This window comes from Actinokineospora iranica (genome assembly GCF_900101685.1).
Taxonomy (GTDB): Bacteria; Actinomycetota; Actinomycetes; order Mycobacteriales; family Pseudonocardiaceae; genus Actinokineospora; species Actinokineospora iranica.
The window spans coordinates 1-91431 of the sequence record NZ_FMZZ01000020.1 but is presented as its reverse complement, the minus strand read 5'-3'; the positions used below and the strand labels follow the sequence as shown (position 1 = coordinate 91431).

General features: G+C 70.2%; 102 protein-coding genes, 1 tRNA gene and 1 other RNA gene. 44 read left to right on the top strand and 60 right to left on the bottom strand.

Annotation, left to right across the window (positions count from 1 at the left end; genetic code table 11):
- From BLS56_RS31835 to BLS56_RS28035, 6 genes are all read left to right on the top strand, one after another.
- Positions 1 to 583 (top strand): hypothetical protein (locus tag BLS56_RS31835; RefSeq protein WP_228771994.1); only part of this gene is annotated, 583 nt, incomplete at its 5' end.
- Positions 580 to 723, top strand: coding sequence for a hypothetical protein (locus tag BLS56_RS31830; RefSeq protein WP_175483083.1), 144 nt, complete (start codon positions 580 to 582; stop codon positions 721 to 723). The genes BLS56_RS31835 and BLS56_RS31830, both read left to right, overlap by 4 nt.
- 92 nt (positions 724 to 815) lie before the next feature.
- Complete coding sequence (locus BLS56_RS28050; protein ID WP_228771993.1) at positions 816 to 1628, top strand: phosphotransferase family protein; 813 nt, start codon at positions 816 to 818, stop codon at positions 1626 to 1628.
- 116 nt (positions 1629 to 1744) lie between these two features.
- Positions 1745 to 2332: a NucA/NucB deoxyribonuclease domain-containing protein gene (locus BLS56_RS31025; protein ID WP_139191035.1), complete on the top strand. Its 588-nt coding sequence runs from the start codon at positions 1745 to 1747 to the stop codon at positions 2330 to 2332.
- Positions 2333 to 2334: 2 nt separating this feature from the next.
- Positions 2335 to 2760, top strand: coding sequence for a hypothetical protein (locus BLS56_RS28040; protein WP_091456966.1), 426 nt, complete (start codon positions 2335 to 2337; stop codon positions 2758 to 2760).
- A gap of 117 nt (positions 2761 to 2877) precedes the next feature.
- Positions 2878 to 3306, top strand: a complete 429-nt coding sequence (locus BLS56_RS28035) for a hypothetical protein (RefSeq protein WP_139191034.1) — start codon at positions 2878 to 2880, stop codon at positions 3304 to 3306.
- A 57-nt stretch (positions 3307 to 3363) separates the two neighbouring features.
- Here the strand turns inward: BLS56_RS28035 and BLS56_RS28030 are convergent, their stop codons facing one another.
- The 9 genes from BLS56_RS28030 to BLS56_RS27995 all read right to left on the bottom strand — a co-directional run bounded on the left by BLS56_RS28030 (position 3364) and on the right by BLS56_RS27995 (position 11984).
- A complete protein-coding gene (locus tag BLS56_RS28030) occupies positions 3364 to 3624 on the bottom strand; it encodes a hypothetical protein (RefSeq protein WP_091456961.1) in 261 nt (86 codons plus the stop codon).
- A gap of 78 nt (positions 3625 to 3702) precedes the next feature.
- Positions 3703 to 3837, bottom strand: coding sequence for a hypothetical protein (locus tag BLS56_RS32845; RefSeq protein ID WP_267463955.1), 135 nt, complete (start codon positions 3835 to 3837; stop codon positions 3703 to 3705).
- Entirely contained in the window at positions 3834 to 4754 is a 921-nt protein-coding gene (locus tag BLS56_RS28025; protein ID WP_091456958.1) for a peptidoglycan-binding domain-containing protein, read from the bottom strand. The genes BLS56_RS32845 and BLS56_RS28025 overlap by 4 nt, the downstream gene beginning before the upstream one ends.
- Complete coding sequence (locus tag BLS56_RS32840; protein WP_267463954.1) at positions 4754 to 4885, bottom strand: hypothetical protein; 132 nt, start codon at positions 4883 to 4885, stop codon at positions 4754 to 4756. The genes BLS56_RS28025 and BLS56_RS32840 overlap by 1 nt, the downstream gene beginning before the upstream one ends.
- 99 nt (positions 4886 to 4984) lie before the next feature.
- Complete coding sequence (locus BLS56_RS28020) at positions 4985 to 5521, bottom strand: hypothetical protein (RefSeq protein ID WP_091456957.1); 537 nt, start codon at positions 5519 to 5521, stop codon at positions 4985 to 4987.
- Between the two features lies 1 nt (position 5522).
- Complete coding sequence (locus BLS56_RS28015; protein WP_091456954.1) at positions 5523 to 8216, bottom strand: phage tail protein; 2694 nt, start codon at positions 8214 to 8216, stop codon at positions 5523 to 5525.
- Entirely contained in the window at positions 8213 to 8974 is a 762-nt protein-coding gene (locus BLS56_RS28010) for a hypothetical protein (RefSeq protein ID WP_091456952.1), read from the bottom strand. The genes BLS56_RS28015 and BLS56_RS28010 overlap by 4 nt, the downstream gene beginning before the upstream one ends.
- Positions 8975 to 9081: 107 nt before the next feature.
- Entirely contained in the window at positions 9082 to 11280 is a 2199-nt protein-coding gene (locus BLS56_RS28005; protein WP_091456949.1) for a phage tail protein, read from the bottom strand.
- Positions 11281 to 11486: 206 nt separating this feature from the next.
- Positions 11487 to 11984 (bottom strand): DUF7426 family protein, encoded by a 498-nt coding sequence (locus tag BLS56_RS27995; RefSeq protein WP_175483082.1) that lies wholly within the window; start codon positions 11982 to 11984, stop codon positions 11487 to 11489.
- Between the two features lie 81 nt (positions 11985 to 12065).
- On the opposite strand from BLS56_RS27995, the gene BLS56_RS27990 reads away from it, so the two are divergent.
- Positions 12066 to 13106 (top strand): YaaC family protein, encoded by a 1041-nt coding sequence (locus BLS56_RS27990; protein WP_091456944.1) that lies wholly within the window; start codon positions 12066 to 12068, stop codon positions 13104 to 13106.
- A 28-nt stretch (positions 13107 to 13134) separates the two neighbouring features.
- Here BLS56_RS27990 and BLS56_RS27985 read toward each other — a convergent pair whose 3' ends face one another.
- Genes BLS56_RS27985 through BLS56_RS27950 form a run of 8 tightly spaced genes read right to left on the bottom strand, consistent with a single transcriptional unit; the run spans position 13135 to position 16933 of the window.
- Positions 13135 to 13608 (bottom strand): phage tail tube protein, encoded by a 474-nt coding sequence (locus BLS56_RS27985; protein ID WP_139191033.1) that lies wholly within the window; start codon positions 13606 to 13608, stop codon positions 13135 to 13137.
- Between the two features lie 11 nt (positions 13609 to 13619).
- Positions 13620 to 14054 (bottom strand): minor capsid protein, encoded by a 435-nt coding sequence (locus BLS56_RS27980; RefSeq protein ID WP_091456939.1) that lies wholly within the window; start codon positions 14052 to 14054, stop codon positions 13620 to 13622.
- The gene (locus BLS56_RS27975) at positions 14051 to 14419 is read right to left on the bottom strand and encodes a hypothetical protein (protein ID WP_091456936.1); all 369 of its coding nucleotides are present in this window, start codon (positions 14417 to 14419) and stop codon (positions 14051 to 14053) included. Before BLS56_RS27975 ends, BLS56_RS27980 begins: the two co-directional genes overlap by 4 nt.
- Before the next feature lie 18 nt (positions 14420 to 14437).
- Positions 14438 to 14770, bottom strand: coding sequence for a hypothetical protein (locus tag BLS56_RS27970; RefSeq protein WP_091456933.1), 333 nt, complete (start codon positions 14768 to 14770; stop codon positions 14438 to 14440).
- Positions 14771 to 14777: 7 nt separating this feature from the next.
- Positions 14778 to 15185, bottom strand: a complete 408-nt coding sequence (locus BLS56_RS27965) for a hypothetical protein (RefSeq protein WP_091456930.1) — start codon at positions 15183 to 15185, stop codon at positions 14778 to 14780.
- A 4-nt stretch (positions 15186 to 15189) separates the two neighbouring features.
- Entirely contained in the window at positions 15190 to 15456 is a 267-nt protein-coding gene (locus tag BLS56_RS27960) for a hypothetical protein (RefSeq protein ID WP_091456928.1), read from the bottom strand.
- Positions 15453 to 16334 carry a P22 phage major capsid protein family protein gene (locus BLS56_RS27955; protein ID WP_091456925.1) on the bottom strand — a complete coding sequence of 294 codons (882 nt, stop codon included), beginning with the start codon at positions 16332 to 16334 and terminating at the stop codon, positions 15453 to 15455. The genes BLS56_RS27960 and BLS56_RS27955 overlap by 4 nt, the downstream gene beginning before the upstream one ends.
- Positions 16335 to 16336: 2 nt before the next feature.
- The gene (locus BLS56_RS27950; protein ID WP_091456924.1) at positions 16337 to 16933 is read right to left on the bottom strand and encodes a hypothetical protein; all 597 of its coding nucleotides are present in this window, start codon (positions 16931 to 16933) and stop codon (positions 16337 to 16339) included.
- Between the two features lie 113 nt (positions 16934 to 17046).
- On the opposite strand from BLS56_RS27950, the gene BLS56_RS27945 reads away from it, so the two are divergent.
- Together BLS56_RS27945 and BLS56_RS31020 are read left to right on the top strand one after the other, a co-directional pair.
- Positions 17047 to 17229 carry a hypothetical protein gene (locus BLS56_RS27945; protein ID WP_091456921.1) on the top strand — a complete coding sequence of 61 codons (183 nt, stop codon included), beginning with the start codon at positions 17047 to 17049 and terminating at the stop codon, positions 17227 to 17229.
- Positions 17226 to 17477, top strand: a complete 252-nt coding sequence (locus BLS56_RS31020; RefSeq protein WP_228771992.1) for a hypothetical protein — start codon at positions 17226 to 17228, stop codon at positions 17475 to 17477. The genes BLS56_RS27945 and BLS56_RS31020 overlap by 4 nt, the downstream gene beginning before the upstream one ends.
- Here BLS56_RS31020 and BLS56_RS27940 read toward each other — a convergent pair.
- From BLS56_RS27940 to BLS56_RS27930, 3 genes are read right to left on the bottom strand one after another with little or no spacing between them, the layout of a single operon-like run.
- The gene (locus BLS56_RS27940) at positions 17465 to 17653 is read right to left on the bottom strand and encodes a hypothetical protein (protein WP_091456918.1); all 189 of its coding nucleotides are present in this window, start codon (positions 17651 to 17653) and stop codon (positions 17465 to 17467) included. The genes BLS56_RS31020 and BLS56_RS27940 overlap by 13 nt on opposite strands.
- Complete coding sequence (locus BLS56_RS27935; RefSeq protein ID WP_091456916.1) at positions 17650 to 19620, bottom strand: phage minor capsid protein; 1971 nt, start codon at positions 19618 to 19620, stop codon at positions 17650 to 17652. Before BLS56_RS27935 ends, BLS56_RS27940 begins: the two co-directional genes overlap by 4 nt.
- On the bottom strand, positions 19592 to 21148 hold the full coding sequence (locus tag BLS56_RS27930) for a phage portal protein (RefSeq protein ID WP_091456913.1): 1557 nt from the start codon (positions 21146 to 21148) through the stop codon (positions 19592 to 19594). The genes BLS56_RS27935 and BLS56_RS27930 overlap by 29 nt, the downstream gene beginning before the upstream one ends.
- 49 nt (positions 21149 to 21197) lie before the next feature.
- On the opposite strand from BLS56_RS27930, the gene BLS56_RS27925 reads away from it, so the two are divergent.
- Positions 21198 to 21449: a hypothetical protein gene (locus tag BLS56_RS27925; RefSeq protein WP_091456911.1), complete on the top strand. Its 252-nt coding sequence runs from the start codon at positions 21198 to 21200 to the stop codon at positions 21447 to 21449.
- Here the strand turns inward: BLS56_RS27925 and BLS56_RS27920 are convergent.
- From BLS56_RS27920 to BLS56_RS27850, 15 genes are all read right to left on the bottom strand, one after another.
- Positions 21436 to 22695: a PBSX family phage terminase large subunit gene (locus BLS56_RS27920; RefSeq protein ID WP_091456909.1), complete on the bottom strand. Its 1260-nt coding sequence runs from the start codon at positions 22693 to 22695 to the stop codon at positions 21436 to 21438. The two genes, BLS56_RS27925 and BLS56_RS27920, sit on opposite strands and share 14 nt — an antisense overlap.
- Positions 22688 to 23179 (bottom strand): helix-turn-helix domain-containing protein, encoded by a 492-nt coding sequence (locus BLS56_RS27915; RefSeq protein ID WP_091456907.1) that lies wholly within the window; start codon positions 23177 to 23179, stop codon positions 22688 to 22690. The genes BLS56_RS27920 and BLS56_RS27915 overlap by 8 nt, the downstream gene beginning before the upstream one ends.
- A 114-nt stretch (positions 23180 to 23293) precedes the next feature.
- Positions 23294 to 24076, bottom strand: coding sequence for a hypothetical protein (locus BLS56_RS27910; RefSeq protein ID WP_091456904.1), 783 nt, complete (start codon positions 24074 to 24076; stop codon positions 23294 to 23296).
- A gap of 942 nt (positions 24077 to 25018) precedes the next feature.
- Positions 25019 to 25354 carry a hypothetical protein gene (locus BLS56_RS27905; RefSeq protein ID WP_091456902.1) on the bottom strand — a complete coding sequence of 112 codons (336 nt, stop codon included), beginning with the start codon at positions 25352 to 25354 and terminating at the stop codon, positions 25019 to 25021.
- A 118-nt stretch (positions 25355 to 25472) separates the two neighbouring features.
- Complete coding sequence (locus BLS56_RS27900) at positions 25473 to 26000, bottom strand: WhiB family transcriptional regulator (RefSeq protein WP_091456900.1); 528 nt, start codon at positions 25998 to 26000, stop codon at positions 25473 to 25475.
- Complete coding sequence (locus tag BLS56_RS27895; protein WP_091456898.1) at positions 25981 to 26178, bottom strand: hypothetical protein; 198 nt, start codon at positions 26176 to 26178, stop codon at positions 25981 to 25983. Before BLS56_RS27895 ends, BLS56_RS27900 begins: the two co-directional genes overlap by 20 nt.
- Positions 26178 to 27212, bottom strand: a complete 1035-nt coding sequence (locus BLS56_RS27890; RefSeq protein ID WP_091456895.1) for a DNA cytosine methyltransferase — start codon at positions 27210 to 27212, stop codon at positions 26178 to 26180. Before BLS56_RS27890 ends, BLS56_RS27895 begins: the two co-directional genes overlap by 1 nt.
- Entirely contained in the window at positions 27209 to 27652 is a 444-nt protein-coding gene (locus BLS56_RS27885) for a RusA family crossover junction endodeoxyribonuclease (RefSeq protein WP_175483080.1), read from the bottom strand. The genes BLS56_RS27890 and BLS56_RS27885 overlap by 4 nt, the downstream gene beginning before the upstream one ends.
- A complete protein-coding gene (locus BLS56_RS27880) occupies positions 27649 to 28176 on the bottom strand; it encodes a zinc finger domain-containing protein (RefSeq protein ID WP_091456893.1) in 528 nt (175 codons plus the stop codon). Before BLS56_RS27880 ends, BLS56_RS27885 begins: the two co-directional genes overlap by 4 nt.
- Entirely contained in the window at positions 28173 to 29045 is an 873-nt protein-coding gene (locus BLS56_RS27875) for a helix-turn-helix domain-containing protein (RefSeq protein ID WP_091456890.1), read from the bottom strand. Before BLS56_RS27875 ends, BLS56_RS27880 begins: the two co-directional genes overlap by 4 nt.
- Positions 29042 to 29251, bottom strand: a complete 210-nt coding sequence (locus BLS56_RS27870) for a hypothetical protein (protein WP_139191032.1) — start codon at positions 29249 to 29251, stop codon at positions 29042 to 29044. Before BLS56_RS27870 ends, BLS56_RS27875 begins: the two co-directional genes overlap by 4 nt.
- A 141-nt stretch (positions 29252 to 29392) precedes the next feature.
- A complete protein-coding gene (locus tag BLS56_RS27865) occupies positions 29393 to 29740 on the bottom strand; it encodes a hypothetical protein (RefSeq protein WP_091456884.1) in 348 nt (115 codons plus the stop codon).
- Positions 29710 to 29970 carry a hypothetical protein gene (locus BLS56_RS27860; RefSeq protein WP_091456881.1) on the bottom strand — a complete coding sequence of 87 codons (261 nt, stop codon included), beginning with the start codon at positions 29968 to 29970 and terminating at the stop codon, positions 29710 to 29712. The genes BLS56_RS27865 and BLS56_RS27860 overlap by 31 nt, the downstream gene beginning before the upstream one ends.
- A complete protein-coding gene (locus BLS56_RS27855) occupies positions 29967 to 30353 on the bottom strand; it encodes a hypothetical protein (protein WP_228771991.1) in 387 nt (128 codons plus the stop codon). The genes BLS56_RS27860 and BLS56_RS27855 overlap by 4 nt, the downstream gene beginning before the upstream one ends.
- 43 nt (positions 30354 to 30396) lie before the next feature.
- Positions 30397 to 30627: a helix-turn-helix domain-containing protein gene (locus BLS56_RS27850; RefSeq protein WP_091456879.1), complete on the bottom strand. Its 231-nt coding sequence runs from the start codon at positions 30625 to 30627 to the stop codon at positions 30397 to 30399.
- A 169-nt stretch (positions 30628 to 30796) separates the two neighbouring features.
- On the opposite strand from BLS56_RS27850, the gene BLS56_RS27845 reads away from it, so the two are divergent.
- The 3 genes from BLS56_RS27845 to ffs all read left to right on the top strand — a co-directional run bounded on the left by BLS56_RS27845 (position 30797) and on the right by ffs (position 32322).
- On the top strand, positions 30797 to 31222 hold the full coding sequence (locus tag BLS56_RS27845) for a helix-turn-helix domain-containing protein (RefSeq protein ID WP_091456877.1): 426 nt from the start codon (positions 30797 to 30799) through the stop codon (positions 31220 to 31222).
- A gap of 119 nt (positions 31223 to 31341) precedes the next feature.
- A complete protein-coding gene (locus BLS56_RS27840; RefSeq protein ID WP_139191031.1) occupies positions 31342 to 31719 on the top strand; it encodes a hypothetical protein in 378 nt (125 codons plus the stop codon).
- A gap of 508 nt (positions 31720 to 32227) precedes the next feature.
- Positions 32228 to 32322: signal recognition particle sRNA small type (ffs, locus tag BLS56_RS27835), an RNA gene on the top strand.
- A gap of 2 nt (positions 32323 to 32324) precedes the next feature.
- Here the strand turns inward: ffs and BLS56_RS27830 are convergent.
- Positions 32325 to 33326, bottom strand: coding sequence for an LLM class flavin-dependent oxidoreductase (locus tag BLS56_RS27830; RefSeq protein WP_228771998.1), 1002 nt, complete (start codon positions 33324 to 33326; stop codon positions 32325 to 32327).
- A gap of 115 nt (positions 33327 to 33441) precedes the next feature.
- On the opposite strand from BLS56_RS27830, the gene BLS56_RS27825 reads away from it, so the two are divergent.
- Complete coding sequence (locus BLS56_RS27825; RefSeq protein ID WP_091456869.1) at positions 33442 to 35502, top strand: DNA polymerase III subunit gamma and tau; 2061 nt, start codon at positions 33442 to 33444, stop codon at positions 35500 to 35502.
- A gap of 600 nt (positions 35503 to 36102) precedes the next feature.
- Here BLS56_RS27825 and BLS56_RS27820 read toward each other — a convergent pair.
- Complete coding sequence (locus tag BLS56_RS27820; RefSeq protein ID WP_139191030.1) at positions 36103 to 37005, bottom strand: TolB-like translocation protein; 903 nt, start codon at positions 37003 to 37005, stop codon at positions 36103 to 36105.
- Positions 37006 to 37029: 24 nt separating this feature from the next.
- Entirely contained in the window at positions 37030 to 37860 is an 831-nt protein-coding gene (locus BLS56_RS27815) for an N-acetylmuramoyl-L-alanine amidase (protein ID WP_091456865.1), read from the bottom strand.
- A gap of 119 nt (positions 37861 to 37979) precedes the next feature.
- On the opposite strand from BLS56_RS27815, the gene BLS56_RS27810 reads away from it, so the two are divergent.
- From BLS56_RS27810 to BLS56_RS27775, 8 genes are all read left to right on the top strand, one after another.
- On the top strand, positions 37980 to 38294 hold the full coding sequence (locus BLS56_RS27810) for a YbaB/EbfC family nucleoid-associated protein (RefSeq protein WP_228771997.1): 315 nt from the start codon (positions 37980 to 37982) through the stop codon (positions 38292 to 38294).
- Positions 38295 to 38301: 7 nt separating this feature from the next.
- Positions 38302 to 38898 carry a recombination mediator RecR gene (gene recR / locus BLS56_RS27805; protein ID WP_091456990.1) on the top strand — a complete coding sequence of 199 codons (597 nt, stop codon included), beginning with the start codon at positions 38302 to 38304 and terminating at the stop codon, positions 38896 to 38898.
- A complete protein-coding gene (locus BLS56_RS27800) occupies positions 38895 to 39437 on the top strand; it encodes a uridine kinase family protein (protein WP_175483079.1) in 543 nt (180 codons plus the stop codon). The genes recR and BLS56_RS27800 overlap by 4 nt, the downstream gene beginning before the upstream one ends.
- 311 nt (positions 39438 to 39748) lie before the next feature.
- Positions 39749 to 40753 carry an ABC transporter permease gene (locus BLS56_RS27795; RefSeq protein WP_091456861.1) on the top strand — a complete coding sequence of 335 codons (1005 nt, stop codon included), beginning with the start codon at positions 39749 to 39751 and terminating at the stop codon, positions 40751 to 40753.
- A gap of 57 nt (positions 40754 to 40810) precedes the next feature.
- The gene (locus tag BLS56_RS27790; RefSeq protein ID WP_091456859.1) at positions 40811 to 42565 is read left to right on the top strand and encodes an ABC transporter substrate-binding protein; all 1755 of its coding nucleotides are present in this window, start codon (positions 40811 to 40813) and stop codon (positions 42563 to 42565) included.
- A gap of 92 nt (positions 42566 to 42657) precedes the next feature.
- Complete coding sequence (locus BLS56_RS27785; protein WP_091456985.1) at positions 42658 to 43668, top strand: ABC transporter permease; 1011 nt, start codon at positions 42658 to 42660, stop codon at positions 43666 to 43668.
- The gene (locus BLS56_RS27780; RefSeq protein ID WP_091456856.1) at positions 43665 to 44723 is read left to right on the top strand and encodes an ABC transporter ATP-binding protein; all 1059 of its coding nucleotides are present in this window, start codon (positions 43665 to 43667) and stop codon (positions 44721 to 44723) included. The genes BLS56_RS27785 and BLS56_RS27780 overlap by 4 nt, the downstream gene beginning before the upstream one ends.
- Positions 44720 to 45742 carry an ABC transporter ATP-binding protein gene (locus BLS56_RS27775; protein WP_091456853.1) on the top strand — a complete coding sequence of 341 codons (1023 nt, stop codon included), beginning with the start codon at positions 44720 to 44722 and terminating at the stop codon, positions 45740 to 45742. Before BLS56_RS27780 ends, BLS56_RS27775 begins: the two co-directional genes overlap by 4 nt.
- A gap of 322 nt (positions 45743 to 46064) precedes the next feature.
- Here the strand turns inward: BLS56_RS27775 and leuA are convergent, their stop codons facing one another.
- The 3 genes from leuA to BLS56_RS27760 form a co-directional block, all read right to left on the bottom strand.
- Positions 46065 to 47855 (bottom strand): 2-isopropylmalate synthase, encoded by a 1791-nt coding sequence (leuA, locus tag BLS56_RS27770; protein WP_091456851.1) that lies wholly within the window; start codon positions 47853 to 47855, stop codon positions 46065 to 46067.
- 372 nt (positions 47856 to 48227) lie between these two features.
- Positions 48228 to 48809, bottom strand: a complete 582-nt coding sequence (locus BLS56_RS27765; protein ID WP_091456849.1) for a nitroreductase family protein — start codon at positions 48807 to 48809, stop codon at positions 48228 to 48230.
- Positions 48799 to 50034, bottom strand: coding sequence for a hypothetical protein (locus BLS56_RS27760; protein ID WP_228771990.1), 1236 nt, complete (start codon positions 50032 to 50034; stop codon positions 48799 to 48801). The genes BLS56_RS27765 and BLS56_RS27760 overlap by 11 nt, the downstream gene beginning before the upstream one ends.
- A 189-nt stretch (positions 50035 to 50223) precedes the next feature.
- Between BLS56_RS27760 and BLS56_RS27755 the strand changes: the two genes are divergently transcribed.
- The 3 genes from BLS56_RS27755 to BLS56_RS27745 all read left to right on the top strand — a co-directional run bounded on the left by BLS56_RS27755 (position 50224) and on the right by BLS56_RS27745 (position 54339).
- Positions 50224 to 51489, top strand: coding sequence for an aspartate kinase (locus BLS56_RS27755; RefSeq protein WP_091456847.1), 1266 nt, complete (start codon positions 50224 to 50226; stop codon positions 51487 to 51489).
- Positions 51489 to 52568: an aspartate-semialdehyde dehydrogenase gene (locus BLS56_RS27750; RefSeq protein WP_091456844.1), complete on the top strand. Its 1080-nt coding sequence runs from the start codon at positions 51489 to 51491 to the stop codon at positions 52566 to 52568. The genes BLS56_RS27755 and BLS56_RS27750 overlap by 1 nt, the downstream gene beginning before the upstream one ends.
- A gap of 127 nt (positions 52569 to 52695) precedes the next feature.
- Complete coding sequence (locus BLS56_RS27745) at positions 52696 to 54339, top strand: serine/threonine-protein kinase (RefSeq protein ID WP_228771996.1); 1644 nt, start codon at positions 52696 to 52698, stop codon at positions 54337 to 54339.
- Here the strand turns inward: BLS56_RS27745 and BLS56_RS27740 are convergent.
- The gene (locus tag BLS56_RS27740; protein ID WP_091456843.1) at positions 54314 to 55504 is read right to left on the bottom strand and encodes an MFS transporter; all 1191 of its coding nucleotides are present in this window, start codon (positions 55502 to 55504) and stop codon (positions 54314 to 54316) included. The two genes, BLS56_RS27745 and BLS56_RS27740, sit on opposite strands and share 26 nt — an antisense overlap.
- 247 nt (positions 55505 to 55751) lie before the next feature.
- On the opposite strand from BLS56_RS27740, the gene BLS56_RS27735 reads away from it, so the two are divergent.
- Positions 55752 to 56909, top strand: coding sequence for a serine hydrolase domain-containing protein (locus BLS56_RS27735; RefSeq protein WP_091456840.1), 1158 nt, complete (start codon positions 55752 to 55754; stop codon positions 56907 to 56909).
- Between the two features lie 621 nt (positions 56910 to 57530).
- Here the strand turns inward: BLS56_RS27735 and BLS56_RS27730 are convergent.
- The gene (locus BLS56_RS27730) at positions 57531 to 58586 is read right to left on the bottom strand and encodes an alpha/beta hydrolase (RefSeq protein WP_091456977.1); all 1056 of its coding nucleotides are present in this window, start codon (positions 58584 to 58586) and stop codon (positions 57531 to 57533) included.
- A 141-nt stretch (positions 58587 to 58727) separates the two neighbouring features.
- Between BLS56_RS27730 and BLS56_RS27725 the strand changes: the two genes are divergently transcribed.
- Positions 58728 to 59285, top strand: a complete 558-nt coding sequence (locus BLS56_RS27725; protein WP_091456838.1) for an NADPH-dependent FMN reductase — start codon at positions 58728 to 58730, stop codon at positions 59283 to 59285.
- 79 nt (positions 59286 to 59364) lie between these two features.
- Here BLS56_RS27725 and BLS56_RS27720 read toward each other — a convergent pair whose 3' ends face one another.
- Complete coding sequence (locus BLS56_RS27720) at positions 59365 to 61206, bottom strand: S9 family peptidase (RefSeq protein WP_091456835.1); 1842 nt, start codon at positions 61204 to 61206, stop codon at positions 59365 to 59367.
- A 79-nt stretch (positions 61207 to 61285) separates the two neighbouring features.
- Between BLS56_RS27720 and BLS56_RS27715 the strand changes: the two genes are divergently transcribed.
- The 3 genes from BLS56_RS27715 (at position 61286) to BLS56_RS27705 (ending at position 62987) form a co-directional block, all read left to right on the top strand.
- Positions 61286 to 61942: a hypothetical protein gene (locus tag BLS56_RS27715; protein WP_091456832.1), complete on the top strand. Its 657-nt coding sequence runs from the start codon at positions 61286 to 61288 to the stop codon at positions 61940 to 61942.
- A 43-nt stretch (positions 61943 to 61985) separates the two neighbouring features.
- Positions 61986 to 62195: a ferredoxin gene (locus BLS56_RS27710; RefSeq protein ID WP_091456829.1), complete on the top strand. Its 210-nt coding sequence runs from the start codon at positions 61986 to 61988 to the stop codon at positions 62193 to 62195.
- Between the two features lie 165 nt (positions 62196 to 62360).
- The gene (locus tag BLS56_RS27705; protein WP_091456826.1) at positions 62361 to 62987 is read left to right on the top strand and encodes a hypothetical protein; all 627 of its coding nucleotides are present in this window, start codon (positions 62361 to 62363) and stop codon (positions 62985 to 62987) included.
- Positions 62988 to 63517: 530 nt separating this feature from the next.
- Here BLS56_RS27705 and BLS56_RS27700 read toward each other — a convergent pair.
- Positions 63518 to 63591, bottom strand: a tRNA-Pro gene (locus BLS56_RS27700).
- An 18-nt stretch (positions 63592 to 63609) separates the two neighbouring features.
- Positions 63610 to 64575, bottom strand: a complete 966-nt coding sequence (locus BLS56_RS27695; protein ID WP_091456823.1) for a metallophosphoesterase — start codon at positions 64573 to 64575, stop codon at positions 63610 to 63612.
- 69 nt (positions 64576 to 64644) lie between these two features.
- Here BLS56_RS27695 and BLS56_RS27690 point away from each other — a divergent pair, with 69 nt between their 5' ends.
- A complete protein-coding gene (locus BLS56_RS27690; RefSeq protein ID WP_091456821.1) occupies positions 64645 to 65115 on the top strand; it encodes a GatB/YqeY domain-containing protein in 471 nt (156 codons plus the stop codon).
- Positions 65116 to 65733: 618 nt separating this feature from the next.
- Here BLS56_RS27690 and BLS56_RS33210 read toward each other — a convergent pair.
- The gene (locus tag BLS56_RS33210; protein WP_091456975.1) at positions 65734 to 68277 is read right to left on the bottom strand and encodes a penicillin-binding protein; all 2544 of its coding nucleotides are present in this window, start codon (positions 68275 to 68277) and stop codon (positions 65734 to 65736) included.
- A 247-nt stretch (positions 68278 to 68524) separates the two neighbouring features.
- Between BLS56_RS33210 and BLS56_RS27680 the strand changes: the two genes are divergently transcribed.
- Complete coding sequence (locus tag BLS56_RS27680; protein WP_091456819.1) at positions 68525 to 68836, top strand: WhiB family transcriptional regulator; 312 nt, start codon at positions 68525 to 68527, stop codon at positions 68834 to 68836.
- A 50-nt stretch (positions 68837 to 68886) separates the two neighbouring features.
- Here BLS56_RS27680 and BLS56_RS27675 read toward each other — a convergent pair whose 3' ends face one another.
- From BLS56_RS27675 to BLS56_RS27665, 3 genes are read right to left on the bottom strand one after another with little or no spacing between them, the layout of a single operon-like run.
- Positions 68887 to 70002: an ArsA family ATPase gene (locus BLS56_RS27675; protein ID WP_175483078.1), complete on the bottom strand. Its 1116-nt coding sequence runs from the start codon at positions 70000 to 70002 to the stop codon at positions 68887 to 68889.
- Positions 70003 to 70004: 2 nt separating this feature from the next.
- Positions 70005 to 71009, bottom strand: a complete 1005-nt coding sequence (locus BLS56_RS27670; RefSeq protein WP_091456816.1) for an ArsA-related P-loop ATPase — start codon at positions 71007 to 71009, stop codon at positions 70005 to 70007.
- 46 nt (positions 71010 to 71055) lie between these two features.
- Complete coding sequence (locus tag BLS56_RS27665) at positions 71056 to 71304, bottom strand: hypothetical protein (RefSeq protein ID WP_091456813.1); 249 nt, start codon at positions 71302 to 71304, stop codon at positions 71056 to 71058.
- A 49-nt stretch (positions 71305 to 71353) separates the two neighbouring features.
- On the opposite strand from BLS56_RS27665, the gene BLS56_RS27660 reads away from it, so the two are divergent.
- Genes BLS56_RS27660 through BLS56_RS32935 form a run of 4 tightly spaced genes read left to right on the top strand, consistent with a single transcriptional unit; the run spans position 71354 to position 73644 of the window.
- Positions 71354 to 71512 carry a DUF4177 domain-containing protein gene (locus tag BLS56_RS27660; protein ID WP_091380118.1) on the top strand — a complete coding sequence of 53 codons (159 nt, stop codon included), beginning with the start codon at positions 71354 to 71356 and terminating at the stop codon, positions 71510 to 71512.
- Entirely contained in the window at positions 71512 to 71970 is a 459-nt protein-coding gene (locus BLS56_RS27655; RefSeq protein WP_091456811.1) for a RidA family protein, read from the top strand. The genes BLS56_RS27660 and BLS56_RS27655 overlap by 1 nt, the downstream gene beginning before the upstream one ends.
- Entirely contained in the window at positions 71967 to 72566 is a 600-nt protein-coding gene (locus tag BLS56_RS27650) for a hypothetical protein (RefSeq protein WP_091456809.1), read from the top strand. The genes BLS56_RS27655 and BLS56_RS27650 overlap by 4 nt, the downstream gene beginning before the upstream one ends.
- Before the next feature lie 28 nt (positions 72567 to 72594).
- Positions 72595 to 73644 (top strand): hypothetical protein, encoded by a 1050-nt coding sequence (locus tag BLS56_RS32935; protein ID WP_091456806.1) that lies wholly within the window; start codon positions 72595 to 72597, stop codon positions 73642 to 73644.
- A 188-nt stretch (positions 73645 to 73832) separates the two neighbouring features.
- On the opposite strand, the gene BLS56_RS27640 is transcribed toward BLS56_RS32935, so the two are convergent.
- Positions 73833 to 74711: a Gfo/Idh/MocA family protein gene (locus tag BLS56_RS27640; protein ID WP_091456804.1), complete on the bottom strand. Its 879-nt coding sequence runs from the start codon at positions 74709 to 74711 to the stop codon at positions 73833 to 73835.
- Between the two features lie 149 nt (positions 74712 to 74860).
- Between BLS56_RS27640 and abc-f the strand changes: the two genes are divergently transcribed.
- The 3 genes from abc-f to BLS56_RS27625 all read left to right on the top strand — a co-directional run bounded on the left by abc-f (position 74861) and on the right by BLS56_RS27625 (position 78246).
- Positions 74861 to 76501, top strand: a complete 1641-nt coding sequence (gene abc-f / locus BLS56_RS27635; RefSeq protein ID WP_228771988.1) for a ribosomal protection-like ABC-F family protein — start codon at positions 74861 to 74863, stop codon at positions 76499 to 76501.
- Positions 76502 to 76585: 84 nt separating this feature from the next.
- Positions 76586 to 77458 carry an NUDIX hydrolase gene (locus tag BLS56_RS27630; protein WP_091456799.1) on the top strand — a complete coding sequence of 291 codons (873 nt, stop codon included), beginning with the start codon at positions 76586 to 76588 and terminating at the stop codon, positions 77456 to 77458.
- The gene (locus tag BLS56_RS27625; RefSeq protein WP_091456796.1) at positions 77455 to 78246 is read left to right on the top strand and encodes an MBL fold metallo-hydrolase; all 792 of its coding nucleotides are present in this window, start codon (positions 77455 to 77457) and stop codon (positions 78244 to 78246) included. Before BLS56_RS27630 ends, BLS56_RS27625 begins: the two co-directional genes overlap by 4 nt.
- Before the next feature lie 732 nt (positions 78247 to 78978).
- On the opposite strand, the gene dnaN is transcribed toward BLS56_RS27625, so the two are convergent.
- The 4 genes from dnaN to BLS56_RS27605 all read right to left on the bottom strand — a co-directional run bounded on the left by dnaN (position 78979) and on the right by BLS56_RS27605 (position 82872).
- Positions 78979 to 80076 carry a DNA polymerase III subunit beta gene (gene dnaN / locus BLS56_RS27620; protein WP_091456793.1) on the bottom strand — a complete coding sequence of 366 codons (1098 nt, stop codon included), beginning with the start codon at positions 80074 to 80076 and terminating at the stop codon, positions 78979 to 78981.
- A gap of 52 nt (positions 80077 to 80128) precedes the next feature.
- Positions 80129 to 81370, bottom strand: coding sequence for an MFS transporter (locus BLS56_RS27615; RefSeq protein WP_091456790.1), 1242 nt, complete (start codon positions 81368 to 81370; stop codon positions 80129 to 80131).
- Positions 81371 to 81778: 408 nt separating this feature from the next.
- Positions 81779 to 82453: a Crp/Fnr family transcriptional regulator gene (locus BLS56_RS27610; RefSeq protein ID WP_018683904.1), complete on the bottom strand. Its 675-nt coding sequence runs from the start codon at positions 82451 to 82453 to the stop codon at positions 81779 to 81781.
- A 167-nt stretch (positions 82454 to 82620) separates the two neighbouring features.
- Complete coding sequence (locus BLS56_RS27605; protein WP_091456787.1) at positions 82621 to 82872, bottom strand: hypothetical protein; 252 nt, start codon at positions 82870 to 82872, stop codon at positions 82621 to 82623.
- 213 nt (positions 82873 to 83085) lie between these two features.
- On the opposite strand from BLS56_RS27605, the gene nth reads away from it, so the two are divergent.
- From nth to BLS56_RS27585, 4 genes are read left to right on the top strand one after another with little or no spacing between them, the layout of a single operon-like run.
- On the top strand, positions 83086 to 83802 hold the full coding sequence (gene nth, locus BLS56_RS27600) for an endonuclease III (protein WP_091456784.1): 717 nt from the start codon (positions 83086 to 83088) through the stop codon (positions 83800 to 83802).
- Positions 83799 to 84401, top strand: coding sequence for a TlpA family protein disulfide reductase (locus BLS56_RS27595; RefSeq protein WP_091456782.1), 603 nt, complete (start codon positions 83799 to 83801; stop codon positions 84399 to 84401). The genes nth and BLS56_RS27595 overlap by 4 nt, the downstream gene beginning before the upstream one ends.
- A 58-nt stretch (positions 84402 to 84459) precedes the next feature.
- Complete coding sequence (locus BLS56_RS27590; RefSeq protein ID WP_091456780.1) at positions 84460 to 85152, top strand: NUDIX hydrolase; 693 nt, start codon at positions 84460 to 84462, stop codon at positions 85150 to 85152.
- Between the two features lie 3 nt (positions 85153 to 85155).
- Positions 85156 to 86340, top strand: a complete 1185-nt coding sequence (locus tag BLS56_RS27585) for a MarP family serine protease (RefSeq protein ID WP_091456777.1) — start codon at positions 85156 to 85158, stop codon at positions 86338 to 86340.
- A 3-nt stretch (positions 86341 to 86343) separates the two neighbouring features.
- Here the strand turns inward: BLS56_RS27585 and BLS56_RS27580 are convergent, their stop codons facing one another.
- The 4 genes from BLS56_RS27580 to BLS56_RS27565 all read right to left on the bottom strand — a co-directional run bounded on the left by BLS56_RS27580 (position 86344) and on the right by BLS56_RS27565 (position 89870).
- Positions 86344 to 87282, bottom strand: a complete 939-nt coding sequence (locus tag BLS56_RS27580; RefSeq protein WP_228771987.1) for an alpha/beta fold hydrolase — start codon at positions 87280 to 87282, stop codon at positions 86344 to 86346.
- A 17-nt stretch (positions 87283 to 87299) separates the two neighbouring features.
- Positions 87300 to 87785, bottom strand: a complete 486-nt coding sequence (locus tag BLS56_RS27575; protein ID WP_091456774.1) for a phage holin family protein — start codon at positions 87783 to 87785, stop codon at positions 87300 to 87302.
- 64 nt (positions 87786 to 87849) lie between these two features.
- Positions 87850 to 89055 carry a Na+/H+ antiporter NhaA gene (gene nhaA, locus BLS56_RS27570; protein WP_091456772.1) on the bottom strand — a complete coding sequence of 402 codons (1206 nt, stop codon included), beginning with the start codon at positions 89053 to 89055 and terminating at the stop codon, positions 87850 to 87852.
- 86 nt (positions 89056 to 89141) lie between these two features.
- Positions 89142 to 89870 (bottom strand): VIT1/CCC1 transporter family protein, encoded by a 729-nt coding sequence (locus BLS56_RS27565; RefSeq protein ID WP_091456769.1) that lies wholly within the window; start codon positions 89868 to 89870, stop codon positions 89142 to 89144.
- 106 nt (positions 89871 to 89976) lie between these two features.
- On the opposite strand from BLS56_RS27565, the gene BLS56_RS27560 reads away from it, so the two are divergent.
- Positions 89977 to 90693 carry a lysophospholipid acyltransferase family protein gene (locus BLS56_RS27560; RefSeq protein ID WP_091456767.1) on the top strand — a complete coding sequence of 239 codons (717 nt, stop codon included), beginning with the start codon at positions 89977 to 89979 and terminating at the stop codon, positions 90691 to 90693.
- 38 nt (positions 90694 to 90731) lie between these two features.
- Here the strand turns inward: BLS56_RS27560 and BLS56_RS27555 are convergent.
- Positions 90732 to 91431: AMP-binding enzyme (locus BLS56_RS27555; protein WP_139191028.1), on the bottom strand; the 700-nt coding region annotated here is incomplete at its 5' end.

Below are 91431 nucleotides of genomic sequence, written 5' to 3'. Positions count from 1 at the left end.
GGTCACAGTCAGCGTGTACGGGGCGACCGCGGAGTCGTACGACTCGCTGACTCGGCGGCGCGGTTCGTTCAAGTCGTTCACTCTCGGGCTCGCCGCGGCCGTCGAGGTCGGGCTGCCGGTGAACCTCAATCTGGTGATCACGAGTCACAACGAGCACGAACTCGACGCCATGCGCGCGTTCGCCGAGAACCTCGGCGTTCCGTACACCGTGTACACGAACATCTCGCCCACGATCTACGGCGGCGGCGAAACCCTGCCCTCGCAGGCGGTTGCTTTCGAGCGCGGCCGGAAGCCGTTCACCGGGTGCGGCGCGGGGCACACGCACTTTCACGTCAACCCGCACGGTGAGGCGAGCATGTGCAAGATCGGCCGCGATCCCGCGGTGTCGTTGCTCGACGAGGGGATCGGCGGCCTGGGCAGGCTCGGCGAGATCGCGGACGTGTTGATGGGCCGTACCGGCGGCTGCTCCGGGTGCGCGCTGGCCGGATCGTGCTTCACCTGTCGCCCGCTGGCCAAGCTCTACCAAGAGGCCAAAGCCCCCCTGACCCGTTACTGCCAACACGGAGGGGAGGTGAACCCATGACCGCGACAGCACCTGTGGTGATCGAGCTGACCCGGCGCCCCATCGGCGACGCCGAGATCGAGCTGGTCGACGACGTCGAGACGCTTGGCGCTTTCGACCGCTGCAACTGCTCGGCCGGGGACGACGCCCCTTACGCGTGACATCTCCGGGTGGTCGGGCGCGGACGCGCTCGACCACCCGGCCCACCCGCTAACCTGCCCGCCAGAGGCGGGCATCGCATCCGAGAGGACTCATGCGCCAACGCACCGAATGGTTCGACCTCCCCGACGCCCTACGCGACGCGATCACCGCGCGCACCGGGGAGATTCTCGACGCGCGCACCGTCTCGGAGGGGATGAACTCCCCTCTCGCGGCGACCCTGCGCACCACGGACCGGGTCGTGTTCGTCAAGGGCACCCCCAACGACCACGCCGGGGTCGTCACCCAGGGTCGGGAAGCCATGATCAACCCACATGTTCGACCGGTGGCGCCCGCTCTGTTGTGGCACATCGAGGACACCGCAGGGTGGGACGTGCTGGGGTTCGAGCACGTCGAGGGGCGTCACCCCGACTACGCGCCCGGCTCGCCCGACCTGCCCGCCGTGGTCGCGGCAGTCGATGCTCTCGGCGCGCTGCCGTGTCCTGATCTACCGATCAAGGACGAAAACCGGTGGCGTTCCTACCTTGACGGCAACGACCCTTCCCCGTTCGCCGGATCGGCCTTGCTGCACACCGACTACAGGCCGTCGAACCTTCTCGTCGTCGACGACGGAACCGCGCGCATCGTTGATTGGGCGTGGCCGACTCGCGGCGCCCCGTGGATCGACCCCGCCTGTCTGCTCGTCTGGCTCATCGCATTCGGGCACACACCGGACCAGGCCGAGGCGCACGCCGCACGGACACGCGCGTGGAAGACCGCGACGCCCGAAGGACTCGACTTGTTCGCTCTGGCCAACGTCCGACTGTGGGACGACATCGCGGGCCATGACCCACAGGACTGGACACAACGCATGTCCTCGGCCGCTCAGCGGTGGGCGCACGCTCGCGGGGTTTCGACACCCAGCTAGGCCGATCAGGTTCATTTTTCCGGTCGACCCGCGAAACGTGGGCCGTTTCGTCGGCGTGCCCTGCCACGCTCGCGGACAGCGGTCAGCCGGTTCTCGCATGTCACTGAGGGGGATACGTGAGCACGAAAACAAAAAGCGGATTACTGCCCATCCTGATTATCGGTGGAATCGTCATCGCGACGACTCAAACCGACATCGGGCAAGAAGTGCTTGACCTGATAGGAATCGGCGAGTCGGAAGCCGGGGGAATCCTAGTCCCGCCCGCCTTTCGAGACCGGGTCAAGGAGTGCGCACCCGAACAGCTCACCAAGGACAGGCGGTGCGAGGATCTACCAGTGGTCCCGATCGACGCCGAGAAAATGCCGCACATCGCCCGCCATATATCAATGGCGTGGTCAAGCGGGCAGTCGGCTTTGCTTCATTACGAAGTCGACCAGAAGACGCGCGACGCGAACAACCGAGCAGTGTGCACGCCTGCCCGGCTGGCCGAGCTTAAACCTCTGTCGTGCGATGAATACCCCTTCAAGTCCGCAAAAGAGGGTGGGGCGGGTGCGAGCACCCAGGGCGTACCCATCATCGAGCAGAACCGACAAGGCGGCGCGATCGGCCGCGCCTACACTGTAAACCAACTACAGGACGGTGACGAGTTCCTGGTCGTCATCATCAACCCTGACAAGATCGCTACCGGAGAGTTCGAGGGATAGCCATGCTGTTGTTGCGTCAGCCGGTCCGCCCGTCCCATGGTCAGGTGTGTCTCGGCGACTACAAGTCGGACCCCGACACCTGGCCGGAATGGACCGATGAAGAGTTCGAGCGTGGTGTCGCCGTATCACCGGGAATGATTTTTATCGACATTAACGACACTCCGGAGTTCGTTGTTGTCGACATCCGAGACGGAAATCCGGAAGCTGGTGAGACGGTTCTATTCGATGGGATGCTCGATGTAAGCACGCTGAGTATCACCGGTGGCGGAACGGCGACCGTGCAGTCTTTTCTGCTGCCGGACTCCGGGGAACAGAAGGTTATTATCGTCGTCAACGATACGGATCGCTCGAATATTCGGCACGTGTCGGTTTACTTTCCTCACTACGCTGACCCGGACATGCCGGACGGCGCTTGGATGAACATCTGAGCCCGAGCGCACGTAATGGTGCCCCGCACCGACCGGCGCGGGGCACCATCACGTTCACCGGGCGGTGTGGCGGTGTGGCGGTGACAAGATCCCGCAAGAAACCTACAAGGGGTAGCGATGTTGATAGTACGTCTGCCGATCTTTCCGGCCCATTCTCAGGTCGCGATCGGTGATTACACGACTGACCCGGATACGTGGCCGGAGTGGACAGACGATGATATCGCGCAAGGATTCGCTGTGTCGTCGTCGATGGTGTATGTCGGGTTGACGGACCGTTCGGACTTTGTCACTGTCGATGTCCGCGACGGGGACCCCGGGCGCGACGACATCGTGCTGTTCGATGGCACGTTGCGCTTGGGTGCGCTGACCATCGCTGCGCCGGGGACGACGAGTCTGCCCGTGCTTGCCCTGTCGAGTACCGCCGCCGAGTGGAAGACCGTGCTTACGGTCAACGATCGTGAGCGGGAGAACATCCGTCACATCACGGTCTATCTCCCGGAGTACGCCGATCCGGACATGCCGGACGGCGCTTGGATGAACATCTGACCTGAGGGCACGACACGGCGCCCCCCGCACCGACCGGTGTGGGGGGCGCCGTTGCGTTCAGTGGTCGGTGCGGCGGTAGGTGGGTGGTTTGGCCGAGCCGAGCAGGACGCGGGTCAGCCAGTCGGGCAGGCGGGTCTCGATGGTGCGGGCGATGGGGTAGACCGCGCCGACCACGATGGGGACGACGAGCAGTTCGGCGGCGCCGCCGAGTGCGGTGGTGAGGTAGTCGGGTGCGCCGAGGCTGACCAGCCAGGCGACGAGCGCGGACCACGCGACGGGGACGACGGTGCGCAGCCAGGAGACGAGACGGTCGGACATGAGGTTTCCTCCACAGGTGGGGACAAGGGGTGTGGACAACTCGAACGGGTGTTCGAGTGACTGATTTGCCGTGCGGGTTTAGTCGCGGTGGGCGAGTTCGTGGTCGGCCGCGCGCAGTTCGGCCTCGACGCGGCCGAGGCGGACCCAGCCGCGGGCGGCGAGCGTGACGAGCGCGAGGGCGAGCGCGGCGGCGACGGTGCGCGTGCGGGTCATGTGCCGAGTAGTCGGCGCCAGGTGGCCGGGCCGACGATGCCGTCGACGGCGAGACCGGCGGCGCGCTGCATGTGTTTGACGCGGGCCTCGGTCGAGGGGCCGAATGCGCCGTCGACGGCGAGCCGCGGCATGGTCGGGTACCAGGCGTTGAGGATGCGTTGCGCCTCGGACACGGCCGGGCCTGTGGTGCCGCGCCGGATGGTCGGGCGCTGCCCTGGTACCGGGGCGGGCGCCGGGGGCGCGGTGAGCAGCGCGGCCCAGGTGCGCGGCCCGATGATGCCGTCGGCGGTGAGCCCGCAGGCTGTCTGGAATCGCTTGGTCGCCTCAACGGTGCGGGTGCCGAACACGCCGTCGGCCGCGCCGGGGGCGAACCCGTGCGCGGCGAGCCGCTGCTGCGCCTCGCGCACGGCGTCGCCGCGGGCACCGTTTCGGATGGTCGGCCGCGCGCCCGGTGCGGGTGATGGGTGCGGTGTGCCCCCGCCACCGGTGATTCCCCACGTTTGCCCGGAGTCGTAGCCGCCCGCGGCGAGCGAGACGGACACGTGGGTGTGGGAGGTGTGCGGGTTGTTGCCGGTGTAGGCGCGCCATGCCCATCCGGACTTGGGGGAGGCGATGCGGCGGGCGGAGATGACGTAGGAACCGTTGCCGAGGGCGGGGTGTCCGGCGCGGCCGAGGGTGCGCACGTGCTCGGCGAGCCACAGGCCGATGTCGGTGTTGGCGCCGGTTCCGGCGTCGATGTCGTAGGCGCGGACCACGCCGACCCCGTTGCCGTCTTTCACCCAGGGGTTGTGGTCGGAGTTGCGTGTGGCGTGCGCGGCGTCGCCGATCCACCCGTCGGAGGCGTGGTCTCGGTTGGGCCAGCGGGTGTTGACCTCGTCGCGGAAGACCGCGAGCGCACGAGCGAGCCGGTAGCCCATTACCCCACCTCCTGATCGCTCATGTGCGCTTGCGGGTCGTCGTCCTCGGCCGCGGCGAAGTCGCTCACGTCCTCGGGGACGGGTGGGGTGTTGTCGTCGACGATCACGTCGGGAAAGTCCCCGATGCTCATGTGTTCCTCTCTTCGGAAAATGCCGAAACGGCGCGCGCACCCGGAATCGGGCGCGCGGGTTCCGCCCCCGCTATGGGGGCAAGATTGGGGAGAACGGATTTAGGCGTTCAGTGGTACGTCGAGTTGTTCTCGGTACCGCGCGCGTTCGGTCTCGATCGTGTTCGCGTCGGCGAGCACCAGGGCGCGCAGTGCGGCGTATCCGTTGTCGTCGGTGATGTGGACGTCGGTTTTGATTGCGGCGGTGTGGATGTCGCGCAGGCGCCGGGCGTGGGTTTTGAGGCGGTCGACTTCGGCGTCGGTGTGGCCGAGGTCGGCGGCGAGGGTGCGCGGCTGGGTGGCGTGTCCGGCGGCGAGGTGGGCGCGGCCTTCGCGGGCGATGGCTTGGACCCGTTGCGCTTCGACGGCTTCCCGTAGTGAGGGGTCGAGGTGGGTCGGGGATGTGGCGCGGTAGCCGTGTAGGCGCCAGTCGAGCACGTGCAGCGGGTCGTCGACGCCGTACAGTTCCATGTCCGCGGCGACCGCGGAGCGGGGCAGGATGTACAGCTCGGTTCCGTGGTCGGTGCGTTGGGTGATGCGGTAGCAGGGGCCGAGTCCGTGCTCGTCGGTGATCTCGGCGCCGGTGATCGTGATGTGCATGTCAGGCGCTCCTGATGATCAGCCAGTGGATATCTATTTCCACGCCTTTCGACCAGTTGAATTGGAAACCGCGGTTGTCCCAGCGGGTCACGCCCCAGGTGACGCCGTCCTGCGGCGCGCCGGTCACGATGGTGCAATGTGGGACGGGTGATCCGGCGGTCACGGTCGCGCCGTGGTCGATGCGGACAGAGAACGCGCCGGGGTTGATGTGGGTGATGCCGAACCCGAGCATTCGGTTAGGTGTCATGCCGCGGGGAAGAATGCCGTCGATGTGCAGTCGCCCGTCACCGGGAGCGTTCAGCGACACGGCGGTGTTCGTGTCGCCGAATGCTTTGCCGATTCGCCAGCCGCCACCGGGGTAGAGCTGGATCTCGGCGCGGCCGGTGTTGTTGAGCACCCGCTCGGCGCTGGACATCCACAGGATGCCCTCTTGCTCTCCGTCGGCGTCGGTGAAGAGCGACGGCGGGTTCGGGTAGGCGCTGCTGCCGGTCTCGAACACGATGCCGGGGCGTCCGGCGGTGATCTCGGGGTCGATCCGCACCCGTTTGCCGCTGGTGCCGGTCTGGAAGGTGCCGGTGACCGTGGCCGCGCCGGTCGCCGCGGAGACCTCGACGGTGCGAGCGCCCGCGGAATTGAAAGCGTGCAGCCCGTCGGCGTCGAGCTGCACCCGCGGGTTGTCCGGAGATGTGCGCACGGTGGCGCCGGTGATGGTGCGGCCGTCGATCGCGGTCGCGGTGAGCTTGTCGGCGGTGACGGCGTTCGCGGCGATGGCCGAGGCGGTGACCGAGCCGACGGCGAGCCGGTCGGCGGTGACGCTGTTGGCGACGATGTGGTCGCCGCGGATGACCGTGCCGATGAGGTCGCCCCCGACCAGTGGCTGTGTGGCGATGGATTGTGCGGGGGACGCGGGGGAGGTGTTGCCGGAACGGTCCAGCGTGGTGAACCAGAACGTTCGGGTGGTGTTGTACGGCTGGTCGGTGACCACGACCGACCCGGCGCCTTCCATTCGGTTCACCCGCAGGGGGTCGCCGGTTCCGGTGCTCATCCAGACGTCGAGGTGGGAGAAGTCCGGCGGCATCGTCTCGCCCTGCGCGCCTTGGCCGTTCCACTCGACGTGGATCACGCCGAGCCGGGTCGACAGGACCGGCGCCGACGGGGTCGGGGGCGGGTCGGCGTCCGCGGCGATGGTCACCGCGGACACGGCCGAGAAGGGGCCGAGGACCCCGGCGCGGGAGATCGCGCGCACTCGGAACGCCCATTGCGCGCCGACGTCGTAGGGGCTCGCGGTCGCGGTGTTGTCCGGGTGGGTGGTCTCGGTGAGCTTCGCCCACGGCACCCCGACCGTGTTCGGCCGTTGGTGCACGTCGTACCCGGCGACCTCGATCGCGGTCCCGTCGACGGCGGTGTCGACGGTGCCCCATGTGGCGGTGATCTGCCCGCGGGCGGCGCCGTCGGAATCGAGGTAGGCCGTGGACGCGACGATCAACCCGGCCGGTGCGGCGGGTTGGCGGGGGTCGGGGCCTTCCGGGGCCGGGCGGGCGCCCGATCCGCCGTCGGCACTCGCCCCGCCGAGGATGCCCGCGGTCCGTTTCGCGAGCCGCAGCTCGCGCTCGACGAACCGGTCGTTGAGCACGACGTTCCCGGTGACCGCCCCGGCTTGGTCGCGGGTGATCGTGATCTGCTGGACCCGCAACGGCGCCAACGTTCCTGTGTCGTCGGGGGCGAGCACGTAGTCGCCCGGCCGGTAGTCGCGGAACGGCGCCCACCGACCCGCGACGAGTCCGCGGGTGATCTGCACGCGCTCGCGGCCGGTGCGGTCGAGTTCGGCCTCGGCGAGCAGCCGCATCGTGCCCTCGTCGCGCACCCCGCCTTGGCTGATGAACCCCTCGAACCGCCCCCACGGGGTCGGCGCGTCCGGGTTGACCAGTTCCAGCCGTGCCGCGCCGTCGCCCTTGACGTACACGGCGTTGGCGAGGTCTTCGAGTGTCGCGGTGTCCGGGGCGTCGACGATGTCGCGGCCCAGACGCAGGTCGACCGGGGTGTCGCCGGTGGCCAGGTCGCGGCCGAGGGCGGTGTCGGCGTTGAACACGCGCAGCGTCCGCCCTGCCGTGGTCCAGTCGATCACGCCCTGCTCGGCGAGGTTGTCGAGCACCGTGTACACGTCGATGCCGGGTTCGTAGGCGATGGTGAGCACCTTCGCCCAGGGCTGCCCGGCGCTGTCCTCGCTCGGCCCGAAGTCGATCGTCAATCCGGGTAGCGCGCCGCGTCCGCGGGCTGTCATGAGCAGCGTCGCGAGGATCGTTCCCGGGGTCGCGGACGGAAACGGGCGCTTGCCCTCGGCGTTGTCGAACGAGGACGGGTACAACCGTGCTTTGCGCAGCAACCAGGCGTAGGCGGGCAGCTCGAACGCGCGGGCGCCGGTCGGATCGGTGAGGTTCCCGGACCGTTTGATGCGTAGGAATCGGGCGCCGTCGATCTCGGCCCACGCCCCGGTGTCCGGGTTGTAGGTCTCGACGGCGACCTCGACCGGGGAACCGAGCAGTGCCGCGCCCGGTGCGCCTGCGGCGTAGGACAGCCGCAGCGAGCCGACATCGTCGAGGGGCACGCCGACCTCGACCGACAACGGCGTCGGCAGGACGCCGAGCCGCGGCCCGTTCGGGGCGTGGGCGACGAGCCGCACATCGAAACCGGTCATAGAAACGCTCTCCTTGCCCGCAGTTCGACGAGCGTCGCGTCGGTGGTGTCGGCGCCCTGGACGAGCACCTGCACACCACGGTCGTGCACGGATGTCACCGGGCGCGGGGTCAGCGCCAGGAACCGGAACCCCGATCCCGGGCCGCCGGTGACGACACGGCCGGTCGCGTTCGCCGCTGTCCCGTCCCAGGTGATCGAGGCGGCTTCGTGGGCGTCCATGCGTCCGCAGTGGACGCGCAGCGCCCGCCCCGCGGGCAACGTGACCGGGTAGGACAGCCACCCGCCGGTGACAGTGTCGGTGATCCGCAGCCCGGTCACCGGTCCGGTGACGCGCAAAACCGCGTCGAGAACCGGCGCGGTCGACCCGTCGAGCGCGCTCACCCGCACCGGTGCGCCGAGAGTCCTTGTCGACCAGGTCGAGGGGGAGACATCGCGCCAGAACACGCCGGGGACGCGCAGCACCACGGCCAGGCGGGCGCGGGCGGCCCCCATCCACACCTGCGGTTCGGACGCCGCGGTCACCGTGGCCTCGGCGCCGACCTCGGCCGCACCCAGGGCCGGGATGTACCGGACGTCGAGCAGCCGGTGCCGCACCCCGAACAACCCGTAGAGCGCCTGCAGGTTCGCGTCGAGCCCCGCGGCGCCCTGGTCGACACCGACGGGACTCGCCCCGGTGACGCCGAGGGAGAGCCCGACCGTGGTCGCCTCGACATCCGCCCCGACGAGCGGCAGCTCACCCGGGCGACCGGGCACGGCCACCGACGCCCCACGCGCACCCGGCAACGGGCGAACCTGTGTCGCGGCAAGCAGTTTCCAGCACCCGGCAGGATGATCCAGCGGCACACCATCGACGGTGTAGGTCGCCACTAGATCACCCCCAGCGCCCCGGCGTACTGCAACCCGCGGTTGACCGTGGTCGAGGTCGGCTCGGCCTGCGGATAGTGGTTGGTCACATGCACAACCGGGCCACCCGTGCCCCGGGCATCGAACGGGGCGAGACTGCCCGCCCAGCCCGCCCCGGACATTCCGGCGACCCGCGGCGCGGGAACGACCACCCTCGGAATCGGCGGAACCGCCGCCATGTCGAGGAAAGCGCGGTTCACCGCGCCGGACATGCGGCCCAACCCGATGACGAGCCCCTCGCCCACGTGCTCACCCGCACGCGCGGCCAACCGCGACGGCGAGGCGATGCCGAAGAAGTCCAGCACCGCATCCCACGCGCCCCGGACCAACCCCAGCAACTTGTCCTTGATCGCGCCCGCCAGCGACCCGAAACCGTTGATCAGCCCGCGAATGATGTCGGCCCCGGCATTGACCAGCAGGCTTCCCAGGTTGCCGAGCGCGTCGAGGACCCGACCCGGGACACCACGCACCCAGTCGACAGCCTCTGTCCACTTGCGAACGATCCAGTCCTTGACCTGACCGAACCAGGCGCCCACGCGCCCTGGAAGCTGCCCCAGCCACCCGACGGCGTCGAGCACCCACCGAACCGCGGCCCGCACACCCGCGACGATCGAATCCCAATGCTTGATGATCAAACCCGGCAATGTCCAGTTGAGAAACAGCCCGACGAGGAAGTCGACCGCGCCGCGGACCACGCCCACGATCCACTCCCACGCCGCTTTACCGGCGTTCACCAGCCAATCCCACGCGGCGCCCACGGCCGAGGTGATCGTGTCCCAGTTGGTCACGATCAGCGTCGCGAGCGCGATCGTCCCGGCGATGATCAGCGCCCAGGGGTTCGCCGAGCTGATCACGTTCAACACGCGCACCGCGGTCGAGACGATGCCGAACGCTTGCGCGGCAGCGTAAAGGCCGATCGCGAGCGGCCCAAGCCATCCGGCGTTGGCCGAGAGAAACCCTGCCAGGCCCAACAGCAACGGCCCGACCGCGGTCAGCGCCGAGGTGAGGCTCGAACCGAGTTGTGTCGCCAGTTGCGCGAATCCCGGCGCCAAGGCCACGACCACGGGCGCGAGTTGCCGTAGCGCGGTCAACAGAACCGACGTGACCACTGTGGACACGGTGCCGAGCAGCTCGCCGAGCGCGGCGAGCGCCTGCTGCCCCTCGAACGACTCCAGGAACTCCCGCACGCCACCGGTGACCCGCAGCAGCGTGTCGAGCAGCGACACCCCGCCGGTGTCGAGCCCGCCGAACACACTGCGGACGATGGCGAACAGGTTCCCGAAAACCTTGCCCAGGTCGCCGAGCGTCGACAGCCCCGACGACATCCATTCCTGCAACCGTCCGCTCTCGCGGGCGGCGCGCACGAACTCCGCGGCCCGCTGCGCAGCGTCGCCGAACCCACCCGAGAGGTTCGGCAAGAACTCCGAGCCGACCGCGACCAGGTCGAGCAGGATCGACACCAGCGCCGGGACGGCCGAGGTCGTCTCGCCGATCGCGGCGCGGACGTTGCCGAAAATCCCGCCGACCGTCGCGACCTGCTGCGACTGCCCCAAGAACGCGCCCGTGCCGCGGGCGGCGCTGTTGAACTCGGTCGTGATCCCGGACAGCCCGGTTTTCAAGACAGGCAGATACGCCCCGCCCAACTCCCGCACCTGCTCGGCGACCCCGGCGAACAAGGCTTGCTGCGTCGCCCGCTGCACCTCCCGCCACGCGGGCGCCAGGTCGCGCACGGCGACCGCGGTCTCGCGCGCCGCCGGGGACAGCTTGCCGAGGCTCTCGGCGAACGCGGCGGGGTCGTCGACCGCGGCGAGCGCGTCGCCGAACCCGGTCATGCCCACCTGAGCGGCGAACATCCCGACCTTGACCGCGACCCCGATCGCGGGCAGCACGGCCAGCGCCCCGCCCATGGCCACGATCACGGGGATCGCGCCTTGAGCGGTGGCGATGGCGCCCGCAACCTTGGCGATCGACAGGGCCAGCCCGACGAACGCCTGCCCCGCCCGCGTGCCCGCGGACCGGGCACCCTCGGCCAAGCTGTCGAGGTCGCTCGCCGAGTCCCGCGCGACGCGCCTGAGCGCCGCCCGCGCGTCACCGAGCCCGCGCCGCCACGCCGAGGCGTCGATCCGCAGATACCCGGTCAACTCGCCGATCGTCAGCGCCACAGGGGATCACCCCCGAGGCGTGCTGATCAGCGCCGGTCAGCGACGCTGTTCGGGAGGTGCGAGGGCGCGAGCGAGCCGGGACTCGCACGAGAGCAACCCGACGATGCGAACACGCAGCCAACGCCACGACCGGGCACGCAAGACACCCGACTCGACGTCGACCCCGTAGACCTCGTGCAGGTCAGCCTCGACCAGCGACCACCGTTCTAGGATTTCCGCCCACGTGTGCCCGACGCTGTCTTCGCCGTGGTGGCCTTGCGGGTGCGGGTCGTACCACTCGCGGATGCCGGTTGCCGGGTCGATCGGGCCGCCGTTCGGCGTGTCGCCCGATTCCCGGCCGAGGCTTCCGGGGAGCCTGCCGCGTTCCAATACGCCTCGGCGGCCTCACGGGACACCGCGGCGTCGAGCCAGGCGGTGACTCCGGCCAGTTTCAGCGCAGGCCACGGCACCCGGTCGGCGAGCATTTCGTCGTAGGCGGCGCCGAGCGCGTCGCGGTACAGGTCGACCTCGGCGGCGTCATCGAGCACGACCCCGTCGAGCGACTCGCCGTTCTCCGCGGCGTCGGCAACCTGCGCCGCGATCTCGGCGAGCCGTTGCAGCCGCAGGCCGGTCTCGGCGTCGACCGGCGGAACGGTGTAGACCTTGCCCCGGATCGGGAGCTTGAGCCCGGCGTCGAGCAGCTCACCCAAGTCACGAAATGGCATCTTGAACCTTCCGATGGGATGCTACGGGCAGGAATTGACGTAGTGGATAAGTGGATGCAAAATGAGTGAAAGGATGGCGGAATGTATTCAGGGTCGCCCTTCGGGTTTGCTGTTAGTGGGATGCCGACGCATGGCTCTCTATCGAGGGCGCCGCTAGACGCAGTCTGGAGACAGATTAGAAGCTTTCGTCATAATCCTCCAGGACTGGCAGTAACTGGAGAGAGGCGCGAAGTTTTTAGCGCCTCTCTCGAACAAGCTCAACAGTTGTTTTCCGCAGCTTCAAAAGTGGATTGGGCTAGTCGTCCGCTCCTGCTCTTCTATGGCCTTAGCCAAGCCGGGCGCGCCATTGCCGCCGCCGCTCGTTCGCTCGATGAGAAGAGCTATCTTCTTCGTGGTCATGGCATACGGCAGACCAATCTCGATGATCGCCCGGGATTGAGCGCGCTTGAGTTTGCAGACACAAAGGGAGGGAGCTTTGTCACTCTTGCGCGAGTATTAAACTCGTCGACATTGGGTGACGGTGTGACGCTTGGGAAGTTTTGGCAAGCAATCCCCGAACTGACGCATCACCCGCTTAGTTCGTCGGAACCAGGGTTTCCTCCGTTACACCTTCAGCAGCATCCGCTCGCTCATGATAGCAAGTATATTTCCTTCACGGTCACCTCGGAGGTGCTACATGAAGCTGTGTCGGTAGATAGTCCGGAAGGCGTGGAAGACTTTCTTGGAAACTATCCGGCGTTGCGCTCTTCGTCAAAAGTTGATGGTGGAGTATATTTTAACGAAATACCCGGTCTATTTACTACGGTGAGAACGTGGCCGATACCGAAAGATCGCGACTTCTCGGCACTTCTGGCTCGGCTCACGATTGCGTATCGAGATCAGAAGGATTTGTTTGTGTTCCCTTCCGTGGCGGGTGGCAACTTACCGTTGCATCCACTAATTTCTTGGTGGGCTGTACTTTTTGCGCTCTCAATGTTGGCGCGCTACTCACCGGCGAGTTGGGTTGAATATCTAACGATCGACCGTAGCGCCGATGCTGTATCGCTTGAGCTTGCGCAAGACTTGGCTTTGGATATTTGTCCGCGTCTCATTCTTCGTGCGATCGAGGTGGTGTCGCTATAGCGGACAAATCGAATCTTTTCAATAGTGTTTAATCGAGAGTAGGGCTTGTAATTTCGTTAGGTTGGCCTTGCCCATTGAGTGTAAAGTTGAACGGTTCGAGATCGGTCACGGCGCCGCCCTTGGTGAACCCCGATACGGTCGCGGTCCCTTCGTAGGCGTCCGGGGAACCGTCGCGTCGATACCAGCGCACGCGAATGTTGGCGGCGAACCCGACAACGCGCCCGGCCTTGCGGATGGCTTCCTGTCCGGGGTCGGGGGTGAATGCCTGCGCGTCGGTGCGCTTGCGCTTGCCCTCGGCCTCGATCGACCACGTGCGTTGGGTGACAACGGTCGATCCCCAGCCGTCGGAGTCGAAATCGCCGTCGTCCTCGGTGTTGTCGTCGGTGGTCTCGGTGAAGCTGGTCAAGCCGTTGACGCGCGTCCACTGGGGAGCGGTGGCGTCTCCGGTGCGGGTGTCCACTTCGAGCGCCCAATCCTTTGCCAGCAAAGAACGTAGAGCCATCGGGCAGCCTCCTAGCTGCGGTATCGGGTGGGTCGGTGGGCCGTGAGTTGGTAGGTGTCGGCGTGCTCGTAGCGGTCGTTCTGGTCGCGGCTCAGGGGCACGGATGCGGTGCGTTGGGCGAGGTGGACCAAGGCGCCGCCGAGGTTGAGGTGTGTCGCGCCGTGCAGCTCGTCGAACACGGCGTCGAGCAGGTCGAGCGCCGGGCGGGGGTCCGGTCCGGCGGCGCGGGCGCGGACCTGTAGGCCGAGCACGCTGTCGGCCTGGTCGACGTCGTCGGCCAGCGGGTACGGGGTGAGCACGAGCACGCTCGACGGCGCCGCGGGCACGGTCCCGAGGACGATGCCGACCTCGTCGCCGCGGTAGACCCCGGTCGGCCGGTAGAGCGCGACCCCGGCGTCGGCGAGCAGCTCGGCGAGCCCGTGCGCGAGCCGGGCTGTCCAGCTCACGAGCCCAGCGCTTTCCGGATCTGCGCCTGTACCAGGCGGGCGACGACGTCGCGTTCGCTGGCTAGGGCGCTTTCGAGGTACTTCGGCCCGCCGGTGCGGTGGTGGTAGTCGAGTTCCTCGTGCTGCCTCGCCGCATACGGCGTGTCGTAGGACACGGCCGCGGTCAGCGACTCGGCATCGACGCTCGCGGTCGCCGAGTTACGTAGTGCCGCGGTGTCCAGCGGCGCCCGGTCGACCGACACCCCACGCACGTGCTCGGCACCCAGGCCGAGCCCACGCGCGGCGCCCTGGCGGGCGATCTCGTCGACTCGGGAGCCGTCCCATTCGAGGCGGATGCCGCCGTTTCCGGTGATCTCGACCGCCATGCCGCACCCCCTGGTCGGTTAGGCGAGTGCGACCTCGACGTGTGTCCAGCTCGACGGGTGGTCGAACAGTGCCGCGATGATCACGCGTGCGGTGCGTTCATGCGGGGTTTCTGCCCAGACGGTGACCAGCGATCCGACCGGGATGTGTTCACGCGGGCGGGTGCGCACGGTGGTCTCGCTGACGACTTCCTCACCGGTGGTCGAGCGGACGAGTCGGCGCCGGTCCTCGACGAACGCGCGGCGGATGACGACCGGGTCGCCGTGCACGTCGCCGTAGGGGCCGGTGCCGATGAACGGGCGCAAAGTGATCGTGTGCGGGAGCAGAACCGCGGGGATCTTCAAAGGGATCACTGCCCCCTCACGGCTTGCCGGGCAGTGCTCTGCTGTCGGGGGCGAGCGGGGCGTGCGAGAGCAGCCCGGCCGTCGCGAGGATGAGCACGGCTCTCGGCCCGACATCCGAGGACGGGGCGGTGTCGGCGCGTTTGAGTCGCAGGGTGCCGAGCGCGGCCTCGCTGAACTGCGCCCCGGCCCCGACGGGGTCGCCGGTCTCGCCCCACCACTCGACCACGGCGCACGTCGCCCTACGCAAGGCGTTGCGCACCTTCTCGTCGACCGGGTTGCCCTGCGCGTCGACGTCGTAGACGGCGGCGACGAGCAGGGAATCGACCCGTTCAGACGCGCGGGCGAGCAGCCGCGGCGAGTCGTCGTTGACCGCTGCCTCGCCCGCGTAGGCGACCAGGTCGGCCGTGGTGGCGTAGACACGCACGGCGCTAGTCCTGGTCGTCGTCGAACAGTCGCGCGAGGTCGTCGCGCGAGAGGCTCTCGGCGTCGGCACGCGGGTAGCCGCGCGACATCGCGTGGTCGACCCACTCGGCCTTGCGGGCTGTGCGCGAGGGCCGCGCCGCGGGCTGCGCGGCACCGTCGGCGACCTCGACCGGGTGCCAGATGCCCGGCAGTGCGTCGAGGCGCTCGGCCATCCATGAGCCCGGTTCGGGCCGGTGAACCTCTCCGGTGCGGGTGTTGCGGTAGGCGGTCACGGGGTCGCGGCCTTCCGCTTGATCAGTACGGCGCGCTTGGGGTCGAGGGTCTTCACGCCCATGAGGCAGTCGACGCTGACGACGTCCTGTTTCTTGGCCATGTCGTAGCCGTAGATCACCCGCAGACCCAGGCCCTTGTAGGTCACGACCGAGCCCTGTCCGGCGCCGATACCGCGGGGGAGTGGCAGTGTCCGGGTTGCCAGGGTGAACGCCTCGCGCCGGAACGCGACCGACACGCCGTCTTTGATGTTCTGGGACATGTAGTTGTCGAAACCGCGTTTGCGCCCGATGGACGCCTCGCGTAGCGCGGTTCCGTCGTCGCCTACCTGCTGCGCCTGGGTGAACAGGGGGTCGGTCTGGAACAACGCCGTCAGGCTGGTGTCGGCGACCGCGCGCCGGTCGGCAAGGGGCACGTTCGCGTCGTTGAGGACCTTGCCCGCGGCGGGCAGCACGTCGGAGACGTTGGCCGCGACGGGGTCGTACTCGACGGTTTGGGTGACGTCGGCGCGTAGGCCGAGCACGAGCCGGTCGGCGTACTGGCTGATGGCCTCCATTGCCGGGGTGAGGAACTGCTCGGAAAAGTCGGTGATCCGCATCGACCAGTCTTCCGAGGTCACGGCGAAACTGACGTCGGGGATCTTGTCGAGGGTGAGCGTGGTCGAGGTCTCCCGAGCGTCCTGCAGAACGATGCCGGTCTGCCGGTCGAACTCGTTCACGACGAACGTCGCGGGCTTGCGGATGCTGATCGTGTCGCCGCTGTTGCCGGTGAAGTCGCCTTCGTAGTCGCGGTGCACGAGTCCGGCCATGACGGTCTGCTCGTACAGGGTGGCAATCGCCTCGCGGGCGATCACGTCGACGGTGAGAAGCTGGTTTGGCATGGTCACTTCCGCTTTCGGGTGCGTTTGATGTAGTCCTCGACCGAGAGCGAGCCGAGGTCGTCGGAACCGGTGGGTGATCCGCCGGTGATCTGTGAGCCGCTGCGCGGCGCCGCGGCGGGTGCGGCGGCGAGCCGCGGGTGTGCCTTGACGGTCTCGGCGATGGCGGCGGCGACCTGGTCGCCGAACTTCTCGGCCGAGGGGTCGAGGTCGGCGACCCGGCGCCGGAACCCGGTGGAGTCGAGCAGCGCGTCGGGGTCGGCGCCCGCGGTCGGCGCGGCCCGGTACACGGCCAGGTCGACCGCGCGCTCGCGCGCGTCCCGCTGGGCTGCGCCGAGTTGCTCGGTGACCTGTTCGACGGTCGGCGTCTCGCCCGCCTCGGCGATGCCCAGCGCGGCGGCGATCCTGTCGACGATGGACTGCTGCGCGCCCTCGGCCTTGCTCTGCCAGTCGGCGATCTCCGCGCGCAACGCCTCGACCTCCGGCGCCGGGCTCGGTGCGGCGGTGGTCGAGCCTGCGGCCGGTTCGGTCGGGGCGGCTTCCGTGGGCGGCGCCGGATCGGTCGGCGCGGTCTCGGCGCCGGTCGGGATCGGTGCGGACAAGGGGTGACCTCCTGGTTGTGATGTGGGAAACGAAAAAAGTCGTCTCGCGTGTTGACGACATCAAGGCCGGGTGGCTAATGTTGTCAACAATAGAGACGACTTAAGGGGTTCGGATGTTCGCACTGTTCAGCGCGACGGATTTGCAGGCCGAGGCTCGCGGGCAGTTCGCCCTCGACGACCTGTTCGGCGCGGCCGAGGCGCCCGCGGCTACGGTCGTCGAGTCGGCTGTCATGCCGGACCCGTGGGAGTTGATCCCGCGTGAGGCCATCACCGGGCAGGGGGTTCTCGGCGCGTGAGCGTTCGCCACCTCGACATGGCGGGGATCGGCCGGGCTCTGGTGAGCCCGGTCTCTCGTCATGCGGTCAGCAAATGGCGCGAGCGGTATCCGGCGGGCTCGGCGCACCCGTTCCCGGAGCCGGATGTGGTGATCGGCGACGAACCCGGCGTGCCGGGATGGCTGCCCGATCGGGTGCCCGAGATCGAGACATGGCGGGCGGGGCTACCGGGTCGGATCGGCCGACCGCGCAAGGATCAACCGGAGTAGTCGACCGGCATCGGGTTGGCGTTGCCGTAACCGCGGACCCAAGCGCGGGCGAGCACGCGCTCACGCGCGGTGTCGGCGTCGCCCCGGTACGGGTTGGCGCGAACGGGTCGGCGGGCTTGCGCGGCGGCGCGACCGGCGGCCAACGCGAGACGTACCTCGTCGGCGGGTGTCGTCATCGCAACCAACCGTCTCCTGTCGTGCCCTGTCCGGGGTTCTCGCCGAGCAGCCGGGCCGTCCACTCATCGTAGGTAATTCGGCCGTGGGTGTCCCACCATTCTTTCAGCTCGTCCGATGCCCACTTCCGGGCGCGGCTCTCCGGCCCGGTGAACAGGGCGTGCGGGTCGATCCCGGCGGCTTGGCCTGCCGGGGTCACCATGTGCCCGCGGGTGGCGTCCTCGGCGGCGATGTACTGCTCGTACACGTGATCACGGAAAGCCTTGCGCGCCAACTCGTCGAACCCGCGGCCGGTGTAGCCCTGCCCGCGGAGCTGCGCGATGGCGCGGTCTCGGCGTTGCCGCTCGACGCTGTGCCCGTATGCCTCGGCGGCGGCTTCCTCGTCCGACCATCCTTCGTCGATCAGTTCCTCGAACCGCGCCCACTGCGCGGCGTCGCGCTCGGCGCGCTGCTGCTCGCGGCGCGCCCGGTCCTGCTCGCGGCGCTCGGCTACCCGGTCGGCCTCGGCCTGGCGGCGGTTCATCTCGTCGAGCACGGCGTCGATCGCCGACTCGTCGTCGGACACCTCGACGAACCGCGCGTCGAGTTCCTCGTCGCTGAGCGCGGCAAGCTCGGCGGCGACCCGCGCGGCCCGGTCGCGTTCGGCCTGCTGCGCCTCGGCCTGCTCGCGTTCGACGCGTTGACGCTCGGCCTGTTCGGCGGCGAGCCGTTCGCGTTCGCGCCGCTGTGCCTGTTCGGCGGCGACGGCGTCGAGGCGGGCCTGCTCGCCGGTCCCGTCGGCGACCTGGTCGGCGAGCGCGGCCCGGCGGGCTCGCGCGGCCGAGATCGTGCCGTGGCCGAGGTCGAGCTGCTCGCGGTAACGCTTGCGGTTGAGCCCGGTCGCGTCGACGTGCTCGCGGATGTCGGCCTGTAGCCCTCGAATGCGCTGCTGTGCCGCGCGCCGGGTGGTGTCGTCGAGCGCCCCGGCTTCCTTGCGCTTCTCCTTTCTGACCTTGCGTTCCAGCTCGCGAAGGTGTTCGCGTTCGTCCTCGGCGGCCTGGTCGTGCTCGACCGGCTCGTCGAGGCGGGTCACACCGGGGATGAACGGGACGAACGTATGCCGACAGTTCGGGTGCATCAGCCCGGCGGCGCGGGCTTCATCGACGCTTCCGGCGACCTCGACGCGCATCGGAGTGCCGGTGAGTTCGTTCTCGACGGTGCGTGCTCCGCCGGTTCCGGTGCGGACCAAGATGCGCCCCTGCCACACCGAGCACAGGGCGCACCCGTCGGTGGTGTTGGAGACGGTGACCAGGTCGACCCCGAGGGAGTCGAGGCGGGCGAGGTGTCCCTCGTTCCACGCTCGCGCGGTCGCGGTACGGGTGGCCATCTCGACGTAGGTCGCGAGGTTCCACGGACGCCCGGACCGGTCGACGAACCCGGAAACCCCCTGCGACACAAGGCGGTCCCACGCGGCGCGCTGCGCTGAGCGGGTCGTGCCCGTGCCGAGCAACTGCGCCGGTGCCGCTGCGGCTACCGCGACTTGATAGGCGTCCTGCCCCCAACGCAGCACCCGCAGATAGAGCGCGTCGAGCCGCGAAGTGAGGTCGGCGGCGAGCAGCGCGGCGGCGTCCATGCCGGGGATGACCTCGCGTAGCGCGACGAGCTGCGGCTCGTCGAGCGCGCCGAGGTCGGCGAGTTGAGCGAGCGCGGCGGCGCTGCCCGCCTGCCACGCGGCGAGCACGGCCTCGGCCGCACTGGTGCCGACCTCGGCGCGGAGCTGGGTGATCAGCCGCTCGACGGCGAGGCGCATCTCGCGCACGGCGGCGGCCTTCTGCGTCGCCCACTCCGGGACGTCGGCGCCTGCGCGGGCGCGGCGGGCGATGTCGCCGAGCAACCTTGCCTCGACCTCGGTGAACACGGCGAGGATGTCGCGGGCGAGCTGCTCGACGACCTCGGCCGGATCACTGCCCGGCGGGGGCTCCCACGCCATCGCTTCCGCCCCCGTTCTCGAAGCCGCGCCAGGTGGCGGGATCGGGGACGGCGCGGCCGGTCTCGGCGAAGATGCGCCCGACCTCGGCGTCGACCTGGTCGCCGGTCCACTCCGGGTGGACCAAGCGCACCCGGACTTCGGTTGAGGCGGCCTCGGCGGTCAACAGCGCGTGCGCGGTGCGGGCAAGCTCGGCGGTGTCGGGTTGGGCTTGGTCGCCAAACTCGACGACAGGCTCGGAACCGGTCACACCGCGGGTGCCGAACACGTGCGCGTCGACGTCGAGCAGCGCGCCGACCAGGGGGCCGAGCGCGGCCGACCAGTAGCGGCTTTTCTTGTCGCGGGTGGTCTCGGACAGCTCGCGGCGGTCGGTGACCTCGGTCGCGGTGACCCCGGTCGCCCTCCCGTTGATCTCCCCGAACGTCGAGGGCGAGTAGCCCGCGGACCGGAGGACGTCGTGCGTGATCTGCTGGGCGGTGGCCTGGTGCTCGGCGACCCGGATCGCGAACTGCGACGGGGTGATAGGCGGCGCCCCGTCGCCGCGGCCGGTGAGCATGTTCACCTCGGTGAACACCTCTTGATCGTCGTCGAACGTCGCGCCTTGCCCGGGGCCGTTTGGGGTGAGGTAGCCGGCGGGCACGATCAGCCGGGCTTTCGCTAGCCGGATGTCGCGGACCCAGGACGAATAGACCTCGTCGAGCACGTCGAGCAGCGGCTCGACCCCGTCGAAATCGCTACGGCCGAGCGGACGCAGCGCCGGGACCGGACGCCACTCGCGCGACGGCCGGATATTCGGCGCGTAGGCGGCGGTCAGTCGTTTGGTGCCGGTGCCGATCGCGCCGTCAGCGTCGACCAGCTCGGCGGCCCATGCCGTCGATGGGTGCTCGGTGAGCGGGATCGGGCGGCCGAGGTCGTCGTCGCTGCCCTGGTGCAAGGTGTGCACGATCCGGCCGGGCTCGTGCCGTTCGAGGTGGCGCAGGACGGTCGGGCCGTCGACGGCGACGGTCTGCCAGAACGTCACCGCGGACAACCGCGACCAACGCCACTCCGGTACCGCGGCGTCGGCGTCGACCGTATCGAGCATCGCGTGCGGTCGAACGTCGCCGTCCCACACCACCCGCAGATATGCGCCACCGAGCGCGGCGGCGACCTCGGCCGCTTCCAACAGCGCCGAGTGCGTCTCGGGGGTGTTGAGCACCTGATCGAGGCGAGCCTGCGCTGTGGTGTCCTCGGCGAGCACCCGCGGGGGCTCGGCGAACAACAGGTCAGCGCTCGCGGTCGCTATGTCCGCGGCGAGCGGCACATGCACACGCGTGCGCTGCTGCCCCCGAGGGGAAACCGGGCGACCCCAGAAAAACCGGCTGACCGCGCCCACCAGCCCGCCCCGGTACTGACCAGGACGGGAGTGCACCACGGGACCGGACCCGTACAGCGCGGCGAGCTGCTCAGCACGCCCGACATACCAGGCGTTCCACTCGCGCATCTTGCCCGCGGCCTGATCGAACGGTTTCGGGGGCCAGGAATCAGGCACGTTGCACCCCTCTTCCTGCCGGGGCGGCGGGTGCAGTTGAATCTGCCGAATGGGAATCTTCAAGGACGCCAAGGCGAACACCGCTAGCGCGGATGCGCAGAAGGCGGCGCAAGCTGGGCAGACTGTGTTCGTCGCGAGATTCAACTACCCGGCGACCCACCACGGGCTGTCCGGTCAGATCGCGGACTGGTCGGTACAGATTCAGGCAGTGGAGTCCGCAGGCTGGAGAGTGGAACACTTCTCCGTTGCCGCTGACACCAAAGGCAGACCCGAGGCTTACGTCATGTTCAGGCGGCACTGAGGACCGGGCGCCACAGGTTCTCTGTCGTGGTGATCGCGTAGCGCCCGGCGTCGAGCCTGTGGTCTGCGACCTTGACCGGGGCATCGGTGCCTTTGGCGGTGGCCGAGTCGTCCCAGGAGTAGCCGGGTGCTTCGCGGATGAACCCGGCGCAGCGGTCGGCGACGCGTAGGCGTTTCTCGGAGAGCAGCGACGAGACGACGCGGATGCCGTAATTGACGTCGTTGTCGGCCGCGGCTGTGGTCACTCCGTCGTTGTGGAGCTGGACCCGGAACGACGCGGCGGAGGGGTCGGCGACGATCCACTGTGGACGCAGCATGGTCGGGCACGGCAGGTGTGGCCGGTCGAGCCAGTCGCGCAACCCGGCGGACAGTTGCGAGTCGGTGAGCCGCACCCGCGCGCGGGCGGGGTCATGGCTCCACTCGTCGACCAGGTACAGGCGGTTGTCGACCCCCTCGCCGAGCAACACGGCCGCGGTCGCATTGGTCGTGCCGTAGTCGATCCCGACCGCGAGCAGCCGCGCCATGTCGGGGAGGCGTTCCCAGGGCAGCACGTGATCGGCCGGGTTCCACATGTCGAACACGGCGCCCTCGGCGGCGACCCACTCGCCGAGGATGAACCGGCGGAACCACAGTCCGGTGTACTCCCGCCGGATGCTGTCCTTATAGGACTGTTCTAGTGCGGGGTTGTCGTCGAGGACGAAGGAGAACGCGCGCCAGTCGGGCAGCTCGTCGAGCCGGTCGAGGTAACGGCGCTTCACCCAGTGCGCCGGGCTGTCCGGGTTGGTCGTGCAGAAGCACTGCGCCCCGGGAACGCTCATCCGGCCGAGCAACTGCGTGAAGAAGTCCTCGGCGACGACGGTCAACTCGTCGACGTAGGCGCCCGCGACGGTCAGGCCGCGCAGCACCTTCTCGGCCTTGCTGTCACTGGCGCCGAGCACGTAGACGGTGTGGTCGAGGATTCGGGCGGTCGGCGCCCCGGCGGTGTAGTGCACCTGGTCGGCGACAGCCCCGAACAGCGACGGGTCCTGCAACGGGGCGAACACGTTGCGCGCGACGCTGTCGCGGGTGCGGCCCACGACGACGAGCAGCCCGCCGCGGGGTGCGGACGCGACATAGATCAACCAGCGGAGCAGGCTCGCGATGGTCTTGCCCGAGCGGATCGCACCCGACCAAATCGACACGCGCGTCGAGGACTCCCGCAGGGAGTCGAGTTGTTTCGCAGACAGCGGCAGGTCGACGTCAGGCATCGCCCGCGACCCGGATGCCGAGCGCGACGGCGAGCCCGCCGAGCATGGACTTCGCGCTCTCACTGCCCTTGTCGGCGTCGACGGCCTCAAGCCGCCCGGCGGCCGACAGGTGCGTCGACAGCGCGGACGCGAGCGCCTTCTCGTCCGGCGCGGGCACGTGGTCCAGCGACGTGGACTCAATGCCGTTGATCGTCGTCGCGGTGAACGTGTAGGCCGGGGCCTCCAGCCGGGCGAGCAGGTGCTCGGCGCGGCCGTAGAGCCGCCCGACGATCTCGGCACGGCGCGCTCGATTGTCGATCTGGCGGGCGGTGGTCGCCGCGGCGGTTGCCGAGCGGTCGAACGAGAGCCCCAGTGACCGGGCGATGCCGGTCACTGTCGAGGGCGAACGATTGATTGCGCGGGCGATGTCGTTGCGGGTCTTGCCCTCGGCGTGTAGCTCGCGCACGCGGGCGCGATCGGCGACGGTGATCAGGTTGCGAGGCAAGGTCGGTCACCTCGCCCGGTCCAGACATACGACAGCCCCGCGACCAGGGGGAACAGGTCGCGGGGCCATGTGGTTCGGGGTGCGGGCACAACTCACCCGCCGCGATTGAGCAGTTTAGGCGGACCCACCGACGGCGCGGGTGACATGCGAACGGGTCGGAGTCGCGAGCGCGACGTCGATCACCTCCCCGACCAGATACCGGGGGCGACCACGCTTGTCGGGCTCGCGCCGGGTCAGCTTGCCCGCGCGTGCCCAGGTGCGCACGGTGTTCGCGGACAGGTCGCGGCCGAGCAGCCCCGGCAACGCGCGGGCGACCTCGGCCGCGGTCGCGAGCGCCCCGCGGGCGGCGCCGAGCAGCGCGGCACGCAGGACCTCGACATCATGGCGCGACTCGCACTCGCGGCACCCGACCAGTACCCGGTCCGGGCGCGCGTAGAGGTCGGCACCGCAGTCCGGGCACGGCCCGCAGAACAACCGCACCGGAGGAAGGTCGACTGCCCGGCGGGCGCGCTCGACGGCGTCGGTGATCTCGTCGACCAACTCGCCCGCGGCCGGATGGTGCTCGATCCAGGTCGGGTGTCGGCGCAGCCACGCGGCCATCTCGGGCAGGGTGTCGTCGAGGTCGAGCGCATCGAGTTCGGCGAACACCACCGGTGAGCCGTCCGGCGCGGTCTCTCCGGTCGGCACCTGGCGGCGCGGCGCGTGTGTCTCCCACAGGTCACGCACCCACGTCGAGAGCACGTTGCGCAAGTCGTCGCGAACCTCGGCGGCACCGTCGTTGAACGGCAGACCGGTCACGGCCGGACGCGAGCCGACCCGCTGACCGGTCCGGGTTCGCCGGGCGACGGTGTCGTCGAGGTCGTCGACCAACTCGGCAACTTGCCTGAGGTCGGACACCAGCCTGCCATGACATGACCGACAGATGTAGCTGTCCGCTGTGGGGGTGGCGCACCGGGGGGTGATGCAGATCGTCACGATATGACAGTCCCGTCTGCCTGTCACCCGATCAGGAGTTGTCTTCAAGTTCAGAGTTCCGGTTCTCACACATTTACAACCAGTTGTCAGGGGGATGCGTAGAGTGCGCGGGGGAGCCTGGCATTATTGGTGTCGTCGGTCTGGTCGGCTATCTCATGGGAGGCAACTCGGGCGCCGTGTCCGCCTATTCGGCTCGTCGAGTCGAAGGGCACGGCTGTTAGGAGGTACGAGTGCCAGACGGACAGCGGTGGTCCCCATCGGGGGAGCCCCAGGGTGTTCCGCTGATGTTGGAGCGGTGCGCCTTGGCGGTCGATGTGGTCGGCGTCTTGGCTGACGCCGTGGGTGCTAGTGGCCTTGCCACCTGCACAAGGCCACTAGCCGGGGCTCTCCGGGTCGTAGCGAAGCACGCACGCGGACCGAGGTAGCCCACCGCGGACGGGCGGGCCGGTGCTAGCACACCGGCCCGCTCCCTGTTTGTTGCCTCACCACTGTACCCGTCTCACCTATATGGCCTGGTCAGGCCACCTGTGCTCAAGGGGTTATCTAGCAAGATAAAATGCAAATTGAGCGTAGATGTGCACCTGTCTTGGCGAGGAAATGTACGAAATGTAGGAAATGTAAGATTTTGGCGTTGCCGAGTTAGATGATTTACTACGCCGTTCGCGCGTTGGGCTTGCTGCCCGACGGGTGCCCATTCGTCGTTGGTGCGTGGTCGTACTCGGCCCTGTTTGTGGAACTGGCGGCCCGCATCCGCAGTAGAGAACCATTTGGTTCTGTTCGTGGTGTAGTCGGCGACCGGGCACGCTGCGAAGAAGGGCGAGGCACTCGGCTAGCTGTTCGCCTAGGTGGATGGAGCGCTTGCGGTCAAGCCGTGGTCGTGTCCGGTACCCGGTCGTCGAGGACGTTGACGGCGGGCTCGACGTCGGGCAGGTGGTCGAGCAGTAGGCGACGGCTTCCGCCGCACTGGCCGCACGGCTCATCGCGGCGGATGACGAAGGCGCAGCGGCAGTACGCCGAGAACCACTCGACATCGTTCTCGTCGCGGTGCGGGGTTCGGTAGACCTCTTGGTGTGCCCGTGACCGGGTGCACTCGACAGTGTCGTCGTGTGGGTGGGCTTCCCGGCAGTTCACCGGGTCGGCGAACTGGACCATGGCGCGCACGAGCGCGTGATAGGCGCGCTGCTGGTAGTCCTCGTTCACGTCTCCCCCTTGACGTCGTCCCGCCGGGGACGTTACCGACTTCCCGTTCGCCGCACTGGGGTTCGCGCTGCTCATTTCAGGTGACACGGTGCCTGTCACCATGTCGTTCGGTCACCGATCACGCTGCGACGGCGACCAGTTCGACCAGGCCGGAACCGGCCTCGACCTGGTCAGGTGCCGGTACGCCGGGTAGAGGCAAGACGTACTGCCCGGCTCCGGTCCATCTGCGGCCGGTGCGCATCGGCGCGGCGAGCGCGATCGGCCGCACCCATGGGTCGCCCGCTCGTGCTCGTGCTCGGTTGCGTTCGCGGCGTTGCCGGTCGTAGGCGGTGTGGGCCTCGCGGCAGAGGTCGCAGCGGCACCCGTGTTTGGCGTAGCGGGAGTTCGTGCCGTGCGCGGGTTTGATCACGGGTGCGGGGTGGCCGGTCTGCTCGGCGAGCTTTTCGCGCTGGTCGGCGTCGAGTCCTCCGCGGATGCCCCACGCTTCGCCCGCGTCGAGGGCCTCGGCGAGGCACTGCTCGGCGACCGGGCACGCGGCGCACAGGGCGAGGCACTCGGCGAGCTGCTCGCCGGGCTCGACGAAATCGAGGTCGATCCGCCCCCGGCAGGCGGCCCGTGCGTGCCATTCAGGCAGACGCAGCGTCATCGAGCAGCCTCCGCAGGGTGTCGAGCGCGTCGTCGAGGGCGCGGGTGATCGGTGAGTACGTGACGCGTGGGGCGTTGGCGAGGTCGGCGTCGTGTTCGTCGCGGCGTTGGTGGTGGGTGAGCGCACGGTGCACGGCAATGGCCACTGTGGACAGCTCGTGGCGGGTGTCGGCGTCCATCACGCGGCCTGTTCGACTGGTGCGGCGAGGGTGTCGAGCAGCCATGGCAGCGCGGCGGCGGCTTGGTGCGGGATCACGCCGTTTCCGAGCACACGGAGCATTGCCGTGCGGGACAGGCCGGGGACGTGGGTCACCCACCCTTCGGGGGCGCCTTGCATCCACTCGACGAATGCCGGGTCGAGCACGCGGGCGCCGTGGTGTCCGGTGGTTATCGGGGCGGGCGCTGGTCGGCCTAGCCGCCGTTCCCATCGTCGGATGGCGGGGGTGTAGTCGCCCCAATCAGTCGAGCCGCGTCGGTGAGCGTCGCCCGGGTTCCGGTGGCCTTCCTGGTCGATGCCTTGGCGTCCAGCGCCGTCGGAGTGGGCATCAAGGTCGCCGCGCCCGCTGCCTCGGCCGCGGGCAGGCGCTCGAAGATCACCTGCGACAGCGGCGGCCGATAGCCCTCGCCGGCGCGTCGGCCAGGCGTCCCCGTGTCGCTCGCCCGCGGTGTCGGAAGCAGCGACGAAGACCCGGAATCTGTTGTGGGGTGCTCCCACGGCGGAAGCGGGTAGGCCACACCACGCCGCGTCGTACCCGAGGTCGGCCAGGTCGCCGAGTACGGCGCCGAGTGCCCGCACAGCATGGGGTGCGTGGTCTCCCAGACACCACGGGCAGGGTTCCATCTGGCTAGTGGCCGGTGCACTGAGCAACCCCCGAACGTTCTCGGCGACGACCAGCCGCGGACGCAGGACGCTCACGGCGTAGGCCATCTGGGACCACAACCCCGAGCGGCTGCCGGGGCGCAGACCGACCCGCTTGCCCGCGCTGCTGACGTCCTGGCAGGGGAACCCACCGACGAGCACGTCGACCGGGGCGGCCTGCGACCAGTTCACGCCGGTGATGTCACCGAGGTTCGGCACCCCGGGCCACCGATGGGCGAGCACGAGCGACGCGGCGGTGTCGACCTCGGCGTGCCAGACGACCGACCCGCCGAGCACGGCCCGCACCCCGAGGTCGAGACCGCTGTACCCGCTGAACAGCGAGCCGATTCTCACCGCGCACCCCCGGCGGGCAGGGGCTCGACGACGAGCGCCAGGGCGGCGCGCTCGCCGAGCACGATCTCGGGCATGTGCTTGACCATGAGCGCGGGCACGTCGTCGACGACGACGCGGGCGTCGACCAACCCGTCGGCGCACGCTTTGAGGGTGGGCACGAGGTTGTCGGCGTCGCGGCGGCGACGGTCGGTGACGGTCCAGACCAGCCGGACCGAGCAGCGGCCGAGCGCGGGCACACTCAGCGAGCGGGCAAGCGTCGCGGTGTCGCGGCGAACCTCGGCGGTCAGCCGAGCGCGGCGGCCCCAGTGGTGACGCTGGTTCGCGGTGAGCGGCGGACGGCGGTAGGGCAGCAGCAGTGTGTAGGAGGTCGGCGCGTCGCCCGCGCGCACGCGCGGCGACGCTGCCGACCGGTCGCGCCCGCTGTCGTCGTGGTTGATCACTGGTTCCCCTGGTTGGTCATGGCGGCGAACGCGGCGTCGAGGCGCGCGGGGTGGGCGGTGGTCTTGGTGAGCGGGCGACCGCCGGGGCCGGTGCATCGGTCTCCTGGTTGAGCGCGGCAGTAGGGGCACGGGACGGCGAGGAAGGCTCGGCGGGCGTCGGCTTCGGCGTGCTCGGGGTCGATGCCGCGGGCGGCGGCGAGCGCGGCGCTGACGCGGGTGATGCCGTCGCGGATGGCGCGGAGCCCGTTCTCGTCGAGCTGGCGGGCGCGGGCGGTCAGCTCGGCGCGGTGTCGGCGTTCGGTGGCGTCGCGGCGGACGGCGCGCCAGTGCTCGACGATGTCGGCGGGCATGACGGTCTCGGCGTGGTGGCGGTAGTGCTCGCGCACGGCGTCGGCACCGACTTCGGCGGGCACGTCGTCGAGGATCGCGGCCCACATGTCGAGCACGTCGGGGTCGGGTTGGGGCACCTTCGGGTCGACGGCCGAGGCGGCGCCGAGCAGAGTCGCGACCTCCTGCCGGTTCACCGCGCCCCCTCGACAGCGAGCCGGCCGGGCTCGACGTGGCCGTGCTTGTCGACGTCGGCGAGGGCGAGCCAGCCGCGGACCTTGTCCCCGCGGCCCGAACGCGCTGCCGGACGGCCCGGTGGGTTCCGGTTGTGGTGGGCGGCCTTGACGGCGTCGTCGTAGAGGTGGGGGAGCAGGCCGGGGCGGGCGTCGGGTCGCCGGTGCCACTCGTCGAGCGCGGCCCGGACCGCGGTCGGGTCGGCGCCGTCGCGCAGCAGCCCGTCGGCGATTTTGGCCAGCGCTCGGACGGTCGCCGGGCGGTAGGCGACGCCGGTCTGCTCGCGCCAGGCGGACACCAGCCGGTAGGCGTCGGGGCGGACCGCGGTCGCCGAGAGTTCGGCGACGGTGGTCGTGCCTCGCGCACGGGCGGCGCCGCTTTTCGGTTCTGTGGTTCGGTTCAGTACTTCCGGTTCACCTTGGGGTGTCACTGTGACACCCGCGTGGGGTGACGCTGTGACATCCCGGGGGTGTCCCTGTGTCCGGGGGCGGGGGTCACTCTGTCCGTCAGGGGTGTCACTGTGACCGACGGGTGCGGGGGTCACAGTGACCGGTTCATGTGGACCGTCGAGGGTGAGTCGGTAGACGTTCGAGGTGTCGGCGCCGGTGCCGCGCTGGCGTCGGGCGCGGGCGATCAGATGGCGCTCGGCGAGCGCGTCGAGGGCTCGGCGCACCGTGCGCTCGGACGCCTCGGTCTCACGCGCCAACGTGGCGACCGAGGTCGTCGCGCGCCCGTCCCGGTTGGCGTGGTCGGCGAGCACGAGCAGCACGAGTTTCGGCATGGGGCCGCCCGCGTTCTGCTCGACGGCCCAGCGCAGCGCGTGAACGCTCACCGTGGCCTCGCCGCGGTGAGCCGCCCGGCAATCTTGTGCGGGTCGACGTCGAGCAGTTCGGCGACCTGGTCGAGCGGGTCGCCACGGCGGGCGAGGATGCGCAGCACCTCGGCGGCCTCGGGCGCGAGAAGATCGCGGTAAGCGCGTCGGCCGCGCAGGGCTGCCTCGACGGTGAGCGGGTTCAAGCGGCGTACTGCGGTGGTCATCATGTCCTCTGCACTCGAATGAGGGCGTGCGCCATCGCGCCAACAGCCGAAAAGGCTTGGCGGGCAGGCGTTTCTGTGGTCGATCCGACGCTAAGGGCGTTCGGACGCGTTATGTTGACTAGTTGTCAACCCGCGTGAAGATCACTCGTTAGGGTGGTTCCCGATCCAGACTCGGTTACGGCTCGCGCGACGTGGGCGGCGTCGGCTGCGGTACTCCCCGCACGGGACGATCACCCGGCGCGCGGCCCACGTGCCGAGCACCGACGGCAGCACGTTCGGCGAGTGCGCCTCGGCCTCGGCATCCGCGGGAACGGCCTGGCGCACGTCGTCGGCGGTGAACGGGTGCCCGGTGGCGACCAGGTCGGCGAGCACAGCTTCGACGGCCTCGCGGTAGCGCCGGTGCCCGGCGGTGGCCGCGGCGAGGTTCGCCTGCTGCCCGGCGCGGCGGTCGGCCAACGCTAAGGCGAGCTGGTCGACGTCGTCGGCCATGGCGGCGCCCCCTCCCCGATGTCTGCGGCCCACGCCGCGAGCGCGAGTAACAGGTCGCGGTGCGCAGCGGCGTCGGCCGCGCGCTGCGCCGGGGCGCGGGCCTGCACGACAACGCAGGTCGGGCACTCCGGGCAGCACGGCGCGCAGTCGTCGACATCGCAGCAGCCGCTCGCCCGGTGCTCGCCGCAACAGACGAGCACCAGGCCGGTAGGGACGAGGGCGGTCGTCACGTGACACCCCGCAGGGCGGCGCGCAGTGTCGACAGCGCCCGTTCGGCGGCGAGCGCCCGCTGCTTCCACTCGGCGCGCTCGCCGGCGACCCGGTCGTGCTCGGCGAGCCGAGCGACCGCCTCGGCGAGGGTGAGCCCGCCGAGTTCGCCGAGGTCGACCCGCGGGGCGGCGTCGGCGCGGTGCCGGTTGAGGTGCGGGCGGATCGAGCGCACGTTGTTCGAGGTGTAGTCGCAGTGCGCGCACCCGTAGACGGTCCGGCCGTCGGCGAGAACCAGAGTGCGGGTCTGCTGCCACAGGATCGGGTTGCCTGCCCGGTCGCGCATCTGCGCGTTGGTCGGGCGGTCGTCGACCACCCGAACCCCGTTCACCGTGGTCGCGGTCATCGCGCACCCCCGGCGTCGGGCTTGTCGTTGTCGATGGTGGTGTTCATGACGCCTGCGCGGTGGAGTCGTCCGGCAGCAGCAACTCGCCGGGGTCAATGCCGAGGGCGTCGGCGAGTCGACCGAGCAGGGCCGGGCTCGGCCGACGGCGGCCGTGTTCGATAGCGGACAAAGCGCCCTTGGTGCACCCGGCGTCCGCGGCGAGCTGGGTCACAGTTCGCCGGGACGTGATGCGCAGGCGGCGCAGCTTGGACGTGTCGATGGGTGGAGCGACCATGGCTCGCACAGTATTCGCATAATCTCGTATCGCACAAGTGTTTGCAGATGTATGCGCAGGTGGAGGCCCGTCTATGTAGGACAGCGCGTGTTCGCCCCGTCACGCTCGCAGCTCAACCCGATGGTGAGCGGGGTTGCGTGATGCGAGTTTGTTTGACCAGACTCGATCTATGAGCGCCGACGACAGCGACCTTCCCCCCTGGCCGCTCGGGCCGTACCTGTCAGCCGCCCGAGAGCAGGCTCGCTTGTCGATCGCGGCGACCGCCCGACGCTCCGGCGTCAGCCAGGGCAAGATATTGCAGCTTGAGCGCGGCTACATGATGCGCGGGGACAGGAAGGTTCCCGTCGGCACGACCAAGCTCACCGTCGAGAAGGTCGCTCGTGCGGTCGGCGCCGATGTCGCCGAGGCGCTGCGTCTTGTGGGCATCACCACAGACGATCCGAGCAGGCCCGGACGGAGAGTGGCCGGAAATGATCTATCCCAGGTGTCAGACGGAGAACTCGCCGCCGAACTCCACCGTTTGACAGCCGAACTGAACCGGGTCACCGACGAGTTGTCGCGACGTCTCGCTGTCCACTCCATGAACGCCGAGTGACGCCGCGCAAATGATCAAAAATGGTCACCCCACACGGGGTGGATGGTTACGCAATCGACGTGTATACCTCCATAAGGAGTAGTCGTGTCGAGTGGGCGGTGTCAGTGGAAGAGTGTTTCGTGGACTGGTCCGCGGATGCGCGTCCTATGCGCTTGTGGATCAAGGCGCTCGGCAACGGCACCATGCGGGCCTGGCTGGAGCAGAGCGAACTCGAACCCGTGATCATCACTGCCGAGCAGGCCAGACGAGCACTGGTCGCCTGGAAGTACCTACGGACCCGAATGAGACGCGGCGAGCACACCGACTTGGAACTCGCCACCCGGTTCCGGGGAGAGCGGACCAATAAGGACGCCGTCCTGGTCTTCGCGCTCGACAACGGGCGCATGACCTACTGGCGAAACGGCGAAAAACTCAAGCCGATTCCGCTCAACCTCGAAGCCGTCGACAACTTGATCTCGGCATGGGACACCGTCTACCGCGCCATCGCGACCGCGTGAGGTAGACGGCCGCTCGAAGGTCGCGCGCGGCGCTCGCCTCTGCTTGCGCTCATGCCGAGCAGACCGCGACAGGGCGCTGGTGTGAGCTTCACGGGATACGCTACGATCGCTTTGCGAGGTCGCACTATTGCGTCTCTCGTAACATTGCTCGACCTGGGAGAATCGGACCTAGCACAGAGCATGTGCCCGCACTATTTCCAATCGTGCGCACTAGGCCACTATGCGAATCCTCCGTCGAAGAGGGTACCGGACGCTGGTCTGACCGGCCAAAACGGGGGGTCAGACCGGGTGTGCCCGTCTGACCTGGGCGTGCGGCGGGGCCGCGAGGTCGCACGATTGGCGCACGCGTCGCCCAAGGGGTGCGCCGGGAGCGTCTGCCGGAGGCTGGCGCTACCGACTCTTTGAGGTTCGATTTGAATGCGACGCGCGCCTAAGCGATTCGGGTCGGGTGGCTGAGGGTGGTTCGCCGCCCCGTCGAGAGCGGTCGCGGGGTGCCGCTACACTTGTCCGTGGACCCCGTGCGGTGTTCATCTCGCGAACCTCCCCAGGGCCGGAAGGCAGCAAGGATAAGCGGGCTCTGGCAGGTGCACGGGGTCCCCTTTTGTTCAGGCGGCCACCCGCGCGGCCAGTCCCGCGATCTCGGCGACGCGCTCGTAGCTGCGCAGCCGGTCGGCGTGGTCATGGACGTTGGTGGTGATCATCAGCTCCTGCACGCCGGTTTCCGCCAGCAGTTCGGCCAGTTTCGCCCGCACCGTCTCCGGGCCGCCGATGACCTGCGATTCCAGGCGCTCGTCGATGAACAGCCGGTCCAGGTCGGTGTACTCGTAGGCGGCGGTCTCCGCCGGTGACGGCAGCCTGCCGGGGCTGCCCTTGCGAAGCTGGAGGAACTGCAACGCCGCGGGTTCCGCCAGGGCGCGTGCCGTCTCGTCGTCGGCGGCGCACACGACGCTGGCGGCGATCATCGCGTACGGCTCCGACAGCACTGCCGACGGCCGGAAGCGGTCCCGGTACAGCGCCAGCGCGGGCAGGGTGTTCTCGGCGCTGAAGTGGTGCGCGAACGCGAACGGCAGCCCCAAGAGCCCGGCGACCTGCGCGCTGTAGCCGCTGGACCCGAGCAGCCACACCGCGGGCTGGTTGCCCAGCGCGGGCACGGCGGTCACTCCGCGCGAGTTCCGGCCGGTGAAGTAGTCGACCAGCTCGGTCAGCTGCTCGGGGAAGTCGTCCGCGGACAGCGGGCCGCTGGAGCGCCGCAGCGCTTGGGCGGTCACCTGGTCGGTGCCGGGCGCGCGGCCGATCCCCAGGTCGATCCGGCCCGGGTGCAGCGCCTCCAGCGTCCCGAACTGCTCGGCCACCACCAGCGGCGGATGGTTCGGCAGCATGACGCCGCCGGAACCGACGCGCAGGGTCGAGGTGGCCATCGCGATGTGCGCGAGCAGCACCGCGGGCGCCGAACTGGCGATGCCGGGCATGTTGTGGTGCTCGGCTACCCAATATCGGTGATAGCCCTGCCGTTCGGTCGTGCGGGCGAGGTCGAGGCTGTTGCGCAGCGCGGCGGTCTCGGTGGAGCCGCTGGCGACCGGGGCGAGGTCGAGGACCGAGTACGGGATGGGCACGTGTGGGGACAACGCCGCCCGCGCTTACCGGATTCCCGGTCTGTCCACCCGCTGGTGATCGCCGCACCGGGGCGGCGGGGCTGTCGGGGGCGGCGGGTAGGGTCGCGGCGTGGCGCTCGCCCTATACCGCAAGTACCGGCCTGCGACCTTCGCCGAGGTGGTCGGCCAGGAACACGTCACTGTCCCGCTGCGCACCGCTCTTGCCGCGGGGCGGGTAAACCACGCCTACCTGTTCTCCGGTCCACGCGGTTGCGGCAAGACCTCCAGCGCGCGCATCCTCGCCCGTTCCCTCAACTGCGAGAAGGGCCCCACCGACGAGCCGTGCGGCACCTGCGACTCCTGCGTCGGCCTCGCCCCCAACGGGCCGGGCACGGTCGACGTGGTGGAGTTGGACGCGGCCAGCCACGGCGGCGTGGACGACGCCCGCGAACTGCGCGACCGGGCGTTCTACGCGCCCGCCCAGTCCCGGTACCGGGTGTTCATCGTGGACGAGGCGCACATGGTCACCACGCAGGGCTTCAACGCCCTGCTCAAGATCGTCGAGGAGCCGCCGGAGCACCTCGTCTTCATCTTCGCCACCACCGAGCCGGACAAGGTGCTCGCCACCATCCGGTCCCGCACGCACCACTACCCGTTCCGGCTGATCCCGCCGGGCGCCATGCGCGACCTGCTGGAACGCAACTGCGCCGCCGAGGGGGCCGTGGTCGAGCCAGCGGTGTTCCCGCTGGTCATCCGCGCGGGCGGCGGCTCGGCCCGGGACACCCAGTCGGTGCTCGACCAGCTTCTCGCGGGCGCGGGCCCCGAGGGCGTCACCTACGAGCGCGCGGTGGCGCTGCTCGGCGTCACCGACGTGGCCCTGATCGACGACATGGTCGACGGGCTCGGCGCTGGCGACGCTTCCGCCGTCTACGGCACGGTCGACCGGCTGGTCGAGGCCGGGCACGACCCGCGCCGCTTCGCCGCCGACCTGCTCGACCGGCTGCGCGACCTGGTCCTGCTCCGCGCCGTGCCGGACGCGGCGACCCGGGGGCTGGTCAACGCCCCGGACGACGAGTTGGACCGCATGGTCGGCCAGGCCCAGCGCATCGGCGCGGCGACGCTGGCCCGGTACGCCGAGATAGTGCACACCGGCCTGGTTGACATGCGCGGCGCCACCGCGCCCCGGCTGCTGCTGGAACTGCTGTGCGCGCGGATGCTGCTTCCCGGCGCCGTCCCGACCGACGCGGCGGCGGATTCCGCTGTCCTGCAACGGCTGGAGCAGGTGGAGCGCCGCATCACCGTCGCCCCCGGCGCGGAGCCGTCCCGGGCGTCGCAGCGGGCGGTCGACGCGGAACCGGCCGCCGCCGAGCGCCCGGTCGCCCGTCGCCCGTCGCAGCGGGAGGCGGTTGCCGAGCGCTCGGCCGCCAGTCGGCCGCCGCAGCGGGACGAGGCTCCCGCTGAGCGTCCGGTCGTCACCCGGCCTGCACAGCGGGCGAGTCAGGACGCCGAGCGCCCGGTGATCACCCGGCCCTCGCAGCGGGCGGCGCAGCCGTCCGCCGAACCGGCACGCCCAGCGCAGCCGGAGCCGACCACCGCACCCGAGCCGGTGGCCGAGTCGACGCCGGGGGCGCTGGACGCCGCCGGGGTGCGCCGGGTGTGGTCGGAACTGCTCGGCGCGGTTCGCAAGTCGAGCCGCAGCACCGAGGCGATGCTGACCAACGCCACCGTCGCCGCCGTCGAGGGCGACGTCGTGGTGATCGCGCACCCGGCCGCCCCCCTGGCCCGCAGGCTCGGCGAGCCGCGCAACGCCGACGCGATCGCCCAGGCCCTGGTCTCCGTGCTGGGCGGCCGCTGGCAGGTGCGCTGCGTCCACGCCGAACCCGGCGCCGCCGCGCCGCCCCCGCCGAGGGCCGCCGCCGCACCACCTGCCCGCCCAGCGGCCCCCGCGCGCTCGGAACGCACCTTCGAGCCGCCGCGCCGGGTGATGAACAACCGCCCGCCCGCCGAGGACCTGCCCCCCGAGCCGCCCGAGCCCGACCTCCCGCCCCCACCGGAGCCGGAGGACGAGGAGGAGATGCTCGCCCAGGCCGCCCGCAAGCCGGACCCGAACGACGCCGCCGCCCGGGAGGACCCGGAGGCCGCCATGCTGAAACTGCTCGCCGAGAAACTGGGCGCCCGCCCCGTCGAGTGACGGCCCGGCACCTGCCCGGCCTTACCACGGTTTCGTCCTGGGGCGGCGTCCGGTATCCACATGGTCCGGAGTTATCCACAGCCGCGGCGCATCCCCTTCCCGCCGCTGACCTGCGCCGATAGACTGGAGCGGGGTCAGCCCCCAGGGTGGGTGGGGCTTTGTTGTGGGGGCGGTGGGCGGCGGAAACGAGTCGAAAACGCACTCGTCAAGGCACTGTCCCTAGGGCACGGTTGACTGCCGGTCACATCCGCGTGTGGGTGTCTCGCAGGAAACAGATGCAGCTCTTTGGTTGGGGCGGGCGGGTTTTGACGCATCGGCTGTGCGCCCTGCTTGCCCGCTTGAGGGGAACCGTGGTCGGTCAACGACCTGTGCGTGTCGGGGCGGTGGGACAGCCAAGTCCGCAGCCTTCTGGGCAGGTGGCCGCAGCCGGAACAGCCCCGCGTGCGCGGGAAGACACTTATCGACCTGTGTGTTCACCAAACAGAACGGTGTTTGCATCCAGTTCAACCGAACTCGGAGCTTGTGGAGTGATCGGCCGATGTCCCGGTCGTGAGTGCGGCGCACACCGACTGTGACGGAACCCTGACGGCAGTGGGCGGGTCAGTTCACCAGGATGGGGTGGACCGCCGCGGTGTCGGCTTCGACCACGGCCAGTTGGCCGAGCGTGGTGGTGAGGGCGACCCTGCTGGAGTCGGGGGACCAGAGGAACGCGTCGGGGGCGATGTCGCCGGGGAGTTCGGCTTCGCGGAGGAAGGCGCCGTCTTCCGCGCGGTGGAAGGCGATGCGGGGGCCAGCGGCGACGGCGACGCGGCGGCCGTCGGGGGCCACCCAGCCGGTGGTGGACTGGTCGAGGGAGACGACCAGGGGGTGCCAGCTTTCGCTCGCGACGTCGAACCGGACGATGCGGGCGGTGCTTTCCGTGTATTCGGTGGCGACGAGCCTGCCGGAGTCGGGGAGCCAGCGCAGGTTGCGGCGGCCGCGTTCGGCCGGTTCCGGGGAGATCAGGCGCACGTGGTCGTCTTCGGTGACCGGCATGGTGTCGACCAGGAGCAGTTTGCGGGGGAGGCGGATCGCGATGTGGCGGCTGTTGGGGCTTACCGCGGCCTCGATTACCGCGCCGCCGCGGTCGTAGACGGCCTGCTCTTCGCCGACGAGGACGTTGCGGATGACGACCGAGTACAGGAGGCGGTGTCTGCGGTTGGCGCGGTAGACGATCCGGCCGGGCAGGACACCCAGGAGTTCGGTCGAGTGGGTGGGGGAGCCGAGCAGGGGCGCCAGTTTGCCGCCGACGGTGAGCAGCGACAGCTGCGCCGGTTCGCCGTGCTGCACGACCACTTTGCGCTCGCCGGGCAGGTATTTGGCCGTGGTGATCCCGCTCGCCACGGTGAGGTCGCCGCGCACGCCCTTGGCGTCGATCTCGGCCAGGCGAACCTGGTCTCCTTCGGCCACCGCGGTCAGTAGCCGCCCGCGCTCGTCGATGTCGAGCACCCGCATCCCGGACATGATCTCCAGCCTGTCACAGGACGGTCAGCCGAGGAATGCGAGGATGCCGTTCGCGATGGCCTCGGCGTAGTGCTGCCTGCCCGCGGGGCTCGACATCCGCGCCGCTTCCTCCGGGTTGCGCATGTTTCCGCACTCCACCAGCACCACGGGCTGGGTCGAGAGGTTCAGGCCTGCGAGGTCGTCGCGCTGGTCCAGTCCGTCCGAGCCGATGTAGGTGGCGGTGACCAGACCGGCGGCGCGCATCGCGCCGCGCAGGGCTTCGGCCAGCCGCAGCGACGGCTCGCCCTGCGCGTCGTTCAGCGGGGGCGCGGAATACGCGATGTGGAACCCGTGCGCGCGGGTCGTCTCGGCGCCGTCGGCGTGCAGGGAGACCACGGCCGCCGCGCCGGACTCGTTGCCGATGGCGGCGCGCCGGTCGACGCACGGGCCGACGCCGGTGTCGTCCTGGCGGGTCATGACCACCCTGACGCCGCGCGCGGTCAGCAGGTCGCGGACCCGCCCGGCGAGGTCCCAGTTGAACGCGTGCTCCGGGTACCCGTCCGCCGTCGCGGTCCCGGTGGTGTTGCACTGCTTGATCAGGCCCCGGCCCGCGGAGATCCGCTTGTTGATCTCGGCGGGGTGGGCGGCGTTGCCGCCGTTGTGCCCGGGGTCGAGCACCACGGTCCGCCCGGTGGAGATCCCCTGCGCCCTGGACGGCGCGGGCGACGCCGCGGCGGGCGACTGGCGAGGGGACTCGGCGACGGCGGTCACCCGCGCGTCGACGCCCGCTGGGGGAGTGGTCGCCCCGCCGCACGCGGACGTCACCGCCGCGATGGCGCAGGCGACCGCGAGACCCGCCGCGCGTCGTGTCAGCACGGCTTCACGATGCCACAGCGGGCCGCCCTCTAAGCTGGACTCGACACCATCGAAGTAGTCCCGGTGTCGTACCCGAGACGAGAGGGGCCGCGGTGTTTCCCGGAGGCGGCGCACCCGACATGCAGGCGATCCTGGCGCAGGCGCAGAAGATGCAGGAGCAGTTGCTGACCGCGCAGCAGGAACTGGCCGACGCCGAGGTCACCGGAAGCGCGGGCGGCGGCCTGGTGACCGCGACGGTGTCCGGCGCAGGCGAGCTCAAGGCGCTGGTCATCGACCCGAAGGTGGTCGACCCCGACGACACCGAGACCCTGGCCGACCTGGTGGTCGCCGCGGTCCGCGACGCGGGCAACAACGCCCAGAAGCTCGCCGAGGACAAGATGGGCCCGCTCGCCGGTGGTCTCGGCGGCGGCGGCCTCGGCATCCCGGGGCTGTGAGGGCGCGTTGTACGAGGGCCCGGTCCAGGATCTGATCGACGAGCTGGGGCGTCTGCCCGGGGTCGGGCCGAAGAGCGCGCAGCGGATCGCCTTCCACCTGCTCGGCGCGGAACCGGCGGACGTGACCCGGTTGCAGGAAGCGCTGCAGAAGGTCAAGGACGGCGTGGTGTTCTGCGACGTCTGCGGCAACGTCTCCGCGGAGGCCACCTGCCGGATCTGCCGCGACGCCCGGCGCGACCCGTCGGCGGTGTGCGTGGTGGAGGAGCCCAAGGACGTCCTGGCCATCGAGCGCACCCGGGAGTTCAAGGGCCGCTACCACGTGCTCGGCGGCGCGCTCGACCCGTTGTCCGGGATCGGGCCGGAGCAGCTGCGCATCCGGCAGCTGCTGACGCGTATCGGGTCGCAGGAGGTCACCGAGGTCATCCTGGCCATGGACCCGAACACCGAGGGCGAGGCGACGGCCACGTACCTGGTGCGGATGCTGCGCGACTTCCCCGGCCTGACCGTCACCCGGCTCGCGTCGGGGCTGCCGATGGGCGGTGACCTGGAGTTCGCCGACGAGCTCACCCTGGGCCGCGCGCTCTCGGGCCGCCGTACGGTGTGATCGGCGAGTTCGCCGACTCGGTCTTAGCCGCTCCCGCCCGGTTGGGTGCGGTGCGCCTTGTCGCCGTCGACGGGCCGTCGGGTTCGGGTAAGAGCACGTTCGCGGCCGCTCTTGTGACGGCTCTGGGCGAGCGTGCCGCCGTGGTGTCCACCGACGACTTCGCCACCTGGGACGACCCGGTGGCCTGGTGGCCGCGCCTGGTTTCCGGCGTCTTGGCGCCCCTGCGCGAAGGTGTACCCGGTCGATACCAGCGCACGCGCTGGCTCGATGGCACGCCTGCGCCCGGCGAGTGGGTCGACGTCGCGGTCCCCGCTGTGCTCGTCGTCGAGGGCGTGTCCGCCGGTCGCCGTTCGGTGGGGCCGCTGCTGTCCCGGCTGTTCTGGTGCGAGCTGCCCGATCCCGCCGCGCGCCTGGCCCGGTCGGTGGCCCGCGACGGCGAGCGGAGCCGGGCCGTGCTCACCCGGTGGCAGGCGTTCGAGGCGGGCTGGTTCGCCGTCGACGGCACTCGGGAGCGAGCGTCCGCTCACGTCGTTGTGTGACCGGTCACCGCAGTACTGCCGTCCGTTCAGCGGACAATGTTCCGCCGAATGTCACCCTCAGTCCGTAAACAGGCGCGGATTGCTCATTCTGTGTATGGCAGTTGGCCGGATCGTGACCTCGAACCGCCAAGTGATCACGGCGCAAGCGGCTATGGTCGGCGACCACACGGTGAGATCCCGGAGACTCGGAGCAGCGAGACCGGACACGAGGAGTGTGTGATGGCTTACCAGCGATCAGCGCGACTTGGTCGACCGGACGCCGGTGACGGCGGCCGACGACTCGTCGCGCCCGGCCGGGGGCGGCGCACGGCATGACCGCCCCACCCGAGGTCACCGGGTCCGGCGCGGTCGCCGAACCGGAGGCCGCGCTCAAGGGCATGGGCAAGAAGGCGATCCAGGGCCGCTCGCTCGGCCAGATCGCCTGGCTGCGGCTGCGCCGCGACAAGGTCGCCATCGCGGGCGCGGTCGTGATCGTGCTGCTCATCCTGGCCGCGGTGGCCGCGCTGCTGCTCGACCGCGTGTTCAACGTGGTTCACCCCAACGAGTTCCACCAGGACCTGATCGACACCGAGTTCGGCACGCTCGCCCCGAAGGGGACCTTCGGCGGCATGAGCGCCGACCACCCGCTGGGCGTCGAGCCGGTCAACGGCCGCGACATCCTCGCCCGGATCTTCGCGGGCTCCTGGATCTCGCTGCTCATCGCCTCGCTCGCGACCCTGCTCTCGGTCGTCATCGGCACCACCCTTGGCGTCGTCGCGGGCTACTTCGGCGGCTGGGTCGACACTCTGATCAGCCGCGCGATGGACGTGTTCCTGGCGTTCCCGCTGCTGGTCTTCGCCATGGCGCTGGTCGGGGTCATGCCGGACACCGCGTTCGGCCTGTCGTCGGAGACGGTCCGCATCGGGATGCTGACCTTCATCATCGGGTTCTTCAACTGGCCCTACATCGGCCGGATCGTGCGCGGCCAGACGCTGTCGCTGCGCGAGCGCGAGTTCGTCGACGCCGCCCGCAGCCTCGGCGCGCGCGGCCCGCACATTCTCTTCCGGGAGCTGCTGCCCAACCTGGTCGCCCCGATCCTGGTGTACGCGACGCTGCTGATCCCGACGAACATCCTGTTCGAGTCGGCGCTGTCGTTCCTCGGGGTCGGCATCAACGCGCCCACCGCGACCTGGGGCGGGATGCTCTCCGACGCGTCCCGCTACTACACGATGCCGCACTTCATGCTCTGGCCCGGTCTCGCCATCTTCGTGACCGTGCTCGCGTTCAACCTGTTCGGCGACGGCCTGCGCGACGCGCTCGACCCCCGGGCCCGATAGGTGATGGCAAACAACGCCAGTCCGGATGCTCCTGGAAAGAAGGGGTGCTACAGCACAATGAACAGCAAGCGCTTGGTTACCGCGGTCGCCGCGGGCGCGGCTGTCGCGATGGCGCTGTCCGCCTGTGGCGGCACCAGCTCCAACGGCGGCGACGGCGGCACCACCACACCGGCCTTCAACGCGGCACTGACCACCACGTTCAACCCTTCGGACAAGAAGGGCGGAATCATCAAGATCGCCAACGCGGGCACGTGGGACTCCCTCGACCCGGGCGAGACGTACTACAGCTACGCGTGGAACTTCCTGCGCCTCTACGGCCGGTCACTGCTGATGTTCAAGCCCGCTCCCGGCGGCGCGAGCAACGAACTGGTGCCCGACCTCGCCGAGTCCCTTGGCGTGTCCGGCGACGAGGGCAAGACCTGGACGTACAAGCTGCGCGCGGGCGTCAAGTACGAAGACGGCACCCCGGTCACGTCCAAGGACGTCAAGCACGCTGTCCTGCGGTCCACCGACAAGGAGACTTTCCCGAACGGACCCGCGTACTTCGAGGGCTACCTGAACCTGCCCGAGGGATACCAGGGTCCGTACAAGACCAAGGACATGGACACCAACTCCGCGATCGAGACCCCGGACGACCGGACGATCGTGTTCCACCTCAAGAAGCCGTTCGGCGGCTTCGACTACTTCGCGCACCTTCCGCAGACGGTCCCGGTCCCCGAGGCCAAGGACACCGGCGCGAAGTACCGCGAGCACGTCATCTCGACCGGCCCGTACAAGTTCCAGGACAACGAGATCGACAAGAGCTTCAAGCTGGTCCGCAACGACCAGTGGGACCCGGCGACCGACCCGAACCGCAGGGCGCTGCCGGACGGCTACGAGGTGACGATGAACGTCAACGCCGACGACATCGACAACCGGCTGATCTCCGGCGACCTGCACGTCGACATCACCGGCACCGGCGTGCAGCCCGCGTCGCTGCCCAGGGTGCTGGGCGACCCGGCGCTCAAGGCGTCGGCGGACAACCCGACGAGCGCGCGCCTGTGGTACACCTCGATCAACCCGACCGTGGCCCCGCTGGACAACATCGAGTGCCGCAAGGCGATCGAGTACGCCGCGGACCGGACCGGCTACCAGACCGCGTACGGCGGCGTGTTCTCCGGCGGCGACATCGCCACGACCCTGCTGCCGCCGCAGATCCCCGGCGCGCAGAAGTTCGACCTGTACCCCGCTGGCCCGGACAACAAGGGCGACATCGCCAAGGCCAAGGAAGCCCTTGCCGCGTGCGGGAAGCCGGACGGCTTCGAGACCAACATCGCCTACCGGGCCGAGCGCCCGAAGGAGAAGGCCACCGCGGAGTCGCTGCAGGCCGCGCTCGGCCGGGTCGGCATCAAGCTGACGCTCAAGGGATTCCCGCAGGGCGACTACTTCGCGCAGTTCGCGGGCAACCCGCCGTACGTCAAGGCCAACAACCTCGGCCTGGCGACCAACGGCTGGGGCGCGGACTGGAACGACGGCTTCGGCTTCCTGTCGCAGATCGTCGACAGCCGCGTCATCCGGGAGACCGGTGGCTCGTCCAACACCTCCGTGCGCATCCCCGAGGTCGACAAGATGCTGGACGATGCCATCGCCGAGACCGACAAGGCCAAGCGCGAGGCCATGTGGGGCGCGATCGACAAGCGCGTCATGGAGGAGGCGGTCATCCTGCCGGGTGTCCACGCCAAGAGCCTTCTGTTGCGCGGCAAGGGACTGACGAACGTGTTCGTGTCCGACGCGTACAACATGTACGACTACCTCGCCCTGGGCTTGGCCTGATTCCCTCTGTCGTGACTCGAAGTTAGGCAGGTGAAGGCGAGCGGCGGCGGGCCAGGGGCGACCTCCCTGGCCCGCCGCCGATGCCGGCCACTGTGATCGCATACATCATCCGGCGGCTGTTCGCGGCGATCGTGCTGCTGTTCGTCGTGAGCGCGGTGACGTTCTCGATTTTCTTCGTGACGCCGAAGCTGCTCGGCGCGACGCCGGAGACCCTGGCCACGCGCTATGTCGGCCGCACGAGCACGCCGGACACGATCCGGGCCACCGCGGAGAAGTTGGGCTTCTACGACCCGGTCGTCGTCCAGTACTGGAACTGGGTCAAGGGAATCTTCGTCGGCGCGGACTACGACTACGGCCCGGCCGTCGAGCACTGCCCGGCCCCATGCCTCGGGTATTCCTTCCGCACCAACCAACCCGTCTGGCCGGACCTGCTCGACCGGATACCGGTGACGCTGTCCCTCGCGGTCGGCGCCGCGGTGCTGTGGCTGCTCGCCGGACTTGCCGTCGGCACGCTTTCCGCGCTGCGCAAGGGAACCATCTTCGACCGCGTGGCGATGGGCGTGTCCCTGGCAGGCGTGTCGCTGCCGATCTTCTTCACCGGCCTGCTTTCCCTCTCGGTCTTCTCCTACAACCTCGGGTGGACCGCGGTCGGCGGCGCGTACACCCCGTTCCTGGAGAACCCCGGCGAGTGGGCCTACAACCTGCTGCTGCCGTGGATCACGCTCGCGCTGCTGTTCTCCGCCCAGTATGCCCGGCTGACCAGAGCCGGGATGCTGGAGACGATGAACGAGGACTTCATCCGCACCGCGCGGGCGAAAGGACTGCCCGAACGCACTGTTGTCGTCCGCCATGGGCTGCGCGGCGCGCTGACCCCGATCCTGACGATCTTCGGCCTGGACGTCGGCCTGCTGCTCGGCGGCGCGATCCTCACCGAGAGCGCGTTCTCCTTGCAGGGCTTGGGCAAGTACGCCATCGAGGGAATCCTCAACTACGACCTGCCGAAGGTCATGGGGGTGACGATCCTGGCCGCGTTCTTCGTCGTGGTCGCGAACCTGATCGTGGACCTCCTCTACGCCGTCGTCGACCCGAGGGTGCGCAAGTGAGCCACATTCCAGAAGACAGCCTCGACAGCGGCGCGGGCCTGCCGTTCCTGCAAGTGCGGAACCTGCGGGTGCACTTCCCGACCGACGACGGCGTGGTCAAGTCCGTGGACGACCTGTCGTTCAGCGTCGAGCGCGGCAAAACCCTGGGCATCGTGGGCGAGTCCGGCTCCGGCAAGAGCGTGACCAGCCTGTCGATCATGGGGCTGCACAAGGAGGGCGCGGCCCGGATCAGCGGCGAGATCCTGCTCGACGGCCGGAACCTGGTCGGCATGGACCGGGAGAAAGTCCGCCTGCTGCGCGGAAAGCGCATGGCGATGATCTTCCAGGACCCACTCTCGGCGATGCACCCGTACTACACGGTCGGCGCCCAGATCGTCGAGGCGTACCGGGTCCACAACAAGGTGGCCAAACAGGTCGCCCGCAAGCACGCGATCGACCTGTTGGCGCGCGTGGGAATCCCGAACCCGAAGTCGCGAGTGGACGATTACCCGCACCAGTTCTCCGGCGGTATGCGGCAGCGGGCGATGATCGCGATGGCGCTGTCCTGCGACCCGGAACTGCTCATCGCCGACGAGCCGACCACCGCGCTCGACGTGACCGTCCAGGCGCAGATTCTCGACCTGATCCGGGATCTGCAGCAGGAGTTCGACTCGGCCGTCGTCCTCATCACCCACGATCTCGGCGTGGTCGCCGAACTCGCCGACGACATCATGGTCATGTACGCGGGCCGCGCGGTGGAACACAGCACCGCCACCGATATCTTCAACTCCCCGCAGCACCCCTACACCTGGGGCCTGCTCGGCTCCATGCCCCGCCTCGACCGCGAACGCAGCGAACGCCTGCAGCCGATCAAGGGCACCCCGCCCAGCCTGATCAACGTGCCGGACGGCTGCCCGTTCAACCCGCGCTGCGCGTACGCGGGCCGCAACGGCGACCTCAGCTTCACCGAGCGCCCCGAGTTCCGCGACATCGGCGGCGGCCACCACATCGCCTGCCACCTCCCCACCGAGGACCGCCACCACATCTGGGACGAAGAGATCAGGCCGAAGCTGTGAGCGAGGACGCCGTGAGCACACCGAAACCGGCCGGGGAACTGCTGTCCGTCACGGGCCTGCGCAAGCACTTCCCGATCCGCCGAGGCATTCTGCAACGCCAGGTTGGCGCGGTCCAGGCGGTCGACGGCCTGACCTTCTCGGTCAACCGGGGTGAAACCCTTTCCCTCGTCGGCGAATCCGGCTGTGGGAAGACGACGACCGGGCGGCTGCTCACCCGCCTGCTGGAACCGACCTCAGGCAAGATAGTCCTTGACGGCCGCGATATCAGCCACCTGTCGATGAGCGCTATGCGGCCCTTGCGGTGCGACGTCCAGATGATCTTCCAGGACCCTTACTCGTCGCTGAATCCCCGGCACACGGTCGGCACGATCGTCGGCGCTCCCTTCCGGTTGCAGAAGGTGCGGCCCGAGAACGGTGTCAAACGGGCGGTGCAGGATTTGCTGGAGCTGGTGGGACTCAACCCTGAGCACTACAACCGTTATCCGCACGAGTTCTCCGGCGGGCAGCGTCAGCGGATCGGTATCGCGCGGACGCTTGCGCTCAAGCCCAAGCTCATCGTGGCGGACGAGCCGGTGTCCGCTTTGGATGTGTCCATTCAGGCTCAGGTGGTCAACCTGCTGGAGGACCTGCAGGACGAGTTCAACCTGACTTACGTGATGATCGCGCACGATCTGTCTGTCGTTCGGCATGTGTCGGACCGGGTCGCGGTGATGTACCTGGGCAAGATCATGGAGATCGCTGACCGGACGTCGCTGTATGAGCGGCCCATGCACCCGTATACGGTCGCTTTGCTGTCCGCTGTGCCTGTCCCGGACACCTCTCGGCGGACCCGGCGGGAACGTATCCGGTTGCAGGGAGACGTGCCCAGTCCGATCAATCCGCCCGTGGGATGTCGGTTCCACACGCGGTGCTGGAAGGCGCAGGAAGTGTGCAAGGTCGAGGAACCGGCGCTGGCGGAACTCGCTCCGGGGCATCGGGCGGCTTGCCACTTTCCGGAGAACGTCGGTGGGTCGGTCTGAGCGGGTTTGCTCGATGGGGTGGAGTGGTTTCTTTGGGGCCCCTACGAAGGAAGATCCCGTCGTGGGAAAGACGGGTGGGGAGCCTTCGGCCCCACGACCACGGCGAGTTTAGGGATCTTCCTTCACCCCCAAAGAAACCACTCCACCCCATCGAGCACCTGGCAGGGTTGGTTCTGCCTGGCAGGGGGCGCGGTTGACGGCAGGGTGCCTTTTGTTGGGTGTGCTTGAGGGCAGGGCAGGGCAGGGCAGGGCTTGAAGGAAGGCCACCTTCGAGACTGTTGGGGGTCTCGAAGGTGGCCTTCCGGGTGTTGCTGGGGTGGGGTTACTTGTGGGCTCGGTTCACCGCTGACACGACCGCGCGGAGGGAGGCTGTGACGATGGAGCTGTCCACGGCGACGCCCCACAGGACTTTGTCGCCTACGGTGCATTCGACGTAGGCCGCCGCTCGGGCGTCGTCGCCCGCGGTGAGGGCGTGTTCGGAGTAGTCGAGGACTCGGACGTCGTAGCCGACTGTGGTCAGGGCGTCCACGAAGGCGGCGATGGGGCCGTTGCCCGCGCCGGTGATCTCGTGGTCTTCGCCCTCTACCTCGACCGTTGCCGCTATCTCGTCCCGGCCTTCGCCGTCGTCGGTGATTCGGTTGCGGCGCAGGCGCAGGGGGGAGATCCGGTCCAGGTACTCGGTGGCGAAGACGTCCCACATCTCCTTGGGGCTCACCTCGCCGCCTTCGCTGTCGGTGACGGCCTGGATGATCTGGGAGAACTCGATCTGGAGCCTGCGGGGCAGGGCCAGTTGGTGCTCGGTCTTCATGACGTAGGCGACGCCGCCCTTGCCGGACTGGGAGTTGACCCGGATGACCGCCTCGTAGGAGCGGCCGACGTCCTTCGGGTCGATGGGCAGGTACGGGACCTCCCACGGGTGGTCGTCCACCGGCACGCCCGCGGCGTCCGCGTCGGCGTGGAGGGCGTCGAAGCCCTTGTTGATGGCGTCCTGGTGGCTGCCGGAGAACGCGGTGAACACCAGGTCGCCGCCCCAGGGGTGGCGTTCGGCCACCGGGAGCTGGTTGCAGTACTCGACCGTGCGGCGGATCTCGTCGATGTCGGAGAAGTCGATCTGCGGGTCGATGCCCTGGCTGAACAGGTTCATGCCGAGGGTGACCAGGTCGACGTTGCCGGTGCGCTCGCCGTTGCCGAACAGGCAGCCCTCGATGCGGTCGGCGCCAGCCTGGTAGCCCAGTTCCGCCGCGGCGACGCCGGTGCCGCGGTCGTTGTGCGGGTGCAGGCTCAGGATCAGCGACTCGCGGTTGTCGAGGTTGCGGTGCATCCACTCGATGGAGTCGGCGTAGACGTTGGGGGTGGCCATCTCGACCGTCGCGGGCAGGTTCACGATCATCGGCCGGTCCGGGGTCGGCTGCCACACCTGGGCCACCGCGTTGCACACCTCGACCGCGTACGACAGTTCCGTGCCGGTGTAGGACTCCGGGGAGTACTCGAAGCGGAAGTCGGTGTCGCCGTACTTCTCGGCGAAGGCCAGCACGGTTTCCGCGCCGTCGGTGGCGATCTTCGTGATGCCGTCGCGGTCCTGGCGGAACACCACCCGCCGCTGCAGGATCGACGTCGAGTTGTACAGGTGCACGATGGCGCTGTGCGCGCCTTCCAGGGCCTCGAAGGTGCGCTCGATCAGCTCGGGCCTGGCCTGGGTGAGCACCTGGACGCGCACGTCCTCCGGGACGGCGCCCTCGGCGATGATCTCGCGGACGAAGTCGAAGTCGGTCTGGCTGGCCGCCGGGAAGCCGACCTCGATCTCCTTGTAGCCCATCCGCACCAGCAGGTCGAACATGCGCCGCTTGCGGACCGGCGACATCGGGTCGATCAGCGCCTGGTTGCCGTCGCGCAGGTCGACCGCGCACCACAGCGGGGCCTTGGTGATCCGGGTCGCGGGCCACGTGCGGTCGGGCAGGTCGATCGGCTCCACCAGCTCATGGAAGGGCTTGTACCGGTGGAACGGCATGGAACTGCCGCGCTGCGGGTTCCAGGCGGGCTGACCGGCCGGGATGGGCCGCGCGGGCATCCGCAGGCGGCTGGCGGCGGAGTAGGCGGCGGGATCGGTGCTCATGTCAGGGAACTCCTGCTGCTGTTCGGTTGCTGGACAGCGACCGGCGGCAACGCCGAACTCCGCGACGGGGAGCCGGTCTGGTCAGGCCCCGTCGCGGCGGAGAAGCAGGAGTGCACGCGCCACCAGCCCAGAGTAACCAGACTCCGCGCGGTCACGTAACCGGGCTGTCCACATGCTGGACGGCGGATCGCGTTGGGCTGCTCGGAGTAGTTGAGGACTCCGAGGTCAGGGGCACTTTCCCGATATGACCACAAGCAGAGGGCATGGCACCGGCAATCGAGGAGCCGCGGCGCGGATAGTGACCGGACGTCGTGGTGAACCTCGGGCTCGCCGCGGTGTTCTGGCTGGTCGTGTCGTCGGTGGGCAACCGGCTCATTCGCCGTCTGGGCTGAACGGTGTTCCCCAGTCGCCGGTAAACGCGGTTTCGCGCAGCGGTAGGCGTGTCCTGGGCGCGGTCTCTCGCGCCCTACGGTCCTCCGGTAGCAGGTCGGGCGACCCGAGCACGCCTACCGCGATCGCGGTAAGCGGCACGACCGACGCGGGCAGCCCGAACTCCCTGGCCACGCCCGGCGCGTCGAACCCGGCCATCTGGTGCGCGACCAAACCCTCGGCGACGGCTTGCAGCACCAGGTTCTCCGTGGCCAGCCCCACCCCGTACTCGGCGTAGGGCACGGCGCCCTTGGCGTTCTCGGTCTGCGCGCACGCCACCAGCAGCGCCCCCGCGTTCCCGGCCCAGGCCTGGTTGCCCCGGTTGAGCAGCGCCAGAATCCGGTCGAACGTGGCCGTCCCGCGCGGGCCGACCAGGTACCGGGCGGGCTGGGTGTTGCCGTACGAGGGCGCCCACCTGGCCGCCTCCAGCATCCGCAGCAGCGCGTCGGCGGGCACCACCCCGGCCGGGTCCAGCGCCCGCGGACTCCACCGGGCGGCGATCAACTCGTGCGGATCAGATCGCATAGCCCCACGCCGTCACGCCGTACGCGCCGAACCAGGAGCCGGTCAGCGCGACCGCGGCCAGTGCCAGGACCATCGTCGAGGTCCGTCGCTTCGCCAGCGCCAGCGCCAGCGGCACCAGCAGGGTGAACGCGGGCACCATGAGCCGGACCTTGGAGTTCATCATGCCGTTGGAGCACAGGTCCATCACCAGCACGCCCAGGGAGTACACCAGCAGCGGCCACTCCAGCCGCCGCCGGAAGCCGATCACCAGCAGCGCCAGCGCCACCACGATCAGCCCGACCGTGGCCACCTCCAGCACCGACCGCGCGTCGGACAGCACCTCGACGCTGAACCGCAGGGTGGCCGAGCCGCCGTCGAAGCCGGAGTCCCAGCCGCGCCGCTGCAGGGCGAACCAGCCGTTCCACTCGCCGGTCCTGGTGCCCACCCAGGCCAGGTACCCGACCAGGCCGAGCGGGGCGAGCAGGCCGCCCACCCACGGCCGCCAGCCGTCCCGCCGCTTGATGACCGCGACCAGCGCCGCCAGCCCGACGGCCAGGATCAGCGCCGCCGCGGTGGGCCGGACCAGGCCCGCCGCCGCCGCGCACAGCCCGGCGCCGATCCAGTTCCGCTCCAGGACGAACACCAGCGCCCACACCGCGAAGGCGCAGAACAGGGCCTCCGAGTACGTCATGGACAGCACGATCGCCATCGGCGACGCGGCGAACAGCGCGACCAGGATCAGGCTGGTCCGCCGCGACCCGCCGCGGACCAGCGCGCCCAGCCGGGTCAGCCCGTAGGCGCACACCACGCCGGACACGATGGTCACCGCCAGCGCCGCGGGCACCAGCGCGAAGCCCAGGTCGTGCAGCCAGCCCACCAGCTTCGGGTAGCCGGGGAAGAACGCCAGCGGGGTCTCGTCGCTGCGCGTGCCGTGCGCGTCGACCAGGTTGTGCGGGACGCCCGCGTAGCCCTTCTCGGCGATGGCCAGGAACCACTCGCCGTCCCACGAGCGCAGCGTGGGGCCCACCTGCCGGTCGTTCTCCCCGGCCATCCAGCTCAGCACGAGCAGCCCGACCTGGCGGATGCCGAGGAAGACCAGCGCGGGGGTGAGCAGCCGCAGCGCCCTGGCCGCGGTCCATCTGCGCGACCGGCCCGCCGACGCCTGCGGGCCCGTCGTCGCCGGGCCCTCTGCCTGTGTCTCCGGCGCCTCTTCGGCTCCGGTGCGCGTCATTTCCGTCGCGGACACCCGGATCCTTCCCCCGCGGCTGGTTGATTCGGTGTCCAACAGTAGTGGGACCGACCCCAACGGGGGGTGAAGTGGCAACGGCCACAGAACCCCCGGGGACGGCGGGATGGCGCGGGTACGCTCGGTCCGATGTGCGGCGACGGCCGTCCCGGCCGCCGAATCGCGCACGGCCTGAGGAGGTTGCACGCAGTGGCGCTCGTCGTCCAGAAGTACGGCGGTTCCTCGCTGGAGAACGCGGACCGGATCAAACGGGTGGCCGAGCGGATCGTGGCCACCCGCAAAGCGGGGAACGACGTGGTCGTGGTCTGCTCCGCGATGGGTGACACCACCGACGAACTGGTCGACCTCGCGAAACAGGTCAACCCGGTGCCGCCGGAGCGCGAGATGGACATGCTGCTCACCGCCGGTGAGCGCATCTCCAACTCGCTGGTGGCGATCGCGATCAGCGCGCTCGGCGCGGAGGCCCGCTCGTTCTCCGGCTCCCAGGCGGGTGTGATCACCACATCCCGGCACGGCAAGGCGCGGATCATCGACGTCACCCCCAGCCGGGTGCAGACCGCGCTGGACGAGGGCTACATCGTGCTCGTCGCCGGATTCCAGGGTGTGAGCCAGGACACCAAGGACATCACGACCCTGGGCCGGGGCGGCTCCGACACGACCGCGGTGGCGCTGGCCGCCGCGCTCAACGCCGACGTCTGCGAGATCTACACCGACGTGGACGGCGTCTACTCCGCCGACCCGCGGATCGTGCCCGACGCCAAGCGCCTCGACCAGGTCACCTACGAGGAGATGCTGGAGATGGCCGCGAGCGGGGCCAAGGTGCTCATGCTTCGCTGCGTCGAGTACGCGCGCCGCTATGGCGTGCCCATTCATGTCCGTTCGTCGTACAGCACCAAGGCCGGGACGCTCGTCACCGGAGCAGTGGAGGACTTGACCGTGGAACAGGCGATGATCACCGGTGTCGCGCACGACCGGTCCGAGGCCAAGGTGACCGTGGTGGGGGTGCCCGACCACGCTGGCGTCGCCGCGCGGATCTTCCGCACCGTGGCCGACACCGAGATCGACATCGACATGGTGCTGCAGAACGTGTCCAGCACGGTGTCGGGCAAGACCGACATCACCTTCACCCTGTCCAAGAGCAACGGCCCGGCCGCGGTCGAGGCGCTGGAGAAGATCCGCGAGGAACTGGGCTTCACCCAGGTCCTCTACGACGACCACGTGGGCAAGGTCTCCCTGGTCGGCGCCGGGATGCGCTCGCACCCGGGGGTCACCGCGACCTTCTGCGAGGCGCTGGCCAAGGCGGGCGTGAACATCGAGATCATCAACACCTCGGAGATCCGGATCTCGGTCCTGATCCGCGACACCCAGCTTGACGAGGCGGTTCGCGCGATCCACGAGGCGTTTGACCTGGGCGGCGACGAGGCCGCTGTCGTTTATGCGGGAAGTGGGCGGTAGTGACAAACGCAGCACCTACCTTGGCCCTGGTCGGCGCTACCGGCGCCGTGGGCACGGTAATGATCGACATCCTGAACGGCCGGGAGAACTGGCCGTGGGGCGAGGTGCGGCTGATCGCGTCGCCGCGCTCGGCGGGCAAGAAGATCACCGTTCGCGGCGAGGAGCTGACCGTGCTCGCGCTCGCGCCGGAGGTCTTCGACGGCGTGGACGTGGCCATGTTCGACGTGCCCGACGCGGTGTCCGCGCAGTGGGCGCCGATCGCCGCCGAGCGCGGCGCGGTCGCGGTCGACAACTCGGGCGCGTTCCGCATGGACGACGACGTGCCGCTGGTCGTCCCCGAGGTCAACGGGGATCTGACGCGCGACCGACTGTCTTATCCGAGAGGCATCATCGCCAACCCCAACTGCACGACCCTGTCGATGATGGCCGCCCTCGGCGCGCTGCACCACGCCTTCGAGCTGCGCGAACTGGTCGTCGCCTCCTACCAGGCCGCTTCCGGCGCGGGCCAGGATGGCATCGACCGCCTCTACGCCGAGTACGCCGCCGTCGCGGGCCAGAACCTGGGCACCAAGGCGGGCGACGTCCGCGCGGCGCTCGCCGCCGCCGGGCTGGCGCAGGAGGACTCGCCGTTCCCCGCGCCGCTGGCGTTCAACGTCGTGCCCTGGGCAGGCTCGCTCAAGGAGGACGGCTGGGCCAGCGAGGAGCTCAAGGTCCGCAACGAGTCCCGCAAGATCCTCGGCATCCCGGACCTGAAGGTCTCCGCGACCTGCGTGCGCGTCCCGGTGGTCACCACGCACTCGCTCGCCGTGCACGCCACCTTCGCCTCCCCGGTCACCGTCGAGGAAGCGCGCAAGATCTTCGGCGCGCAGCCGTCGGTCGTGCTCGTGGACGACCCGGCCAACGGGGAGTTCCCGACCCCGGCCGACGTCGTCGGCGGCGACCCGACCTACGTCGGCCGCGTCCGCCAGGCGCTGGACTTCCCCAACACGCTCGACTTCTTCGTCTGCGGCGACAACTTGCGCAAGGGCGCCGCGCTCAACACATACGAGGTCGCGGAGGCTCTCGCCGCCCGCCTGTAAACCCCTCGACGGCGCCTTCGTAGCATTCGATGCGTACGGGGGCGCCGTTCGGGTTTCGGGGGGTCTGGTGGAGCAGAAGCTGGTCGCGGGCCGATACGCGGTCGTCGGCGAACTCGGCCGCGGCGGCATGGGCGTCGTGTGGCGGGCGCAGGACCAGGTCATCGGGCGGCAGGTCGCGCTCAAGGAGGTCCCGATCCCGCCCGGCATCGGCGGCCGCGAGCGCGAGATCTTCCTCGAACGCGTGCTGCGCGAGGCGCGCACCGCGGGCCGGTTGAACGACCCGGCCGTGGTCACCGTGTTCGACGTGACCGCCGAGCACGGCTCGGCCTACATCGTCATGGAGTTGGTCGAGGCGCCCACCCTGGCCGACCTGCTCGCCCGCGGCCCGCTGCCGGACGCGCGGGTGCGCGAGATCGCCCGGCAGGTGATCGGCGCGCTGCGGACCGCGCACGCCGCGGGCATCGTGCACCGCGACGTCAAGCCGAGCAACATCATGGTGCTGCCCGGCGACCGGGTGAAGCTCGCCGACTTCGGCATCGCCCGCGCCATGGACGACCCGGCGCTGACCACGACCGGCATGATGGGCTCGCCCGGCTACATGGCCCCGGAGCTGTTCTCCGGGGCGTCGCCCGGCCCGGCGTCGGACCTGTGGGCGCTGGGGGCGACGCTGTTCCACGCCGTGGAGGGGCAGGCGCCGTTCACCCGCACCACCACCGCGGCCACCCTGCACGCGATCATGTTCGACAAGCCGCGCCCGGTGCGCGCGCAGGGGGCGCTCGCCTCGGTCGTGCTCGGCCTGCTCAACCACGACCCGGACGCCCGGCTCACCGCGGGCGGTGTCCTGAGCCTGCTCGGCCCGGCGTCGGGCGGCGGCGACCCGGAAACCACCGACGTGCTGTCCGCGATCACCGACGAGACCCACGTCGTGGCCGGGCCGACCGCGGTCGTGGCCGAGCCGCGGCGGCCGACCCGGCCCGCCGTGGCCCAGGCCGACAAGTGGGACCAGCAGCCCGAGTGGGACGAGCCCGCCTGGGACGAGCCGCGGAAGAAGTCGAAGCGCACGCTGATGTTCGCGGGCGCGGCCGGGGTCGTCGTCGCGGGCCTCGCCGCGGTGTTCCTGCTGGTCCCCGGGAAGGACGAGAAGGGCACGGCCGCGCCGCAGCAGGTCGCCAACGAGCAGCCCGCCACCACGACGACGCGGGACGCCGAGGGCGCGCAGGGGACCGCGGCCCCTGGCCCTGTCTCGGCCGGGGCTCCGTCGGTGTCGGTCTCGGTGTCCGTGTCGGTGGTCCAGCCCAGCGGCGGCGCCGCGGCCGCGCCGTCCTCGGGCGCGCCGGACAGCGCCGCGCCGTCCGAGCCCGGCCAGTCGTCGAGTGCCGCGCCGACCTCGACCAAGCCCGCCCGGGTTCCGGTCGCTCTCATCCGCTACAACCACCCGTCCGGCTGGCACTACAGCGGCACCGGCGCGCCGCCCGCCGGGTTCAGCCGCGAGTCGGCGCTCGGGTCGCTGGTGAAGGACGCCGAGCCGGGCACCCGCAAGCTCTTCGCCTGCCAGGTCAGCAACAGCGAGGACCGGTTCACCTCGACCGACCAGACCGGCGGCTGCGAGGGCCAGAAGACGCTCGGGTTCCTCGGCTACATCTTCACCAAGCAGGTCCCGGGCACCATCGCGTTGCAGCGGTGCAACCAGGGCGGCAGCCACTTCGACTCGCGCGACCCGAACTGCGAGGGCAAGACCACCGAGTTCACGATGGGCTACCTGCTGAAATAGGCGTCCGGGCGGTTCGGCCCGCGCCGAGCGCCCAAGCGGCCCCGGCGACGAGCACGCCGCCGATCCCGGCCACCGCGAACCCCCACGCCGCCGACGAGTGGTCGACCACGAACCCCACTAACGGCGATCCGGTAGCCGCGCCAAGAGTGAACGCCGAACTCTGCAAGCCCGTCGCCTCACCGCGCATAGAGGGCGGCGCCAACCTGCTTACCTCTTCGCCGGTAGCGGCGACTGTCGGCGCGCACATAGCGCTGCTCGGGACCAGGGCGAGCGCGAGCATCCACCACTGCCCGGCGAACAGCCCGACCGGGATGACCAGCAGCCCGAGCAGGGCCATGAGCGTCACCTGCGGCAGCGAGCGCTGGACCGCCCCGTGCACGAGGCCACCGGCCGCGGACGCCACGCAGATGACTGCGACCACCGCCCCGGTCCAGTCGAGCTGATCCGCCGCCCGCAGCGCCGCGACCATCGTCACGTCGGTGCCCGCCAGCACGAACACCGCGCCCGCGCCGACCGCGTACACCCCGACCATGCGCGCGGTAAGCCACTCGCGGCGCGGGATGCGCTCGCTGCCGTGCGCCTGCTCATGGGCGGCCCGAACCCGGGGATTCACCACGAACAGGGCCACCCCGGCCGCGACCACCGTGCCACCGACCCCGATGGTCGCCACGCCCGTGGAGACCTGCGTGGCCAGCAGCACCGCCATCGCGGGCCCGACCATGTACGTCAACTCCACCGACACCGAGTCCAACGAGTACGCCGTGCGCCGCAGGTCCACCGGCACCAGCGCGGCGATGGCCTGCCTGCCGATGGACATCGCGGGCAGCACGAGAAACCCGCCAGCGAACGCGCAGGCGAGCAGCACCGGGTAGGACATGTGCCGCGCGGTGAGCCAGAACGCGGCTTCGCCCACGGTGGTGAGCACCAGCATCGGCCGCAGCCCGTAGCGGTCGACCACCCGGCCCATGACCGGCGCGCCGAGGGCGATGCCGACGGTCGCCACCCCGCCGACGAGCCCGGCCGCGCCGTAGCCCCGTTTCATCCCGACCGCGACGTGCAGGGTCAGCACCATGCCCGCGGCGGAGGCGGGGAGCCGGGCGAAGAGCATCAGGATCATCAGCGTCCGCATCCCGGGCAGGCCGAGCATTCGCCGATAACTCCGCATGACCTGATGCCACCGTGCCGGGCCGGTGCCGGTCAACCGAATAACCCCGACCGGGTGGACCTTGTCTTGACTGACTCCAGAAACGACGGCCGCTGACGTCCGTTGCGCGAAATGGACAACAAATGCCGCCTTTGTCAACCCAGGCAATGTCGTTGGCTTTCAAAGGTGACAAAGCGGAAAGTTGGCGTTGACAACCGCTTGCCGGTGCCGCCAATATTTTCCGGAATCGGAAAACCGGAGGGGCAGGATGCCTGTTTTCACGCGTCGCAAACTCGTCACCACCGCCACCGCCGTGATGCTCGCAGCCGGTGCGCTCGTCGCGTCCCAGCCGGGCGCCTCCGCGTGGACGGGCACACCGCTGGGCGGGAAGTGGTGGACGGGCACCTATCCCGGCGCGGAATGGCAGCGCGCCGACGCCGCAGCCGAGGGCTTCGACCCGGCCAAACTCGCCGAAATCGCCGCCGCCGCCCAAGCCGACGGCTCGAACTGCCTCGTCGTCATCCGCCACGGCCGCCTCGTCGGCGAGTGGTATTGGAACGGCGCCAACGCCGGCTCGGCCCAAGAGGTCTTCTCGGTCACCAAATCGGTCACCAGCACCCTGGTCGGCATCGCCCAGTCCCGCCGGAAGTTGGATATCGACGACAAGGCGGCCAAGTACATCCCGGCCTGGGCGGGCACCCCCGCTGCCCAGGTCACGGTGAAGAACCTGCTCAGCAACAACTCCGGCAGGCACTGGGACATGGCCACCGACTACGGCGCCCTCCCCACCGCCGCCGACCGCACCGCCCTGGGCGCCTCCCTCCCCCAGGACCACCGCCCCGGCGACGTCTGGACATACAACAACGCCGCCATCCAGACCCTCGACGACGTGCTGAGCAAGTCCACCGGCGTCGAACCCGCGGACTACGCGGAAAAGAACCTGCTGGCCCCGATCGGAATGCGCGACACGCACCTGACCAAGGACCCGTCGGGCAACACCAACATGTTCTTCGGAATGCAGTCCACCTGCGAAGACCTGGCCCGCTTCGGCCACCTGTTCCTCAACGACGGCCGCTGGAACCACCGGCAGATCGTGCCCCGCCACTGGGTCGGCCAGGCGACCGGCAAACCGTCCCAGCCCATCACCTCGTCTTACGGCTACCTGTGGTGGCTCAACCACCTCGGCGCCGTCGCCGACCCCCTGGTCCCGATGACCCGCGAGGACAGCGCCAACGCCCCCCGCGAGCGAATGGTGCCGAACGCGCCCGCGGACATGTACTGGGCTATCGGCTTCGGCGGCCAGACTGTTCAGGTCGACCCAGGCTCGGACACCGTGGTCGTCCGCCTCGGCCCACCCAGCCTGACAAACAAGAACTGGCCCGAGACGAGTGCTCGGGTGGTCACCGAGGCCCTGGTTCGCCGCTGATCTCGGGTTCCGGGGTTTGCTCGATGGGGTGGAGTGGTTTCCTCGGGGCCCCTACGAAGGAAGATCGCCGTGTGGAAGACGGGTGGGAAAGCCTTCGGCCGCACACGTGCGGAGCCAGCTTGGCGATCTTCCTTCTCCCCGAAGAAACCACTCCACCCCGTCGAGCACCCGGCAGCTTCGGGCCCGGCTGGCAGGAGGGCGGGTTCGCCACTCCACCCGGTGGGTGCTGGGGCGAGCGTCAGTGGGGCTTGGCAGGGGGCGGGTTCACCGCAGCACTCCTCTGGCATCTGGCGGCTTTGAGTGCGGTTGGCAGGACGGCGGGGTTCGCTGTCCCGTTCATGTCGGGCACTTGGCAGGCCAGGGTCTGCCAAGTGCGCAAAGGCACTCGACCGACCGCCCCAACCACGTCCACAACGGCCCTATTTCGGCCTTTTCGCCGCCCCACAGCCCCCACAACAAACCCCACCCGCCCTGGGGGCCGGGCCCTGCTCCAGTCTATCGGCGCAGGTCAGCGGGGGGAAGAGAGCGCGCTGCGGCTGTGGATAACTTGCGATCATGGCGCCCTGGGGCGCGATGAAGGCCGAGTGTGGGGGTGGCTCGGAAGGCTTGCCCAGGACCCGGTCAGGGTGTGCGGGCTGGGGTGCTCATCGCAAGTCCGGTTCGGAGGGCGCCCGCTGCTTCGGCGGTGGCTTCGCGGAAGCGGGTGCCGATGCCGATGAAGTTGACGTAGCCGTGGATCAGGTCGGGGTGCCTGCTCAGGGCAACGGGGACGCCTGCCGCCGCGAGTTTGTGGGCGAATTCTTCGCCTTCGTCGCGTAGCGGGTCGAAGCCGCCGGTGGCGATGTAGGCGGGGGGCATTCCGGTGAGGTCGTCGGCGCGGAGGACGGAGAACAGGGGGTCCGCGCGGCGTTCGGTGTCGGGGCAGTAGTGGTTGGTGAACCAGTCGATGTTCTCGCTGGTGAGGAAGAAGCCGTCGGCGAAGAGGTCGCGGGAGCGGCGGCGGGCGGTGGCGTCGGTGCCGGGGTAGAACAGGAGTTGGAACGCCGGGCGGGGGCCGCCCGCGCGGACCGCCTGGTACGCGGTGACCGCGGCCAGGTTGCCGCCCGCGGAGTCGCCGCCGACGGCTATCAGGTCAGGGTTCACGCCGAGTTCCGGGGCGTGCGCCACGGCGTAGCGGAACGCGGAGTAGGCGTCCTCCGCGGCGGCCGGGAATGGGTGTTCGGGGGCTAAGCGGTAGTCGACGGAGAGCACCTTCACCTTGGCGTGCTTGGCCAGGAAACGGCAGGTGTTGTCGTGGCTGTCGAGGGTGCCCAACACCCATCCGCCGCCGTGGTAGAAGACCAGCAGCGGGGCGTCTTCGCCCACTTCGGCCGGGGTGTAGAACCGGGCCGGGATGTCGTCGTCGAGGGTGAGGCCGCGCACGGTCACCGGCTCGATCGGGACGCCGCTGACCAGGTGTCGTGAGCGGTCCAGCATGGCCCGCGACCGTTCGGGGGTGCGGTCCACGAACGAGTGACCTGCCATCTTGTCCAGGGTGAGGAGCAACTGCGCGTCGAGGGCGAGTTCCTGCCCGTCGATGCGGGTCGGCTGGCCCGCGATGAGCCGACGCAGCGGCCGCGGCAGCGCGAACACCGCGCGGACGAAGGCGGCCTGGACCTGGATCGGAACCCGCTCCATCAACTTCGACACGCTGCCTCCTTGGTAGCCCCGCCGCGATGTTACTTGCTAGTAGCAGTTTCGGTAACCCGCCTCACAGGTGCGAGACCTCCGGCGCGGTGGAGGTCGTACGGTGCGGGGAACCGATGGAAGGATGGCCAGGTGACGGTCACCGTGGTGGGAATCGGCGGGTCGCTTCGCGCGGACTCGCAGTCGGAGCGCGCCCTGCGCATCGCCCTGGCGGGCGCCGCCGCGGCGGGCGCGAAGACGACGGCGTTGTCCGGCGCGGACCTCGTGCTGCCGTTCTACGACCCGGCGGTCCCCGACCGCTCACCCGAGGCCCGCCGCCTGGTCGAGGAACTCCGCGCCGCCGACGGCGTCATCCTGGTCTCACCCGGCTACCACGGCACGGTGTCCGGCCTGGTCAAGAACGCCCTCGACTACGTGGAAGACCTCCGCGGCGACACCCGCCCGTACCTCGACGGCCGCGCCGTCGGCTGCATCGCCACCGCTGCGGGTTGGCAGGCCTCGGTCACCACCCTCACCGCCCTCCGCTCGGTCGTCCACGCCCTGCGCGGCTGGCCGACCCCGCTCGGCGCGGCCGTCAACTCGGTGGAGGCGACCTTCGACGCCACCGGCGACTCATCGGACCCCGCCGTCGCCACGACGTTGCGCACCATCGGCGCTCAGGTGGTCGAGTTCGCCCTGAACCGCCCTTGATCCTGCGGGTTCGCCTTGAGCTGCCCAGATCCCGGGGTACTGGGAGGCCACCTCCGTGATGGAAGTGGCCTCCCTTCGCTTACCGCAGTTTGAGGGCCCGCAGCGCGAAGTAGACCTCGATCAGCGATTGCTTGATCGTCTCCGCCACCACCAGCGACCCGTGTCCCGCGTCGTACCGGTACATCTCGTACGGGATGCCGCGTTCGGCGAGGCGGTCGAGGTAGTTGTCGATTTGGCGGATGGGGCAGCGGGGGTCGTTCTCGCCCGCGAGGACCAGCACGGGGGCGCGCACCTCGTCCACATACGTGATCGGGGAGCATTCGACGTACCGGTCGCCGACTTCGGTGGGGGAGCCGCCGAAGAGGGCGCGGTCGAACGCGCGCAGCGGCTCCATCTCGTCCTCGTACGCGGCCAGGTAGTCCGCCACCGGGACGCCCGCGACGCCCGCCGCCCACAGGTCGGGTTGGGTGCCCAGGGCGAGCAGGCTCAGGTAGCCGCCCCAGGACGCGCCGTTGACCACGCAGCGCTGCGGGTCGGCCAGGCCGGACTCGACCGCCCAGGTGTGCACCGCGCGGACGTCGGCGAGTTCGGTCAGGCCCGGTCGTCCCTCGATGGCGTCGCGCCAGGCGGAGCCGTAGCCGGTGGAGCCGCGGTAGTTCACGTGGACCACGGCGAATCCGGCGTCGAGCCACAGCGCCCGGTACGCGGAGAACCGGTCCTCGTCCGCGGCGTGCGGGCCGCCGTGCAGGCTGAACACGGTCGGCAGCGGGCCGTCCGGCGCGTCCACCGGTCGGGCGACGAGCGCGTGCACCCGGCCGTGTTCGGTCTCGACGAACGTGTCGGTCAGCGGCGCGGAGCCCGGCGCGCGCTCGCCGGGCGGGGTCAGCAGGACCCGTTCGGTGCCGTCGTCGTAGAGGGCGCGCACCACGGCCGGTTCGGCGGCGCTCGACCAGGAGTACTCGACGGTGCCGTCGGGGCGGGCGTGCGCCGAGCCGATGGTGCCCGCCGGGGTGTCCAAAGTGGTCAGTTCGCCGGTGGCGATGTCGTAGCGGTGCAAGGTGTTGCGCGCCTCGTGGGTGTGCGCGACCAGTAGCGCGCGCCCGTCGGTGTACCAGTTCGCGCTCACCTCGCCGGGCAGGTCGAGGGTGATCTCCCGCTCGGTGTCGGCGGCGACGTCCCAGATCAGCAGTTCCTCGCGGCCCCGGCGCTCGTGCAGCACCAGCAGCCGCGCGTCGCCCGCGACCGGGCTGAACTCGATCGCGTCGAGCCCCTTGCCCGGCCCGTCCCACTTCTCGGCGACGGTCGACCCGTCGGCGACCGACAGCACGCGCAGCGCGGGGTGCCGGTTGTCGCCGTGCTCGGAGTGCGCGATGGCCAGCAGCCGCTCGTCGCGCGACAGCGCGGACACGCCGCCGTCGTGCTCGTTCTGGTAGATCACCTCGGCGTCGGCCGAGCCGCGGGCGAGGAAGATCGTGGTGCCGTCGTCGTCGGCGACGCCGACCGCGCGCACGGTGTCGCCGATCTCCAGACCGGCCGGGTAGCCGCTCTTCGTGCCGGGCACGGCGGGGCTCGCGGCGGCGCCGGCGGGCAGACCCGCGAACGGCTCGCGCACCCAGGAGCCGAACTCGTCGCCGTCGGTGTCGGCGAACCACCAGATGTGCTCCCCGTCGGGGGACACGGTCGCGTGCAGGGTGCCGTTGGGGCGGTCGGTGACCTGCCGGTGGGTGTCGGTCGCCCGGTCCCAGGCGTAGACCTCCCACACCCCGCTGGCGTTGGAGACGTAGACGTTGCGGTCGGGCGCCTCCAGCGCCCAGCTCGGCAGCGACACCCGGGCGGCGTGGAAACGCGCCCGCCACCGTGTCTCGGCCTCGTCGTCGGCGAACAGGCGGTCGGGTACCTCGGCGACAGGATGATTCGTCACACCCTCGATCCTGCCAGGCCGATAGACTGGCGTCGCCCGCTGATCGAGCGGGCGGACCCGACCTGGGGGCGGTGTCGCGATGTCGGAAGACTCTCGGGGGCCGTGGCCTGGCCAGTTCGCGCCGCCGCAGCGGTTCTTGGCTCCCGTCCCGCCGCCACCGCCCAAGTCCACCCGGTTGTGGGTTGGGCTGTCGGCGCTGGCCGCGGTCCTGCTCGCGGCGGTCACCTGGCTGGTCGTGGCCACCACCACCGGCCCGAGCGGCGCCCCGGCCGCCGACGTCGACCAGGGCACCTCGGTCGTCACCGCCCGCGACGGCCGCAGCAGGCTCACCCTGCCCACGCAGTGGAAAGAGCTGCCCCCGGAGTATCGCGGCGAAGCCTCGGTGCTCACCTACGGGCAGATCTACCAGGAGCGCTACGTCATGGTGATCACCGACGAGAAGGCGGGCTTCGCGGACTTCGCCGATTTCGAGGAGACCGCCATCGACTCGATGGCCGCCATGCCCGACTACGCCACGGTCGACCAGGGCGAAGAGCTCACCGTCGGTGGCCACCCCGCGGTCCGCTACGAGGTCACGACCAAGATCACCGGCGTCGACGCCCTGTTCTGGTACACCCTGGTCAACGGCGAGAACGGCTACTACCAGGTGATCAGCTGGACGCTCGCGGAGCGCCGCGAGTCGGCCGAGCCCGCGCTGCGCCAGATCGTGTCGACGTTCGAAGAGATTCCCGGGTGACCAAGACCTGACGCGGGCCGCCGGATGCCCTTACGGTGGTGGGGTGACATGGAAACTGGGAGTGGACGCCGGCCGCTGCATGGCCTCCGGCGTCTGCGTGGCCACCGCGCCCGACCACTTCGAGCTGAACGGCACCGCCGCCACGGTCCGGGCCACCGACATCGACCCGGACGAGAACGTGCTCGACGCCGCCGAGTCCTGCCCCGCCTTGGCCATCTCGGTGACCGAGGACGGCCGCGACCTCCTCGAGTGACCGCGGCACCCTGACCACCGGCACACCTCTCCGGCTCGCGTGCCGCAAGCACGCGAGCCGGCCTACTTGACCTGCGTGAACACCCGGTCAGTCGAACATTTGTGTCATACCCCGGCGGTAGGCTTTCCCCAGGCACTTCGCCCGAGGGAGACAGGGGGAAACACAGTGGAGACCGTCGCGATCAACACCGCGTCCTTCGCCGAGTACGCCGCGGGTGACCGCCGCAGGCGCACCGAGATCATCGCCAGCCAGCACGACCGCGCCCGCGTTCCCGGGCACAACGCCACCCTCTTCTACCGCCCGATCCTGGCCGCGATCCACACAGCGGTGTCCGCCCAAGACCCGGAAGCCGCCCTCACCGCCATCCCCGTCCCCGACGACCTGACCGGCCAGGCCCGCGCCTTCGCCGAGGTCACCACCGGCTTCCTCCACTGGTGGCGCCAAACGAAGGCCACCCCCATCCCCACCGCGACAACCACCCTCCGCGTAGCCGACCTCGACGTCGAGGTAGCCCCTCACCTGGGCATCCGCACCCGCCAGGGCGCCCACCACGCGGTCCTCCTCTACCTCAAGGAAGCACCCCTCCCCCGAGACGCCGCCAACGCCGCCCTCCGCCTACTCCAAATCCGCATGTCCGACCTCATCCCCGGCGCGACCCCGTTGGTTGTAGACGTCCGCCGAGCCAAAGAGCACCGCCTCCCCAAAAACACCAACACCACCACCCTCGACGCCTGGCTGACCGCGGAAGCCTCCGCCTACACCAGCCACTGGCATGGCTGGCTCAGGAGCTGAGCGCACGCCCTTGGCTCGATGGGGCTTCCGCGGGCGCGTGGCTGTGGGGGTCTGCTCGATGGGGTGGCTGGCTGTCGTGGGGTTGGCTCGATGGGGTGGAGTGGTTTCTTTGGGGCCCCTACGAAGGAAGATCCCGTCGTGGGAAAGACGGGTGGGGAGCCTTCGGCCACACGACCACGGCGAGTTTAGGGATCTTCCTTCACCCCCAAAGAAACCACTCCACCCCATCGAGCACTGGGCGGGCGTCGGTGCCGCCTGGCAGGTGGGGCGGATTTGCCGCTTTGCCGCTCCCGCCCATCGAGTGGCTGGCAGCGTTGGGTGCGGCCTGGCAGGTGCCCGGAGGAACTCATCGCGCTACGGACCTGGGGCACGGCTGGTCCGGCAACCGGCCAAGCGACCGAGCCACAGCGAACAGACCCACGCTGGTTCAGGACCGACCGCACCGTGGGGGTCTGGGGGGTCGCCCCCCAGATACGACAACGGGCGACGCAGTCCGCGCTTTCCGCGGACATGCGTCGCCCAGTCGATCGTCGGGGTGACAGGATTTGAACCTGCGACCTCTTCGTCCCGAACGAAGCACGCTACCAAACTGCGCCACACCCCGGTGTGGAACGAGGGAAGTCTATCGGACGCGTGCTCCGGCTCCGAATCGGGCCCCCTTGGCGCCTTCTTGGGCTGGGTCGTTGCTGGTCGTGCGGGGTACGAGGGTCAGGAGGCTGGCTTCGGGGGGGCAGGCGAAGCGGACCGGGGCGAACGGGGAGGTGCCCAGTCCGGCGGAGACGTGCAGCCAGGTGTGGGCGCCCCAGCGGGAGGAGCCGCGGGCGCGGGAGCGGTCGAGTTCGCAGTTGGTGACGATGGCGCCGTAGCCGGGGATGCGGAGCTGGCCGCCGTGGGTGTGTCCGGCCATGATCAGGTCGTAGCCGTCGTCGGCGAAGCGGTCGAGGACGCGGGGTTCGGGGGAGTGGGTGACGCCGAGGCGGAGGGTGGCCTGGCGGTCGGGTTTGCCCGCGATCTCGTCGTAGCGGTCGCGCTTGAGGTGCGGGTCGTCGACGCCCGCGGCGGCGATGGTGCGGCCGTCGACGGTGAACAGGGTGCGGGTGTGGGTCAGGTCGATCCAGCCGCGTTCGACCATGGCGGCGCGCAGGTCCCGCCAGGGCAACGGGATGCCGTGGATGCGCTTGTCGGACGGGAACAGGTACCGCGCCGGGTTCTTGAACCGGGGCGCGTAGTAGTCGTTGCTGCCGAAGACGAACACGCCCGGCCGGTTGAGCAGCGGCCCGAGGGCGCGCACCACGGCGGGCACGGCCTGCTTGTGCGCGAGGTTGTCGCCGGTGTTGACGACGAGGTCGGGGTTGAGCTCGTCCAGGGCGGCGACCCAGCGCTGCTTGGACTTCTGCCCCGGCAGCATGTGCAGGTCGGAGATGTGCAGCACCCGCAGCGGCCGCGCCCCTTCCGCGAGCACCGGCAGCGTGGCCTGCCGCAGGGTCCAGTGCCTGCGTTCAATGCCCGCCGCGTAGGCGAGGGTGGCGGCGCCGACCGCGGTCGTGCCGAGTGCGATGCGACTGAGGGTCCTGGCTGCGTCACTCACACCCCTGAGCGTACGGGGCGGCGTGGCCGACGCCGAAACTCCGTTTGCGGAGTCAGTAGGGTTCTTCTCATGGCTCAGCTCAAGGACCGGTTGCAGGCGGACCTCACCGCCGCGCTGAAGAACCGGGAGAAGACCCGGCTCGCGACACTGCGCATGGCTCTCGCCGCGGTGACGACGGAAGAGGTCGCGGGCACCGAGGCCAGGGAACTCACCGACGACGAGGTCCTCAAGATCCTCACCCGCGAGGTCAAGAAGCGCAAAGAGGCCGCTGCGGCGTTCGCGGGCGCGGGCCGCGCGGAGCAGTCGCAGCTGGAGTTGGACGAGGCCGAGGTCCTCGCGGAGTACCTGCCTCAGCAGTTGTCTGACGACGAGCTCGCGGCCCTGGTGGATGAGGCTGTGGCTGAAGTCACCGACGAGTTGGGTGCCGCTCCCGGGCCTCGCCAGATGGGGCAGGTCATGAAGGCAGCGAACGCCAAGGTCGCGGGGCGCGCCGAGGGTGGCCGGGTCGCCGCTGCGGTCAAGGCCAAGCTCATCGGCTGAGTGCTTGGCTCGTCGGGGCTTTCGTGGGGTTTGCTCGATGGGGTGGAGTGGTTTCCTCGGGGCCCCTACGAAGGAAGATCGCCGTGTGAAAGACGGGTGGGAAGCCTTCGGCCGCACACGTGCGGAGCCAGCTTGGCGATCTTCCTTCACCCCCGAAGAAACCACTCCACCCCATCGAGCACCTGGCAGGGGCGGGTTCGGCCTGGCAGGAGGGTGGGTTCGTTGTCCTGCTCCGGTCGAGCACCTGGCAGGGGCAGGTTTCGTCGGCGGGTGGGCGGGTTCGCCGCTCCACCCATCGGGCACTTGGCGGCTTCGGGCCCGGCTGGCAGGGGGGCGGGTTCGCCGCTTCACCTGACGAGTGCCTGGCAGCTTCGGGCTCGGCTCGCAGGAAGGCGGGTTTGCCGCTCCACGCCATCGGGGGCACCTGGCGTCTTCGGGTGCGGGTGGCGGGTTGGTGGGTGGGCAGTGTCGTCGGTGGCGAGCGGCGCAGGCGCTCCCATTGTGTGGCCGTGGTTATTTGCCGGTCCTCCGATGGGTTTCGGAGAACAGGCGGACAGCGGAAAGGCTGGGCAGCGACAGGTCGCTGCCCAGCCTTTTCTTTCGTGCCGCTGGTGGCCGTCAGGGGCGGATGGGGCCGATCGTGATCGGTGGGCCGCCGCCTGGGAAGGTGCCGCCGGGGTTGCCGTTGCCGTTCCCGTTGCCGGGGTTCTCGTCTTCCGCTGGCGGGGTGCCGCCGCCGTTGTCACCGCCGCCGCCGTCGCTTGGTGGTGGGGCCGACTCGCTGGCCGGGGGTGGGGCGTCCGAGGTGCGCGGGGGTGGCACGTAGCCGGTGCTCACCTGGATGGTGATGGTCTCGCCTGCCAGGGCGGCGCCGCGCGGGGACTGTCCGACGACGGTGCCCTTCTGCCGGGCGTCGTTGCGGTCCTTGGCGACGACCTGGTAGCCCGCCTGCTGCAGAATGCTGGTCGCCTCTTCCTGGCTCTTGCCGATGACGTCCGGGACCTTGATCTCCGGGCCGCCGTCGAGGTAGCGCGGGTCGGGTGGCGGCAGCGGTAGCGGGGGTTGGCCCTCCAGGAGTTTCGACATCGTCTGAAACCAGGTGCGGGCGGGGACCTTGCCGCCGTAGATGTTGCCGCCGCTGCCGCAGAGGCGGGGCGGGTCGGTGTCGCAGATGCCCTGGGGTTTGGGGCTGTCGTTGAAGGTCAGCACCGCCGCCGCGTACTGCGGGGTGGCGCCGAGGAAGCCCGCGGACTTGTACTCCTGCGTGGTGCCGGTCTTGCCGATCATCGGCCGGTTCCAGCCGACGGCCTGGGCGGCGGCCCGCGCGGTGCCGGTGGTCTCGTCCTTGGACAGGCCGATCGCCAGCGTGTTGGCCAGCGGCTCGGCGACGGCCTGCTCGCACGGCTGCTCGTTGACCTCGATCTTCTTGCCGTTGCGATCAAGGATTTCGATCAGCGGCGTCGGTGGGCACCAGACGCCACCGCTCATGATGGTGGCGCCGACGTTAGCCAACTCCAGGGTGCTCACCGGGCCGGGGCCGAGGGTGAACGAGGCCTTGCCGGGGCTCTTGTCCGTCGGCTTGAAGTAGTCGGCCTGGCTGCGGTTGTACTGCTCTTCCTTGCGCTCGGGGTTCGGGTCGACCCCGGCGAGGCTGGCGGACATGGTGTCGCGGAGGCCGAGCCTGCTCGCCATGTCGACGACCGGGCCCATCCCGACGCGCTCTTCGAGGATCACGAACGCGGTGTTCGGGGAGGTCGCCAACGCGTCTTGCAGCGTCATCTTCGGCGGGTAGTTGTTGTTCGCGTTCTTCACGCAGTAGGTCCGCGTGTTGTAGTCGTCGCCCCTGGGGGTGGGCGGGCAGGAGTCACCGCCGCCGACGAACACGTTCGAGGTGTACGAGCCGGGCACGTCGACCTGGTTCATGATGCCGCCGCCCTTTTCCAGGTAGGCGGCCGAAGTGAAGATCTTGAAGATGGAGCCCGCGCCGAACTTGTTCGCGATCCGGCTCGGCAGGCCGTAGGTGGTCTGGCCCGCGGCGGCGTCGAGGCCGTAGTCGCGGTTGGCGACCAGCGCGAGGACCTGGTGGCGCTCCTTGCCGGGGGCGACGATGGCCATGGTGTTCGCGATGCCGGGCTGCCGCTTGGGCACCTCGGCCTCGGCTGCGGCCTTGGCGAGCTGGGTGGCGCGGGCGTCGAAGCTGGTCTTGATGGTGTAGCCGCCGGTCTTGATCTGGTCCTCGGTGAACCCGACCTTCTCCAGGTACTCGAACACGTACTGGCAGTAGAACCCGTACTCGGGGCCCGCTCCGACGCAGTTGGCCGCGGGCTTCTTAGGCGAGGGAAGCACGCCCAACGGCTCCCTCTTGGCCGCCTCCGCGAAGTCCGGTGAGAGCTTCTGGTTCTCGACCATCTTGTCGATGACGACGTTGCGCCGCTGCAGCGTCTCCGTCGGCTTGCGCCACGGGTTGTAGAGCACGGGGTTGTTCACCGCGCCCGCGAGCAGCGCCGACTGCGCGACGGTGAGCTTGTCCGGCGTGGTGCCGAAGTACGCGCTCGCCGCCGCCCCGATGCCGTAGACCTCGTAGGCGAACTCGACCACGTTGAGGTACCCGGCGAGGATCTCTTCCTTGCCCATCTTCTGCTCTAGCTGGATCGCGATCCGCGCCTCGCGCAGCTTGCGGGCGATGGTCTGCTCCTGGGCGCGGGACTGCTCGGTCTTGTTGTCCCGGTTGACCACGTTGATCAGGTAGTTCTTGACGTACTGCTGGGTCAGCGTTGAGGCGCCCTGCACGTCGCCGCCGGACTGGTTGGAGATCGCGGCGCGGATGGTCCCCTTCCAGTCCACGCCGTGGTGCTCGTAGAACCGGCGGTCCTCGATCGAGACCAGCGCTGCCTTCATCGTCGCCGAGATCTGCTCGGGGGCGACCGGAATCCGGTACTGGTCGAACAGGGACGCGATCGGGGTGCCCGCGCTGTCGGTGATCGTCGTGATCAGCGGCGGCGGGGTCGCCACAAGGTCGGCCGAGACACTGTCGATCGTGTCACTTGCCCGGTTGGACACGACCCCCAACGCTCCCACGATCGGGAACAGCATACCGGCGACGAGCACGCCGGCGAGCAGGCAGAGACCGAGTAGTTTCAGCAGGCTGTCTCCCACACGCACGTGCACCAGCGTACGCGTGACCGGGTCCGTTCACCGCCGAGCGCCGCCGCTATCCCCCGGCGCGGTGCGTTGACATTCTGTAACGGGTGCCTATCCCGGTGTTCTCTATGGAACCGTGACCGACTAAAGTCCGTCAACGTCTCACGACAGCGCCGAACAGCGCCACCGGTCACGCGGTGGGGCTCGGAGGCACTCGATACCGGGGGGTATCGGGTTCTGGGTCGCGACGACGACAGGGGTGGGGGATATGCATCTCGAAAAGCAGAAGGCCGACTGGCGTGTGCGGGCGACGTGCCGCGACGAGGACCCCGACGGGCTCTTCGTCCGGGGAGCCGAGCAGCGCAAGGCCAAGATGGTCTGCATCGCGTGCCCAGTGCGCACGGAGTGTCTGGCTGAGGCCCTGGACAACCGCATCGAGTTCGGTGTGTGGGGCGGGATGACCGAGCGGGAGCGTCGGGCGCTGCTGCGCCGCAGGCCGGAAGTGGTTTCCTGGCGTGAGCTCCTCGACGACGCCCGCCGCAGGCACAGCTACGACGACGAAGACGTCCGAGTCGGCTAAGAGCTTGTTGGACGGTTACCCGCCGCGGCTCCGGCCGCAGCGGGTAGTCGTCATGTCCCGGCCAGGCGGTCGCCGATCTGCCGGAGGCCGTCGAGGTCGTGCACGTCGGCGGCCATGGCGGGCACATGCGCCAGCGACACCCCCGGGTGGGCCTTGGTGAACCGGGTGATCAGCCTGCGCTCCCGCTGGGCCAGCGCGACCCGGTCGGCGTGCAGCCGCAGCACCGCCGCTGCCAGCGGCGCGTCGCCCTTGGCGTCGAGGTTGTCCGCGGCGGTGAGGGCCTTCGCCGCGGACAGCTTCGCCAGGACGGGGTGCGTGCGGTTGACCACGAGCCCGGCAAGCGGCATGGCCTCGGCGTCGAGCCGCTCCACGAAGTAGCTCGCCTCGCGCAGCGCGTCCGGCTCCGGCGCGGCGACCACGACGAACGCCGTGCCGCTGGAGCGCAGCAGCTCGTAGGTCTTGCGGGCGCGCTCGCGGAACCCGCCGAACATGCCGTCGAAGGCCTGCACGAACGCCGACGCGTCGCTGAGCAGCTGCCCGCCGACGATGGTCGACACGGCCTTGGCGAACAGCCCGAACCCCGCGCTCACCACCTTGCGGATGCCCCAGCTGCCCGCCCGCGCAGGGCCGGTCAGCAGCTTGATCATGCGCCCGTCCAGGGCGGTGGACAGCCGCTGCGGCGCGTCGAGGAAGTCTAGCGCCGACCGCGACGGCGGCGTGTCGACCACGATCAGGTCCCAGGCGCCCTCGGCGGCGAGCTGCCCCAGCTTCTCCATCGCCATGTACTCCTGCGTGCCGGAGAACGACGACGAGATCGTCTTGTAGAACGGGTTGGCCAGCACCTCCTGGGCGCGTTTCTCACCCGCGTGCGCCAGCACCATGTCGTCGAACGTGCGGCGCATGTCGAGCATCATCGCGCTCAGCTCGCCCTTGGGCTCGAACCCGGGCACGGTGATCTGCCGGGGCGTGTTGCCCAGTTCCGCCAGGCCGAGGGCCTGCGCGAGCCTGCGGGCCGGGTCGATGGTCAGCACCACCGTCTTGCGTCCGCGCTCGGCGGCGCGCAGCGCGATAGCGGCGGCGGTCGTCGTCTTGCCGACCCCGCCGGAGCCGCAGCACACCACCACGTGGGTCTCGGGGTCATCGATCAGCGCGTCTACGTCAAGCACGGTTACCGGACCCCCTGGTCCACCAGGCACTCGGCGAGCTCGTAGAGCGCGCCGATGTCGATGCCGTCGACCAGGTCGGGCAGTTCGACGGCGGGCAGGTCCACCTCGGCGAGCTGCTCCCGGGCCCGTCGCTCCGCCTGCACGCGGACAGCGTGCTCGACGGTCTCCTCGACCAGTCCGTCCACGTCGTCGGCGGAGAGCGCGAGCCCCGCCGCGGCCAGCCCGTCGCGGACCCGGGTGGCGTCGACCCGGCCGTCGGCGGCCGGGGTGACCGACCGCGCGGGCAGCCGGGGCGGGCGGACCCGGTTCAGCAGGATCGCGCCCGGCCGCAGGTCGGCGCCATCCAGTTCGCCGACAGCGTCCATGGTCTCGCGGACCGGCATCTCTTCGAGCAGGGTCACCAGGTGCACGGCGGTGTCACCGGAGTGCAGCAGCCGCACCACGCCGTCGCTCTGCCCCTTGATCGGCCCGACCTTCGCCAGGTCCGCCATGGCCTTGGTGACGTCGAGGAACTTCACGACCCGCCCGGTCGGCGGCGCGTCGACCACTACCGCGTCGTAGGCGTGCCTACCGGCGCCGTCAGTGCGCGTGACGCACTCCTTGATCTTGCCGGTGAGCAGCACGTCGCGCAGGCCGGGCGCGAGGGTCGTGGCGAACTCGATCGCGCCCATCTTGCGCAGCGTGCGGCCCGCGAAACCCAGGTTGTAGAACATCGCCAGGTACTCCAACAGCGCCGCCTCGACGTCGATGTGCAGCGCCCGGACCTCGCCGCCACCCGGGGTCGAGGCCACCTTCTCCTCGGAGTACGGCAGCGGCTGGGTGTCGAAAAGCTGCGCGATGCCCTGCCTGCCCTCGACCTCGATCAGCAGGACCCGCCTGCCGCCGGTGGCCAGCGCCAGCGCGAGCGCCCCCGCGACGGTCGACTTGCCCGTGCCCCCTTTGCCGGTCACCACATGCAGCCGCGCGCGGGCTATCTCCTCGGTCCAACCGACGACGGGGGTGGTCACCCTTTCAGCGTAAATGCCCCGTCGCCGCGCACGCCGCCCGACCGGCTCAGCCAGCGAGCAACATCACCGAGGCCGTCGCGCCGACGACCACCACCGCGCCCCACGCCACCGTCGCGGGCAGCACGGTCACGGTCAGCAGGCACAGCAGCACCAGGATCGTGAACGCGATCGCCCCGGCGACCGCGACCGGCCCGCCCGAGGACACCCGGTCCCGCACCTTGGCCATCGTGACCAGCACCAGGAGCAGCCCGCCCGCGGCCAGCAGGGCGGTCGCGATCAGTCGCCAGGTCTCCACTTCGCCACCGTACCCACCGGCGCGCCGGTCAGTGGCTAGGCTGCCGCTCATGACGAAGTGGGAATACGCCACCGTTCCGCTGCTGATCCACGCGACCAAGCAGATCCTCGACCAGTGGGGCGAGGACGGCTGGGAACTCGTCTCGGTGGTGCCCGGGCCCACCGGCGAGCAGATGGTCGCCTACCTCAAGCGTCCCAAGGGGGCCTGATGGGCTGGCGAGAGCGGCTCGTCGAACTCGGCATCGAACTTCCGCCCGTCCCCACGCCAGCCGGGTCCTACGTCCCGGCCGTGCGCACCGGCTCGCTGGTCTTCACCGCGGGCCAGGTCCCGCTGGTCGACGGCGCGGTCGCGGCGACCGGCAAGGTGGGCAGCGAGATCAGCCCCGAGGAAGCGCAGAAGCTCGCCAGGGTGTGCGCGCTCAACGCGCTCGCCGCCGTCGACGGCCTGGTGGGCATCGACGCGATCGTCCGGGTGGTGAAGGTGGTGGGGTTCGTCGCCTCCGCGGAGGGCTTCACCGGCCAACCGGCCGTGCTCAACGGCGCCTCCGACCTGTTCGCCGAGGTGTTCGGCGAACAGGGCAAGCACGCCCGGTCCGCGGTCGGCGTCGCCGAACTGCCGCTGGGTGTCCCGGTCGAGGTCGAACTGGTGGTGGAGGTTTCGTCGTGAGTGTCCAGGAGACCCACGAACTGCTTCTCCGGCTCGCCGGAAGGCTCAGCGACCGGCAGCTCTGGCGGTTCCGCGACTGGCTTTCCGCGGGCGCGGTAGACGCCGTCGCTCGGGCCCTACCGCTGACCCTCTTGCGCGAACGCGTCGGCATCACCCCCACGGAATCGCGGCTGCTCGGGTCCGCGCTGCTGCCCGCGGGAGCCGACCCGGAACGGCTCAACGCCCTGCCGTGGGTGGACGAAATCACCGAACTCGACTACACCTTCTCCGCGGAGTCACCTGACTGGGTGAGCTTGGGCGACTCGGTCGCGGTGGTGCTCGGCGCGCTGCTGCGCGGTCGGCCCGAGGTGGTCGAGGCGCGGTCGAGCTGGCGCCGCCGAGCGGCGGCCGGGTCGGTCGCCCGGGTCGTCCTGGTCACCGTGACCGGTGACGGCACGCGGCTCACGGGGGAGCTGCAGCGGGTGCTGCGGGCGCTGGGCACCTACGAGCCCGCGGTCGAGGTGCTGCCCCAGGGCATGGACCTGCCGCGGTATCACCTGGCCGCGCTGGCGGCCTCGGAACCGCTGGTCGCCGAAGGCCACCTGGTTCCCAGTTAGCGCTGGACGAGTGGGAGGGGAACAGATCGTGACGCAGGTCGCCGCAGGCAAGGGTTCTTGGTCCGGGGTCGCGTTGCCCGTCCGGGTGCACGACCTCCTGATCGCCCTCGCGGGCCGCTTGGACGACGACGCGCTGGCCGACGCGCGGGAACTGGTGGCCTCCGCCGAGGTCGACCGCGCGCTGGAACTCATCGCGGGCTGCCTCGCCGCGGGCCCGGTCGCCGTCGGCGCGGCCGAGCGGGACGAGCTGCTGGCCCTGTTCGCCGCTGCCCACTGCGACCCGGCCGTCGTCGCGCGCCTCACGGTCGCCGAGCCGTCCCTGGTCACCGCGCACCGCTTCGCGGGCGGCAAGGTCGACGGCGTCGGCGCGGAACAGGGCATCGCGGAAGCAGCCGACCGCGTCATCGCCGCACTCCCCGACATCCGCGCGGTGTGGGCGGTCTGGCGGCTGACCCCGTCCGGGGCCGCCACCGGCGCGGTCCCGCACCGCGTCGTCCTCATCGGCGTCGGCCCATCGGGCTCCGCCCCCGCCACCGCCTACCGGGTCGAGCACGCGTTACGCCGCGCGGGCATCACGGCTTCCGTCGAAGTCCTCCGCGACGGCGCGGAGCCGACCGACTACCACCACACGGCCATGCGCTACGCGACCGAAGTCCCGGTCTCCCGCAAGAAGCCCGCGCCCGTGTCGCCGCCGCCGATGCCCCCGCCCGCCCCCGCCCCACCCGGCTCCGGGACGAAACCGGAGGTGCAACTGACAGCCCCCGTCGCGAAGCCGTCCCGCGCCAAACGCCGCACCGCCGACTCCAAAAGCGCCACCGCCGACCCCCAGCCGCCCACCTGGACCCCCGACGCGCCCGCGCCCCAGCCGGACGAGTCCCTCAACGACCAGGAACTAGGCCTCCTGCGCCAACTCCAGGAGGAACTGGCCCGCCGCGAGCAAACCGACCCCGCCCACCCCGGCTGGCAGGGCGACCTGGAGAGCAGCGGAACCCCGCCGTTCGACTGGCAGGAAGCAGGCGGCCCCACGATGGTCAACGGCACCCCGCTACCGCCCCCGGACAAGCGCACCAAGAACTGAATCGCACACCGGGCCGACCTGCCGCCAAGCCCGACGCCCCACCTGCCCGAGCCCGTCACAAAGCCCGCGCCCCGGCCCACAACAAACCCCACCCGCCCTGGGGGCCGTGCCCTGCTCCATCCTATCGTCGCAGGTCAGCGCGGGGAAGGGGATGCGCCGCGCCTGTGGATAACTCGCCGGAGCAGCGCTTACCGCAGGGTTGTCTGGACCGCGTGGAGGAGTTCCTGGACGCGCACGCCCCGGTGGACGTTCAGCGGGTGTTCGGTTTGGCTGGAGTGGACCATCTTCGCGAAGTCGTCCAGCAGGGCCGCGTAAGAGGTTTGCGGTGGTGTCGCGCGGCCTACCAGTTCGCGGTAGCCGTTGTCGCCGTAGACGGAGATGTCGGTGACGGTGGGGCGCATGGGCAGGCGCATCGACAGGGTCGCGGTGCTCGTCGCGCCGGTGTCGTGGGCGAGGGTCAGGTGCCAGAGGTCAGGGTCGGCGTGGTGGGCGGAAAGCACCTCGGTGATCGGGCCGAGGGCGGCGTCGAGCAGGTCGAGGACGTGCGGGCCGATGTCGGTCAGCGCGCCGCCCTCCTGTCGCCAGGGGGAGCCGGAGTAGGCGCCGCCGAGCAGGGCGCCGGACAGCCAGCGGGCGCTGCCGCCGGACCAGGCGCCCGCCGCGCGGACGTCGTCAAGCCAGGCGACGGTCTCCGGGGCGAACCGGCGGATGAAGACCACGATCGAGGCCACCCCGGCCCCGTCCACCGCGTCGGCCACCCGGCGCGCGTCGGCGACCGTGGTCGCGAGCGGCTTCTCCAGCAGCACGTGCTTGCCCGCCCGCGCCGCCAGCGGCGCCAGTTCGGCCTGGACTGACGGCGGCACGGCGAACGCCACCGCGTCCACAGTGGACAGCAGGGCGTCGAAGTCCGCCGCGACCGGCGCGCCCACCTCGGCGGCTGCCTCCTGGCGGCGGGCCCACACCGCCGCGAGTTCGAAGGCCGGGTGGCTCGCCAGGCCCGGCGCGTGCACCGCCCGCGCCCACGGCCCCGCCCCGACCAGTCCGACCCGCAGCACGTCTCCGCTCATGCCGACCATCCTGCCGTTAATTCGGTTGCGGCCCCGCGCCCCCGGTCGGCATCCTTCGTGTCATGGGCAACTGATGAGCACAAGACGTCGACCTCAGCGCCGCACCAGTCGAGTGCGTGCCGCCTCCGTCTGTGGCTCCAGGAGTCCTCTTGACTGCTTCCGTAATGCTCCACGCCGTCCTCAAAGCCGACCGGCTCAGCGCGGGCGTCGACGGCGAACCCCTCTTCGACGAGGTCAGCTTCACCCTCGGCCCCGGTGAACGGCTCGGTGTCGTCGGGCCCAACGGCGTCGGCAAGTCCACGCTGCTGCGCCTGCTCGCGGGCCAGATCCGCCCCGACAACGGCCACCTGGCCGCGCCCGCCGAGGTCGGTTTCCTCGAACAGGAGATCCCCGACCCGTCCGTTCGCGTCGGCGACTACCTGGCGAGCGGTTTGGCCGAGATGCACGCCGTCCGACAGCGGATGCGCGCGCTGGAGTCGGCGCTGGCCACAGACCCGTCGGCGCTCAGCGCTTACGGCGACGCGGTGGACGAGTGGACAGCGTTGTCCGGCTGGGAGTTCGAGTCGCGCATCGCCGAACTGCGGGACCGCCTCGGCATCGCCGACCTGCCGGACGAGACGCCGATGTCGCGGGTCAGCGGCGGCCAGCAGGCCCGGCTCATGCTGGCCCGCCTGCTGCTGCGCGACCCGCCGCTGCTCCTGCTCGACGAGCCGACCAACCACCTCGACGCGGCGGGCGTCGCCTGGCTGGGCGACTATCTCTCGCGGTATCGCGGCGGTGTGGTGATCGTCAGCCATGACCGCGCGTTCCTGGACCGAACCGTCCACCGGATCATGGAGCTGGACGGCATCCACACCGAGCCGCAGTGGTACACCGGCGGCTACACCGACTACCGGGCCGAGCGCGCCCGGCGGTGGCAGAAGCTGCTGACCGACTTCGAGGCGCAGGAAAAGGCCCGACTGCGGCTCGAAGCCGACATCGAGCGCACCCGGGGCCAGGCCCTGGGGGTCGAGCAGTCGACCCACAACGACCGCCTGCGCCGGTACGCGAAGAAGGTCGCCAAGAAGGCCAAGGCCAGGGAACGACGGCTGCGCAGGCAGATGCGGTCGACGGCGTGGATCGCGCGACCGACCGAACGGCCGCGCCTGGTGGTCGACCTGGCCGCCGAGTCGGACCCGGCGCTGACCGTGGCCCGTCTGTCGTCCGCCCGACTCGACCTGGCCCACCGCACGGTGCTCGACGGCGTGGATCTCACCATTGCAGGCGGCGACCGCGTCGTCGTGACCGGGACCAACGGCGGCGGTAAGAGCACCCTCTTGCGGGCTCTTAGCGGCGAACTCACTCCGGCGGCGGGCACGGTCGAGGTCTTGGCGCAGGTGGGATACCTGCCGCAGGTCCACGACGACCTTCCGATGACCGCGAGCCCGTTGTCGTACCTGCGCGGGAAGCTCGCGTTGTATGAAGAGGACGCCGAGGCCCTGCTCGACACGTACCTGTTCGACGCGGACGCCATCCGCAGGCCGCTGCACCGGTTCTCGCCGGGGGAGATCCGCAGGCTGCTGGTGGCGTGCCTGGTCAACTCAGGCGCGGAGCTGCTGCTGCTCGACGAGCCGACGAACCACCTGGACTTCGATTCCCTGGACGTGGTGGAGGAGGCGCTGCGGGCTTTCCGCGGCACTTTGGTGGTGGTGACCCACGACCAGTACTTCGCCGACCGGCTCGACCCCACGCACACCTGGCGCGTGGGCGGGGGCGTTTGTTCTGGTGAGAGCCGCCTTCGGGTGAGCTGAGGCAAGGCGTCGACCGCCTGGTGGCTGTCGTCGGTGTGGGCGATGGCACCGTGTCGGGGCGGGCTGGCCGCGTAGGGTCGGGGCGTGCTGGAGTTGCCCGAGGAACTGGTCCTGCCGGAGGGACTCGTGCCCCCGGTCGCGCCCGACCCGCCCGTCGTCCCCAAGGACGCGGCGACGGTGATGCTGGTCCGGGACGCCGCGGCGGGCCTGGAGGTTTTCCTGCTCCGCCGGGTCGTGGGCATGGCGTTCGCCGGGGGCATGACGGTGTTCCCCGGCGGCGGCGTCGACCGGCGCGACGCGGACGTCTCGATCGCCTGGCACGGGCCGGAGCCAGCGTGGTGGGCGGCCCGGTTCGGGTGCGCGGAGGGGCTGGCGCGGGCGCTGGTGTGCGCGGCGGTGCGGGAAACATTCGAGGAGTCCGGGGTGCTGCTGGCCGGTCCGGACGCCGCCAGCGTCGTGTCCGACACCCGGCCCTTCCACGCCGCCCGGCAGGACCTGGTCGACCGGAAGTACTCGCTGGCCGAGTTCCTGTCCGACAACGGCTTGGTGCTGCGGGCCGACCTGCTGCGCCCGTGGGCCAACTGGGTCACCCCGGCCGAGGAGCCGCGCCGCTACGACACCCGCTTCTTCCTCGCCGCCATGCCCGAGGGCCAGCGCGCCGACGGTGACACCACCGAGGCAGAGGACGCCGCCTGGCAACTCCCCGCCGACGCCATCGAAGACTGGAAACAGGGCGCCCGCGCCTTGCTCCCACCGACCTGGATGTCCCTCGCGGAACTGCACGACCGCGGCTCGGTCGCCGCGGCCATGGCCGCCGACCGCGCCGTCGACAAGATCATCCCCAAGGTCGTCCGCGACGGCAGCCGCATCCGCGTGGTCCTGCCCACCGACCCGGCCTACCCGGGCGCGGCCAACCACCTCGACGCCCGCCCCGACGACCGACTGGACCACCGATGACCCACCCCGCCTACGGCGTCGTCCGCGAGGTCACGCCGTTCGCCTCGGTGTTGTTGGAGGACAACCCGAGCACGATGACCCTCGACGGCACCAACACCTGGCTCCTGCGCGCCCCCGGCGCCCCAGGCTGCGTCGTGGTCGACCCCGGATATGAGGACGAGCCCCACCTGGAGCGGATCATCACCGCCGCGGGCCAGGTCGAGGCGGTGCTGATCACCCACCACCACCCGGACCACGTGGCAGGCGCCCCCTGGCTGGCCCGCCGCACCGGCGCCCCGGTCCGAGCCTTCGACCCAGCCCTCTGCGTCGCCGAGGCACCCCTGCGGGACGGTGAGGTGGTCACCCTCGCGGGCTTGGACCTGGAAGTCCTGCACACTCCGGGGCACACCGCCGACTCGCTGTGCCTGACTGTTGACCACGGTGGCCAGACGGCGGTTCTGACCGGCGACACTGTGCTCGGCCGGGGGACTACGGTCATCGCCCCACCGGATGGGGCGCTTGGCGCGTACCTGGACTCGCTGCGCACCCTCTCGCGTCATCGGCCAGGCGCGAAGGTCCTTCCCGGCCATGGGCCGGACCTGCCTGACTTGTCTGCGGTGGCTCGGGAGTATCTGTCGCACCGGGAACAGCGCTTGGATCAGATTCGGGCTGCCCTGCGGGTTCTCGGGCCCCGGGCCACTGCTCGCCAGGTGGTCGAAATCGTGTACGCCGATGTGGACCAGTCCCTGTGGGGGCCTGCTGAGTGGTCTGTTCGAGCGCAGTTGGATTACTTGCGGTCGTTTGACTGATCTGGGCTTCTGCGGGGGCGTGGCTGTGCTGGTTGGCTCGATGGGGTGGAGTGGTTTCTTCGGGGCCCCTACGAAGGAAGATCCCGTCGTGGGAAAGACGGGTGGGGAGCCTTCGGCCCCACGACCACGGCGAGTTCAGGGATCTTCCTTCACCCCCGAAGAAACCACTCCACCCCATCGAGCACTGGGCGGGCGTCGGTGCGGTTGGCAGGAAGGCGGGTGTGCTGTTTCGCTCGCTTGAGGGCAGGGCAGGGCAGGGCAGGGCAGGGCAGGGCAGGGCAGGGCAGGGCAGGGCAGGGCAGGTGGTGTGCTCCGCCAACCTTCGAACATCTAGCGGCCTCCGGCACGACAACAGCCTCACCCCCGACGCCCGACCGCTTCCCGCGCCGATGCCAGTGGTTACTCCGATGCCTGTGGTCACTCCGGTGAGGCGTCGCTTGGGGGCCTGGCGGCCCCCTCGCGGCTTGAGGCGCTGTCCGGCCTTGGCCGTCCGTTGTCCGAAGCGATTCGCTGCCTGCCTAGGCCTGGCCGACAGGTCGACTTGCCGGGCGTGGGTCGGGTGTGGTGTGGCCGCGTGGCTGACCGGAGCCGTTGACTGCGTCGCCGTGTTGGCACTAGGCCGTGCCGTGCCGTGCCCTGGCCTGGCCTGGCCTGGTCGCCGTGCCGGGGCACGGCTGTCCTGCGCGGCGTGGACTCGGTGTGGTGGCGGCGGTCAGTCAAGTCGGGGGTGGGTCAAACCTTGGGCGGCAGCATGGGCATGAGGATGTAGCGCAGGTCCACCTCCCCTGGGTCCACCGCGGTCAGGACGGTTGCCCGCATGCCGGGTTGGATCGCGAGGCGGACTCGCGTGCCCGCGAAGGGGCGTAAGGCGTCGAGTAGGTAGCGGGACTGGAAGGACGGGCTGGTGCGGCCGCCGGTGATGGTGGCCTTGACCGGTTCCTCGGCTTCGCCTGCCTGGTGGTCGGTGGCGCGGAGGCGGAGTTCGGTGTCGCCCGCTTCCAGTTGGACCACGCCTCGGGGGTCGCTGTAGAGGGCTACCCGGCGGGTGGCGGCGGTGAGGGTGTCCGCGTCCGCCTCGATGTGGGTGTCGGCGTCGGAGAGGGCGAGTTTGGTCTCGCTGAGGAAGGAGCCGTCCAGGACCGCCGTGGTGACGACCGTGTCGGACCAGGCCAGGGCTAGGTGGTTCTCGGTGGCCTGGAGGGTGACGCGGTCGATGTGCGCGACCTGTTTGCCCACCTCGGCGAGGAGGGCGGCCGGGACCATCAGGTCGATCTCGGTGTCGGCCGACCAGGGGACGCTGGCGATGGCCATGCGGTAGCGGTCGGTCGCGCGGAGGACCAGGCGGTCGCCCTCGGAGCGCAGCCGGACGCCGGTGAAGATCGGCAGGGCCTCGTCCCTGGACGCGGTGGTGGCGACCGTGGCCAGGGCGGCGGCGAACTGGGAGCCGGAGACCGTGCTGCCGCCCACGGCGCTCTCGGGCGCGCCGGGGTGCAGGTCGACGTCGAGCAGGGGGAGGGCGAACCGGGCGCCGTCGGCGCGGATGGCGAGCCTGCTGCCCTCGACGACCAGCCGCACCTGGGGCTGCGTGAGCGCGCGCAGTGTCTCGGCCAGTGGTTTCGCGGGCACTAAGACCCGCCCCTCCGTGTGGACAAGCGCGCCGCGGGACACGCGGGCCGTGCGTTCGCGGTCATTTGCGCCCAGCACGACGCCGTGCGCGTCGGCGGTGAGCAGGACACCGCTGAGCACGGGGTCGATCAGCTTCCCCGGCACGAGCCGCACGAGGTCGGCGGCCGCGCTGGCGAGGTGTTGGGTGGTTGCGGTCAGGTCCATGCCTCGAAGTTACCGAGGGGCACCGACAGGCCTCGGAAGTTATCCACAGGGCTCAGACGAGGGCTGGCGACCGGCTCTCGATCGGATGGGCGGGCTCTCCCACGGTCCGCCGACGCGCGTAGACGACCGCGGCGAACACCAGGCCGACGGCCGCCGCCGCCAGGTAGGACGACCACACGCCGACGTGCTCCACCAGCTGCCCGCTTACCGACTGGCCGAAAGCCAGTCCGAGGGTGACCGAGGTGATCACCCAGCCGAACGCCTCGGTGGCCGTGTTCTGCGGCGCGACCAGTTCGATCGCCGCCGAGTGCGTGGTGGCCTGCGGGGTCACCAGGGTTCCGGCGACCAGCAGCGCCAGCGCCAGGCCCAGCAGCGAGGTCGGAATCGCGAGCAGCGCCAGCAGCAGCGAGAACCCGGCGAGCAGCACGGGCAGCCGCAGGCGCATCGCCCGGGGCCACGGCCGCACCCCGTAGAGCACGCCGAAGATCACCGAGCTGACCGACCAGAGGCCGAGCAGCAAACCGCCAGCGGGCGCGTTGCCCGCGGCGTTCGCCGCGGCCGGGACCGCGACCTCGATGAACCCGATGGTCACGCCGAAGCCCATGGCGGCCAGCGCGAGCGTGCGCATACCGGGGCTGCCCAGCGCGCCGAGCAGGCCCCGGCCCCTCGGTTCGTCGCCCGCTGGCCGGAACCGGCGGATGGTCGGGGTGAGCGCGAACCAGACGCCGCCGAAGATCATGCAGGACGCGCCGACGACCACTCCGGTGCCCGCCCAGGGCGCCGCGAGGAGCAGACCCGACACGGCGGGGCCGAGGATGAAGAAGACCTCCATGCTGATCGCCTCGTAGGCCAGCGCGGCGTCGCGCGTGGGTCCGGGTGGTGTCAGCCGGGTCCACATCGCCCGGGACGCGGAGCCGGTCATCGGTTCGGACAGTCCGATGCCGACACCGAGCGCGATCAGGACCGGTGTCGCCGCGCGGGACTCGATGGCCAGCACGCCCGAGGTGACGAGGACCGCGAAGACGGCGCTGGTGACCAACAGCGGCCGGGACGGCCCGATCCGGTCCATGATCCGGCCCTGGAGCACCGACCCGACGGCGACGCCGATCAGCGCGCCCGCCGAGACGAGCCCGGCGGTGGCGAAGGAGCCGGTGGCGCGCTGGACGTAGAGCAGCAGCGACAGCCCCACCATGGCGATCGGCATCCGGCCGATCAGGGCGGCCAGGACCGGGCCGCGCGCTCCGGGGGTGGTGAGGGCGGCCCGGTACTCGGCGAGGCCGGAGGAGTGGGACATGCGTACCAGTATGCCGGTTTTCGGTACGGCCGTACCACTAAATATCCGGTGGTTTCCGCCACCCGATCCGGTGGTATGTCTCAAGTGGATAACAGTCATGCCGTTACGCGTAGAACCCGCGCAACGAAACCGGGGCGAACGGAGTCTCTGAGGGTGAATACGGGCGAAAACCCTTGAGGTCTGGGTAGGAGTCCGTGCGATGGTTCTCTCAGCAACAAACACCGCGAGTTCCCTCCGGCAACGGGTCGGGGCCTGGTCCGGAGGGCGGGGAGCGTGGGCCGTCGGGGGATGGTTCGCGCACAGCGAGAGGTCGGTGCGCCGCGTCGGGGGCGGCGCCCGGCCTCTCGTCACGTCGACGCAAGAGGGGCCCGGTCACCAGGTGACCGGGCCCCTCTTGTCTCAAGATGTCTAACGGGCGCGTCGCGCGAGCCGCTCGGGGTCGAGGATCAGCACGCTCTTGCCCTCCAGGCGCAGCCAGCCGCGGTGCGCGAAGTCGGCCAAGGCCTTGTTCACGGTCTCACGGGAAGCGCCGACGTACTGGGCGATCTCTTCCTGCGTGAGGTCGTGGGTGACCCGCAGCAGGCCCGCCTCCTGGCTGCCGAACCGCTGGGCGAGCTGCAGCAGCGCCTTGGCCACGCGGCCGGGCACGTCGGTGAAGATCAGGTCGGCCAGCATTCCGTTGGTCCGGCGCAGCCTGCGGGCGATTACGCGCAGCAACTGCTCGGCGATCTCCGGGCGGGTCGCGATCCACTGCCGCAGCGCGGGCCGGTCCATCGTCACCGCGCGCACCTCGGTGACCGTGGTCGCCGTCGACGTGCGCGGGCCGGGGTCGAAGATCGACAGCTCGCCGAACATGTCGGACGGGCCGAAGATCCCCAACAGGTTCTCGCGGCCGTCCGGGGACTTGCGGCCGAGCTTCACCTTGCCGGACTGGATGATGTAGAGCCGATCGCCGGGCTCGCCCTCGGCGAAGATCACGTGTCCCCGGGGGAACTCCACTGCCTCGAGCGTCTGTGCTAGCGCTTCCGCAGCGGCCGGCTCGACCCCTTGGAAGATGCCCGCACGGGCCAGGGTCTCATCCACCTCGGTCCTCCTGTTTCAACCCGGCGGTCGCGAAGGCTGCGTCGCCGATCACAATATGCAGTGTAGGGCGTGTGCCCGGACAGTCCGGGGGCGGCTCGCCCTCAGTCCGTTGTGGACCTCCGACGCGCCAATCACCGCCCTAGCCGCATGACCTTAGCCTAGTCAGCCTAGTCGCGCCCCCGGCGACCTCGTAGTTTCGCCGCGCGCCCGCCGAGCCTGCGCAGCCGGAACAGCTCCAGCGCGCGGCCGATGCCGTGGCCGTAGAGCGCACGGACCTCGTCGGGGCGGGCCGACTCCAGGAACTCCTCGACGTCGGTCTCCTGGACCGCGACGTGGCGCAACCTGGCTTCGACGCGTTCCATGAACAGCGCGAAGAACATGATCACTACGGGTACCGCGAACACGAACCAGACAGCCATGGTGTCGTCGATCCTCGCTCGTTCTCACTCCGTGCCGGGACCCGCCCGCGGTCTCGGCTGTCGACATCGGCCTGGTAGACGTCTAGGGCACATTTCGGGTTGTTCGACGGCCCGTAGGCTAGCGATGTGCCTCCCACCACCCGACGCCCGCCCCGGGCAGCAGCCGCCGCGGACGGCGAGTCCGCGCTCTCGGTGACCAGGAGGGTGCGGCGGATGACGCGCGCGCTGGCGGAGGGCTATCCCGACGCCCATTGCGAGCTGGACTTCACCACGCCGCTGGAACTGGCCGTGGCGACTATCTTGTCCGCGCAGTGCACGGATAAGAGGGTCAACGAGACCACCCCCGCGCTGTTCGCCCGCTACCGCACAGCCGCCGACTATGCGAGCGCGGACAGAGTCGAGCTGGAAGAACTGATCAGGCCTACCGGGTTCTACCGGAACAAGACCACCTCTCTTATCGGCCTGGGTGCGGCGCTGGTGGAGAAGCACGGCGGCGAGGTGCCGAAAACCCTCGTCGAACTCGTGGCGCTGCCGGGCATTGGCCGCAAGACGGCCAACGTGATCCTCGGCAACGCCTTCGGTGTGCCCGGGATCACGGTCGACACGCACTTCGGGCGGCTGGTCCGGCGCTGGCGGTGGACCGAGGAAGAGGACCCGGTCAAGGTCGAGCACGCCGTCGGCGCGCTGGTCCCGCGCAAGGACTGGACCATGCTGTCGCACTGGGTGATCTTCCACGGCCGCCGCGTGTGCCACGCGCGCAAACCGGCGTGCGGGGCGTGCCTGCTCTACCGCGACTGCCCGTCGTTCGGCATCGGCCCGACCGAGCCGGAGCAGGCCGCGAAGCTGGTCAAGGGCGCCGAGGCCGACCACCTGATCGCCCTCGCCGAGCGCACCCGCGACGGCTACCGCCCGGGGAAGTCGACCGGGTGACCGCACGGGCGAGGTGGGTGCTGGTCGCGGTGGTCCTGCTGGTCGCCGGGGTGGTGGCGGTGTGGCCGAGGGGCGCCGATCCGGGGCCGGTGGCCGCGCCGCCCGAGCCCGACCTCACCGCCGCGCGGGTGGCGGCCGCGCTTGAGCCGTGTCCGGTGGGCGCGGGCGGGCCTACCGCGCTGCGGGAAGCGCGGGCCGAGTGCCTGGCTGACGGTTCGCGGGTAGTCGTGAGCAACGTCTTGGGTGGGCGGGCCGTCTTGGTGAATGTGTGGGCTACCTGGTGTCCGCCCTGCCGGGACGAGTTGCCGCTGCTTGCCGAGTACGCGGCAAGCCCAGACGCGGTGGACGTGGTCGGGGTGGCGATCAAGAGTCCGCCGAAGGACGTGCTGGACCTCTTGCACACCCTCGATGTGCGCTTCCCGAACCTGCTGGACCGCGACGGGTCGGTCGAACGGGGACTCAAGGTGCCCGACGCGCTGCCAGCGTCCTACCTGGTCGCCGCGGACGGCACGGTCACCTTCATCGGCCAGCCCCGGGTTTTCCGCGGCGTGGACGACATTCGCGAGGCCGTGAGCCGCTACCTCGGAGGAGCCCGGTGAGTGAGCTTGCGAGCGAATCCGTGACACCGGGAGGCCATCGAACCGCTGAGGTGGCGCGATGATCACGCATGGACCGCTGGTCGACCTGGATGAGTTGCCGGACTGGCTGCGCCCGCTGGTCGCGGCCACCGCCGACCTGGACGAGAACCTGTGGCGCCGGTTCGCCGCCCCCGGGCCCGACGCGCGCGACGCCGCGGTGCTGATGCTGCTCGGCGAGGACCCCGCGCACGGCCCTGACCTGCTGTTCCAGCTGCGCGCGGACACCGGCGGCAAGCACTCCGGGCAGGTCGCCTTCCCCGGTGGCGCGGCAGAGCCGGGCGACGACGGCCCGGTGGCCACGGCGCTGCGCGAGGCGGTCGAGGAGACCGGGCTCGACCCGGCCGGGGTGCGCCCGGTGGCGCTGCTGCCGAAGCTGCACGTCCCGGTGTCCCGGTTCGACGTGGCTCCGGTGCTGGCGCACTGGGTGTCGCCGAGTCCGGTGCGAGCCGTCGACCCCGCCGAGACGCAGGCCGTCGCCCGGGTGCCGCTGGCCGACCTGGCCGACCCGGCTAACCGGTTTCAGGTAAGGCACCCGTCGGGGTATGTCGGGCCCGCGTTCGCCGCTCCGGGCATGGTGATCTGGGGTTTCACCGCAGGCCTGCTGACCATGCTGCTCGCCGTCGGCGGGTGGGAGCGGGAGTGGGATTCCGCCGATGTGCGCGACCTTGACGTAGCGTGGCGCACCATCGGTCCCCGAAGCGCGGAGGTCTAGGGCGTGAACTGGGTGGACGTGCTTGTCGTCGCGCTCGCCGTGCTGGCGGCGGTCTCGGGCGCGAGACAAGGCGTGATCACCGCGTTGCCCGCCTTCATCGGGGTGCTGATCGGCGCGATCGCCGGGATCAAGGTCGCGCCGCTCGTGGTCGAGCGGATCGAGTCCACGCCGACCAGGGTGGCCTTCGCGGTCGCGATCTTCGTCCTGCTGGTCGCGTTGGGCGAGACGTTCGGTGTGTGGGTCGGGAGGACCATCCGGCAGAAGATCTCCTCGCCCAAGTTCGTCGGGGTCGACAGCGCGTTGGGCGCTGTCGTGCAGGGCGCTGTCGTGTTTGTCGTGTCCTGGCTTATCGGGGTGCCGTTGACCACGGTCGGCGGGCTTCCCGGGCTGGCGTCGGCGATCAACGACTCGGCTGTCCTGGGCGGGGTCAACGAGGTCATGCCGCAGGCGGCGCGCGGCCTGCCCAACGAGCTGCGGCAGCTGCTGGACGTCTCCGGCTTCCCAGCCGCGGTCGACCCGTTCAACCGGACGCCGAACAAGGAGGTCGAGCCGCCGGACCCGGCGCTGCAGGCCAGCGATGTGGTCCAGCGGATCCGGCCGAGCGTGCTCAAGATCAACGCCAGGGCGCCGTCGTGCGAGCGGGCGCTGGAGGGCAGCGGGTTCGTGATCGCGCCGCAGCGGGTGATGACCAACGCGCACGTGGTCGCGGGCACCGACGAGGTGACCGTGGAATCCGCCGGGCGAACCCTGCGCGCCCGGGTCGTGCACTACGACCCCCAGACGGACGTGGCGATCCTGACCGTTCCCGGTCTGGCCGCGCAGCCGCTGCCGTTCGCGCCCGGCGACGCCACCAGCGGCCAGGACGGCATCGTGCTCGGCTACCCGTTGGACGGCCCGTACACGGCCTCACCCGCGCGCGTGCGCGACCGCATCCCGTTGCGCGGTCCGGACATCTATGACTCGGCCACGGTCAACCGCGATGTCTTCACTTTGCGTGCCAAAGTGCTCAGCGGTAACTCCGGCGGTCCGCTGGTGAACACGCGCGGCGAGGTCATCGGCGTCGTCTTCGGTGCCGCTGTCGACAACTCGGAAACCGGGTTCGCGCTCACCGCGGCCGAGATCCGCCCCGAGGTGGGGCAGGCGCCGTCGATGGTGCAGCCGGTCGGCACGGGCCGCTGCGCGAGCTGACCGCTACCCCTTGACGAACCCGGTGAGCAGTTCGCTCGTCGCGGTGGGCGCTTCCTCGTGCGGGAAGTGCCCGATGCCCGCCAGTTCGTGCTTCTCGGTCCGCCCGCCGATCCACGGACCGGAGGCGTCGCGGGTGCGGGCCAGCACGCACGGGTCGGCGGCGCCGTAGACCTGGAGCACGGGGACGTCGACGGTGCGGGCCAGCGCCTCGCTGAACCGGCGGCCCTCGCCGCGCAACTGCGAGCGCATCGCCCACCGGTAGTACTCCAGCGAGCAGTGCGCGGTGCCCTGGACGAGCACGGCGTCGCGGTAGCGCTCGGCGGCCTCGGCGAACTCCCGGGAACGCGGCCACTGCTCGCCCGACCAGCCGCGCAGCAGGGTCTCGACGGTGGCCCCGCCGTCGCGGGTGAGCCAGCGCTCCGGGGCCATGGGGACCTGGGCGCGGAAGAGGTGGCCCAGCGCGCGGGCCTGGTTGTGCGGTCGGCTGCGCAGAGCCGTGCGGCGGATCTGGCCGCGCAGGGCCAGTGGGTGCGGCGCGGACAGCGCGCTTACCGAGCGCACGACACGCGGGTGCATGGCGGCTACCGTCCAGCCGAGAAGCCCGCCCCAGCCGTGGCCCACGAGATGCGCTTTGCTCTCGCCGAGAGACTTGACCAGACCCGCTATGTCGCCCGCGAGGGTCCAGCCGTCGTAACCGCGCGGCGGTTTGTCCGAGTCGCCGTAACCGCGCAGGTCTACCGCGACCGCGCGGAACCCGGCGTCGCCAAGCGCGGTCAGTTGGTGCCGCCAGGTCCACCAGAACTCGGCGAACCCGTGCAGCAGCAGCACCAGCGGGCCCTCGCCGGTCTCGGCGACGTGCAGGCGGATGCCGTTCGCGTACACGTCCCGGTGCGCCCACGGCCCATCGATGCGGACGCTCGAGGGATCCGGGCGGGCGAACACGGCGCTGCTTGCCCGCGTCAGGGCTTGCGTTCGCCGCGTTGGGTCAGCGCGGCGGCGGTGTCCTTGACCGAGTTGATCGTGCGTTCCGGCGCGCGGATAGTGCGGACCTTGCGCCAGCCCAGCAGCGCGAACAGGGTCGCGAACAGCAGCATGGCGATGAAGACCGCGCCGAACGCGACCGAGCGCAGCAAACCGAAGTCGGCCAGCATCTCGGCGAGCGCGAAGAACAGGAAGAACGAGCTGTAAAGCAGGACGACCAGGGCGACGATGAAGAAGACGCTGCCCTTGACGCCCTTCTTGATCTCTCTGGTGACCTCGGACTTGGCCAGCTCGACCTCTGCCCTGACCAAGGTCGACAGGTGGGTCGTGGCGTCCTTGACCAGGGTCCCGATGGACTGGTCACCGACCGCCGCGAGGGCGCGGTCGTCAGCCAGGGGGATCGAGGGGACTTGTGGCAGCCCCGAACCGTCTGCGTTTCCGTGCGCGCTGGTCACCTGCGACATCGTGCCATGCTCGACTCCCGGTGGCCGTCCGGGCTGGTCACTCCGCGTTTCTTGTCTCACCTGCTCAGTCGTCCTGGTGCGCCTTGCTCCGCTTGATCAGCAGAGCGGCGGCGAGCAGCGACGCGACGGCCGAGGCGACCAGGACGGCGGCCTTGGCCAGTTCGGCGTTCTCCCCGTCCAGGGAAAGATCGGCGATCAAGAGGCTGACGGTGAAGCCGACGCCGCCCAGCATCGAGACCGCGAAGAGGTCGCGTTTGCCCAAGTCCGGTGGCATGACGGCGAGTTTGAGCTTCACGGCGAGCAGGGAAACGCCGGTGATGCCGATGAGCTTGCCGACGACCAAGCCGATGATCACCGCCAGCGCCATCCGGTCGTGCGTCAGCTTGCTCAGCGTCTCGGCGTTCACCGGGACGCCTGCCGCGAACAGCGCGAACATCGGCACGGCGAGTCCGGCCGACCACGGCTGGAGCCGGTGCTCCAGGCGCAGGCAGGGCGATTCCTTCTCGAACGGGTCCCGCTTGACCCGGGTGAGCAGGCCCAGCGCGACGCCCGCCACGGTCGCGTGCACGCCCGAGGAGTGCACGGCGACCCACACCGCCACCGCGAGCGGCACGTACAGCCAGGTCGAGGTGACCCGCTTTTTCTGCAGGTACCAGTAGAGCGCCATGAGCAGCAGCGCGACGCCGAACGCGATCAGGTCGAACGTGCTGGTGAACAGGACCGCGATGATCAGGATCGCGCCGAGGTCGTCGACGACCGCGAGGCTGAGCAGGAACACTCGCGCGCTGTTAGGCATACCGGAGCCCGTCAGCGCCAAGACGCCCAGCGCGAACGCGATGTCGGTAGCGACCGGGACCGCCCACACATCGCCTGCGCGCGGGTCTCCCCAGGCGACTGACAGCGCGATCACCGCGGGCACGACCATGCCGCCGAGCGCGGCGATCGCGGGCAGCACCGCCGCCTTGACGTTGGAGAGTTCGCCGATGACCAGTTCGCGCTTGAGTTCGAGGCCCGCGACGAAGAAGAACAGCGCGAGCAGGCCGTCCTTGGCCCAGTCGCCGACGCTGAGGTTCAGGTGCAGCAGGTGCGGGCCGATCTCGGTGTCGCGCACCGCCTGGTAGATCCCGCCTGCCGGGGAGTTGGCCCAGAGCAGCGCGACAGCCGTCGCGGCGAGCAGGATCAGGCCACCCACCGTCTCGGTGCGCAGGAAGCGGGCGAACTCCGCGACAGCCTTGGGCGTGTGGGTGTTGCGGCGGCGGCGGTGTGACAAAGGTTACTCCCGAGTAAGCGGACAGTTCGGCCTTGTTGCCGACCAGGCTTCCCGGCGCACCTTTACGGGACTCTAACGCACGATCGTCAGCCGACGGTGACGCCGAACAGGACTCCGACGTAATAAGTGATGACCATCGCAAGAGTTCCTACCAGCACGTTCCTCGCTATCGCCCGTCCGGCGGGCGCGTCGCCGAGCCGCGCGCTGACCGCTCCGGTCAGGACCAGGCCGACGACCACCGCGACGATGCACGTCCACACGCGGGCGCCGACCGGGGGCAGGGCGATCGCGATCAGCGGGATGAGCGCGCCCACCGCGAACGACAGGAACGACGCCCACGCCGCCTGCCACGGGCTGGTCAGGTTCTCCGGGTCGATCTGCAACTCGGCATCGGCGTGGGCGAGCAGCGCGTTCTTCTCGGTGAGCTCGCGGGCCACCTGGGCGGCGAGTTCGGGGGACAGGCCCTTGTCCTCGTAGATCCCGGCGAGTTCGCGCTCTTCGGCGTCGGGCATCTCGGCGAGTTCGCGTTCCTCCTTGCGCAGCGCGGCCCGCTCGGTGTCGCGCTGGGTGCTGACCGAGACGTACTCGCCACCCGCCATCGACAGCGCGCCCGCGACCAGGCCTGCCACCCCGGCCGCCAGGACGGCCGTGCGGTCGGTCGTGGCGCCCGCGACGCCCACGACGAGGCCCGCGGTCGAGATGATGCCGTCGTTGGCGCCCAGCACGCCCGCGCGCAGCCAGTTGAGCCTGCCGGACAGGTCGCCGTGGTGCGGTTCGTTCCGGTGCGCGCCCGGGATCTCGCTTTCGGTGGACACCCGGGCATTCTCCGCCGCTTCGGGGAGCCCGACCACTTTCGCCCGGCGACCGTGGCCGAAGATGTGTCCAGTGAAGTCAGGTAGCACTGAGAACCTCGGTAAACCGATGAGCACTTGGCGGGCCGTCTCGCTGATGTTCCGGGTGCCTCGGCGTGGCCGCGGTTTCTGGTTCAGTCTGGCCATCGACGTGCTCTGGCCGCTGCTGGCGATCTTCACCCGGCTGCGTTTCCGGGGCGGGGAGAAGCTGCCCAAGAGCGGCGGAGTGCTGCTCGCGTCCAACCACTTGTCTTACGCCGACCCGGTGACGGTCACCGCGTTCGCGCTGGCGGCCGGGCGAATCCCGCGCTACCTGGCGAAGGCAGACCTGTGGCGCGTACCGGTCGTCGGGAAGGTGCTCGCGGGCGGCGGACACATCCCGGTCGAGCGCGGCACGGCGCAGGCCCGACACGCTTACCGCGGCGCCGTTGACGCTGTCCGCCGCGGAGAGTGCGTGATCTTCTTCCCCGAGGCGGGCTTTTCCGACGACGCGGACAACTGGCCCTCCGCGCGGGTCAAGAACGGCGTCGCCCGGGTCGCGCTGGAGACCGGCGCGCCGGTGATCCCGGTCGTCAACTGGGGCACGCACGCGGTCCTGCCCGCCACCGCGAAGTTCCCGCGCGTGTTTCCCCGCCGGACGGTGAACATCGTTACCGGCGACCCGGTAGACCTGTCCGACCTCACGTCCACCGACCGCCAGAGCCTGGACGAGGCGACCAAACGCGTCATGCGCGCCATCACCGAACTGCTGGCTGACCTGCGTGGCGAGCGCCCGCCCAGCCGCTGAGCCGGGGCCCGCAAGGCTCGCCAGCGGGCCCCGGAGGCTCAGTCCTCGCTGGGGGCGTTCTTCAGCCCGTTGGTGATGAGGTCCATGACGGTGGTGTCGGCGAGGGTGGTGGTGTCGCCGATTTCGCGGTTTTCTGCGACGTCGCGGAGGAGTCGGCGCATGATTTTGCCGCTGCGGGTTTTGGGGAGTTCGTTGACGATGAGGATTTGGCGGGGTTTGGCGATGGGTCCGATTTGGGTGGCGACGTGTTCGCGGAGGGTGGTGATGGTGTCGGGGGTGGGGGTGGCGGTGGCGCGGAGGATGACGAAGGCGACGATGCCTTGGCCGGTGGTGGGGTCGGTGGCGCCGACGACGGCGGCTTCGGCGATGGTGGGGTGGGAGACGAGGGCGGATTCGACTTCGGTGGTGGAGATGCGGTGTCCGGAGATGTTCATGACGTCGTCGACGCGGCCGAGTAGCCAGATGTCGCCGTCGTGGTCGTATTTGGCGCCGTCGCCTGCGAAGTAGTAGCCGTGGTTGGTGTATTTGGTCCAGTAGGTGTTCTGGTAGCGGTCGGGGTCGCCCCAGATTCCGCGGAGCATGGCGGGCCAGGGTTTGTCGAGGACGAGGTAGCCGCCGGAGCCGTGGGGGACGGGGTTGCCTTGTTCGTCGACGACGAGGGCGCTGATCCCGGGCAGGGGTTTCTGGGCTGATCCGGGTTTGGTGGGGGTGACGCCGGGGAGGGGGCTGATCATGATG

Coding starts and splice junctions, on each gene's coding strand:
- BLS56_RS27850 (WP_091456879.1), bottom strand. CDS start 30,627: ATGGTCGCTCCACCCATCGACACGTCCAAGCTGCGCCGCCTGCGCATC.
- BLS56_RS27575 (WP_091456774.1), bottom strand. CDS start 87,785: ATGTCGCAGGTGACCAGCGCGCACGGAAACGCAGACGGTTCGGGGCTG.
- nth (WP_091456784.1), top strand. CDS start 83,086: ATGACGCGCGCGCTGGCGGAGGGCTATCCCGACGCCCATTGCGAGCTG.
- BLS56_RS27745 (WP_228771996.1), top strand. CDS start 52,696: ATGGGCGTCGTGTGGCGGGCGCAGGACCAGGTCATCGGGCGGCAGGTC.
- BLS56_RS27615 (WP_091456790.1), bottom strand. CDS start 81,370: ATGTCCCACTCCTCCGGCCTCGCCGAGTACCGGGCCGCCCTCACCACC.
- BLS56_RS27605 (WP_091456787.1), bottom strand. CDS start 82,872: ATGGCTGTCTGGTTCGTGTTCGCGGTACCCGTAGTGATCATGTTCTTC.
- BLS56_RS27820 (WP_139191030.1), bottom strand. CDS start 37,005: ATGTCCGGGATGCGGGTGCTCGACATCGACGAGCGCGGGCGGCTACTG.
- BLS56_RS27845 (WP_091456877.1), top strand. CDS start 30,797: ATGAGCGCCGACGACAGCGACCTTCCCCCCTGGCCGCTCGGGCCGTAC.
- BLS56_RS27955 (WP_091456925.1), bottom strand. CDS start 16,334: ATGCCAAACCAGCTTCTCACCGTCGACGTGATCGCCCGCGAGGCGATT.
- BLS56_RS28015 (WP_091456954.1), bottom strand. CDS start 8,216: ATGACCGGTTTCGATGTGCGGCTCGTCGCCCACGCCCCGAACGGGCCG.
- BLS56_RS27625 (WP_091456796.1), top strand. CDS start 77,455: ATGACCCACCCCGCCTACGGCGTCGTCCGCGAGGTCACGCCGTTCGCC.
- BLS56_RS28020 (WP_091456957.1), bottom strand. CDS start 5,521: ATGCACATCACGATCACCGGCGCCGAGATCACCGACGAGCACGGACTC.
- BLS56_RS32840 (WP_267463954.1), bottom strand. CDS start 4,885: ATGAGCATCGGGGACTTTCCCGACGTGATCGTCGACGACAACACCCCA.
- BLS56_RS27870 (WP_139191032.1), bottom strand. CDS start 29,251: ATGACCACCGCAGTACGCCGCTTGAACCCGCTCACCGTCGAGGCAGCC.
- BLS56_RS27730 (WP_091456977.1), bottom strand. CDS start 58,586: ATGGAGCGGGTTCCGATCCAGGTCCAGGCCGCCTTCGTCCGCGCGGTG.
- BLS56_RS27810 (WP_228771997.1), top strand. CDS start 37,980: ATGCAGGCGATCCTGGCGCAGGCGCAGAAGATGCAGGAGCAGTTGCTG.
- BLS56_RS27660 (WP_091380118.1), top strand. CDS start 71,354: ATGACGAAGTGGGAATACGCCACCGTTCCGCTGCTGATCCACGCGACC.
- BLS56_RS27865 (WP_091456884.1), bottom strand. CDS start 29,740: ATGGCCGACGACGTCGACCAGCTCGCCTTAGCGTTGGCCGACCGCCGC.
- BLS56_RS27715 (WP_091456832.1), top strand. CDS start 61,286: ATGTCGGAAGACTCTCGGGGGCCGTGGCCTGGCCAGTTCGCGCCGCCG.
- BLS56_RS31830 (WP_175483083.1), top strand. CDS start 580: ATGACCGCGACAGCACCTGTGGTGATCGAGCTGACCCGGCGCCCCATC.
- dnaN (WP_091456793.1), bottom strand. CDS start 80,076: ATGGACCTGACCGCAACCACCCAACACCTCGCCAGCGCGGCCGCCGAC.
- BLS56_RS27895 (WP_091456898.1), bottom strand. CDS start 26,178: ATGGACGCCGACACCCGCCACGAGCTGTCCACAGTGGCCATTGCCGTG.
- BLS56_RS27925 (WP_091456911.1), top strand. CDS start 21,198: ATGGGAATCTTCAAGGACGCCAAGGCGAACACCGCTAGCGCGGATGCG.
- BLS56_RS27920 (WP_091456909.1), bottom strand. CDS start 22,695: ATGCCTGACGTCGACCTGCCGCTGTCTGCGAAACAACTCGACTCCCTG.
- BLS56_RS28025 (WP_091456958.1), bottom strand. CDS start 4,754: ATGGGCTACCGGCTCGCTCGTGCGCTCGCGGTCTTCCGCGACGAGGTC.
- leuA (WP_091456851.1), bottom strand. CDS start 47,855: ATGAGCACCGATCCCGCCGCCTACTCCGCCGCCAGCCGCCTGCGGATG.
- BLS56_RS27995 (WP_175483082.1), bottom strand. CDS start 11,984: ATGCCATTTCGTGACTTGGGTGAGCTGCTCGACGCCGGGCTCAAGCTC.
- BLS56_RS28030 (WP_091456961.1), bottom strand. CDS start 3,624: ATGTCCGACCGTCTCGTCTCCTGGCTGCGCACCGTCGTCCCCGTCGCG.
- BLS56_RS27790 (WP_091456859.1), top strand. CDS start 40,811: ATGAACAGCAAGCGCTTGGTTACCGCGGTCGCCGCGGGCGCGGCTGTC.
- BLS56_RS28050 (WP_228771993.1), top strand. CDS start 816: ATGCGCCAACGCACCGAATGGTTCGACCTCCCCGACGCCCTACGCGAC.
- BLS56_RS27985 (WP_139191033.1), bottom strand. CDS start 13,608: ATGGCTCTACGTTCTTTGCTGGCAAAGGATTGGGCGCTCGAAGTGGAC.
- BLS56_RS28035 (WP_139191034.1), top strand. CDS start 2,878: ATGTTGATAGTACGTCTGCCGATCTTTCCGGCCCATTCTCAGGTCGCG.
- BLS56_RS27690 (WP_091456821.1), top strand. CDS start 64,645: ATGGCTCAGCTCAAGGACCGGTTGCAGGCGGACCTCACCGCCGCGCTG.
- BLS56_RS27560 (WP_091456767.1), top strand. CDS start 89,977: ATGAGCACTTGGCGGGCCGTCTCGCTGATGTTCCGGGTGCCTCGGCGT.
- BLS56_RS27765 (WP_091456849.1), bottom strand. CDS start 48,809: ATGCGATCTGATCCGCACGAGTTGATCGCCGCCCGGTGGAGTCCGCGG.
- BLS56_RS27735 (WP_091456840.1), top strand. CDS start 55,752: ATGCCTGTTTTCACGCGTCGCAAACTCGTCACCACCGCCACCGCCGTG.
- BLS56_RS27975 (WP_091456936.1), bottom strand. CDS start 14,419: ATGGCGGTCGAGATCACCGGAAACGGCGGCATCCGCCTCGAATGGGAC.
- BLS56_RS27655 (WP_091456811.1), top strand. CDS start 71,512: ATGGGCTGGCGAGAGCGGCTCGTCGAACTCGGCATCGAACTTCCGCCC.
- BLS56_RS28040 (WP_091456966.1), top strand. CDS start 2,335: ATGCTGTTGTTGCGTCAGCCGGTCCGCCCGTCCCATGGTCAGGTGTGT.
- BLS56_RS27900 (WP_091456900.1), bottom strand. CDS start 26,000: ATGACGCTGCGTCTGCCTGAATGGCACGCACGGGCCGCCTGCCGGGGG.
- BLS56_RS32845 (WP_267463955.1), bottom strand. CDS start 3,837: ATGACCCGCACGCGCACCGTCGCCGCCGCGCTCGCCCTCGCGCTCGTC.
- BLS56_RS27935 (WP_091456916.1), bottom strand. CDS start 19,620: ATGGCGTGGGAGCCCCCGCCGGGCAGTGATCCGGCCGAGGTCGTCGAG.
- BLS56_RS27795 (WP_091456861.1), top strand. CDS start 39,749: ATGACCGCCCCACCCGAGGTCACCGGGTCCGGCGCGGTCGCCGAACCG.
- BLS56_RS27940 (WP_091456918.1), bottom strand. CDS start 17,653: ATGACGACACCCGCCGACGAGGTACGTCTCGCGTTGGCCGCCGGTCGC.
- BLS56_RS27680 (WP_091456819.1), top strand. CDS start 68,525: ATGCATCTCGAAAAGCAGAAGGCCGACTGGCGTGTGCGGGCGACGTGC.
- BLS56_RS27640 (WP_091456804.1), bottom strand. CDS start 74,711: ATGAGCGGAGACGTGCTGCGGGTCGGACTGGTCGGGGCGGGGCCGTGG.
- BLS56_RS27590 (WP_091456780.1), top strand. CDS start 84,460: ATGATCACGCATGGACCGCTGGTCGACCTGGATGAGTTGCCGGACTGG.
- BLS56_RS27945 (WP_091456921.1), top strand. CDS start 17,047: ATGTTCGCACTGTTCAGCGCGACGGATTTGCAGGCCGAGGCTCGCGGG.
- BLS56_RS27990 (WP_091456944.1), top strand. CDS start 12,066: ATGTATTCAGGGTCGCCCTTCGGGTTTGCTGTTAGTGGGATGCCGACG.
- BLS56_RS27855 (WP_228771991.1), bottom strand. CDS start 30,353: ATGACCGCGACCACGGTGAACGGGGTTCGGGTGGTCGACGACCGCCCG.
- BLS56_RS27740 (WP_091456843.1), bottom strand. CDS start 55,504: ATGCGGAGTTATCGGCGAATGCTCGGCCTGCCCGGGATGCGGACGCTG.